Origin of the sequence: Streptacidiphilus albus JL83, from assembly GCF_000744705.1 — a bacterium.
Lineage (GTDB): Bacteria > Actinomycetota > Actinomycetes > Streptomycetales > Streptomycetaceae > Streptacidiphilus > Streptacidiphilus albus.
Genome location: NZ_JQML01000001.1, coordinates 8,856,637 through 8,970,581 on the forward strand (window position 1 = coordinate 8,856,637; position 113,945 = coordinate 8,970,581).

Genomic DNA, 113,945 nt, shown 5'->3' on the forward strand with positions numbered 1-113,945 from the left:
GCTGCTCCTGCGCGCGGTCCGGCTCGGCCCCGACCTGGCCGCCACCGACGTCACGCTCAGCCTCCACCTCTCCACCCTGCTGCCCGCGAGCGTGCCGGCGGATCCGGAAGCGGCTCCGGGCGCGGAGGGCGCCGCCGCCGACCGGCTGGTGCGCGAACTGCGCGAGCTGCGGTTGCTGGTCGTCCGGGCCACGCCCGGGACGCTCGCTCCCGGCGCGGCCGAGGTCGGCGAGCGGATGCTGGGCTACCGCGACGACGAGGCGCTGCCGGAGGGCACGCCCGCGGTCCAGGACGTCTACCGGGGTCTCGGCGACCTCGCCCGCGCCATGCTCGGCCTGCGGCTGACGCTGGAGGAGGAGCCCGCCGCGTCCGAGGACGACAGTCCGGAGACGGCCCGCTCCCGGGAGGAGCTGGAGGCCGAGGACATCTCGCTCCAGGCCGACGAGGACGTCTCCCACGAGCCCACCGGCATCGACCGGCCGACCACCCGGGCCGCCTTCCAGGTCACCGTCGGCTCGGCGCTGGCCATCCTCGGCGGCGAGCTGCTGTCCGCGCAGCGCTGGTACTGGGCGGTGCTGACCTGCTGGGTGGTCTTCCTCAACACCTCCTCGACCGGCGAGATCCTGATGAAGGGCTACCGACGGCTGGCCGGGACGATCGGCGGCGTCGTCGCCGGGATCGGCCTGGCCGCGCTGGTCGGCGGCCACACCTGGAGCGCCTTCGCGCTGGTGGTCCTCTGCATCTTCGGCATGTTCTTCACCGCGCCGCTGTCGTACATGCTGATGTCCTTCTTCGTCACCACCATGCTCGGACTGCTCTACACCCTGCTGCACACCTACAGCGCCTCGGTCCTGTTGCTGCGGATCGAGGAGACGCTGTTGGGCGCGGTCTGCGGGCTGATCGCGGCGGTGGCGATCCTGCCGGTCCGCACCCGCCGGCGCACCGACGACCTGTTGGTCGACGTACTGGAGAAGCTCCGGGGGACCCTGGAGCAGACGGTGGCGGCGCTGAGCGGCGGCCGACCGGGCGACCTGCTGGACGCGGCCCGCGAGCTGGACACCGCCCTGGACACCCTGCGCGGCTCGGTGCAGCCGCTGACCCATCCGGCCAGTCCGCTGCGCAGCCGACGCCGCCGGGCCGGCTACATCCTGGGCCTGCTGGAGACCTGCGCCTACCACGCGCGGAGTCTCGCCGCGACGGCCGGGTTCGTTCCCAGCGCCCTCCACGCCGACCCCCGGCTGGCCGACGCCGGACGGCAGTTGGACGCCAATCTGGAGGTGCTGGCCGACTTCGTCCGGAGCGGCGGGAAGTCGCGCGGCCGACTCGACGGCTCGGCGCTCGCCCCCCGCCCCGACCAGCCTCCCGTCGTGCCCGCCGCCTCCACCACGCCCACCACGCCCACCCTGCCCGCCGTCCCCGCCGTCCCCACCCTCCCCGCCGTCCCCGTCCGGAATGATCCGCTGGTCACGGTCAGAGTGCTGCGGCATCTCCAGCGGCTGAACGAGAGCATCCTCGGGCTGGGCCGCCCGCTGGGCCTGGGCCCGGCCGAGCGCAGCGTGCCGCCGCGCTGAGTCGCGGCCCCGCCGGCACCGCCCCTCAGGTGCGGGAAGAGGCTGGCCGCAGTGGTTGTTCGAACGATCGTTAAGCTGTGTGCGAGAGATCGAACAATCATGAGGAGACCGCACGATGGAAGGCACCACCTGGGGCAGCGGCACCGGACTGGATCGGATCCGGCAGCTGTTGGCGGCAGCGGAGCTGGACCGCACCGCCCCCTACGACGTGCTCGGACTGCGGTTCGCCGCAGCCGAGAAGGGCCGGGTGGAGTTCGCCTGGACCCCGGGCGCCGGGGTGCTCAACCGGGGCGGGGTGGTGCACGGCGGATACATCTCCGCCGCGCTGGACGAGGCCGGCGGGGTCGCTGCGATCAGCCTCAGCGAGCCGGCGACGCCGTTCCTGACGATGAGTCTGAATGTCGACTTCCTGCGTCCGCTGCTGCCCGGCCTGTCCTACGCGGTGGTCGGTACCGTGCTGCAGAGCGGTCGGCTGCGCACGCTGGTGCACAGCACGATCACCGACGACCTGGGCCGCCTCTGCGCCCAGGGCGCGGCCGCGTTGACCCCGAACCGGAAGCTGCTGGAGTCGCTGTCGGGCGACGCCGGGTGACCGAACGGTGACCGACGGGTGACCGGCGGCGTCGCCGGGGGTCGCTTCCGGGCCCGGAAGCCTTAGCCTGGAGAGGTGCAGGCTCACCAGCGCCATGTCCGGTACTTCGTCATGATGAGCACCTGTGTCGGGCTGTTCGTCCTGGCGTGGGGAGTCGTGCGCTTCTACTCGGTCGGCGCCGCGATCGGCATGTGCGTGGTCGCCATGATCATCCCGCCGGTCGCCGCGATCCTGGCCAACTCCAGGGACCGCGACGACGACTGGTGGAACGACCCGCGCTGGGACGACCCGGACTGGAAGGACCCCGGCCACGACCGTGACCGGCCCGACCACGAGCAGCGCCCGCCGGGCCGGTGATCACGAGAGCGGCCCCAGAATCTCCTGGGACTCGATCAGCCCCTGTTCGCTGGGCGCCTTGCCGTCGTTCAGGATGCGTGCGGCCTGCCGGGCGCGGAGGTCGACATGTGCTTCGGCGGGTTTGGGGTAGCCGTAGCGGGCGCGGGCCTCGGCGGGCGTCAGTACCTCTTCGTTGCGCGGAGGAATGCCCAGCGATATCGGGGCGATCGCCGAAACCGTGGAGGGGGAGAGCCGTCCCAGCAGCCGGAGTTCGAGCTTCGGGTGGCGGTGGACGAGCGCGAAGGATGCCTTCATGACCGGCACGATCAGGACGTCGAGGAGGCGCGGCTGACGGATCCCGGCCAGCTCGCGCATCCAGCGCGGCATGGTGGCGATGGTGGCGGTCCGCTGCGCAGCCGCGACGACCAGGCCGGCCGGTTTCGCCCAGCGGGGCGTCGGCGGCAGGACGAGCTCGGTCCGCAGGAGGTGGTGCATGGCCTGCCGGGCGATCGGACTGGCGGACAGCCGGGGGCGCATCCGGTCGAAGTACGCCCGGACGCCCTCGCGGGTGCGGGGGACGTCGTCGGGGGAGCAGGTCTGCAGTTCCGCGGCGACCGCGCAGGCGGACCAGTACTCCGACTCCTCCTCCGCGGTGAGCTTGCCGGGGCCGTACTTCTCGTACGCGTAGAGGATCGAGTGCCAGCCGGTGAGCTGGATCCACAGCTGCGAGGCGGGGTCGTTGGCGTCGTAGGTCCCGTCGCTGTAGGGCAGCTGACCGATCGCCTTGGCGTGGACCTTGACCAGGACATCCGCGGCCCTGCACACCTCGCGCGAACCGGCGAAGGCCACCATGGCGAAGTAGCGCAAGGTGCGGTCGTAGCGGGTGCGGGGACGCTGGTAGATGCCCTGGGTTCCGTGGACGGCGGCCACCAGCGGAGGGTCGAGCTCCTCCACCACCACGGCCCGCTGGAAGCCCACCGTCAGCGACGTGGGGTAGCCCCAGACCTTCCACACCACCGAGCCCGGACCGAAGAAGCCGTAGTCCTCGTGCGGTTCGACTCCGGTGCGCTTCGCCTTCGCCATACTGCCTCCTCGTGCATCCGCGGCATGCGCCGCCCGCAATTACGACACTACTGTCGTTAATTAAGGCACAGGTGTCGTAAACTGCCAAGGTGCCAGCATCCACAGCTTCGGAAGCCAGTCCGCGCAAGCGGCGCCCCTACGCCCCACGCGTCCCGTTGGCCGAACGCCGCGAGCAGCTGCTCGACGCGGCCCTGGCCGTGATCGTGAGCGACGGCTACGACCGGGTCTCCATCGATGCCATCGCCAAGCGCGCCGTGGTCGTACGGTCGGTGGTCTACGGCGCCTTCGAGAACCTGGACGCCCTGCTGAACGCCCTGCTCGACCGACAGCAGGCACGCGCCTTCGAACGGCTGCTGGAGACGCTTCCGGACGGGGCCGGCCTGAGCGACCCCGCTGCCTTCGCCGCCGAGACCGTGCGCCGGATGTCCACGATGCTCCGCGAGGACCCGGACACATGGCGGCTGATCCTGCTCACCCCGGGGACCCTGCCCAGCGTCGTTCGCGAGCGCATCGAGGCGGACCGGGAAAGGTTCCGGCTCCGGGTCGCCCGCTGGATCTCCGTCATCCTGGCCGACCGTCAGGATTCCGAGTTCGACCCGCACGTCCTCGCCCACGCACTCGTCGCCTGCGCAGAACACTTCGGCCGCACCGCGCTCACCGATCCCGACAGATTCGACCCGCTGCACCTGGTCGGCCAGGTGGAGCTGCTGCTCCGGGCCGTCTGGCCCGCGCGCCGGGCCTGACCCTGTCGGTGACCGCGGGCGGTCGGGAGATCGGTGGGCGCCTGCTGGACGCTCAGAAGTACTGGACGCTCGGAAGTACTGCACGCTCAGAAGACCGACCAGCCCGTGTACGTGGTGAAGTGGTCCAGGGCAGTGATCGCGGCAACGGAGTTGCCGTGTCCGTCGAGTGCCGGCCCCCAGGCGCACACGGCGCAGCGCCCGGGGACCACCGCGAGGATGCCGCCGCCGATGCCGCTCTTGGCGGGCAGGCCGACGCGGTGGGCGAACTCGCCTGCGGCGTCGTAGGTGCCGCCGATGAGCATGACGGCGTTGATGCGTTTGGCCTCGCTGCGGGTGAGCAGGCGGCTGCCGTCGGCGCAGACGCCGTGGTGGGCCAGGAAGCGTGCGGCCAGGGCCAGGTCGCGGCAGCTCATGGCGAGGGAGCACTGCCGGATGTACTGGTCGAGCACGAGCGGCACGGGGTTGTCGAGCCTGCCGTAGTCGGCCAGCAGGTTGGCCAGAGCGGCGTTCCGGTGGGCGTGCTGGTGCTCGGAGCGCGATATCCGGGGGTCGAAGTCGAGCGCCGGGTTGCCGCTCTCGGTCCGCAGGAAGGCGCGCAGGGCGCCGCTGGCGTCCCCGGTCAAGGTCTGCAGCCGATCGGTGACGATCAGCGCGCCGGCGTTCACGAACGGGTTGCGCGGGATCCCGCCTTCGCGCTCCAGCTGGGCAAGGGAGTTGAACGGGGACCCGGACGGCTCCTTGCCGACCAGGCGCCACAGGGCGTCGCCGTCGGCGGCCAGGACCAGGGCGAGGGTGAAGACCTTGGAGACGGACTGGACGGAGAACGGGACCTCCCAGTCGCCGACCCCCTGTACCTCCTCGCCGCGGTGGAGCCCGGCTACGGCGAAGCCGAAGCCCTCCGGGTCCGCGCCGGCCAGTGCCGGGATGGACGTGGCGACCTTCCCCGGTACCGCGGTCGCCCGCACTGCCCGCTGGACCTCGTCCAGCACGGTCCCATATCGCACGGCTGCCCCCCGAACGACGCCATTGTCGCTGCCACGACAATCATGCGACCTCTGCGGAAGGCAGGGAAGACGCCGGTGCGGATCCGATATAGTAACCGTACGAACTGCTTCGATCACTGAGAGCTACAGATGCACCTCCCGGTCTGCCCCGCCCCGGGCGAGCCCCGAGTCCTCGCCCTCGACGAGGTCACCTCGCGCACCACGGCGGTCAAATGCATGGGCCGCACCTACGGCGCCACCGCTGCCGACGGAACGGTCACGCTCCACGACGTCACCGACCCCACCAAGCCCCTCCTGCTCGGCATCGCGCACCGGCGCACCCCCGACGGCTGGGAGATCCGCACCGCCCGGGACGCGCAACTCCGCGACACCGCCGACCTGCTCCACGCCATCGCCCTGCTGCGACAGGCGCAGTGGCCCCCGTGCGACGAGCCCCACCCCCCGGCGACGATCACCTGAGCCACCGACCCGGTCGCCGCGTCCGCAGATGACGAGCGTCACAGCACGGCCCGGGGGTGCAGCTCCGGCTCGGTCGAGCCGGTGGTCATCACCGCGTAGACGCTGCCGAACTGGCCGGCCGCCCCGCCGTGGCGTCCGTCCGGGGTGAGCGCCAGCGCCCGCAGCTCGGCCCGGAACTCGTCCGGGAGGGTCGCCGCGTCGGCGAGCCCGAGGCGGCAGGCCTCGGCCGGCTGCTCGCCGCCGGCCATCAGCTCGACGATGGTGCGGGCGGTCCCGCCGCGCATGCTCAGCTCGCCCCGGCCGGTGCAGGCGGCTCCGCCGGCCCGGAGGTCGCACCAGTTCCCCGCGCCCGGCACGGCGGAGTCGCCGACCCGGCCCGGGTACTTGAACGGGTAGCCGGAGGTGGAGACCCCGACGCACATCTCCCCGGCGGCGTCCAGGGCGATGATGTTGATGGTGCCCCACGGCCCTTCGTGCGGCGCCAGTCGGCGGACCAGGTCGAGCGACTCCGAGCGGTAGCGCCGGTCGCCGGCCACGGCAGCGGTGTTCTCGCCCTCGACGGACTTCGCGGACTCGGCCGCGCCCGCCGCGAGCAGCTGCGCGCGCCAGAGCGCGCGCGCCTCGTCGGTGAGCAGCTCGGCCGTGGTGAAGCCGTTCTCCTCGGCGAACAGCGCCGCGCCCTCGCCGACCAGCATGCAGTGCTGCGGCAGCCTCTCCAGCACGGCGCGGGCCACCGAGATCGGGTTGGGGTAGCCGCGGAGTGCCCCCACCGAGCCGAAGCTCCGGCTCGACCCGAGCATCACCGAGGCGTCGAGCTCGACCACCCCCTGGGCGTTGGGCAGGCCGCCGGTACCGACGTAGTGGTCCGCGAGGTTGTCCTCGCAGCGCCGCATCGCCGCCTCCACGGCGTCCAGTGCGGATCCGCCTCGGCTCAGCACCTCCATGCCGGTCGGCAGGCCGGCCTCGCTGCGTTCGCTCCCGATGATCACCGGGTCCGTCATCCGCTGCTCCCTCTGCTCGGTCCGCCGATCCCCGTCCGCGCACCGTCCGCACGGTCGACCTACCCGGTTGCGATCCTCGTCCCCCGAGTTCCGGCGATCAGGGACCGGAACTCGATCGTCCCACGATCCGGGACCGCGGTGGGGTGGGCCGGCCCTGCGGTTCGCGCCCTCGGGTGCGGGTCCGGCCCGGGGGCGGTATGCAGGGAGGATGGACGCACGGGAGTGGCTGGCCGGACTGCGGCGGGAGTGGCGACTGAGGGCGGGTCTGGTCGCGGTCGCGCTGGTCGCGATGGCGGTCATCTCGATCGTCGACATCCTCTCGCCGCCCGACGTCCACCTGGGGCCGCTGCTGGTGGTCGCGCCCGCGTTCACCGCCTCGTTCGCCGGGCCCCGGCTGACCGGGCTGATCGGCGCGCTGGCGGTGGCCACCCTGGTGGCCACCGGGGTGGCCCGCAGCGCCCTGGCGACGGAGAACCTGGTCGTGCAGATCGGCGCGATGATCGCGCTCTCGGTACTGCTGGTGATCTTCTGCCGACTGCGCGAACGCCACGAGGGCGAGCTGTCCCGGGCCCGGTTCGTCTCCGAGACCACCCAGCGGGTCCTGCAGCCGCCGATTCCGGAGACGGCCGGGCCGCTGCGCCTAGCCTCCCGCTACCGCGCCGCCGAGGCCGACACCACGCTCGGCGGCGACCTCTACTCACTGGCCCGGACCGCCGACAGCACCCGTCTGATCATCGGCGACGTCCGGGGCAAGGGCCTGTCCACCCTGGGCACCACCGCCATGCTGCTGGGCGCGTTCCGCGCCGCCGCCCACCGCCAGGCGCCGCTGTCGGAGCTGGTCTCCTACCTGGAGGGCAGCGTCGCCTGGGGACTGTCGCAGTTCACCGAGGCGGAGGGCGACGTAGGCGAGCGCTTCATCACCGCCGTGGTGATCGACATCCCCGACCACCGGCAGGAGCTGTACCTGGTCAACTGCGGGCACCCGTCGCCGCTGCTGCTCCGGCCCCGGCAGCCGGCCCGGTTCCTGCAGGTGGACCGTCCCTCGCCGCCGCTCGGGCTGGGCGCCCTGGCCAACGCCCCCTACGAGGTCGTCACCTTTCCGTTCGGCCCCGAGGACCTGCTGCTGCTCCACACCGACGGGCTGATCGAGGCCCGCGACCCGGCCGGCGCCTTCTACCCCCTGGCCGAGCGCGCCGTCGAATGGGACACCGCTGCCCCGTCGGCCTTCCTGGACGCCCTCTGGGCCGACCTCTCCGGCTACGTCGGCGGCGCCCCCGAGGACGACATCGCCCTGATCGCCCTCCGCCGCGGCGCGGCAGCGAGCCGGCAGCGATCGGGGGATGTTCAGGCGGGCGGTTGCAGCGGGTAGGTCCTGATGCCCAGGCCGTGGTAGACGCCGGTGTCGTCGGTGAGCAGCGGCAGCCCCTGGGGCCGGTCGACATCGGGTGAGGCGGCGTGTGCGGCATGGGCGTGGGGCCAGGGCAGGGTGGCGCGGCCGACAGCACCGGCGGCGGCCAGGTCCAGGGGCAGGAAGGTGAGCGCTTCGAGGGAGGCGAAGTAGTCGGCGGAGCCGGGGCGTTCGCGTTCGGCCTGGACCAGGCAGCTGGTGGGCACCAGGATCCGGCGCTGGGGTGACTGGTGAGTGGTGTCGTAGACGTAGGACAGGAAGCGGTTGCCGGTCGCGAGGGCGGCCAGGGCAGTGTGGTCCAGGACGACGGTGCCAGGAGTCAGGACGCGTCGCCTTCGAGGGTTGCCCAGAAGGCCTCGGCGGCCCGGCGGTCGGGGTCGGCGGGGTTGTCGTCGACGGTCACGCCGGCCGCGGCCATGGCGGCGCGGCCGCGGTTCCGGCGTTCGGCGAGTTCGGCCGAGGTGAGGGTCTGGGCGGCCAGGCGGGCCACGACCTGCTTGATGGAGGTGTGGGACTCGTCCGCGATGGCCTTGAGGCGATCGCGGACCTCCACGTCGACCTGGATGGTGGTGAGGGGCATGTCCCGACCTTACGCGCATCTAGAGATCATCTCTAGAATCCGCCTTCCGGGTGGTGTCCGTGATGGCTGGGCAGGCCGTGGGATCCGGGCGGCTAGGACGTGCGGCGGTAGTGGTCCTGGAGCTGGTGCAGGTAGGCGAGGTCGCCGGGGGTGGTGCGGGGGTCGTACGGGGGCGAGGTGCTGACGTCGTTCCTGGTCAGGTCCAGGCCGACGACGCCGGCCCGGCGGTCGACCCGGTCGACGGTGCCGGCCGGGAGCAGGAAGCTCGCTCCCAGGATCCACGGGCCGGTGTCGACCACGATGTAGGCCGCCCCGGGCTCGTACACGGCCTCGGCGACCTTGCCGATCCGGCCGTCGGAGGCCTCGACCCGGAAGCCGGTCACGCCGGCCTCCGGGCCGACGTGCAGCTCCGGTCTGAAGTCCCACACATCCGCGTCCATGCTGCTCCTGTCTGTCGTAGGTGCCGCCGTCTCGTCCGACCGGTCCCATCCTCACCGGAAGGGCGTGGGACCGCTCGCCCACCGGCTCGCGTTCACCGGCTGGGGACGGCGAGCAGCAGGGCGAAGCGCCCGGCGGCGTCGGTCCACCAGTGGCGGACGGTGAACCCGGCGGCGTCGAGTTCCGCGGTCAGGCCCTCGCGACGGAACTTGACCGAGATCTCGGTCCGGATCTCCTCGCCGGCCTCCAGATCGAGGGTCAGGTCGAGGGCCTTGACCGGGACCTGCTGCTGGGCGCGGGAGCGCAGCCGCATCTCGATCCGCTCCTCGGCGGTGTTCCAGACCGCCAGGTGGTCGAAGGCGTCCGGGTCGAAGCCGGCGTCGAGCTCCCGGTTGAGGACGTTCAACACGTTCTTGTCGAAGGCGGCGGTGACGCCCTGGCTGTCGTCGTAGGCCGCGACCAGCACGGCCGGGTCCTTCACCAGGTCCGCGCCGAGCAGCAGGGTGTCGTCCGCGCTGAGCGTCCGGCGCAGCGCGCCGTAGAAGGCGGTGCGGCCGTCCGTGTCGAGGTTGCCCAGCGTCCCGCCGAGGAAGGCGACCAGGCGCGGGCCCGGCTCGTCGGTCAGGGCGAGGTCGTGCTCGAAGTCGGTGACGACGGCGCTGATCCGCAGCGCGGGGTAGTCGCGGCCCAGTGCCTCCCCGGCCTCGGTCAGCGCGGAGTCGCTGACGTCGAGCGGGGTGTAGCGCTGCAGCGTGCCGGCGGCGGTGAGCGCGTCCAGCAGCAGCCGGGTCTTGCGGGAGGAGCCGGAACCGAGCTCCACCAGCGACCGGGCCCGGGTCGCCCGGGCGATGTCGGGGGCGCGGCGGGTCAGGATCTCCTGCTCGGCCCGGGTCGGGTAGTACTCGGGCAGCCGGGTGATCTCCTCGAAGAGCCGGCTGCCGCGTTCGTCGTAGAACCATTTGGGCGGCAGCGTCCTCGGCGGTTCGGCCAGGCCCTGGAGCACGTCGGCGCGCAGGGTGGCGTCGAAGAAGTCCCGGGGCAGGCGGCGTTCGAGCGTGAATCGGTCGTTCATCCGGTGCGGTCCGTTCTCGTGCGGCCGGTACGGCGGGAGCGGGCGGGGACGCGGCGCGGCGGCGCGCAGCGGGACGATCCGGACCGAACCGGGGGAGGCCAGCAGCAGGCTGTGGTCGGGGACCTCGTGCCAGTCGTCGGTCAGCCCCTGGGGCAGGCCCCCGGGGGTCACGGGCCCGGCGCGGTCCGGTTCGGAGGCGACCAGGACCCGTCCCGGTGCGGCGCGGTACCAGAGGGTGTCGCCGTGGCGGATGGCGGCGACGGTGCTGCCGTCGGTCAGCAGCAGGTTCAGCCGGGCCTCCGGGCGCGCCTCGGCGACCCGGCGGACGACCCCGGCCAGCGCCAGCCCGGCGGGCTCGCCCTGCCGCAGCCGCCGGGCGACCAGCGCCCAGAGCAGCGCGGAGTCGACGTGCGCCTCCAGCCCGAGCAGGTCGGCCGGCTCCAGGCCGGTGCCGTCGAGCGGCAGCCGGGCCCAGTCGCGGACCGCGCCGTTGTGGCTGAACAGCCAGCGGCCCTCGCGGAAGGGCGCGGCGGCGGCCGCCTCCCGGCCGGTGCCGTCGGTCGCCGAGCGGACGGCGGCCAGGAAGGCGTGGCTGCGCAGGGTGCGGGCGAGGTCGGGCAGGTCGGGGTCGGCCCAGATCGGCAGCGCCCGCCGGTAGCGCGCGGGCAGCGGGACCTCGGCCTCCCCGTCCGTCCCGCGCACCTCGCCGTCCTCGGCGGAACCGTCCTCGGCGGAACCGTCCTCGGCCGCGCCGTCCCCGGCCGGCGGGTACCAGCCGAAGCCGAAGCCGTCGGCGTTGACCGTGCCGTGCCGCTGCAGCCGGGGCGCCCAGGACTGCTCGAACAGGCTGTGCTCCGGGGCCAGCAGGACCTCGCCGAGCGTGGTCGGCGGGCCCAGGTAGGCCAGATGGCGGCACATCAGGCGGACTCGCCGGGGTCCGCGTCGCGGGCGGTGCGGAAGCCGGCGAAGATCTGCCGCCGGATCGGGTAGTCCCAGTTGCGGAAGGTCCCCCGGCAGGCCACCGGGTCGGCGGCGAAGGAGCCGCCGCGCAGCACCTTGTACTCCGGGCCGAAGAAGACCTCCGAGTACTCCCGGTAGGGGAAGGCCGCGAACCCCGGGTAGGGGGCGAAGTCGGAGGAGGTCCACTCCCAGACGTCGCCGAGCAGCTGCCGGGCGCCGCAGGGCGCGGCCCCGGCCGGCCAGCTGCCGGCCGGGGAGGGCTGGAGGTGGTGCTGGCCGAGGTTGGCGTGGAGCGGTCCGGGGTCGTGGTCGCCCCAGGGGTGGCGCAGCGAGCGGTCGGCGGCCGGGTCGTGCCGGGCGGCCTTCTCCCACTCGGCCTCGGTGGGCAGCCGGCGTCCGGCCCAGCGGGCGTAGGCGTCGGCCTCGTACCAGCTGACGTGCACCACCGGTTCGTCGCCGGGGACCGGCTCCTCCCGGCCGAAGCGCAGCCGCAGCCAGCCCTCGCCGTCGCGCTGCCAGAACAGCGGCGCCACCAGCCCGGCCTGGCAGCGGTGCGCCCAGCCCTCCGGCGTCCACCAGCGCGGCTCGTGGTAACCGCCGTCGGCGATGAACTCCTGGTAGGCGGCGTTGGTCACCGGTGTGGTGTCCAGCCGGAAGGCGGCCAGCCGCACCCGGTGGGCGGGCCGCTCGTTGTCCAGCGCCCACGGGTCGGTGGAGGTGCCCTGGGTGAACGGCCCGGCCGGGACCAGGACCTCGCGCGGCAGCTCGGCCGCGTCGGCGGGGCGGGCGGCGGGGCGGGGCGTCCAGCACGGCGGGGCCCCGGCGGAGCTGGTGGGTGGCGAGCATGGTCTCGTCGTGCTGCTGCTCGTGCTGGGCGATCATGCCGAAGACGAAGCCCCCGGCGAGCAGCGGACCCGCGCCGGCGTCCGTCCCGGCCCGGTCGAGGACGTCCAGGGACTGCTCGCGGACCTCGCGGAGGTACCGCCGGGCCGGGTCCGGCGGCAGCAGCGGCAGCTCGGGCCGGTCGGCCCTGGGGTGGCGGAAGGCGTCGTAGAGGTGGTCCAGGTCGGGGCGCAGGGCCGGCCGCCGGCCGGCCGTGCGCACCAGCCACAGCTCCTCCTGGTTGCCGATGTGGGCGAGGTCCCAGACCAGCGGCGACATCAGCGGCGAGTGCTGGGCCAGCAGCTCCGCGTCGTCCAGGCAGTCGGTCAGGGCCAGGGTCCGGCGGCGGGCGGTCGTCAGCGCCGCTGCCGCGCGCTCGCGGAGCGCGGTGGCGTCCTCGGCCGCCGCCGCGGCGGACCCGGCCGAGTCGGCGGACCGGGCCGGACCGGCGGAGCGGGTGCGGGTGTCGGGGTTCATCGGTGGCGTCCCTCCAGGAGGTCGTCGGCGGGGCAGCGCCCCCGCTCGGCGTAGCGCAGGGCGAATGCGGCCACCTGCTCGCCCAGTCGGCGCAGCTCCGGGTCGGCGCCGGTGGGGGCGAGGGCGGCGAGGCCGGCCTCGAAGCAGGAGCGGACCGCCTTGCCCAGCACCGGGTCGGCCGGGCCCAGGCGGGCGGCGCGGGACCAGGCTGCTTCGGGCGGCACCACGGCGCCGTTCGGGCACAGCGGTTCGGTGGCCTCCCAGGCGGCGCGGGCCGCCGCCGGGTCGTCCAGCAGGGTGGCGGCCAGCGCCAGCGGCACGGTCCAGCCGTCGCCGCCCTGGGCGTCGATCATCCGCAGCTCCAGCCAGCCGCGCGGGCGGACCGGCGGGAACAGCGTGGTCAGGTGGTAGTCCAGGTCCGCGACCGTGGGCCGGCGCAGCCCCGGCGCCCCGCGCGACCAGGCGCGGAAGGTCAGCCCGGGCGGCGCCTCCCAGTCCAGCGGCGGATCGCGGCGCAGACAGAGCAGCGGCGCGTCCAGGGCGTAGCGGGCCCAGGCGGCACGCGGGTCGGCGTCCGGCTCCGGCGGCCGGGTGCGGCTCGGGTCCATCCGCTCCCACACCGCGCGCCGGGTGGACCGCCAGCCGGTCGGCCGCCCGCGCCACAGCGGTGAGTTGGCGAACGCGGCGACCAGCACCGGCCCCAGCCGGTGGACCAGCTGCCAGCGGAACCGGTAGCCGGTGACGCCGCTGCCGTCGTCCCCGGCGTCCAGGTTGACCTGGACGGCGGCGGTCGCGCGCATCATCATCCGGCCCCAGGGGCCGACCCGGTCCAGGTAGGACTCCATGGCGCGGTAGCGGGGGTGCTCGCTCACCCGGGGCGGGTCGCGGTACGGCTCCAGTCCGCCGTCGGCGAGCAGCAGGCCCTCGGCGGCCAGCGCGCCGCGCGCCGCCCCGGTGTCGGCCAGGGCCGCGCGGACGCAGTCGGCGAGCGAGTCGGCCGGCAGCGAGCTGAGCTCCACCTGGCCACCGGGCTCCCGGGTCAGCCGGGCGCCGGACGGCAGTCCGCCGGGCCGTCCCAGCGGCTCCAGCGCCCGGTCCACCCGCAGCGGGTCCACGGTACGGCGGCCGTCGGCGGCGTCCTGGACCAGCCACTCCAGCTCCACGCCGGTGCGCAGGGGCGGGCCGGTCTTGAAGCAGACCCCGTACACATGGGCCTGCGCCTCGTGCTCCGCCAAACCGGTGCCCATCGCGCTCCTCGGTCGCTCCAGTGGAATCAGTTGCTCGCATTCCGTCTGCGGTCGCAACCCGACTTGTTCCGATATGAGGGAATTTATCCGCTCGGCCGTGACTTGGCCCAAGGGAAGTCCACGAGAGGTACCGCGTCCGCATTCGCCGCCTCGTCCCCGTGGGAGGGCTGCTGCCGTGACTTCGTCCCGAACCGCCGTCGAGACCGCTGTCGAACCGACCCCTGATCCGCGCCGATGGCGGGCGCTGGCCGTGATCGCCGTCGCCCAGCTGATGATCGTTCTCGACATCACGGTGGTGAACATCGCGCTCCCCTCGGCCCAGAAGGACCTCGGCATCTCGGTCGGGGACCGGCAGTGGGTGATCACCGCCTACACCCTGGCCTTCGGCGGACTGCTGCTGCTCGGCGGCCGGATCGGCGACCTGGTCGGCCGGAAGCGGATCTTCCTGATCGGACTGCTGGGCTTCGCCGGCGCCTCGGCGCTGGGCGGCTGCTCGGTCGACCCGGTGATGCTGTTCGCCGCCCGCGCGCTGCAGGGCGCCTTCGGCGCGGTGCTCGCGCCCTCGGCGCTGGGGCTGCTGTCGACCACCTTCCGGGACCCGAAGGAGCGCAGCATCGCCTTCGGGATCTTCGGCGCCATCGCCGGCGGCGGCAGTGCCGTCGGACTGATCGCCGGCGGCCTGCTGACGGAGTACCTGGACTGGCGCTGGTGCCTGTTCGTCAATGTGCCGATCGCGATCTGCGCCGCGCTCGCCGCCTTCCGGCTGATCCCGGACGACCGGATCGCCAAGGGCCGCCGGGTCGGGCTCGACCTGCCGGGCGCCTTCCTCGGCTGCGGCGGACTGCTCGCCATCGTCTACGGGACGTCCGAGGCCGAGTCGAGCGGGTGGGCCGCGCCGGAGGTGCTGGGCTGCCTGATCGGCGGGGCGCTGCTGCTGGTGGCCTTCGTGCTGGTCGAGCGGCGGACCACGCACGCGCTGCTGCCGCTGCACATCATCGGCAACCGGAACCGCGGCGGCGGTGCGCTCTCGGTCGGGCTGGCGGTGATCGGCCTGTTCGGCCTGTTCCTCTTCCTCACCTTCTACCAGCAGCAGATCAAGGGCTACTCGCCGGTGCTGACCGGCATCTCCTTCCTGCCGCTGACCGGGGCGCTGGTGCTGAGCTCCACCGGGATGGCGGCCCGGCTGATGAACCGGGTCCCGACCCGCAACCTGGTGGTGCCGGGACTGCTGCTGGCCGCCTGCGGAATGGGCTGGATGACCCGGCTGACCCCCGGCAGCGGCTACGCCACCACGGTGCTCCCGGCCGAGATCCTGCTCGGCCTGGGCATGGGCCTGGTCTTCATGCCCTGTCTGAGCCTGGCCACCCTCGGGGTCGCCCCGCGCGAGACCGGCGCCGCCGCGGCGACCATCAACTCGGCCCAGCAGATCGGCGGTTCCATCGGCACCGCGCTGCTGAACACCATCGCCGCCAGTGCCACCACGGCCTACCTGGTCGGCCGGAACGCGGCGAGTCCGGCGGTGGTCAACGCCGGTGCGGTGCACGGCTACACCGTCGCGGCGGCGGTCGCGCTGGGCATCCTGCTGGCGGCGGCGGTGATCGCGTTCCTGATGATCGACCACCGGCCCGGAGTGCCCGTGGAACCGGGCGCCGGAACGGACGCCGCACCGGGCGCCGCCCGGAGCGCGCAGGGCGGCTAGGCTCGCTGTGCAGGCCCACTCCTGGAGGCGACCGTGCGGGTCATCGGTTTCGATCATGTCGTGCTGAAAGTGAGCGACGTCGAGCGGTCGCTCGACTTCTACTGCGGACCGCTCGGCCTGGAGCCGGTGCGGGTGGACGAGTGGCGCGCGGGCAAGGCGCCGTTCCCGTCCGTGCGGGTGAGCCGCACCGCCATCATCGACCTGGTCCACGGTGACCGCGACGGCTCCAACATGGACCACTTCTGCCTGGTCGTCGCGGAACTGGACTGGCAGGCGGTGATCGACTCCGGGGTGTTCACCGTGCTGGACGGCCCCGGGACGCGCTACGGCGCCCAGGGCGAGGCCCAGTCGGTCTATGTGCTCGACCCGGACGGCAACACCGTCGAGCTGCGCTGGTACCCCCGGGCCGACTGAGCCTGAGGGTGGTCCGACCGCGTCGGGGACAGGGGCTGACGCGGTGTCACGGCACCTCGGCGGGACCGGTGTCGGCGGCCCCGTGGGGACGGGTCCGGCGTCAGTAGCCGGCCTTGGTGTAGGCGATCGTGGTGAACGAGCCGTAACGGGCGTCGGCGTAGCGGACGCCGGCGATGATCGAGTCGACCGGGTTCAGGATGTCGGTGTGGCCGGGCAGCGCGTACTGGGCGAAGGTCGGCTTGATCGTCTGGAGCAGGCCGTAGGTGCCGCCGTACAGCGCCTGGTTGGCGTCCCAGTGGTTCTCGGCGAGCGGGTTGCCCGAGGACTCGGTCAGCGCGCGGGCCTTGATGGCGCCGGCCGACGGGACGTTGTCACCGTGCGCGGCCAGAATGGCGCGGGCCTGGGCGATCCAGCCGTCCAGGTTGTTCGGGTAGGACACGGAGGCCGTCCTGACCGGGGCCTTCTCGGCGGGCTTGGCAGCCGCCGGGGCCTTCTCGGGGGCCTTCTCGGCCGCCTTCTCCGGGGCCTTGTCCGGGCTCTTGGTCACGGTCTGCACCGGGGCGTCGGCCTTGGCGGCCGCGGGGGCGGCCTGGGTGTGGGCGACGGTGCCGTGCTTGCTGCCGACCGACGCGAACGCCGGAGTGGCGGCTGCGGCGGACGCGAGCACGAGGGCAGCGGCGATGCCTGCGGACGTGCGGGCGTTGAGGTGCATATCACTCCAATGAAGGCGGGGCAGAAACGGCCGCGACGAAGCGGAGGGCCGGCGGTCGACGGACCGCGGGTCCCCGATCGCCCAGGGGGCCGGGGGTGCTCGGGGGCGGTCGCTGACCGGGCCCGCCCGAGCGGGGAGGAGCGCGGATGGCGCGCGAGCGAACCTGGGTGGTTCCGACTCACGGTGCCGCGCTCAGCAGGCGTCTCGTTCGCCTGCTCCACCACCGTCACACGCAGATGTGGTTGGAACAAGAAAATATGGGCAGAAGTGCCAGAGGCCACATTCACCTTGAAAGCGACATCCTGCCCATCCGGCTGTCCCGGAGGCGGCGCCGGCCCTTGCGGCGCAAGGGGGAGGCGGGGTCGGAGCGGCATCCGACGGCGTCCGCCGTCGGCCGGGCGGTGTGGCGCCGGTCACCGGCGCAGCGCCGGAGGTCGACCCCGGCGGGCCACCACGGAACGTGCCCGATCGGCCACCGGCCGTCGCCGGGCCGGGCTTCGGCTACCTGCCCGGTAGCTGTCCGCTCACGGACGGTAGGGCAGGGCGGGGACGGTGAAGCAGTTGGTGTCCATGTCCGGGACCTGGGTCACCCAGGCGCCGCCCTGCCAGCGGGCCACATTGAGGCAGGCGTGCTGCGGCCCGGTCGGCGGCGGCTCGGCCACGAAGTCGGTCGGGATCAGCAGCCGGTGCGCGTCGTACAGCTGATCCCGCGTCATGTAGCGGTCCAGGCAGGCCCGGTCGACCTGGGCTCCGCAGGATCCGGCCGCGTCGGTGAACCACTGGGCCGCCGCCCAGCCTTCGAGCTCCCACTGCGACAACAGCGGCTCCCGGGACGGGTAGTAGCGGCGCATCGCCGCTCGGAAGGCGGCCACGGCCGGGTACCGGACGTCCTCGTAGGAGCGGCTGTCGGAGGTCACCCAGAGCGCGTCCAGGCAGCCGGGGACGCCGCTGTAGTCCGATCCGGCCCGGGCGGACCAGTTCTGCACATTGGTGACCTTCGCCGCCACCGACACCCCCGCCGAAGCCATCGCCCGGCACAGGGCGACATTGCCCTGGGTGTCCAGCGCGTCCATCAGCAGCCGGGTCCCGGCGGCCTTCATCCCGGCGGCCACGGCGGCGAAGTTCGGCAGCGCGAAGTCCACCGTCTCGTTCAGCACGCGGTAGCCCTCCGCCCGCAGCCCCTGGACCAGTTGCGCGGCGTAGCCGGCCGAGGCGGCCTGGTTGTAGGAGACCACGGCCGCGTCGTGCAGCCCGAGTCGCTGCTCGAACCAGCGGTAGACCTCGGTGGTCTGGTACTCGACGCCGTTCCAGCCGACCGACCGGCCGTTCCTCGGCTCCGAGCTGCCGTAGATCTGGTAGAGGTGCGGGTACTGGTCGTAGGCGCTGCCGATCGGCTGGCCGCCGATGTCGGGCACCCCCTGGGCGCTGACGTAGGGCGCGCCCGCGTAGTCGAACGCGGTGGTCGCCACCAGCGCCACCGCGTGGTCCCGGTCGATCAGCTGGTGGACGCAGGTCTGGTTGTCGCCGCCGTCGCCGCTGTCGTCGCAGAGCACGGCCCGGACCGGGTGGCCGTTCACGCCGCCGCCGGCGTCCAGCGCCTGGAAGAACGCCCGGGCCCCGTAGGAGGGGCCGCTGAAGGTCTCGGTGCCGAGGACGCTGCTGATCGAGGCGACGATGCCCACGGTGATCGGCGCCGCCGGGGCCGCCGGTCCCGAGGCCGCCGGGCGGGCGCCGCCGAAGTCGCGGACCGGCAGCCTGCTGCCGCAGCCGGCCAGCGCGGACGGCAGCAGGGCCGCCAGCAGGGCCGCCGGCAGCAGCGCGGCCGGGACCGGCGTCCACGCCCTCCGCCTCGGCCGGGGCCGGGCCTTCGGCCGGGCGGCCCGGTTCCCGTGCCCGGTCAGGAGCAGCCGGGCACGGCGGCCCCGCCGTTGCCGAGCTTGACCAGGCTGCAGAGGGTGTTGTCGGCCACCTTCCAGGTGACGCCGCTGAGCACGGCCTTCCCGGCCGCGTTCGGCAGCGCCGGCTTGCCGCTCTGGCACAGGTTGAAGGTGACGTTCGCGCTGGTCGCGCCGGTGAAGGCGACGCCGGTCACGGTGGCGGTGGCCTTGGCCGCGAGCGGGTTGCCGGCGAAGCCCTTGAGCACCGGGGCGAACAGGGCGCCGTTCTGCAACAGGCCGATCCTGGTGTCGGTGGGCGTGGTCGGGTCGAAGAACTCCTGGAAGGTGGTCGCGATCTGCTTGCCCGCGGCGGTCGGGTCCGCCGGTCCGGTGCCGGTCACGGTCGGCGTGCCGATGCTGCCGCACTCCGAGGCCATCGAGGTCGAGGTGCCGGACCCCGTCGGGCCGCTGGACGTCGCGGCGGGAGTGCTGCTCGCCGACGCCGTCGAGCCGCCGCCACTGCTGCTGCAGGCCGTGGCCGTCAGTAGGACGGCTGCCCCGAACAGCGCGACCGGGGTGTAGCCGCGTAGCACTGCGGAGCTGTTGACCATGGAGCCCTCACCATCCGACTCGGTGTTCCCTCCGACGCCTCCGGCACCGGCTGTCCCGTAGGCTATCGGTAACCCGGCGTGGTCGCACGGCAACTGTACGTGTCGCGGCGCTCGGACGAGCCGATCGACAGGGGAGCTGATGACGGGCCCGCGCCCTTCGGCCGAGCGGGCGGTGGCGGCGCTGCGCACGCTCGGTCCCTACCTGGGGTGGATCTGCTGCGCCGCCGGCGCGCTGCTCTGCGCGCTCGGCTGGTACGGGGTCTCCGGGGAGGTCTACGCCGCCCGGCAGATCCCCTACCTGGCGTCGGCGACCGCCCCCGGCACGGCGCTGATCGTCGGCGGACTGGTGCTGCTGGCCGGGCGCGACCGGGGTCGGGACGGCGGCCCGGGCCCGGAACGGCTGCGGCGGCAGGTCGCGGAGCTGCACGGCCTGCTGACCGAGCCCGCGCCGGAGACGGCCGGAGCCGGCACCGGAGCCGGGGGAGCGGAGGAGGCGCTGCTGGCGGTGGCCGGCGGGAGCACCTACCACCGGGCCGACTGCCCGCTGGTGGCGGGCGACCGCGACCCCCGGCCGGTCACCCCCGCCGAGGCCGCCCAACGCGGGCTGCGCCCGTGCCCGCTGTGCGACCCGCCGGCGGTCTGAGCGGATGGCCGCGCCGCTGCTGCTCGACCTCGCCCTCGCCGGGATCACCGTGGGCAGCGCCGCCGCGCTGTCCGGCATCGGACTGGTGGTCTGCTACCGCGCCACCGGCGTGCTCAACCTGGCCCAGGGCGCGGTCGCCATGGTCACCGCCTACGCGCTGCGGCAGACCGTGGTGGTCTGGCACTGGCCCCGGGTCCTGGCCATCGCCTGCTGCGTGCTGGTGTTCGCCCCCGGACTGGGCGTGCTGATGGACGTCGCGGTGTTCCGGCGGCTCCAGCGCCGCAGCGCCGGCACCGCCGAGACCCTGGTCGCCGGGATCGGGGTGTTCGTGCTGCTGGTCGGCGCGGCGGCGCTGCTCTGGGGACTGACCCCGCTCGGCGACGCGCCGGTGGTGGTGGGGTCGACCCTGCTGCTGGTCGCCCCCGGTGGACTGCGGCTGACCGCCGACACCGTCGTCGAGCTCGGCGCCGTGCTGCTGATCACCGCCGGGGTCGCCGCCGTGGACCGCTGGACGCCCTTCGGCACCACGGTCCGCGCCGTGGTCGACAACCGCCGGCTCGCCGAGCTCTCCGGCCTGGACGCCGACCGGGTGTCCTCGGTGGGCTGGGCCTTCGGCGCGTTCACGGCCGGCCTCACCGGCGTGCTGCTCGCGCCCGGCCTCCGGCTCGACCCCTACGGGCTGCCGCTGCTGGTCATGGAGACCATGGCGGTGGCCGTCGCCGCCGGTCTGAGCAGCCTGCCGCTGGCGGTCGCCGCCGCACTGGCTCTCGGCATCGGGCAGAGCGAGCTGACGGCCGTTCACCTCACCGGCTGGGCCGAGGCCCTGCTGCAGGCGGTCAGCGCCAACCTGTTCGTGCTGGCCCTGGTCGCGGCCGTGCTGATCCCCGGCCGGCTCACCGGCCCGGGCACCACTGACCCGGAGCCGCTGCCCTCCGAGGACCGGACCCACGCCGTCCCCGGCGGCGCCCTCAGGCTGACCGGGGCCCTGGTGATGCTGATCGGTCCGCTGGCGCTGCGCGAGGACGACCTCCGGCTGCTGCTCCCCGGCCCGGGGCTGGGGCTGGTCCTGCTCTCGCTGGTCGTGGTCACCGGCTACGGCGGGCAGATCTCGCTCGGCCAGGCCGGGTACGCCGGGCTGGGCGCGCTGCTGACCGGGGCGTTCGCCGGGGGCGCCGTACCCGGGCTGCCCGCCCTGTCGGCCCCGCTCTCGCTGCTGCTGGCGGTGCTGGTCACCGCCCCGTTCGGACTGCTGGTCGGCCGGCCGGCCATCCGCCGGCGCGGACTCGCGCTGGCGCTGGCCACCTTCGCGGTCGGCACCGCGATCAACCGACTCGTCTTCCAACAGCCCTTCTTCACCTCCGGACTGCTGCTGGACCGGACCGGGGCCTGGGCCGACGACCGCGCCTTCTACGCGGTCGAACTGCTGCTGCTGGGGGCGGCGCTGCTGCTGGTGCGGGCGCTGCGGAAGGGCCGGACCGGCAGGGCGCTGGGCGCCGTGCGCGACCACGAGCCGGCCGCCCGCGCCGCCGGGGCGAACGTGCCCCGGCTCAAGCTGCTGGCCTTCACCGTCGGCGCGGCGCTGGCCGCCCTCGGCGGCGGGCTGCTCGGCCTGGGCTCCCAGGCCTTCGACCCGGACGCCTTCGACCCGGTCCTCGGGCTGGTGTGGTTCGCGGCGGTGGTGGTCTTCGGCGCGGGCAGCGCGACCGGCGCGGTGCTCGCGGCGGCCGCGCTGACCACGGTGGACGCGGCCACGGCGGCGGGCGTCTCGACCGTCGCCGTGGGCGTCCTCGCGCTGCTGCGCGGACGGCTGCCGGGCCCCGCCGACCCGCGCCGCCCGCCCTCGCCGAGCCGGGCCGGGCATCGCGCCCGGCGGGGGCGGAGCCCGGCCGGTACGGCTGAGTGCGCGCGGACGGGCGCTGGCCGAGCGGGTCCGACCGCCCGGCGGCGCCGGATGAGCCCGGTGCGTCCGGGCGGGAGCCGGCTCGGGGCCGAGGGGCTGGTCTGCCGCTTCGGCGGGGTGACCGCGCTGGACGGGGTGTCGCTCCAGGTCCCGCCGGGCCGGATCACCGCGCTGACCGGAGCCAACGGTGCGGGCAAGAGCACCCTCTTCCGCTGCCTCAGCGGGGACCTCCACCCCGACGCCGGCCGGGTCCGACTCGACGGCCGCGACATCACCGGGCTGCCCGAGTACGTCCGGGCGCGGCTCGGCCTCGCCCGGACCTTCCAGCAGGTGGCCGTGTTCGCCCGGCTCACCGTCGCCGACAACCTGCGGGTCGGCGCCGAACAGGCCGGCGGCTGCCGGGGCCGGCAGGCCGACGCCGCCGTCGCCCGGACGCTGCGCCTGCTCGGCCTGGGCCGCGACGCCGAGCGCCCCGCCGGCAGCCTGCCCACCGGCACCCTGCGGCTGGTCGAGCTGGGCCGCGCGCTGGCCGCCGACCCCGGCGTGCTGCTGCTGGACGAGCCCGCCGCCGGGCTGGACCCGGAGCAGACCGAGCGGCTGGCCGTGCTGCTCACCGCGCTCGCCGGGAACGGCCTCGCGGTGCTGCTGGTCGAGCACGACCGGGAGCTGGTGGACCGGATCGCGGACCGGGTGCACACCATGGGCGCCGGAAGGATCACCCCCGATGGCCGTTGAGATCGCGCTGGAGCGGGCCCGGGTGCGGTACGGCCCGTTGGAGGCCCTCCACGGCGTCGACCTCCGGGTCCCGACCGCCCGGCTGACGGTGCTGCTGGGCCGCAACGGCGCGGGCCGCAGTACGGCGCTGCAGGCGCTGGCCGGGTCGGTGCGGCTCTCCGGCGGACGGGTGAGCTGGCACGGCGGATCGACCGCAGGGCGGGACATCACCCGCCTCGACGCCTACCGCCGGGCGCGGCTCGGGCTGGCCCTGGTTCCGTCCGAGCGTGCGGTCTTCCCCTCGCTCACCGTCGCCGAGCACCTCTCCCGGCTCACCGGGCCGGCCCGGGAGAGCGCGCTCGACCTGTTCCCGGAGCTGCGGCCCCGGCTCGACCGTCGGGCCGGGACGCTCTCCGGCGGTGAGCAGCAGATGGTCGCGCTCGCCCCGGCACTGGCCGGACCGGCCCGGCTGCTGCTGCTCGACGAGTTCGGACGCGGGCTGGCCGCCCCGGTCACCGCCCGGGTGCGGGCGGCGCTGGCGGTGGCGGTCGCGGCCGGCCGGACCGTGCTGCTGGCCGAGCAGGCGCTGCCGCCGGACCTGCCGGTGGACCTGGTCTACCTGCTGCACCGGGGCTCGGTGGCCTTCGTCGGCGAACCCGGTGAGCCGGCGCTCCGGGACGGTCCCGGCCCGGGCGGGCCACCGGAGCGGTAGCGGACGCCCGGGCCGGGGAAGGGCGGTGAGGGGCGGGGAGGGGCGGGGTTCAGCAGTCCCCGGGCTCCAGCGAGCCGAGGCCGCTGCCGAGGATCGGGCGCACCTCGTGCGGCCGGTTCATGTCCACCGCCCAGCCCTGGCTGCCGCCGCGCACATTGGAGAAGTGGTACTGCGTGCGCGCGTCCGGCACCAGCGGCTTCACCAGCGACACGAACTGGAAGGCTTCGGCGTGCCCGGCGCCGGCCAGGATGTCGTACGCCTCGGCGGGCTGGAGGGTGATCGGCAGGTCGATCGGCAGCACCCCGCCCCAGCGCTGGGCGTTGGTCCTGATGCCGGAGACGGTGCCGTCGAGGTCGGCCGCGACCTCGACGCTGCCGATCGCGCCCGCGACCGAGTTGTTCAGGACGAAGTCCCAGCGGGTGACCTTGGCCATGTCGGTGGTCGGCCCGCTGGGCGACTCCCCGCTCGCCAGCATCAGCGTGGTCACCGTCGGGTACTCCGCCTGGACGTGCTCCAGCACTTTGTCGGTGAGCTGAGCCAGCGTCAGCTGGTCGGCAGCAGCGGCACGTTCGGCCGTCCGATGGGTGGTGTGGCGGGCGGTCGCGGCCTGGGCCGGGCTGAGCGCCCCGCCCAGGACGGCGAGGCCGAGGGCGGCAACGGTGCAGCCGAGAGTCTTTCGCATGCTCACTGCAGGTCCTTCCGGATGAGATCGGTGTCCCCCCGAGGCAGTCTCGGGCCGCGCGGCCGGGGCGGCCCGGCGGACGGGCATCCGGCCCAACGCGGGGCGCTCCGCGGCCCGGCGGCGACGGACGTGCGGTGGACACCGCGACGGGGGCGATCGACGATCGGACTGTCGGTCGGATCTGCGAGGAGCAACCCCATGGCACTCTCCGTCATCGTCGGGGTCGACGGCCCCGAGGACAGCACCGCCGCCGTCGACTGGGCCGCCGACGAGGCCCGGCGCCGGGGCGTGGCGCTCAACCTGGTCCACGCCTGGAGCTGGAGCCCGCGGCAGGCCCCGGCGCTGCTGGAGATCGAGCTCGCCCGGCTCTCGGCGGAGGACGCGTTGGGCCGACTGGCCGCACGCGCCGCCGAGCGCGACCCCGGGCTGTCGGTCAGCACCACCGTGGCCGAACAGCCGGTGCGCGAGGCACTGGTGGAACTCGGGGAGGGAGCGCCGCTGCTGGTCGTCGGCAAGCGCGGGACCGGCGGGTTCCCCGGTCTGCTGGTCGGCTCGACCAGCCTCAGCGTCGCCGCCCGCGCCTCCTGCCCGGTCGTGGTCGTGCCCGACGGCTCCGTGCCCCCGGGACCGGGCGGCAGGGTGGTGGCCGGGATCGACGGCCGGGAGCCGGGGGAGGCGATCCTCGCCTTCGCCTTCGACGCCGCCCGGCGCGAGCAGTTGCCGCTGCTGGTGGCGCACGCTTTCAGCTACCCGCTGATCACCGGCCCCGGCCACGAGCTTCCGCCGGTCTACGAGGAGGGGCACATCGAGGCCGAGGCCAGCCGGACGGTCGCCGAGATCCTGGCCGGCTGGCGGGAGAAGTACCCCGAGGTCGCGGTGGTCCAGGAGGTGGCCCGCAGCGGAGCGGCCAAGCACCTGCTCGAATGGTCGGTCGGCGCGCGGCTGCTGGTCGTCGGCCGGCACGGCCGACCGCACAGCGCGCTGGGCCGGCTCGGCTCGGTCAGCCAGGCGGTGGTGCACCACGCGCAGTGCCCGGTCGCCGTCGTCCCGATGGACTGACCTGCCGTCAGCGCCCGCAACGGTGAGGTCCGGGCGGGCGCTACGGCGCGGACACGGTGAAGCACTGCGGCGGCGCGGCGGACGGCGGGACCACGCAGGCCCGGAGCGGGGTGCCCCGGCCGACCGCGACCATCGGCGTGTAGAGGAAGGCATCGGCGGCCTGGGCGTTCGGCACCCTGGTGCTGCGGGTCGGCTGGCCCGGCGCGGTCATGGTGATCTCGTCCCCGGCCCGGGTGTCCCAGACCCGGGTCCAGGCCGCCCCGCACTGGGGGTTGTAGCGGATCTCCAGGCCGGCCGCGTCGGTGGTCCGGAACTGGGCCAGCGTCATCGGCTGCACCCCGCAGAGCATCGCGGTCGGGTCCCGTCCCTCGCAGGCGGACCCGTGGCAGCCGACCCGGAAGGCGGTGATGGCCGTCTCCGGATGCGAATCGAGGTTCCGGCCCTGGACGGCGAGCCACTGGTGGGCGAACCACGCCACCAGCGCCAGCAGCGGCAGCGCGACGGCTGCCGCCAGCGCCGCCGGCCCGGCGGCCACCCGCCACCGAAGCGGCGTTCGACCCGGCGTTCGACCAGGCGTCGGGTCGGTGGCTGCGGGGTCGGCGGGTCCGGGCCCGGCGGTGGGTCCGGGCAGGGCTTCAGGAAGTGGGGGCCGGGGCGGGAGCGCGACCGCTGCGCGTCCGCTCCACGCCTGCTCCGCCAGCTCCCACAGCGCGCGGATCCTGGGCTCCGGCTCGTCCGCCAGGCGGCACAGCGCGCGCACCGCCGGCCAGGGCGGCAGCGACTTGCCGTTGAGGTACCGCTCCCAGGACGACTTGCTGTAGGCCGACCCGGTCCCCAGGGCCGCCAGGCTCAGTCCGGTCCGAGCGCGCAGGCCGCGCAGCTCGGCGGCCAGTCGCTCGAACTCCGGTGTGTTCCGCGTCATCCGCGCAGCGCCTCCCAGGTCTGTGGACCCACCTGGCCGTCCACGGACAGGTGCTGTGCCTGCTGCTCCCGGATCACCGCCAGCTCGGTGAGCGGACCGAAGTGGCCGTCGATGCCGCCGGGCGAGATGCCGGCCCGCTGGAGCAGGCACTGGAGTTCGGCCACCTCGGCCCCCGACATGTCGACCTCGACCAGATCGGTCCGGGTGTCGCTGTTGCCCGCGAACCACAGGCCGTTGCTGCGGGTGTAGTGGCAGGAGTACGGCACCGCCGCCGGGGTCGCGGCGGCAGCGGTCGAGAGTCGGACGGGGTCGGGCTGCCAGGGCTGGACGGCCAGCAGTGTGAGCGCGGAACCGGCCACGGCGGAGACGAGCACGATGAGCACGGTCCGCGGTTCGGGGCGCGGCAGGGGGCGGGCGAAGGGACGGGCGAAACCGCGGCGCGAGGCCTGCGGCCGGGCCTCGGACAGCTCCGGCGGGGCGTCCGGCTCCCCGGCCCCGGCCTCCGGCTCCGACGGGGGCCGGTCGGGTGCGGCCCGGGCGGGCCGGCGGGCGTCCGCCGCCGCCTCGTACAGCACCCGCAGTCGCACCGGGTCCGCACCGACGGCCCCGGCCAGGGCCTCGGCCGCCTCGAAGGGCACCAGCAGCCGCCCGTCGAAGTACCGCTCCCAGGAGGACGCGCTGTAGCCGGTTCTCCGTGCGAGCTGACTGAGGCTCAGTCCGCTGCTGTCCTTCAACCCGCGCAGTTCCACCACGAACCGGATGACAGCCGGGTCGAGCGACTCGGACAACGCCTTCCACCGTGACATGCGTACGCAGCCCCCTACTGCCGCCCGTCAAGGACCCCCGATGCCCCGCAGATCCCGGACGTCATGCTAATCGTTCGTAGCTTGAACATGTCCATGATTGCTCGACTGTCTCGCCGCTCCGTCCCACGGCCGGACGTCTCGGCAGGTCAGGGCGGGCGGCGTCCCGCAATCTCGGCACTCCGCCGGGCGCCCTGGCGAGGTGCACCGCAGGGATGCCAGGCTCGGTGCCGACCGGTGGCCGCGGGCCCCGGACGGGGCGCGCCGGGGGCGCTCCGTCCGGGGCCGTCGCCCGCTCCGGCGGCCGCTGACGGGGGCTCAGCAGATCCGGGGGAGCTGCTCGCCGATCGGCAGGTCGACCACCCGGGTGCCGCCCAGGCCGGTCCTGGCCACCACCATCCCGGGGTGCTCCGCCACCGCCTCGCCGATCACACAGGACTCCGCGCCCAGCGGGTGGGCCCGCATCGCGGCCAGTACCGCCTCCGCGTGCTCGCGCGGGACGAAGGCGACCAGCTTGCCCTCGTTGGCGACGTACAGCGGGTCGAGACCGAGGATGGCGCAGGCGTTGGCGACCGGAGGCGGGACCGGGACGCTGCGTTCCTGGATCAGGACCCCGGCGCCGGAGGCCGCCGCGATCTCGTTGAGTGCGGCGGCCAGCCCGCCCCGGGTGGGGTCGCGCAGGACGTGGAGGTCCGGGGTGACCGCCAGCATCGCGTCCACCAGGCCGCCGAGGGCGGCGCAGTCGCTCTCGATCTCGACGCCGAACTCCAGCCCCTCGCGGACGCTCATCACGGCCACGCCGTGGACGCCGATCGCGCCGCTGACGATCACCACGTCGCCGGGGACCACCCGTTGCGGGCGGAGGTCCACCCCGGCCGGGATCAGTCCGATCCCGGCGGTGTTGAGGTAGATCCCGTCGCCGTGGCCCGACTCGACCACCTTGGTGTCGCCGGTGGCCACCTCGACCCCGGCCGTCCGGGCGGCCGCGCCCAGCGCCTCGGCGACCCGGGCGACGACCGACATCTCGACGCCCTCCTCCAGGATGAAGCCGCAGGAGAGGTAGGCCGCCCTGGCGCCGCTCATGGCCAGGTCGTTGACGGTGCCGTTGACCGCGAGGTCGCCGATGCTGCCGCCGGGGAAGAACAGCGGCCGGACCACGAACGAGTCGGTGGAGAAGGCCAGTCGGACCCCGCCCAGGGTGACCGCGGCGGCGTCGCCCAGCTGGGCCAGCACCGGCCCGCCGAAGGCGGGCGCGAAGATGTGCTGGACCAGCTCGGCCGACATCGCCCCGCCGCCGCCGTGCCCCATCACCACCCGGGGCTGGTCGCGCAGCGGCGCCGGACAGGTCCAGGAGCTGAGGTCCAGCGCCACGGCCGGGGCCGGGGCAGAGGTCGGGGTCGAGGTCGGGGTCGAGGTCGGGGCGGCTGCTCCGCCGGCGATGAGGACGTCGGTGATCTCAGGCAACGGGGCTCGCCTCCAGGCGCGCGGGGGCGGCGTCGAGCCGCCGGTAGAGGTAGTAGGCCGCGCAGGCGCCCTCGCTGGAGACCATGGTGGCTCCGAGCGGGTTGCGCGGGGTGCAGGTGGTGCCGAAGGCCTCGCACTCGTGCGGCTTGAGCAGCCCCTGCAGCACCTCGCCGCTGCGGCAGGCGGCCGGTTCCAGGGTCCTGATCCCGGACACCTCGAACCGGTGCTCGGCGTCGTACGCGCGGTACTTGGGCGACAGTCGCCAGCCGCTGCCGGGGATCACGCCGATGCCGCGCCAGGCCCGGTCGGTGACCTCGAAGACGTCCTCCAGCATGGCCCGGGCGGCCGGGTTGCCCTCCGGGCGCACCGCGCGGGCGTAGGCGTTGTCGACGGTGTGCTCGCCGCGCTCCAACTGCCGGACGGTCCGTCGGACGCCCTCCAGGATGTCCAGCGGCTCGAAGCCGGTGACCACGATCGGCACCCGGTACCGCTCGGCCAGCGCCGGGTACTCCGCGGTGCCCATCACGCTGCAGACGTGGCCGGCGGCGAGGAAGGCCTGCACCCGGCAGCTCGGGGACTGCATGATGGCCTCGATCGCCGGGGGCACCCGGACGTGCGAGACCAGCAGGCTGAAGTTGCGGATGCCCAGCTTCGCGGCCTGGTACACGGTCATGGCGTTGGGCGGGGCCGTGGTCTCGAAGCCGATGCCGAAGAAGACCACCTCCTTGTCCGGGTTCTCCCGGGCGATCCGCAGCGCGTCCAGCGGCGAGTAGACGACGCGGACGTCACCGCCCTCGCTGCGGACCCGGAACAGGTCGCGGTCGGTGCCAGGGACCCGCAGCATGTCGCCGAAGGAGCAGAAGACCACGCCCGGACGGGAGGCGATCTCCAGTGCCTTGTCGATCACCTCCAGCGGGGTGACGCACACCGGGCAGCCCGGTCCGTGGATCAACTCAAGGCCATCGGGCAGCAGTTGGTCGATGCCGTGGCGGATGATGGTGTGCGTCTGCCCGCCGCAGACCTCCATCAGCGCCCACGGCCGGGTCACCGTGGCATGGATCTCGTCGAGCAGCCGCCGGGCCAGGTCGGGGTCGTGGAACTCGTCGATGTACTTCACGGCCGGCCTCCCTCGGCCGCGGCGGCCGCGGCGTCGTCCTCGGCCCAGGTGTTGCCGTGGTCGGCGGCCAGCGCCCAGGGGTCGCCGAACTCCTCCTGGAGCAGGCCCAGGGAGGCGAACAGCTCCAGGGTCTGCAGCGCCGACTGCTCGTCCAGCCGCTGCAGGGCGAAGCCGACGTGCACGATGGCGTACTCGCCGACCCGGAGGTCCGGCAGGTACTCCAGGCACACCTCCTTGACCACGCCGCCGAAGTCGACCTCGGCCATGCGGGTGCCGTCCCGCTCCTCGATCGACAGGACTCTGCCGGGTACCGCCAGACACATGGGTTCTCTCCTCGCTGTGGGGTGCTACTCGGGGACGGTCCGCCCGGCGACCGCCAACTGACCCAGCGCCAGACCGCCGTCGTTGGGCGGGACCAGGTGGTGGCGCAGCACGGTGAAGCCGTCCGTGCGCAGCGCGGCGGCGCAGGCGGACGAGAGCAGGGTGTTGGCGAACACCCCGCCGGTCAGTGCCACCGTGTCGAGGCCGTGCCGCTCCCGGGCCAGCAGGCAGGTGCGGTGCACCAGTTCGGCGACCGCGGCGTGGAAGCGGGCGGCGATCAGGGCGGCCGGCGTCCCGGCGAGGACGTCGGCGCCGACCGCCGCCAGCACCGGCGCCGGGTCGGCGGTCAGCGGTGCCGCCGACGGCGGGGCGTCCGGGCGGTCGGCCGGGGCGGGCCGGAGTGCGAAGCGGTAGCCGGGGCCGTCGTCGGCCGGCGCCGCCAGGGCGGCGGCCTCCAGCTCGATCGCGGCCTGGGCCTCGTAGCCGGCCAGGTGGCACACGCCCGCCAGCGAGGAGACCGCGTCGAACAGCCGCCCCATGCCGGAGGTCGGCACGCAGTTCAGATTGCGCTCCAACTGCCGCGCGAGCAGCCGCTGTTCGTCGGCTGCGCAGGCGGCGACGCAGGGCAGCCGGGGATCCCAGGCGATCCCGGCCGCCCACAGCCGGGCCAGGGCCACCCGGTAGGGACGGCGGACGGCGGCGTCGCCGCCCGGCAGCGGCGCGTACGCCAGATGGGCGAAGCGCAGGAACCCCTGGTAGTCGGCGAGCAGGAACTCGCCGCCCCAGACCGCACCGTCCTCGCCGAAGCCGGTGCCGTCGAAGGCGACGCCGATGACCCGGCGGCCGCCGTCGAGACCGTGCTCGGCCATGGCCGAGGCGACATGGGCGTGGTGGTGCTGCACCCGGACCAGCGGACGCCCGCCCCGGTGGCGCTCGGCCCACTGGCCGGAGCGGTAGCGCGGGTGGAGGTCGGCGGCCAGCAGCCCGGGGCGCACCCCGGTGACCGCCTCCACCTGCTGCTCGGCGCGGGCGAAGGCGTGCTGGGTGGCCAGGTCGTCCATGTCCCCGATGTGGGCGGAGAGCCAGGCGCGGCGGCCCGCGCCGAGGCAGAAGGTGTTCTTCAGGTCTCCGCCGACGGCGAGGGCCGGGCGCACCGGCAGCGGCAGCGGGAGCGGCAGCGGGGCGTAGCCGCGCGAGCGGCGCAGGGTCAGCAGTTCCCCGTCGCAGACCCGCACCACGGAGTCGTCGCAGGGGACATGGATCGGGCGGTCGTGGGTGAGCCAGCCGTCGGCCAGGTGGGCCAGCCGCTCCAGCGCCTCCGCGTCGTCGGTCACGATCGGCTCGCCGGAGAGGTTGCCGCTGGTCAGTACGAGCAGCCGGGGGCCCTCCGGGTCGCCGGGCAGCCCCAGCAGCAGGTGGTGCAGCGGGGTGTAGGGGAGCATGAAGCCCAGGTCCGGACTGCCGGGGGCGACCCCGGGCAGCTCCGACGAACCGTCAGCACGCTTGCGCAGCAGGACGATCGGCCGGACCGGGCCGCTGAGCAGCGCCCGCTCCTCGGGACCGGTCCCGGCCAGCCGGTCGATCTCCGCCAGGTCCCGGGCCATCAGCGCGAACGGCTTGTCGCCGCGGTTCTTCCGGCGCCGCAGCAGCGCCACCGCCACCGGGTCGGTCGCGTCGCAGGCGAGGTGGTAGCCGCCCAGCCCCTTGACCGCCAGCACCCGTCCGCTGCGCAGCAGTTGGCGTGCCGCCGCGACCGGGTCGGCCGGGGACGGCGGTGCCGGCCCGTCGTCCGTCGGCGGCAGGAGCAGCCGCAGCCGGGGGCCGCAGTCGTGGCAGGCCACCGGTTGGGCGTGGAACCGCCGGTCGCCCGGGTCGGTGTACTCGGCCGCGCAGGCCGGGCACATCGGGAACCGGGCCATGGTGGTGTGCTCGCGGTCGTAGGGCAGCCCGACCACGATGGTGCAGCGCGGGCCGCAGTTGGTGCAGGTGATGAACGGGTGCCGGTACCGGCGGTCGGCCGGGTCGGCCAGCTCGGCCAGGCAGTCGGCGCAGGTGGCGACGTCCGGGGAGACCAGGGTCGCGGCGGCCCCGCCCTCGCGGGAGGCCAGGATGGCGAAGCCCGAGCCGCCGTCGGGCGCCAGCTCGTGGTGGTCGACCGACTCCACCAGGGCCAGCGGCGGCGCGTCGGTGGCGAGCCGGTCGCAGAAGAGCGCCACCGTCCGTCCCGCGCCCTCGACCTCGACGATCACGCCCTCGGCGGTGTTGGTGACGTGCCCGGCCAGCCCCAGCCCGGTCGCCAGGGTGTGGACGAAAGGGCGGAAGCCGACCCCCTGGACGACCCCGCGCACGGTGACCCGCCGCCGGACCGCCTCGGTGACCGGCCCGCCCGGGCCTGGGCCGGTCACCGGCCGGGGACGGCGGCGACGTCCGCGTGGGTGTGGGCGGCCGGGTGGTCGTGCGAGTGGGTGTGGTCGTGGTCGCCGTGGTGGTGCCGGTCCGGCTGTCGGCCCGCCATCACCGGCGAGTGCACCGGCGCGCCGTCGGCCGCCGCCAGCGCCCGGTCCAGCAGCGCGCCGACGCCCGCGCCGGACCTGGCGGAGGTCAGCACCACCTCGACGCCCGGGTTGACCTGCTGGACATGGCGGCGGAAGGCCGCCTCGTCGAAGCCGACGGCCCCGGCGATGTCGGTCTTGGTCACCACCACCAGGTTGGCCAGGCCGAAGGCGGTCGGGTACTTCACCGGCTTGTCCTCGCCCTCGGTCACCGAGGCCAGGACCACCCGCAGCGACTCGCCCAGGTCGTAGGAGGCCGGGCAGACCAGGTTGCCGACGTTCTCCACGAACAGCAGCCGGGTGTCGGCCGGCAGCCAGCCGTCCAGGTGGCCACCGAGCATCCGGGCCTCCAGATGGCACAGCCCGTCGGTCAGCACCTGCTTCACCGGCACGCCGGAACGGGCCAGCCGGACCGCGTCGTTCTCGGTGGCCAGGTCGGCGGTGAGCGCCGCCACCGGCACGCCCCGCCGGGCGGCGAGCGCCAACTCCAGTTCCAGCAGCGCGGTCTTCCCGCTGCCCGGACTGGAGAGCAGGTTGACCACGGCGGTGCCGCGCGCCGCCAGATCGGCGCGCAACTGCTCGGCGCAGTCGTCGTTCTTGGCGAGTACCGCCTGCTGCAGGTCGACCACACGACACATGGGGGTCAGCTCTCCTCGTGAATCCGTTCACAGGTGGGGGCCTGGGCCGGGTCGTCGTGCCAGCGCACCCCGGCGATCTGCAGCTCACGGCCGGAGACCAGTTCGTCCGCGGCGGTGCCGCAGAGCGGACAGCAGAGGTCCGGCGGCATGCCCACCGCCCACTCGCGGGCGCAGGGACCGCACCGGGCCCGACCCGGGACCGGGACCGGCACCAGCTCGGCACCGGCCAGCACCGTTCCGGCACAGGCGAGTTCGAAGCAGAAGGCGAGCGAGTCGGGGACCACCCCGGCGAGTTCGCCCACCAGCAGCCGAACGCTGGTCACCGTGGTCGCGCCGGCGGCCCGGGCCGCCTCCGCCACCTGGTCCACAACGGCCGTGGCGATGGACATCTCGTGCATCGTTCGCTTCCCGCCGTCCGCCGAGCCAGCCTGCCTTACAGGCATTACAGGCCGGACGGCGCGGGACGGGAGGCTGCCACGCCGCCGCGCCGGACCCGGGTAACCCGTTCGGCGCGGAGGTCCGACGCCGCGTCACATACTGCGCATCCGCAGGTAGCGCTGGATGTCGGGGAGGATCTGCCGGGCCACGGCACAGGCCACGGCGAGGGCGGCTGCGCCCATGACGAGCTTCTTCACGACTACTGCTCCTTCTGCTAGCGGTTCACTGCGGCGGTCTCGGTCGGCTCTCGGGTGGTCTCCTCGGTTGTCGCCCCGGCCTCCGCCAGCAGCCGCCGGACCAGCCGGACGGCCTCCGGCACCGCGGCGGCGACCGGGGCGCTCAGCCCGATCCCCTCCTCGACGGAGGCGGGTTCGCAGCCGACGACCAGGATCCGCCGGGGCGGGCTGCCGCCGGTGCCGGCGCACAGGGTGTGCAGCAGTGCCAGCACCGAGTCGGGGGACATCCGGTGCCCGTCGAGCAGCGCGTCGCCGCTCTCCACGGCTCCGCCCGCCTCCGGCTCGATCAGGTAGACCGTCCCCGGCCCGCCGCCCCGGGCGGTCGCGTCGACCAGGATGAACGTGTCGTACCCGTCCAGGAGTTGGTAGGCCAGATGGACGCCGCGGACGCCGATGTCCACCGCCTCGACTCCGTCGGGCAGCGGTTCGGCGGCCAGTCGGCGCACCGTCTCGACCCCGAAGCCGTCGTCGCCGAGGAAGATGTTGCCGACCCCGGCCACCAGGGTCCGGGCGCTCATCCGTCCTCCGCCGGGGCGACCTCGTCGGGCTGGAAGTAGAGGAAACGGCCCTGCTCGCGGCGGATGTCGGCGCCGGGGTCGCCCTCGACCGTCACCGCCAGGTGGACGCCGCCGTCCACGTCGTGCAGCACCGCCTCCACCACCGCGTGCCGGCCGTGGAGGAAGAGGTCCTGGGCGTCGGTGCGCCGCCGGCCCGGGCGCAGCAGGACCCGGCTGCCGGCGCCGATCGAGCGGCCGTCGATCGCGATCCGGTCGGTCGCCGGGTCGAAGCCCCGGTCGCTCTCCGGATCCCACCACGGGGTCTCCAGCTGTCCCGCACCGAACGGCTGTCCCGCACCGAACGGGTCGGCAGGCTCGCCCTCGGGGGCGGGGTCGGTGATCTCGCGCAGCGCGCGGACCGCGCCGTGCAGCCGCTCCAGCACCTCCGGCGGCATCGAGTCGGCGAGGTCGATCACGGCGGCGGCCCGGTCGTCGGTACCCCGGGCCTCGCGCTTCTCCTGGTCGGTCAGGGCGGAGGTGCGCAGGGCCAGGATCTCGTCGATCTCCAGCGCGTCGTAGAGCGCGCCGGGGCTCTCCGGGGCGATGGCCGGGTGGTCCTCCAGGATGATCGGCGAGGACAGGACCACGTCGGAGCGGCCGTCCTGACCCGCCAGCACCGGCCAGGTGCGCAGGTTCTCGCAGCCGGCGGCGGCGCCCCGGGCCCACTCGGGCGGATCGGCCATCGACAGGAACGATCCGGCACTGAGACCGAGCATCAGGTGGGCCGAGACCAGCGAGCGCGGCAGCGCCGCCTCGCGGTCGGCCGCCGCGCCGTCCGGGGCCCAGTCGGTGGTGTTCTCCACCACGGCGGTCAGCCGCTGGACCGCGTACGGGCCCGGCACGTCGGTCGCGGTCAGCCGGACCACGCCGCGCAGTTCCTCGCAGCGGCGCAGCAGCCGGCCGACCGGCTGACCGGCCTCGTCCCGCACCGTCTCGGTCTCCACCGAGGCGGGCCGTTCGAACGTCAGCTCACGACCGGCGCCGGAGAGTTCGGCGACCGGGACGGAGAGCTGCACCCGTTCCTCGACCCCCTCGTCCCAGGGCGTCAGCACCCGGTCCGCCAGTTCCAGCGTGTCGACGGTCTCGAACGGGCCCAGCCGTCCGCCCCGCTGCACGGTGCGGCGCCGGGCGCGGAGGAAGCGCAGCTCGACCTGGAGCACCGCGCCGGTGCGGGGCTCCATCAGGCACTCGGTCCGCTGGAAGGCGTGCTCGCCGCAGTCGGCGCCCCAGGTCGGCGGCACCAGCACGCCGAACTGCCAGCGCAGCCGGTTCTTGGCGGCCGAGGCCCGGTACGGGTAGAGCACGTAGCCCTCGAACAGGACGGCGTCGGCGACCCGCCGTGCGGCGGCGAACCGGGTGTCGAGGTCGGGGGCGAGCGGGGGCGCGGTCACGGGGCCGTCCTCTCCAGGGCGGGTGGCGCGGTCGGTGTCGGGGCGGCGGTCGGGGCCGGGGCCGGGGCGGCGGCGGGGCCCGCCGACTCCAGGAGCGCGGCGACCGCCGCCTCCCAGGAGGGCAGCGCCCGCAGCGAGCGGAAGGCCAGCAGCGCGTCCATGGTGGACTGCGGCAGCCGCAGCCAGCCGCAGCCGGGGAAGTGCTGGTCGATCATCTCCCGCCAGACCGCGGCGGGCATCCGGAAGGAGGCCTCGCGGTCCCAGGGCACCGGCTCCACCTGGAACCCGCCGGGACCGGTGAACGCCGTCCCGGAGAACAGCATCAGCAGCGGCGCCTCGCCCTCGGCCAGGGCGTGGAAGTAGCGGGTCGGCGCGACGTCGAGGTCATAGGTGCAGGGCACCGGCAGGTCGACCTCGGTGGTGCCGGTGAACCCCGGCACCACCAGCGAGACCTGGGCGAACTGGACCGGCAGCATGCTGCTGCCCCAGCGCGCCCGCTCGCCGAACAGATCGCCCAGGGCCTCGGCCTCGTCCGGCCGGTAGCCGCGCCGGGCCGGCTCGATCCGCAGCTGGCAGCGGAGCGCGACGGCGTGCACCCGGACCTCCGGGGCGGCGGTGATCCGCAGCCGGAAGACCAGCGTCGGCCCGGCGGCGTAGCGGTCGGCGCGGACCCCGGTGCAGGCGAAGGAGAACTCGGTCACGGCCGCACCTCCGCCGCCAGGGGCCGGGCGCGCCGGGAGACCCGGTCGAAGAACTCGGCCAGCGCCGCCCGCGCCTCCGCCCCGCCGTCGAAGCCCTGCCAGTGCAGCCGCATCCGGCCCACCAGCTCGTAGCAGATGTCGATCGGCACCAGGTGGCAGCTGTAGTGCTGCCGCTCGCGGTGCACCAGCAGCGCCTCCACGTCCGGTTCCAGCAGCCGGGCCAGCCGGGTGCCGTCGAGGACGGCCTGCCAGGCCGAGGGGTCGAGCTCGCTCTCGGTGGCGCCGGCCGGGCTCGGGTAGAGCGCGACCAGCCGGTCCAGGGCGGCGTTGCGGAAGAAGAAGGCCACCCCGACCGGGATGCCCAGCTGCTCCCAGGCGCTGTCGTCCAGGCCGTGGTCGGCGTCGACCAGGTAGCGGTCGGGGACGGTGCGGAACCGGCCGCCGGCCGCGCCGGGCTGCTCGAACAGCAGCGCGCAGGGGGTGCAGGCACAGCTCAGGGCGCGCCTCTCGACGTCGACCAGATGGCGGTGGCCGGCCTCGGCCAGCGGGACGCCGCACAGCTCGCAGCGCTCCGGCTGCGGCGGCGCGGGCTCGACGAACCGGCGCAGACCGGCCGCCTCCGGCCGCACCGCCGGGCGCGGCGGCCAGGCCTGACGGGTGCTCACGGCGCCTCCGCGACGGCCCGCGCCAGCCCGGGGCGGAGCTGGATCTGCAGCAGCGGGGACTCCTTGCCGCCGCCCGGCTGCTCCAGCTCGACCGCCGACACCTCGGTCGCGAAGCAGGCCAGTGCCTGCTCGACCGACTGCCGGGCCGCGTCATTGGTGCTCGGGCAGCCGCAGCCGCCGGGATCGGTGGACCGCACCCGCAGGGTGCCGGTGTCCGGGTCGAAGCCGACGGTCTCCACCGGCCGGCCCGGCAGGCTGTCCAGCGCCCGGCCGATCCGGGTCGGCAGGTCCTCGGGGTGCAGGTCGTGCAGCACCAGCAGCCCGGAGACCAGCTCGTCCCGGAGCAGCCGCTCCAGCGGCGCGGCCCCGGCGGGCTGCGCCGGGCGGTTCAGCAGCTCCAGGATCCGGGCGAGGCCGGCGCCGTAGAAGTCCATCAGGGTGCGCACCAGTTCCTCGGCCGCCGTGCAGACCTCGCGGTCGCCGGTGGCGGCGAGGTGCTCCAGCACCTCCTCGACCCGGCGTCCGGCCTCCTCCGCGCTCACCGGCGGCGCGGCGGTGGCCGCCCCGGCGCTCATCCGCCCATTCCGCTCAGCCCGGTGGGCACGTGCAGCTGCTGCACGGTCTTCCCGCCGCCGACGTACATGTGGACGCCGCAGGGCAGACAGGGGTCGAAGCTGCGGACGGCGCGCATGATGTCGATGCCCTTGAAGTTCTCCGGGGTGTTCTCCTCGAAGATGGGCGTGTTCTGGACCGCGTCCTCGTAGGGTCCTGGGGTGCCGTAGCTGTCGCGGACGCTGGCGTTCCACGGGGTCGGCGGGTAGGGGTGGTAGTTGGCGATCTTGCCGTCGCGGATCACCATGTGGTGCGAGAGCACGCCGCGGACGGCCTCGGTGAAGCCCACGCCCAGGCCCTCGTCCGGGACCTCGAACTTCTCCCAGGTCTGGGTGCGCCCGGCGCGGACCTCGGCCAGCCCCTTCTCGGCGAAGTGCAGCGCCACGGCGGCGGCGTAGGCCTGGAAGTAGGTCCGGGCGCGGTTGCGCTCCAGCGCGTTGCTCCACTTCGGGATCTTCCACTCGAAGGTGGTCTCCGGCTTGGTCATGGTCCTCGGCAGGTTGATCACCACGCTGTGGCCGGTGGCCTTGACGTAGCCGATGTCGACCAGCCCGGAGAGCGCGGTGGACCACAGCCGGGCGATCGGGCCGCCGCCGGTGTCCAGCGCCAGGTAGTCCTTGCCGTCGAACCAGCGCGGGGACATCACCCAGCTGTACTTGTCGTCGAAGTTGCGCTTCTGCGGGTCCGGGATGGTGTGCTGGTTCCAGGGGTGGCGCGGGTCGACCGGGTTGCCCAGCGGGTCGTGGGTGACGAACTGCTCCTTGCCCTCCCAGTCCTGGTAGTAGGAGCTGCCGAGCAGGATCCGGATGCCGAGGTTGATCTCGGTCAGGTCGTTGGTGACCAGCTTGCCGTCGACCACGATGCCGGGGGTGACGAACATCCGCCGGCCCCAGTCGGTCATGTTGCGGTAGGTGAAGTCGCAGTACTCCGGGTCGTTCAGCGCGCCCCAGCAGCCGAGCAGCACCCGGCGGCGGCCGACCTCCTCGTAGCCGGGCAGCGCCTCGTAGAAGAAGTCGAAGAGGTCGTCGTGGAGCGGGACGACCCGCTTCATGAACTCCACGTAGCGCATCAGCCGACTGAGGTAGTCGGTGAAGAGCTGGACCGAGGCGATGGTGCCGACCCCGCCGGGGTAGAGCGTGGAGGGGTGCACATGGCGTCCCTCCATCAGGCAGAACATCTCCCGGGTGTACCGGCTGACCTGGAGCGCCTCGCGGTAGAACTCGCCCTCGATCGGGTTGAGCGAGCGCATGATGTCGGCGATGGTCCTGTAGCCGTGCTCGCCGGCGTGCGGGGCCGGGGTGCGCTCGGCCAGCTCCAGCACGCCGGGGTTGGTCTCCTTCACCATCCGCTCGCAGTAGTCGACCCCGACCAGGTTCTCCTGGAAGATGTTGTGGTCGAACATGTACTCGGCGGACTCGCCCAGGTTGATGATCCACTCGCCCAGGTGCGGCGGCTTCACCCCGTAGGCCATGTTCTGCGCGTAGACCGAGCAGGTGGCGTGGTTGTCGCCGCAGATGCCGCAGATCCTGCTGGTGATGAAGTGCGCGTCCCGGGGGTCCTTGCCGCGCATGAAGACGCTGTAGCCGCGGAAGACCGACGAGGTGCTGTAGCACTCGGCGACCTTCTTCTGCTTGAAGTCGATCTTCGTGTGGATGCCGAGGCTGCCCACGATCCGGGTGATCGGATCCCAGGACATCTCCACCAGACCACTGCCGTCCGGGGCTGCCTTCGTCGTCGGTGCCATCGTGTCTGCCGTGCCCTTCTCTGGTGCCGGGGTGCTGTCGGAGGTGCTGCGGGTGGCGGAAGGGGGGAGCGCGCGCGGCGCTCCCCCCTCAGCGTGCGGTCACCAGGGCGGGCGGTAGCCGGTGGTGAGCTTCTCGCCGCGGTGCCGCCACTTGGGCTCCTTGTCCACGGTCGCGAGCGTGATCGCCCGCAGCTTGCGGATCACCGAGCCGTAGGCCGCGCTGGCGGTGCTGGAGACCTTGCCGCCGGGGGGCTCGTCCATGAACGGCATGAACTTGTCCGGGAAGCCGGGCATGGTGCAGGCGATGCAGATGCCGCCGACGTTCGGACAGCCGCCGATCCCGTTCATCCAGCCGCGCTTGGGCACGTTGCACTTCACCACCGGGCCCCAGCAGCCCAGCTTCACCAGGCACTTGGGGGAGTCGTAGGTGCTCGCGAACTGCCCCTGCTCGTAGTAGCCGGCCCGGTCGCAGCCCTCGTGGACGGTCGCGCCGAAGAGCCAGGACGGCCGCAGGTGCTCGTCCAACGGGATCATCGGAGCCGCACCGGTCGCCTGGTGGAGCAGGTAGACCAGGGTCTCCGAGAAGTTGTCCGGCTGGATCGGGCAGCCCGGAACGCAGACGATCGGGATCCCGGCCTTGGACTTCCAGTCCCAGCCCAGGTAGTCGGGCACACCCATGGCGCCGGTCGGGTTGCCGGCCATGGCGTGGATGCCGCCGTAGGCGGCGCAGGTGCCGATCGCCACCACGGCCAGCGCCTTGGGCGCGAGCCGGTCGATCCACTCGCTGGTGGTGATCGGCTGGCCGGTCTCGGGATCGTCGCCGAAGCCGCACCAGTAGCCCTCGGGCTTGATCGCCTCATTGGGGATCGAGCCCTCGATGACCAGGACGAAGGGGTCGATCTCGCCCCGCTCGCCCTTGAAGAACCACTCGATGAAGTTGTCCGCCCCCTGGACCGGACCGCACTCGAAGTCGATCAGCGGCCAGTGCACGGCGATCTTCGGCAGACCGGGCAGCACGCTGAGCGCGATCTCCTCGATGCTGGGCTGGGTTGCCGCGGTCAGGGAGACCGAGTCTCCGTCGCAGCTCAGCCCGGCGTTGATCCACAGGATATGGATCGGTGACTCCTGTTCGGCGACGGGATCGGCCGCCACCGGGGACGGTGCATTCATGGGGATTCCTCCTCGGGGAGGCGTGGGACAAGACCCGCATGTCAGGCACCAGCGTGCTGTGCGCAGCCGTCCGGTGCCGCGTCGAAGGGGGCCGAACCGGTGACGCGGCCGTCGGGGGAGGCGCCGGGCGCAGACAGAAGCCCCCGGCGGCGGCCGCTCGGGGAGAGCGGCCACCGCCGGGGGCGGAGCGGACGTGGGGCGGGCGGGTCAGGCGGCTTCGAGCCGGCGGAAGCCGCCGGAGTGGAAGACCAGCGGCGGAACGGTGGCGTCGGCGTCCAGCCAGTGCACCCGGAGCAGGACGATGTCGTGGTCCCCGGCCCGGATCAGCTGCTCGACGCTGCAGTCCAGCCAGGCGCTGGCGCCCTCGACCAGGACGGCGCCGTCGCCGGTGGCGCGCCAGTCCACCGAGGCGAACCGGTCGGTCCCGCGCCCCGCCAACTCGCGGCAGGCCTGCTCCTGGTGCGCGCCGAGGACGCTGACACCAAGTCGGCTGCTGCCGCGCAGCGCCGGCCAGGTGGAGGAGGTGTGCGCGATGCAGACCGAGACCAGCGGCGGGTCCAGCGACACCGAGGTGAACGAGTTGGCGGCGATGCCCACGGGGGCGCCGTCCACCAGTGCCGCGAGCGCGGTCACGCCGGTCGGGAAGGCGCCGAAGACCCGCCGGAGCTCGGTCGGGTGCAGGGCCTGGTGGACCGCCTCGGACACCGCCTGGCGCACGGTCATCGGGTCACCCGGCCGGTGCTGCCCAGCTCGACCGACACCGGTCCGTGGTCGGTGAGTTCGAGGGCGGGTCCGGATCGACGGCCGGTCGGTGCGGCGGCGACCGGCTGGGCCGGCTCCGGGGTTCGGGACCGGCGCCCGGGGTTGCCGGCGAGGACGACAACGCTCACGGCGTTCTCCTTCAAGGCGTGCGGAAGCGCTCGCACCGCGTGGACGCGGGAGCGCGGAGAGCTGGGGACGGTGCCCGTGGCCGGGGGTGCGGCGGCAGCGGCGTCGGTGGGGCCGGCGAGCGGGGCCGCGGGCTCAGGCAACCGGACAGAGAGCGCTGGAGCTGCGCTGGAGGTCGATGTGGCGTCGCGAGTAGCTGCCGACGGAGCGATGCACTGCGGGTCCCCTCCTGCTGCGTACTCGCGGCTGCGGGCTGCCCGGCCCCGGCCTCACCCTGGCTTCGCCTCACCGTAACTCCGGCCCGGCTTCGAACACAATCCCTCACCTGCTGGGACGGGCATTGCCCAAAGTCCGCCGAGCCGTTAGCGTGAGCCCTGGTTATGAGCGTCAGCGACAAGCCCTGGTTGGCTGACCAGCAACCCTCGTCCGCGGTGGGGTGCTCCAGGTGACGACCCGACAGGACAGCTCCGTCCTGTAAGCGCGAGGCCCGCAGGGGCCCGAGGGCCGGGAGGTGATCCGCGATGCAGGCACGACGCCCCGTCCATGGCGGCGCCCCGCGGCCGCGCGGGTTCTCCCGGCTCATGGTGGCCCGTCTGCATGTGGACCTGCTCCGGGTGAGCAGCGCGCTGTGTCCGAGGACCGCCCCGGTCCGCTGACCCTCCCGGTCGGCCGATCGCTCCGGCGCCGGTAGGCGCCGACCCCCCTTCCCGCAGGCCCGCTCCGGCCCGCGACCTCGTGGTCGTGCCGTGGCGGCCCGGGTCGACCATGCCCTCATCCCGCACACCGCCGCGCCGGCGCACCTCGGCGCGGCGCCGTGCACCCCTGGGACGGAAAGCACACCACCATGAGCAGCCCCGACACTTCGGCGCGGACATCCGCCGCCCCGGAACCACCCCCGACGCCCCGGCCCGCCACGGTGACATCCGCCGGCCGCCCCACCGACGAGCAACTGCTGGGCGCGCGGCTGGTCCCGCTGCGCCGCCCGGGCGCTGGGCCGCCGCGCTGGCGCTGCTGGTGCTGTTCGCGATGCTGGTCCACACCGTGCTGACCAACAGCCGCTTCCAGTGGGGCACGGTCGGCGACTACTTCCTCAACGGCTCGATCCTGCAGGGGCTCGCGCTGACGCTCTGGCTCACCGCCGCGGTGATGGCCACGGGCTACCTGCTCGGGATCGGGGTGGCCGTGATGCGGCTGTCGCGGAACCCGGTGCTGACCTCGCTCAGCTTCGGCTTCGTCTGGCTGGTCCGCTCCGTCCCGATTCTGGTTCAGCTGCTCTTCTGGTACGAACTCGCCTCGCTCTACCCGCAGTTGTCCTTCGGCATCCCGTTCGGCCCGGAGTTCGCCACGGTCCGGACGGCGCACCTCTTCAGCGGTGTCCTGGCCGCATACGTGGGACTGAGCCTGGACGTCGCGGCCTTCTCCTCGGAGATCGTCCGGGGTGGCATCCTCTCGGTCGACCCCGGGCAGGCCGAGGCCGCCCAGGCGCTCGGCCTCGGCAGGGCGCGGATCCTGCGGCGGATCGTGCTGCCGCAGGCGATGCCGGCCGTCGTGCCGGCCTCCGGCAACCTGCTGATCGGGATGCTCAAGGCCACCTCGATCGTCAGCGTCATCGCGGTCCAGGACCTGCTCTACTCGGCACAGTTGATCTACAATCAGAACTTCCTGATCGTCCCGCTGCTGCTGGTCACCACCCTCTGGTACATCATCCTGACCACGGTGCTGTCGATCGGTCAGTTCTACGTCGAGCGCCACTTCGCCAGGGGCCGCCGACGCACCGCCGACCGGGGCTTCTGGCAGCTCTTCCGGGGCAACGTCCCGCTGCTCGGGCGCGGCGACGGCAAGTTCGCGGGGCTCTCATGAGCGCCGCCGACGCAGCGCTGGTGCGGATCAGAGGGCTGCGGAAGAGCTTCGGCGCCCAACCGGTGCTGGACGGCGTCGACCTGGACGTGCGCCGGGGCGAGGTCGCGGTCCTGCTCGGACCCTCGGGAGCGGGCAAGTCCACCCTGCTGCGCAGCGTCAACCATCTGGAACGGCCCGACGCCGGCTTCGTCGAGGTCGGCGGGGAGATCATCGGCTACCGCCACCAGGGCGGCAGGCTGCACGAGTTGGGGCACCGGGCGATCACCCGGCAGCGGGCCCGGGTCGGGATGGTCTTCCAGCAGTTCAACCTCTTCCCGCACCTCACCGTGGTGGAGAACATCATCGAGGCGCCGGTGGCGGTGCACCGGGTGCCGCGGAAGCGGGCCACGGCCACCGCCCTCGGGCTGCTGGAACGGGTCGGCCTGGGCGGCCGGGGTTCCGACTACCCCCGGCAGCTCTCCGGCGGCCAGCAGCAGCGCGTCGCGATCGCCCGGGCCCTCGCCATGGAACCCGAGCTGCTGCTGTTCGACGAGCCCACCAGCGCGCTCGACCCGGAGCTGGTCGGCGAGGTGCTCGCGGTGATGAAGGACCTCGCCGACACCGGGATGACCATGATCGTGGTGACCCACGAGATCGGTTTCGCCCGCGAGGTCGCCGACACCGTGGTCTTCCTGGACGGCGGCCGGATCATCGAGACCGGGCCGCCCGCCGAGGTGCTGGACCGCCCGCGGCACGAGCGCTCCCGCGCCTTCCTGGCGGCCGTCCTGTGACCGCCCGACCGGCGGTCTGACCCCGGTCCACCGCCGACAGCGCCATCTCCCCACCACCCCCTTGCCCGGTGACGCCCGGTCACCCCTCGAAAGGAACCACCGTGACAACCGACGGAAGCCGTCCAGTCCGCCGCCACCTCCCGCGCCCGGCCCTCGCCGCCGCCACGGCCGCCGCGCTGCTCACCGTGCTCACGGCCTGCGGCTCGGGCACCGCCGCGACCTCGGCCGCCGCCGGGTCGACCGGGTCCGCCGGGTCCGGCGGCTCGACGGCCACCGCCATCCCGACCCAGGACGTGGTCTCGACGGTCAAGGCCGACCCGGCGCTGGCGGCCGAGCTCCCGCAGGCGGTCCGGAGCCGCGGCAGCCTCATCCTCGGCACCACCCAGGCGGTCGGCACCTCCGGGCTGCCGCATGCCGGCACCGACGCCTCCGGGCAGACCGTCGGCCTGGACGTCGACCTGCGCAACGCCGTGGCCAGGGTGCTCGGCGTCGACTGGGACGTGCAGTACGGCACCTTCCCCACCGTCATCCCCGGGGTGCAGAACGGCAAGTTCGACGTCGGCCAGGACAACTTCGGCGCGACCAAGGAGCGTGAGCAGGTCGTCGACTTCGCCACCTACCTCAACGACGGCCAGTCGTTCCTGGGGGCCTCCGGGATCAAGACGGACTCGGTCACCAGCCTGACCGACCTGTGCGGCTACAACGTCGCCACCAGCCCGGGGTCGACCTTCCAGCAGATCCTCACCGCCGGCGCGTCCAAGTGCGCCGCGGCCGGCAAGAGCCCGTACAAGGTCCAGTACTTCGCCGACACCGCGCCGATCATCCTCGGCCTCGGCAACGGAAAGATCGACATCTACTTCGGTCCGACGCTGGCGCTCAAGTACGACGCGCTGCACCTGCCGAACACCAAGTACCTCGGCCAGATCAGCAGCACCCCGGTCGGCTTCGTCACCGCCAAGGGCTCGCCGATCGCCAAGGCGCTGAGCGACGCCGTCAACCACCTCGTCGCGGACGGCGACTACGCCAGGATCCTCGCCAAGTGGGGTGTGGCCGGCAGCGGCATCACCGGTTCCGTCATCAACCCGTCCACCACCTTCTGAGGAGGGGCGTGTGTCCCGACCGTCCGAACCCCTGCCCACGCTCGCCGCCGACGAGCGGCCGGCGTCCGCGCCGACCGTCGAGCCCGTGTCCGACGCGGTTCCGCTGCCACCGCGCCCGCTCTCCGCGCAGCGGGTGGTCCCGCTGCGGCACCCGGGGCGCTGGCTCGCGACCCTGCTGGTGCTGGTGCTGGCCGCCCAGTTCGTCCACGGGCTGGCGACCAACCGCTTCTACCAGTGGGACCGCTTCGGCTACTGGTTCCTCCGTCCGGTGATCATGAACGGTCTGGTGGTGACCCTGGAGGTCACCGCCCTCAGTGCGGTGCTCGGCCTGGCCGGCGGGATCGTGCTGGCCCTGGCCCGGCTGTCGCGCAGCCCGATCCTGCGCGCCGTCAGCTGGACCTACGTCTGGCTGTTCCGCTCGGTCCCGCTGATCGTGGTGCTGCTGATCCTCTACAACTTCAGCGCGCTCTACCGGACCCTGAGCCTCGGCATTCCGTTCGGCCCCGGCTTCGTCCACTTCGGCGAGTCCTCGCTGGCGACGGACCTGGTCATCGCCACCGTGGGGCTGAGCCTCAGCGAGGCCGCCTACGCGGCCGAGGTGGTCCGGGCCGGGATCCTCTCGGTCGACCAGGGCCAGCACGAGGCCGCCGCCGCCCTCGGCCTGCCCCGGGGCTACCAGTTCCGCCGGATCGTGCTGCCGCAGGCGCTGCGGACCATCGTTCCGGCCTATGTCAACCAGCTGATCGGCCTGGTCAAGGGCACCTCGCTGGTCTTCTACGTATCGCTGCTCGACCTGTTCGGCGAGGTCCAGAGCATGGGCAGCACCTACCCCGGCGACGTCGTCCCGCTGCTGATGGTGGCGACCGTCTGGTACGTGATCCTCACCAGCATCGTCTCGGTCGCCCAGTTCTACGTCGAGCGCCACTACTCGCGCGGCGCGCTGCGGACGCTCCCGCCGACCCCGCTGCAGAAGCTCCGGGCCGGCCTGGGCCGGCTGCGCGAGCGCGCCACCGCAACAGCGACCGCAACCGGGACGGTGAACGGATGAGCACCACCAGCACCATCAGCACGGCCGCAGCGGTGGAGGTCCGCAACGCGCACAAGTGGTACGGCGCGCACCGGGTCCTGGACGGGGTGGACCTGACCGTCCTGCCCGGACAGGTCGCGGTGGTCCTCGGCCCCTCCGGCTCCGGCAAGTCGACGCTGCTGCGCGCCGTCAACCACCTGGAGAAGCTCGACATCGGCCAGGTCAGCGTGAACGGCGAGCTGATCGGCGTGCGCCGGCAGGGCGAGCGGTTGAAGGAGCTGAGCGAGCGGGCGATCCTGGCCCAGCGCCGCAACATCGGCTTCGTCTTCCAAGGCTTCAACCTGTTCCCGCACCTGACCGCCGCCGACAACGTCGCCGCCGCACCGGTGGCGACCGGCAGCGCGACCAGGGAGGAGGCCCGGGCGCTCGCGCTGGAACTGCTCGACCGGGTCGGCCTCGCCGACAAGGCCGACGCCTATCCGCGCCAGCTCTCCGGCGGCCAGCAGCAGCGGGTCGCCATCGCCCGGGCCCTGGCCCAGCGCCCCGGCGTGATCCTCTTCGACGAGCCGACCTCGGCGCTGGACCCGGAGCTGGTCGGCGACGTGCTGGCCGCCATCAAGGACCTGGCCGGCAGCGGGACCACGCTGATCGTGGTCACCCACGAGATCGCCTTCGCCCGCGAGATCGCCGACCTGGTGGTCTTCCTGGACGGCGGACGCATCGTCGAACAGGGCACCCCGGAGCAGGTGCTGGACAACCCCCGGCACCCGCGTACCCGGGAGTTCCTCAGCAAGGTCCTCTGACCCCGCCCCTTCCGACCGCCCACGAACGCCCCTTCACCGAATCCCAGGAGAACCATGTCCAGCGCCGCCTTCAGACGCGCCCGCATCCTTCCCGTCGGCATCGCTCTGCTCGCCCTCGCCGGTGGCCTGACCGCCTGCTCCAGCAGCACCGACGCCGCGACCAGCGGCAGCGGGAAGGGCTCCGGGGCCTCGGCCCCGGCCGGCAGCACCACCGTCGCCGTCGGCGCCTTCTCGAACGGCGCCGCGAACGAGGTGAACCTCACCGTCCCCGAGGTGGCCTCGATCCGGGCCGAGCTGCCCACCTCGGTGCGCGACGGCGGCACGCTGGACATCGGGCTCGGCCTGCTGCCCTCCGGCTCCCCGCCGCTCGGCTTCGTCGGCTCCGACCAGCAGACCCTCACCGGCTCGGAGCCCGACCTGGGACGGCTGGTCGCGGCCGTCTTCGGGCTCAAGCCGGTGCTCAACAATGCGACCTGGGACAACCTCTTCGTCGGCATCGACAGCGGCCGGACCCAGCTGGGCTTCTCCAACATCACCGACACCGAGCAGCGCAAGACCAAGTACGACTTCGCCTGCTACCGGCAGGACAACGTCGGCTTCGAGGTCCTGAAGAGCAACGGCTGGCAGTTCGACGGCACCGCCGCCTCCCTGGCCGGGAAGACCGTGGCCGTGGGCGCGGGCACCAACCAGGAGAAGATCCTGGAGACCTGGCAGGCGACGCTGAAGAGCGAGGGCAGGACGCTGACCATCAAGTACTTCCCCGACCTCAACACCACCTATCTGGCCCTGGACTCGGGAAAGATCGACGCCTACTTCGGTCCCAACCCCGAGGTGTCCTACCATGTCCGGCTGACCGCGAACACCCCCGACCCGACCCGCAGCGCGGGCAAGTACTCCGGGGCCGGAGCCACCCTCCAGGGCCTGATCTGCGCCACCACCAAGAAGGGCGACGGACTCGCCCAGCCGACCGCGGACGCCATCAACTACCTGATCCGGAACGGCGACTACGCCAAGTGGCTGGACGCCTGGAACCTGAGCAACGAGGCGGTCGCCAGCTCGCTGGTCAATCCGCCCGGCCTGCCGCTGGACAATTCCTGACCACCCCCACGGACCACCCCACGGAAGGACCATTCCGGTGACCACCACCACACCCCAGCAGGAGCAGGAGCAGGAGCGGTACGAGGTGCGGGCGGTGGTGCTGGCCGACCCGCTGGTCCAACCGCTGCTGCGGGAGCTGGAGCAGGAGTACACCGCCCGCTACCCGGCGCTCGCGGGCAGCAGCCGGGAACTGGAGCGCTACCCGGCCGAGGAGTTCGAACCGGAGCAGGGCGGGCTGCTGCTCCTGCTGCTGCGGGACGGCGAGCCGGTCGCCGGCGGGGCCTACCGCCGGTACGACCCGCAGACGGCGGAGCTCAAGCGGATCTGGACCCACAGCGGGCACCGCCGCCGCGGCCTCGCCCGCCGGGTGGTCCAGGAGCTGGAGCAGGCCGCGCTGGCGGCCGGGTACCGGCGGGTCTACCTCACCACCGGTCCGCGTCAGCCGGAGGCGAAGGGCCTGTACCTGGTCACCGGGTACACCGCGCTCTTCGACCTGGCGGTCGACCCGGAGCAGCTGGGCGGACCGCTGCCCTTCGCCAAGCACCTGACCGGGACGGAGCCGGTCCGGCCCGAGGACTTCCAGCCGACGCCCAGGGTCGACTTCGGCCCCCGGCAGCCGGGCTGAGGAGCCGTCCGGCCGTCGACAGCAACCTCGACGGCCGGACGGCTCCTCCGCGCGGACACTCCGGCGGTCGGACGCGCACAAGTGGCGATGCTCGGGTATCGGGTGATTTGATCGGTATGTCTGTGCTCCGGGCCGGACCGCGACCGTTCGGCGAGAGGTTGGGACAGGACTCCGTGAGCCACTCGTTCGACGCCGATCCGCCCACCGCCACCGATGTGGACGAGGCCGTGCTCGCGGCCGTCTTCTCGCAGTTCCCGTCCGGTCTGCACATCCTGGACACCCGGCTGCGCTTCCTGCGCTTCAACTCCGCGGCGCAGCACAACGAGCGCTTCTCGCTGGAGGGCGCGATCGGGCGCCCGCTGGGCGAGGTGCTGCGCCGCTTCGACATCGACGACACCACCGTGCTGACCGCCGAACGCCTGGCCAGGCAGGTGCTCGCCACCGGCGAACCGGCCCGCGGCTTCCTCGTCCATGTGCGGCTCTTCAGCGACCGCCACGCCGAGATGGTGGCCTCGATCTCCTGGTTCCGGCTGCAGGACCCGGGCGGGCGGGTGCTCGGCGTCGCCGCCGTCATCACCGACATCACCGAGCAGCACCGCGCCCAGGAGCGGCTGCGGCTGCTGGACCGGGCCGGCGCCCGGATCGGCACCACGCTCGGCATCGTCCGCACCGCCCAGGAGCTGGCCGAGGCGCTGGTGCCCGACCTCGCCGACCTGGCCACCGTGGACCTGCTGGACCCGGTGCTCGGCGGCGAGGCCGCGGTCCCCGGCGCGTCCGTCGAGCAGTTGCCGCTGCGCCGGGTCGGCCACCGGGCGGCCGAAGGACCGACGGCTCCCGGCCCGACGCCCCGGCCGCCCCCGGGCCGGCCGGGGCCAGCGGCCCGCCGCTCGGCAGCCGGATCCGGCACAGCCTGACCGAGCTGCGTCCGTGGCTGGTGCGCCGGCTGGAACGGGAGACCGAGTGGCTCGCGGCCGAACCCGAACAGGTCCGACTGCTGCTGGAGGCCGGGCTCGGCTCGCTGATCGCGGTACCGCTCGTCGCGCGCGGCAGCGTGCTGGGGGTGCTCTGCCTGTACCGGCACGAGACCGCGATCCCGTTCGAGGACGCCGACCTGGTCCTCGCCGAACAGCTGGCCGCGCGGGCCGCGCTCTGTCTGGACAACGCCCGGCTGCACACCCAGGAGCTGTCGGCCGCCCGGATCCTGCGGCTGAGCCTGCGGCCCGCCGAGGTCTCCGAGCACTCCGCCGTGGAGACCGCCTACAGCTACCTGCCGACGGGCACCGGCGGGGACTGGTTCGACGTCATCCAGCTCTCCGGGGCGCGGGTCGCCCTGGTGACCGGCTCCACCTCCGGGCGGAGCATCCGCGCGGCGGCGGCCATGGGGGAGCTGCGGGCGGCGATCCGTGCCCTGTCCGCCCTCGACCTGCAGCCCGGCGAGCTGCTCGCCCGGCTGCACGACCTGGTCACCCGGCTCGGCGGCGAGCGGAAGCGGGCCGCCGGGAGCGGGACGGACGCGCCGCTCTGGCGGGCGACCTGCCTGTACACGGTCTACGACCCGATCGCCCGGACCTACGCGATGGCCCGCGCCGGGGACCAGCCGTCCCCGGCGATCGTCACCCCGGAGGGCAGGACCGAGGTGATCGACGTCCCCGAGGGCCGGACGCTGGGCGAGGGCGTACCCGACTACACGACCGTCGTGCGCAGGCTGCCGGAGGGGACGGTGATCACCCTCTACAACGCGGCGCTGCTGCTGGAGAACACCCGGCAGGAGCGAGTCGACCGGCTGCTGGCCGCGCTGGCCACGGGCGACCGGCCGCTGCAGGAGGTGTGCAACGCCGTCCTCGGCACCCGCGCCGCCGTCGGCGACGGGCACGACGCGGTGCTGCTGATGGCCCGCACCCGGGTGCTGGGCCCCGACCAGCTGGCGGCCTGGACCCTGCCCAACGACCTGACGGCGGTGGCCCTCGCCCGGAAGCTGACCGCCGAACAGCTCGACCGCTGGGGGCTGCACGGGCTCTGCTTCGCGACCGAACTGGTGGTCAGCGAGCTGGTCACCAACGCCGTGCGCTACTCGACCGGCCCGGTGCTGCTGCGCATGATCCGGGACCGGGCGCTGATCTGCGAGGTCACCGACGACGCGGCGACGGCCCCGCAGCTGCGCCGCGCCGACGACTCCGACGAGGGCGGCCGCGGGCTGTACATCATCGCCCAGGTCACCCAGGGCTGGGGGCACCGCGCGGCGGGACGCGGCAAGACCATCTGGACCGAGCAGGCCCTTCCGGTCGCCCGGCCGGTCGACCAGGAACGGACCTAGCGTGCGAACCGAGCGGGGACGAGGTGCTGACGTGCGGGGTGGCAACCGGGCGCGTGCCTGGGTCGCGGGCGCGGTGACCGCGGCGGTGGCCGGTGCGGCGGTGCTGAGCGGGGGCGGACCGGGAGCGCTGCGGGTCGGCCGGGCCTACGCCGCCCCCGGGCCGCCCCCCGGAGCGCCGCTCGGGCCGTCGTGCTCGACACGGAGCCGCCGGCGGCGCTGGTCGACCCGTTCGTCGGCACCGGCAGCGGCGGCCGGTGGGTCGGCCGGATCAACGCCTTCCCCGGCGCTTCGGCCCCCTTCGGCATGGTGCAGTGGAGCCCGGACACCACCTCCCGTCCCCAGGGCGGCGGTTACGACTACGCGGACTCCGCGCTCACCGGCTTCAGCCTCACCCACCTGTCGGGCCCCGGCTGCCCGGTCGCCGGGGACGTGCCCTTCCTGCCGGTCGCCGGTGACGTCCCGGCCGCACCGGAACGGGCGACGGCGCAGTTCCGGCACGACAGCGAGAGCGCCCGGCCCGGCTACTACGCGGTGACGGCCGGTCAGGTCAGGACCGAGCTCAGCACCACCGTGCGCACCGGCATCGCCCGCTTCCACTACCCCCGGGGGCGGGCCGCGCACCTGCTGGTGAAGGTGGACGGCGGGGCCACCCGCGACTCCGACGGCCTGGTCCGCGCCGTCGGCGACCGGGAGATCACCGGCCAGGTCACCAGCGGCGGCTTCTGCGGCAGCCGGAACCGTTACACCATCTACTTCGCGGCCCGCTTCGACCGTCCGATCGGCGCCGTCGACCAGTGGCCGGGCACCACGGCGGGCGCCACGCTGAGTTTCGACCCGGACGCCGACGGCACCGTCCGGATGAAGTCCGCCGTCTCCTACGTCAGCGCCGACGGCGCCCTGGGCAACCTGGAGGCCGAGGCCGACAGCTGGGACCTGGACCAGGTCGCCGCCCGGGAACAGGACCGGTGGAACCGGCAACTGGCCTCGGTGACGGTGGCCGGCGGCACCCGCGACCAGCGCTCCACCTTCTACACCGCGCTCTACCACTCGCTGCTGCACCCCGGCGTCTTCAACGACGCGGACGGCCGCTACCCGGGCTTCGACGGGCAGGTCCACCGCACCGCGCCCGGGCACACCCAGTACGCGGACTTCTCCGGCTGGGACATCTACCGGTGCGAGATGCCGCTGCTCGCCATGACCGTCCCCGACCGGGCCGACGACATGGCCACCTCGCTGCTCAACGACGCCGACCAGGGCGGCTGGCTGCCGAAGTGGCCGGTGGCGAACGGCTACACCGCGGAGATGAGCGGCGACGCGGCGGACCCGGTACTGGCCGACGTCTACGCCTTCGGCGACCACGGCTTCGACGCCCGCTCCGCGCTCCGGCTGATGGTGCACGGCGCCGAGGACCCGCCGCAGCCGCCGGGCCAGGGCTGGTACATCGAACGCCCCTGGGGCGCCGAGTACCTGACGCGCGGCTATGTGCCCAGCACGGTGCCCGCCCCCGCTCCCGGCGCGCCCACCGGGCGCGCCCCGGCGGACCGCGCCCCCACCGACACCGCCCCGCCGGGCCCGCCGCCGCCCGCCGCGATCAGGCACAGCGCGTCGACGACGCTGGAGTACGCCGCCGCCGACTTCGCCGTCTCGCGGCTCGCCGCCGAGCTGGGCGACGGCGCCACCGCGCAGCGCTTCCGGACCCGTTCGCACAACTGGGCCAACCTCTTCGACCCGGCCACCGGCTACATCCGCCCGCGCGACGCCGACGGCGCCTTTCCGGCCGGGCCGCCGGTCGACGTCCGCGACGGCCACGAGCAGAGCGGATTCGCCGAGGGCAACGCCGCGCAGTACACCTGGATGGTCACCCAGGACCTGCCGGCCCTGATCGCCGCCGTCGGCGGGCCCGGGGCCGCCACCGCCCGGCTGGACACCTACTTCACCCAGCTCAACGCCGGTCCCGGCCGGCCCTACCACTGGCAGGGCAACGAACCCGGCTTCGCCACCCCCTGGATCTACGACAGCACCGGCCGCCCGGACCGGACCCAGGCAGTGGTCCGCTCGATCATGGACCAGCTCTACTCGCCGACCCCGGGCGGCGAACCGGGCAACGACGACCTGGGGGCGATGAGCTCCTGGTACGTCTGGGCCGCGCTCGGCCTCTACCCGGAGACGGCCGGTGCGCCGCTGCTGGCGCTCTCGACGCCGTTGTTCCCGCGCGCCGTGGTGCACCGCCCGGGCCGTCCTGACCTGGTGCTGACGACCACCGGCAGCGGACGCTTCGTCAGTGCCCTGGCCCGCGACGGGGTGCCGAGCACCCGCACCTGGATCGACCCGGCGCGGACCGGGCGACTGGATTTCATCCTGGCCGCCGCACCCGACCCGGGCTGGGGCACGGACCCGGCCGACGCGCCGCCGGTGCTGGGCTGAGCCGGCACGGAAAAAGCCGGTTGATTTGGAGAATGTTTGCTCCCATAATCAACCCATGGAGCAAGGGGCGGGGACCGGGGCGGCAACGGGCAGGGCGCAGCGCGGGCGTCCGCGCGCCTACGACCTGGACCAGGTGCTGCGCGCATCCGTCCAGGTGTTCTGCGAACGCGGACTGCACGGCACCTCGATCATGGACCTCGCCGGGGCGACCGGTCTCACCACGGGGAGCCTCTACAAGGCGTTCGCCGACAAGGACGCCATGTACCGGGCCTCGCTGGAGTGGCAGTCCAGTCAGCGGGAGGCCGAACTCCGCGAGCGGATGGACACCGGGACGACCGGGCTCGACAAGCTCCGTGCGGTCCTGGAGTTCATCGCCGACCTCTCCAGCGGCCTCGCCGGGCACGAGGGCTGTCTGGTCGTGGAGACGACCGTCGGCATCGGCGCCCGGGAGGCCGGGATCGGCGAGGTGGCGACCCGGGTGCTGGAGCGTCGCCGGGCCATGCTGGTCGAGCTGATCGAGCTCGGCCGGGCCGACGGCTCCGTCCGGACCGACGTGGACAGCGGCGCGGTGGCCGCCACCCTGCTCTGTCTCACCCAGGGGATGCGGGTGGTGGGGAAGACCGGCCCCGCGCCGGAGGCGATGGCCTCGGTCGTGTCGGTCGCCCTGACCCTGCTGACCTGAGCCCGGTGCGGTGACCTGAGCCCGGTGCGGTGACCCGAACCGCCGTGACCCGCCTGTCGTGACCCGTCTGTCGTGACCCTTTGTCGTGAACCTCTGTCGTGACCTGTCGGTCGCGATCCGCCACTCCTTCTGCGCCGCGCACCACCGAACCTAGGGATCGTCATGTCGACTCAGCCCCGCATACCCGCGACCGAGCCTGCGGAGGAGGCGCCGCGTTGGGTGTTCTTCCTGCTGGCGACCGCCGTGGGCCTGCTGGCCGCCAATCTCTACTACGCCCAGCCGCTGGTCGGGCTGATCGCCCATGACTTCCACACCTCCACCGCCACCTCCGGACTGGTCGTCACCCTGACCCAGCTCGGCTATGTGCTCGCCCTGGTCCTGGTGGTCCCGCTGGGCGACCTGGTGGAGAACCGCCGGCTGGGCGTGTCGGTGACCTCGCTCGCCGTCGTCGGCCTGGTCATGGCCACCTTCGTCACCGGTCTCGGCTGGTTCCTGCTCGCCTCGCTGCTGATCGGGCTGGGATCGGTCGCCGTCCAGATCTTCGTGCCCTTCGCCTCCCACCTCGCCTCGGAGGCGAACCGGGGGCGTGCGCTGGGGACGGTGACCAGCGGGCTGATGCTGGGCGTGATGCTGGCCCGGCCCATCTCCAGCGTGCTCGCGGAGACCGGCTCCTGGCACCTGGTGTTCGCCGTCGCCGCGGTCGTGATGCTGCTGCTGATGGCCGTCCTGCACCGGGTGCTGCCGACCCGTCACCCCGCCCGCGGCATCCACTACGGGCAGCTGCTGGCCTCGATGCCGCGCCTGGTCCGCAGCACGCCGCTGCTGCGTCGGCGGACGCTCTACCAGACGGCGCTGTTCGGCTCCTTCAGCCTCTTCTGGACGGTCACCCCGCTCTACCTGACCCAGCACTTCGGCTTCGGCCAGGGCGGGGTCGCCGCCTTCGCCCTGGCCGGCGTGGCCGGCGCGATCGCCGCGCCGATCGCCGGCCGGGTGGCCGACCGGGGCCGGACCCGGCCCGTGACCGGCATCGGCCTGGCCCTGGCGCTGACCGCGTTCGGGCTGCCCTTCCTCGCCCCGGTCGGCTCGACGGCCGCCGTCGCCCTGCTGACGGTCTCCGCGGTGGCGCTGGACTTCGGCGTCACCGGCAACCTGACGATGGGCCAGCGGGCGCTGTTCTCGCTGGGGGCGGAGCAGCGGAGCCGGCTGAACGGGGTGTTCATGACCACGTTCTACCTCGGCGGCGCGCTCGGCTCGGCCCTCGGCGCGGCCCTCTACACCGGCGGCGGGTTCGCCGCCGCCGCGTCCCTGGCCGCCGCCGTGCTGGCGGTCACCGGTGGCTACTACCTCACCGAGTTCCGTCGGCCGACGGCGACGGGCCCTGCCACCGCCACCGCCACCGTCCCCGCCCCCGCGCCGGTCCCGGCCGTCGAGGACGGCCGGGCCGAGCGGCAGGAGGCGGGTTCCGGGCGCGGCTGAGCAGTCAGTCGCGGCTGTCGCGGCCGGCGTCGGCCGCCCCGGCCCCGGCGATGCCGGTGAGCACGATGTCGGTGATGGCGCGGAGCTCGGCGTCCAGGTGGAACTCGCCCTCGGGGAGCTGGGTCCACCGGTAGAGCGTGCCTAGGTAGGCGTCGCGGAGCAGGTTGCCGACGCGGAGCGGATCGACGGTCGGCGCGATCTCGCCGCGCCGCTGGGCCGTCTCGACGGCGCCGGCGAAGAGCTCGCCGGCGTAGGGCTCCTCGTACAGCGGTCGCCCCGCCTTCACCCAGGCGGTGAGCATGGCCCGGGTGACCGCCCGCTCCTCGGTGTTGATCCTCGCCAGCAGCCCCATGCACAGCTCCAGCCGGCTCTGCAGACTGGTCCCCTCCTCGACGTCCGTGGCGGCGAGTCCGCGGCGGAGGTACTCACGCCGGCTCTCGCCCCAGGCGGCGATGAGGTCCTCCTTCCGCTGGAAGTGGTTGAAGAAGGTTCCTCGGGCCACGTCCGCGGCCTCGGCGATCTCGTCGACGGAGGTCTGCTCGTAGCCCTTCTCGGTGAAGAGCTGGAGCGCGGAGTCGTACAGCCGACTCTTGACCCGCAGTTTGTTGCGCTCGCGCCGGCCGAGCGGCTGCGCCCCGGCCACGGCCTGTGCATCGTCCATGTCTGATCCTGTTCGCACGGCGGGAGGCAGCGCCGTGTCGACCCGCATAGTCACCATGGCAATATTGTATCGCGATCCAAGTTTGACTGGGCGTTCTGGTTTGTTTCTATCAGGGGCGGCCCGGGATCACGTTCCGGTTACGGTCACCATTCGGCCAATGGTTGCATTTATCACAATATGGTCAAGACTCGTTGATCGAGTGTGCCCCGGCCGTAGATGGGTACCGCAGATGACAGATGACGGATTGTCCCCTTACAGGGAGGAAGCGACTGTTATGTCCGACATCTCGGAGCATCCCACCTCAACACCTCTGCACGACATCAACCGCCACCCGGACCTCCCCGAGATGCGGGAGCGGTACGAGCGCCTGCTGCGCGGACGGCAGGACAGCGCACTCGACGGGATGATCCTGCTGACCGGCCTGTATGCGGCCGTGTCGCCGTGGATCGTGCACTTCAGCGCGTCCAACCCGGATCTGCGGACCAGCAATCTGATCGTCGGACTCGCCGTCGCCGCATTCGGGCTCGGCCTCACCATGGCGCCGGAGCGGATGGGCCGCCTCGGCTGGGCCTGCGCCGCCGCCGGCGTCTGGCTGATCGTCACCCCCTGGGTCGCCACCGTCGGCCACCACCCCACCACCGGCATGATCTGGAACAACGTCCTGGTCGGCGCCGTAGTCGTGCTGCTCGGCTGCGCCACGGCGGGCATCCGGATGGCCACCGCCATGGCGGCGCGGAGAAACGTTCCCACGATGAGCAGCGCCCATCCGTCGAGCTGACCGCCCCACCGGCCCACCGGCCCACCGCCCCACAGCAGTCGTCGGCCCGGCCCCGCCCTGGCGGGCCCGGGCCGGCGGCGTGGGCGGCGACCGCCGGGCCGGGGTCGGCAGGCCTGGGTCGGAGGTCGACGGTCGGAGCTCGACGGTCGGAGGTCGACGGTCAGAGTTCGACGGTCAGAGTTCGACGACGACCGTGCCCAGGTGGCGTCCGGCGATGACGTCCAACAGAGCGTCCGGCGCGCGGTCGAGGCCGGCCACCCGGACATGGGGGAAGCTGATCCCGCCCGAGCGCAGCCACTCGCCGAACCGCTGCTCCCACTCCGGGCGGACCTCGGGGTCGTCGTCGGCGCTGTAGCCGCGGATGCTGATCCGCTTCAGCAGGATCTGGAAGCTGTCCAGCTCCACCGGGGCGGTCCGACCGGTGCCGGTCGCGGCCAACTGCCCGGACAGGGCCCCGGTCAGCAGGAAGCGCGCGCCCTCCCGGGCGGCGGTCTGCGCCGCCTGCAACTGCTCGCCGCCGACGCTGTCCAGGAAGACGTCGATCCCCTCGGGCGCGGCCGCGGCCAACTGCTCGGCCAGCGGCACCGCCGTGCCCCGGACCACCGCCGCGTCGTAGCCGAGCTCGTGGACCAGACGTTCGGCCTTGCCGACCGAGCCGGTGCTGCCGATCACCCGGCCGGCGCCGAGCAGCCGGGCGATCTGTCCGGCCATGGAGCCGATGGCGCTGCCGCCGGCGGAGACGAACACGGTGTCGCCGGGGTGGATGCGCACCCCCCGGGTCAGCGCCGCGTAGGCGGTCCAGCCGTGGCCCAGGTGGGCGACCGGGTCCGGCAGGTCCGTGGCCAGCAGCCGGCATTCGGCCGGGGTCGGGGCCGCGTACTCGCGCCAGCCCAGGTAGTGCGAGACCAGGTCGCCCGGGTGCAGCCCGCTGCCGGGAGGAGCCGAGACGATCTCGCCGACCGCCTCCTCGGCCAGGGTGTCGCCGGGGGAGAGCGCGGGGAAGGGCACCCCCTCGACCTCCGCGGCGCCCTGGCTGATCATCATCCGCAAGGAGGCGGAGACCCGGAAGAAGAGGTTGCGCACCAGCACCCGGTCGGTCCCCGGCCGCGGCAGTGGGACCTCGACCACGGCGAAGTTCTCGGCCGAGGGCAGGCCCTCGGGACGGGAGACGAGGCGGACCTCGCGACCGGTCTGCGGCAGGGGACTGCTCTGCGGAAGGGAACCGGGGCGCGGAAGGGACGGAGTGGTGGACACGTTGCTGCTCCTCGGCTGGGCGGAGAGGTCGGTGGCCGCTCGGGGCCGGGTCCCACGATCGTCGACGCCGCGAGGCCGTTCCAGGCAGCGGCCTCGCGGCGTCGCCTTTCGACACCGGTAGCGTGTTGACGCGTGGATTCCCTCGACCGTCAGCTCGTCCATGCCCTGTACGTCGACGGCCGCGCGCCGTTCAGCCGGATCGCCGAGGTGCTGGGCGTCTCCGACCAGACCGTCGCCCGCCGCTACAGCCGGCTGCGCCAGGCCGGCACGCTGCGGGTGCTCGGCCGGCTGAACGCCCGTCGGCTGGGGCACGTGGAATGGGTGATCCGGCTGCAGTGCGCGCCGGGCTCGTCGGGCGCCATCGCCCAGGCGCTCGCCCGGCGCGAGGACACCCACTGGGTCCGGCTGGCCTCCGGCGGTACCGAGGTGGTCTGCAATGTCCACGCCGACAGCGAGGCCAACCGCGACGCGCTGCTGCTCGACAGGCTCCCGGCCACCCGCCCGGTGACCGCGATCAGTGCCTACTGCGTCATCCACACCTACTTCGGCGGGCCGACCGGCTGGCGGGGGGCCGCCTCGGCGCTGTCCGAGGAGCAGACCGCCCGGCTGGCGTCCCCGGACGGCCCGGCCGCTGCCCCCGGCCCGGCCGAGCGGCAGGAGCCGGTGGAGCCGGAGGAGGCGGACCGGGCGCTGCTGGCCGAGCTGGCCCGCGACGGCCGGGCCGGCTATGCCGCGCTGGCGGCGGCCACCGGCTGGCACGAGGCGACGGTGCGCCGTCGGATCGCCGCGCTGCGGGCAGGCGGCGGGCTCTACTTCGACATCGACATCGACGACCGGGCGCTCGGCTACGCCAGCCCGGCGCTGCTGTGGATCACGGTCGACCCCACCCTGTTGGCCACCGCCGGCCGGGCGCTGGCCGAGCATCCGGAGGTGTCCTTCGCCGCCGCCACCACCGGCCCCACCAATCTCCTCGCCTCGGTCCTCTGCCCGGACGTCTACGCCCTGTACGACTACCTGGCCGACCGGATCGGACTGCTGCCGGGCATCCGCGCCGTCGAGACCGCCCCGATCATCCGGACCGTCAAACGGGCCGGCGCGGTGGACCGGCCCGCCCCGGCCGGCTGACGGCCGGTCACGGTGCCGGAACAGCTCAGTAGTGGGTGCCGCCGTCTATCCGGATCTCGGTGCCGGTGATGAAGGAGCCGTCCTGCGAGCCGAGCATCGCCACCACACCGGCGACCGCCTCCGGTCCGGCGAAGCCCTGACCCAGGGCCGGGGACAGCTTCGCGAACAGCGAGTAGTCCGCGTCCTCGGGCAGGCCCGGGCCGACGTTCTGCTTGCTGGAGCCGCTGCCGTCGGTCATGCCGCTGGAGATCGAGCCCGGCGCGACCGCCACGAAGCGGATGCCCTGCTTGCTGTACTCGGCGGCGAGGGCGTGGGTCATCGACTGGATGCCGCCCTTGCTGGCCGCGTAGGCGGCCATGTACGGGTGGGCGAAGGTCGCCGAGGTGGAGCTGAAGTTGACCACGGCCGGGGCGTCGCCCCGGAGCAGCGCCGGGATCGCCTCGCGGATCATCAGGAAGGTGCCGGTCAGGTTGACCGTGATGACCTTGTTGAAGAACTCCAGGCTGGTCTCGTGGGTGTGCGAGGAGCGGAGGATGCCGGCCGCGTTCACCAGCAGGTCCAGCCCGCCGAGGGCGGCGACGGCGGCGGCGACGGCCTCGCGTACCGAGCCCTCGTCGGCGATGTCGACCGGGACCGTGTGCAGCCGGGCCGCGGTGCCGGCGGTGGTGGCCAGTTCGCGGGTGGCGGCCAGTCCGGCCGTGTCGACGTCGGCGGCGACGACGTGCCCGCCCTCGGCCAGCACCCGCACCACCGTGGCCTGGCCGATGCCGGAGCCGCCACCGGTGATCAGGACACGGCGATTGTCGTAGCGGTTCATTTCCTGCTCCGTTCACTCACTGGCTGGTCGACGTCCGCGCCGACCACTGTCACGGTACGCCCGAATGGCACACTTTGCCACCTGTGCACCACGTGCACATTGGGCACGGTCGGCAGTGGCTGCATAGAATCGCTCCGTGAGCACCCCCCGCACCGCGCCCCAGCAGCAGAGCCTGACCGAACGCCGCAAGGCGGCGACCCAGCTCGACATCGCCTCCGCCGCGGCCGAACTGTTCGCCGAGCGCGGCCCCGAGGCCACCACTGCCGAGGACATCGCGCTGCGCGCGGGCATCGCGCTGCGGACCTTCTACCGCTACTTCCGCAACAAGGAGGACGCCGTCTCGCCGTTGCTCAGCACCGGTGGCGCGCGCTGGCGGGAGCTGCTGGCGGCGCAGGCGGCCGAACTCCCCGGCGCAGACATCGAGGAAGCGCTGGTCCGCGCGGCGCGGACCTCGCTGACCCCGGTGGGCGCGGCCGGGGTGGCGGCGATGGACAGCGTCCGCGGACTGCTGCGCGCCGCTGCGGCCGACCCGGCGCTGCGCGCGGTCTGGTACCGGGTGAACCAGGAGTCGGAGGAGCAACTGCCGCCGGTGCTGCGGTCGTTGAGCGGGCTCGGGGGCCTGACCGAGCTGGAGCTCAAGATGGTCTCGGCCGGGGCCACCGACGCGATCCGGCTGGCGCTGGAGGAGTGGGCCGCCACCGACGAGCCGGCCGACGGACCGAAGGGCCCGGCGGCGCTGGCCGAGCAGTGCCTGCGCCGGCTGCTGGCGTGGACCGCCCGGAACTGACCGCCCGGAACTGAACGCCCGGAACTGAACGCCCGGAACTGAACGGAGCCCTCCGTTCGATGGTCGCCACGCCCGGAACCCGGGCCGGGTGAACCCTGCCGCTGCCGGGGACGTCAACCCAGGCGTCGGCCCGGTGGGCCGGCCGGCCGGCGGACGAGCGTCCACGGCCTGTTCCCGACGACGGATCAGCACGGCCGGAGGACCCGGCCGTTGCCCAGGAGGTCCGCATTGAAACGTACCAAGGTCCTGATCGGAGCCACCGCGGTGGCCTGCCTGAGCGCCGGTGCGCTGCTGGTCGGCGGCGTCGCCTCGGCCGGTTCGAGGGCGCCCGGGCCGCTGTCGCCCGGACCGGCATCGCCCGGTCCGGCCAAGGCGGCGCCGGCCAAGACGGTGTCGAACGCCGCCCCGGTGCTGAAGTTCAGCAGTCTGAACGGCCCGGTCACCTCCAGCGAGGTCGCCTCCTTCGCGGCCTACATCAAGAACCTCACCCCGGCCGCCGACAACATCGGCAACCAGTGGGCGCAGGGGCACAGCGGCCAGGACACCGAGGCCATGGGCGAGGTCTACCAGGTCTCCGGCAACCGGGCGGTGCTCGACCGGATGATCGGCTTCTGCGACGCGGACCTGTCCGAGCGCGACGACCTCGCGCCCGCCCCGGTCGGCCAGCACGTGCTGTGGACCGGCAAGGTCGGACCCGCGTGGCCGAACGAGGTCGCGACCAAGCCCGTCAGCACCGGTGGCGAGCAGGGCGACTCGGTCGGGCACCTCGCGAACTGTGCCCGGCTGATCCTGCAGACGCCCTCGCTCTGGCACCAGCGGGTGACCATCGGCGACCCGCACGGTTACGGGGCCACCTACCTCCAGCGGGCCAAGACCTTCATCAGCCAGGCCGACTACTCCGTGGACAAGCAGGTCCTGGGCCGACTGCTGAACGTCTCCAACGGGAACCGCCAGTACTTCGCGGCCGACTCGCCCTACAAGGGCGGCCAGGCCGTGCCGTGGAACCAGCAGATGATGTTCGACTACGCCTTCCAGAACCTGGCGATCGACCACCAGATCCTCGGCGACAGTCCGCAGCGGGTCAAGCGCTACGACGGCCTGGTGCAGACCAGCGTCAACTGGTTCTTCTCGCAGGTGCACTCCTACACCGACCACGCCGGCCGGAAGGCGTACAGCTGGGACTACGCCGCCGGGACCGGCGACCTGGAGGACAACGACCACGGCAGCCTGGACCTGGCCGGCCTCTACCTGGCCTACCAGTCCGGCCGCTACCACATCACCCCGGCGATGATGGCGCCGTTCGCGAACACCTTCGTGGACGTGATGACCAAGGGCAAGCAGAAGTACGCCGGACGCGTCGACGGCAGCAACGGCTCCGGCAACAGCGCGCCCACCAACTACGTCCGCAGCGGCTGGCTGCTGATGGCCCAGTTCCAGCCCGGCGACTACCAGACGTTCATGAGCGCGGACTTCCCCACGGGGACGACCGGGGCCGACGACCGGTTCGCCAGTGCCCTGATGCTGCAGAACGCGCGCACCAAGAAGTAGCGGTCCCGCAGTTCTGCCGGGACACGGCCGACGGGCTCCCGGCCGACCGCTCCGGTCGGCCGGGAGCCCGCTGCGCGGTGCCGGTCAGCCCTGGGTGGGCATGGTCTGCGCCCCGCTGGGCACCTGCGGGCCGGGGTTCCTGGCCACCTCCTGCTGGGTGGTCAGGAACTCCTGGGCGATGGTCGCCGCCTGCAGCTGGACGTTGCCCTTGGGGAACCCGGCCGGACCCCGGCCGAACTGCAGCGACCTGCGCTGCGTCCTGCCGGAACGCCAACGCCGCCCGCGCAGCCGCACCCGCGCCCGGAGCCACCTCCTCCAACTCCCGAGCGAACGTGCGGTGCAGCTCGCAGTTGTCCCGCCCGCCCGCCAACGCGTTCACCACCCCGCCCAACGAGAAGTCCAGCATCCTCGCGACGAAGGACGAGGAGTCCTCACCAGGGTCCATCCGGGGATCGCCCACGAAATCGAAATCCACTGCACACCACCGATCCGTCAAGCACAGGCCGATCACGCCGCCACAGCACGCCGGCAAAGAGAAAGAGGGGGAGAGGAGAGGGGACCCCGGCCCGGCCGCCACGAAGGGGAGGCCGCACGGGGGGCCGAGGTCCCCGGGAACCCGCCCCGGGACGGCGAAGGGAGAAAGACACCGTCCGGAACGGGAGATCAACAACCGGGCACAGCCCGGATCACGAAGGCCGACGCCCGATCAAAGCCGGCTCGGCCACAGGAGGCACGTACCGAAGACCCTCACGCGGCAGCCTCCGCGCCAGGACCTCACGCACCCCGCGAGCGGGAGCGAACGCCGTAGCGATCCTCGCCGCCCGCAACTACAACTCCACCTCACGCGCGGACGGCTCACCGCTCACAGCCACTCACCCGGCACCGCGTTCACGTAGGAGCGCTGAATGTACTGGTAGTTGGCATGACCCGTGTCCCGCATGTGCTCCGCGATCCACTGGTTCGCCCTCGCCTCGGTGTCCCAGTCACCCGACAGCGCACCGCACTCCGGGGCATCGTCGTCAGCGGGATCCGAATGGGTCACGCACACCGCCCCCCACAACGGCGACGCCGTCGGATCGGGGTGCAGGTCGAACCGACGAAACCGAAACGTCCTCGTCAGCCCCATCCCGGACACCCCACAACTAGCCGGCTCAAGATCCAATACCTCTCGCTACTCGGAGCCCACCAGGGCGAGTGACTACCTACCTGTGCGCGGCACGCAGATGACGCCGCATCAGCACTCGTACATCCGCAGCCCCCGACGCATCTCCGACGATTCCCGCCAAGGTCGCCGCCATGCCGGCACACACCTCACACCCGCGCACCGCCACCGGAGCCGGCAGCGGGAACCCGTAGTCGAACGAGTCCGAGAACCACGGAGGCCGATACGAGTCCCTACGTGTCGGTACCCGCACCTCGCTCACAGCCCCGCCCCCGAACGCCTGCTGACATCCGCCGTGCCGAACCCGTCGCCTTCCAAGCGGTAGTGCTGCAGCAGGTCTGCGTCAGACCCAGCGCCCATCGCCAGGGGCCACCGCTTGTGGCGTAAGAACGTCCTCACTCCCTGTCTCCTCTTGCTCTCGCGCCGAACTCGATCTTGTCCAGCTGTACAAGAATCCGCGCCGCGACCCTTGCCCCGAATCGGTCGCCATGGGGGCCCGCACGTCAGTTGCACTGGTCAGCCGCTTCGCGTGGCTTCCAACTCGCACCAGACGGTCTTTCCGATCACGCGTGGGATGACCCCCCACCGGTAACTCAGCGCACTGACTATGGCCAGCCCCCTACCGCCCTCTTCGAACCCCTCGTCCGGGTCGGCGGGCTGTTGGATATTGACCACACCAGTTGCCCAGTCACGCACCTCGACCATCAATCGCTGATTGATCAAGCGGTACGTCACCGTCACCCGACTACCTCTGGTGGCTCGACCGTGCACCACAGCGTTCGCGACTAACTCGCCGATGATCGTTTCCAGATCATCAGCCAGCTCGTCCAGGCCCCAGCGGCGGGCAACATCGCGCGCCCTTGCACGAGCTACCTTGACGGCCGGGCGAAACCGGCGATACCGGACGTGCTCCGTTCTCGGGACAGGCATGCTCTTACCCCCTTGGCGTGGGTTAGGTCGCCGTGCAACCGGGAGGCGAAGCCATCAGGATCTGACGGTGCGTCGCCACAGTGGGTAGTCTGCACCTTGCTACTGCCAAAGTGTCAAGTCCCTACTTTGGGGAGACCCAATACACTGTTGCCGTTGCTGTCGGCGAGCGGCACACTTGACCTGCAAGCCCGTTGGGAGAGACGAGCGCTGGATGCCCATCAACAACAGTCCGACGATCCGTCAGCGGCGCTTGGCCAGACGCCTTCGGGAGTTGCGAGTCGCAGCAGGCATGACCCACGCTGATTCGGCCGCTGTGCTCGGGTCGGCCGAGTCGAAGATCGGCCGCATCGAGAACGCCCAGTCGGGTATCAGGCTTCCGGATCTCCGGGCCTTGCTCGACGCCTACGGTGTCGTGGACCCGAGCGGTCGCGCAGAAATAGAGCTTCTCGCCCGCGAATCAAAGCAAAAGGGCTGGTGGTCACGCTACGCCAATGCCGTAGATTCGGCCTATGCCGCGTATGTTGCAGTCGAGGCGGACGCGGACGAGCTGTACAACGTCGAGACCAATCTCATTCCTGGCCTGCTCCAGACGGCGGAGTACACGCGGGCGGTTGTCCAGCTTCAAACACCGGAGCTGACCGCAGAAGCCGTGGAAGCTCAGATCAACGTAAGACGAGAACGTCGATTGGCTCTCACGCGAGAGAATCCGCTTCAGTTGTGGGTCATCATTTCCGAGAGCGCCCTGTACCATCGCGTCGGTGGGGATGAGGTGATGAAGGCCCAGCTAGAGGCGCTGATTGTTGACAGTCGGCGACAAAATATCGAGCTTCAGGTCCTTCCACGGGAAGACCCCATGAATGCTTGCCTGTCTGGACCGTTCGTCATCATCAGCTTTCCGGGTTCGAGTGAGACCTCCATCATCTACGCCGAATCTCCAACAAGTACCTTGTATTTCGAGGAAGAGGGCGACGTGGAGACCTATGCCACGCTTTTCCGTCGACTCAACATGGCGGCAGCGAATGTTAGTAAGTCCCGCGATCTCATCATGGACGCCCTCAAGGAAATGGTATAGGTAATGAAGTCATACATTGAATGCGCTTCGACGGTGGGGCTGGAGTGGGTGAAGTCCTCGTTCTCCGGCACCAACGGCAACTGCGTGGAGATCGCATCCCTACCCGACGGTGGGCGTGCCATTCGTGACAGCAAGAACGAGCATGGCCCCGCCCTGTGCTTCACGTCGCAGGAGTGGGCTGCTTTCATAGCCGGCGTGCATGCAGGCGAGTTCCCCGCTTCCTGAACCTGATCAGCAGGGGCCCCGACGCAGCACTATTGCGCCGTGGGCCCCTGCCGTGTCTCAGCGTCTGTCGTCCAGCCGATGCTTTTGTGTTCGAGAGCCGTGGCCTCCGGCGGGGGCGCTTCGGCACCGGGAGCGGGCGGCCGTGCCCGCGCACGTCCCCTTGATCTGCTGGCCCTGCATCACCGAGTCGGTCGGGGCCGACAGCGTTGTGGTGGCGGGGCAGCGGTCGCGCTGCTGCTCGATCCGGAGGTGGCGGCGACGGCGCTGGCGCTGGCGAGCGCCGCCAGTACCAGCAGCGTCAGCAAGTTGGCCAGGGTGGTGCGCACGCAGCGGTGCACCCTGGGCAACTGCACAGCCAAGGCGAGGCTCCTTGTATGGGCAAGTTGAAGGGGGCGCGTCGATCGTGGACCCCGGTCGATCAGCCTGTCGATGGTCAGAAGCCCTCGCCCTCGCCGAGTCGTCCGGCCTGCGCGCAGGGTCGGCAACCGGACCTGTCCCAGCAGCCGTTTCTCCGGAGGGGGACCCCGGTGGTGGCATCCCCGGCCGCGGCGCGGCTACGGCTTGCGGGCGAGGCCCGCGTAGGCCATCACCTCGTGGTCCCCGAGGACCGGGTCGTCGTCCAGCTCCGGGTGCCAGCGGTTGATCAGGACGACCCCGGGGTCGTCCAGTTCCAGCCCGTCGAAGAACCGTTCCACCTGGGCGCGGGTGCGCAGGTGGTTCTCGATCCCCGCCTCCCGGTAGCGCCGGGACGCCACCTCGGCCCGCTCGGGGGCGGAGTCGCCGGTGCCGGCGGTCAGCGCCAGGAAGCTGCCGCTGGGCAGCGCGTCCAGCAGCTGTTCGACGAGCGAGTGGACGGCGTCGTCGGACAGGAAGTGCACGAGGTTGATCAGGGTCAGCGCGACCGGCCGGGTCAGGTCGAGGGTGCCGCGCAGCGCCGGGTCGGAGAGGATCTTCCCGGGATGGCGCAGGTCGCCGTCGATGTAGGCGGTCCGGCCCTCCGGCGCGCTGGTGAGCAGGGCGCGCGCGTGGGCGAGCACGATCGGGTCGTTGTCCACGTACACCACCCGGGACGCGGGTTCGACGTCCTGGGCGACCTCGTGCAGGTTGGGCGCGGTGGGGATGCCGGTGCCGATGTCCAGGAACTGCCGGACGCCGTGCACCGTTGCCAGCCGGCGGGTGAGACGGTGCATCACCGCGCGGGCGGCACGGGCGGAGGCCCGTGAGCCGGGCCACTCCTCGACGATCCGGTCACCGGCCTCGCGGTCGGCGGCGAAGTTGGTCTTCCCGCCCAGCATGTAGTCGTACACGCGGGCGGAGTGCGCGCGGTCGGTCTGCAGGTCGACCGTCGGTATCGGCTCGCGCAGACCTGGCCGCATCCAGGAACCAGCTTCGGACCTGTCCACCCGGCAACCTCCACGTTGACTGTTGATCCAACTGAACCACAGAGAACGGCGCGATGTCAGCTCGACCCAGGCCCGATCCGGCCGCGCTCCCGGCAGTGGACACGGCGCCGCCGTCGCCCGTGGGGGGAGGCGACGGCGGAGAGCGAGCCCGGAGCGGTGGTCGTGGACAGCCCGGGTGCTGCTCAGTCGGCGCTGTTGCCCCGGGCGATGGGGATGTTGTTCAGGTAGGGGTGGGGCAGGTCGAACGCGTCGACCAGGGTGGTCAGGTGGGGGGCGAGGTCGTTGTGGAGGGCGTCGGTGAGGGTGGGGAGGTGGTGGACCTGCTGGCCGGTGAGGTGCTGGTCGGCCAGCAGGTCGGCGGCGTGGTGGTGGAGTTGGTCGAGGAGGAACAGGGTGCAGAGCTGCTTGAGCAGGCGGTGGGTGTGGGTGCTCGGCGCGAGGGTGTCGAGGGCGGTGAGGTAGGCGTCGGTGGCGTGGAGGGTGGTGTGCAGGTCGAGCATGGTCAGGGCGGCCGTGGAGGTCTGGTTCCAGCGGGCCTGGGGGGAGTTGGGCGGATTGTGGCGCAGGGCGGCGCGGGCCCGGTTGCGCCAGATGGCCTCGGCGTGGGCGAGGAGGGAGCGGAGGTGGTGGGGGTCGTTGAGGTGGTCGGTGGTGGTCGGCGTGGGGGTGGACGGTGGCGGTGTGGTCGGGTGCTGGAGCAGCAGTTCGGCCGCGGCCTTGGTGGAGATGAGCAGGTTGTCGCCCTCGGCGGTGATGGTGCCCTCGATGTAGGGGGCGAGCGAGGCCAGGTGGTTGGCGGGCATCAGGCCCTGGGCGCCGCAGCGTTCGCGGGCCTCGGTGGCGATGGTGCGTGCGTTCCAGGTGATCCACGCCTTGGCGGTGGCGACCTGGTGCTCGGTGTCGGTGCGGTTGTGGGGGGTGTGCTGGGCCCAGGCGTGGAGGACGCTGCGGTGCAGGAAGGTCATCGCGTAGGCGGTGGCGAGCTGGGTGAGCAGCCGGGCGTGGTGGGTGCGGTGGGTGTTGACCGGGCTGTGCTGGTCGGGGCGCGGCCCGGTGGTGCGGCGGTTCTGGCCGTAGTGGACGGCGATGGCGAGGGCGGCGCGGGAGGCGCCGACGGCGGCGGCGCTCATGCAGAGCTTGCCGGTGGTGACCCGGGCGATGGAGTGCAGGAAGCGCTTGCGGCGGTTGCCGAGGTTGCTGGTGAGGGTGTGGTCGGCGGCGAGCCGGCCGTGGTCGGCCTGCAACAGGGCTTCGGGAGGCAGCCGCAGGTGGTGGAAGGCGGTGAGGCAGTGGTCGACCGGGGCGTCCGGCCGCAGCGGCAGCTGGTGCACCTGGACGCCCGGAAGGTGGCCGTGTTCGTCGCTGAGGGGGGTGTGGAAGAGGTAGACGCCCTGGTCGCGGCCGTCGATGAGCAGGCGGGCGGCGACGACGGCCGACTTGGGGCCGCCGGTGGAGCTGGTGTTGGGCATGAACTTGCGGGCGCCGGGGTGCGGCGTGTGGAGGGTGAATCCGCCGGTCTCCCGGTCGAGTTCGGCGGTGGTCTCCAGATGGGCGGCGTCGTTGCCGTGGTCGACCTCGGTGCACAGGAAGGTGCCTATCCGGCGCATGGCGGTGTACTGGTCCAGGTCACGGCGGTGGTCGTGGTCGTGGTCCAACAGGCTGCCGAGGAAGAGGTTGTAGTGAATGCTGGCGACGGTGCACAGGCCGCCGCCGCCCTCGACGATGGCGGCCCACTCGTGCAGACCGGCCAGGAGGGCGGGGTCGGCGGCGAGGTGCTCGGGCTCGTCCAGGGTGTCGTTCACCAGGTGCAGCCACTCGTAGGAGCGGGCGGACTGCTCGGCCGGGGTACGGTCGGGGCTGTGGCGGAACGTGGGATCGCTGATCAGACGGCGCCAGGTGCCGTGGACGCGTTCGCGCTCGCTGCCCCGGCCGAAGAGCAGCCGGGCCAGCTCGCGGGCGGCCGTCCGCTCCGCCGCGGGCTCGGCGTCCGCGGGCTCGGTGCGGTCGGGCTCGGCATGGTCGGGTTCGGCGCAGTCGGGTTCGGCGCGGTTGGCAGGCTGGGTGGCCAGAAGGGTCATGAGTCTCTCCCCCGTGTTGCAGATCCGTGGGTTGGGACGTGCAGCGAGCAAGAAGATACCGGGCCGCCGGTTTTCTTTTCAAGTAAGAAAACGGACTGCCTTCACTCGGGCGCCGCTCGCCCCGCGGTCGAGCCCGGTGGTGGGGCTCGGACGGTCCGCCGGGCGGGCGTCGGGAGGTGCGGCTCCGCCTCCGGTTCCCGGCGCGGCCGGGCGCCCCATGTCCGTTGTGCGGGCTGGTCGTTGCGCCGGATCAACTAATCTGTCCGCAGTGCGGGAGCGGGCGCTCCGGGCGGTCTGTGCGGCGGGTGCGGGCGGCCTGCGGCCCCGGCCCGGCTGCCGGTCCAGGGCTGGTGCGGATGTTGCGTGTGGGGAAGGGGGAGTGCAGTGGGAGTCGGGTGGGGTTGCTTCTGATGAGAATATACCGCGCGTGCCGTTTTTGTTTCGATGCGGTTCATGGTATTCATTGATGGGTTTGCTACGAAGCCCGTAGCCAGCAGGGGTCTCGTGTCGGTTGTTCGCGGATGGATACGAACCAGTTGGTTTATTTCTTGTGTCGGTTGAGTTGACTCGGAGGTGTGCAGTGGCGCTTCAGGAACGGGCCGTCAGGACGAGGCGGGCGATCCTTGTAGCGGCCGCTGCGGTTTTTGCCGAGGTCGGGTACGAGGCGGCGACGATTTCGGAGATCCTGCACCGGGCGAATGCCACGAAGGGGTCGTTGTACTTCCACTTCGCGTCGAAGGCGGAGCTGGCACAGGGGGTGCTGGCGGGGCAGTTGGCGGCGCTGCCGGCCCCGCCGCGGCAGGATTTGATGCTCCAGCAGGGGCTGGACGAGGCATTTCTGCTGGCCCACCTGTTGTCGGTGGGCGATCCGGTGGTGCGGGGGAGCGTCCGGTTGACGGTGGACCAGGGCGCCCCCAATGACGGCCTGGACCGGCGGGTGCCGATGTGCGGGTGGATCGAGCGGAATATGGAAGTCCTGGGGCGGGCGAAGGAGAACGGCGAACTGCTGACCCACATCGACGTGTCGGCTGCGGCGCGGATGTTCGTCGGGGCGTTCACCGGTGTGCAGGTGCTGTCCAAGGTGATGACCGATCATGTCGACCTGCCGGAGCGGGTGTCGGACCTGCAGCGGCACCTGATGGCGAGCATCGCGGTCCCGGCGGTGCTGGCGCAGTTGGACATGGCTGCCGACCGCGGCACCCGGGTGTACGAGGCGGCGCTGAAGCTGCGCGACGGGGGCGGGGAGCTCGAACGGGACCCGGCCGCCGAACAGGCGGGTCCGGTCGGCTGACGACCCGTCGACCGGGACACCGTCGCACGGCTGGTGCGGTCGGTGGGAGTGGGTCTACACCGGTGCATGGTCGTAGGCTCTGCGGGCGGGGACTGGTCCCTGCGGGTACAGCGCGGTTTTCGTTCGGTTTCCTACTGGGGAGTGACGGCGATGAAGACGAGTGCGTGTCCTTATGTGTTGGACGTGTCAGGACGTGACCTGCCGGGGGAGGGGGCGTTGCTGCGCTCGGAGGGCCCGGCGGTGCAGGTGGAGTTGCCGGGCGGCGTGGTGGCCTGGGCGGTGGTCGGGCAGCGGCACGTGGAGCGGCTGCTGACGGACCCGCGGGTGTCGAAGGACGCGCGGCAGCACTGGCCGGCGTTCGTGGAGGGGCGGATCACCGAGGAGTGGCCGCTGTATCCGTGGGTGGCCAACGAGAACATGCTGTTCGCGTACGGCAGCAGCCATGCCCGGCTGCGCCGGTTGGTCGCGGCGGCGTTCACCGCGCGGCGTACCGAGGCGTTGCGTCCGCGGGTCGCGGAGATCGCGGCCGAGTTGCTGGAGGGTCTGGCGGCCGCGGGGACCGAGGGGCCGGTGGACCTGCGGACGGCCTTCGCGGAACTGTTGCCGATGCGGGTGATCTGCGAGCTGTTCGGGGTGCCGCAGGGCGCCGCGACCGATGCGCTGTGCGTGGCCCTGCACAAGGTCTTCGGTACCACGGTCTCGGGACAGGAGATCGAGGCGGCGCGGATGGAGGCGTTCGGGCTGCTGGCGGCGCTGGTCGCGGCGAAGCGGGCCGAGCCGGGCGACGATCTGACGTCCTTGCTGATAGCCGCGCGCGACCAGGAGGACCGGTTGAGCGAGGAGGAACTGCTGGGCACGCTGTTCCTGATGATCGCCGGCGGCCAGGACACGACGGCGGCGCTGATCACCAATGCGGTGGGCGCGCTGCTGACCGACCGCGGGCAGTTGGACCTGGTGCTGTCGGGGCAGGCCACCTGGCAGGACGTGTGCGACGAGGCCATGCGGGTGCACACGCCCGGTGCGTACTCGCCGATGCGGTTCGCCGTGGAGGACATCGACCTGGACGGGGTGCTGATACCCAAGGGCGACCCGATCCTGGTGTCGTTCGCGGCGGCGGGTCTGGACCCCGAGCTCTACGGCCCGGACGCGGACCGTTTCGACGTCCTGCGCAAGGACCGCGACCTGCTGGGCTTCGGGCACGGCACGCACCGGTGCATGGGTGCTCCGCTGGCCGAGGCGGAGGCCACGCTGGCCTTCGCCGCCCTGTTCGAGCGGTTCCCCCGGATGCGGCTGGCCTGCGAGCCGGGCGAACTGCGGCCGATGGAGAGCTTCTTGATGAACTCCTACCGGGAACTGCCGGTACTGCTGACCCCGGCCGACTGACCCCGGCCGACTGACCGGCCGACCTGTGCCGCCCCGTCGTCCCGGTCCCGGGGCGGCGGGGCGGCGCTGTCGGGACCGTCAGGGGTAGGGGGCGTCGATCAGGTAGCGGCCGGGTGCGGGGGCGTCCAGCCGGGTCCAGTCCCCCTCCGGAGCGAGGCGGGCGCCGGTTGGTCCGTGGACGGCCAGCCAGGTCGACCAGGGGATGCGGACGAGCACCCGGGCGGGGCGGGCGAGGGTGAGCTGCACGTCGGCGGCGTCGGCGTGGTCGACGGTGGCGGGCGGCTCGGCCAGCGGGAGCGGATCGGTGACGCGGTAGAGCCGCCAGGAGGGGTCGTGCCAGATCTCCTGCAGCCAGGCGGGCCGTGTCCGGACCAGGGCGGCCTCGTCGTCCCCGGCGGTGTCGGTCGGGGCGGTGGACAGGGCGACGTAGTGCACGGCCCAGAGCTGGAGCCAGGCGTGGTAGCTGGCGGGGGTGAGGGCGCCCTGGTAGAAGAGCGGGTTGCGGCGCAGGTCGAGTTGGCGGTTCCAGCCCCGGGCCAGGTCCGCCGAGCCGACCAGGCCCCAGGACTCCCAGTGGTTGCGCATCGGGACGGCTTCGAGGCGGCCCCGGTCGGCGTGGAGCCGGCGGAGCTCGGCGGTGAGCCCGGTGGCCTGGTGGGCCGAGGAGGGCGCGACCCCGTTCAGCAGGTCGGCGTTGACCAGCCAGAAGGCGGTCGCGGCGAAGGCGGCGAGCGGGACGGCGAGCCCGCGCAGGGTCCGGCTCCCGGAACGTGCCGTGCGGGCGCCGAGCGCGGCCAGGAGGACCACGCTGCCGAAGATCAGCGCCAGCCGTTGCACATTGCTGCCGATCGGGGTGGACAGCGCCCAGGTCAGCACCGTGCCGAGGGCGTAGACCGCGGCGGCGGCGCGGACGGTCCGCCAGTCGCGCGGGCTGAGCAGGGCGACGGCGGCCGCGCTGGCCAGGCAGAAGACCGCCGTGGAGGTCTCCATCGGGTCGATCCCGTCGAAGGGGAACAGCAGTGTGGTGAGCAGGACCAGCAGCGGCGGCGGGACGGCCAGCGCCCAGCCGGCCCGTCGTCGGCCGGTCAGCAGCAGCGCGGCCGCCACGGTCACGACGAAGAGCCCGGCCACCGGGCTGCCGGAGGTGGCCAGCAGGGCCAGCAGGGCGGCGCTCGCGGTCCGCGGCCACCCGGGGCGCCGCGGTGTGCCGGTCGCCGTCGCCACCGCGGCCAGGCCGAAGGCCAGGCCCAGGGCGAAGGTCACCCGTCCGGCGGCGATGTTGCAGGTCAGGGCGAAGGCCCCCCACAGGGCGACCGGCAGCGGGCGCTCCAGTGGGGAGCGTCGTACCAGCAGGGCGAGCAGCGCGGCCGAGGCCGTGGCCGCGCCCACGGCCAGGGTGCGCACCCCGAGGAGGGCCATCAGATAGGGCGTCAGCAGGCTGTACGAGGCGGGGTAGGCGCCGCCGTACCAGGCCAGGTCGTAGGCCGAGCCCGGGTGCCGGGCCGCGAAGTCGGCCCAGGCCCACTGCGCGGCGAGGTCGCCGCCGACGCCCGCCAGGTACCGGGCCCAGAGGGTGGCCAGCAGTAGCGCCGTCGCCGCGGCGGCCCACACCGGGCTGCAGCGTTTGATCCGCCGGGCGGGCCCCGACTGCAGAACGCCCACGCTGCTCGGCTCTCCCGTCTTCGGTGAGGGGGTCTCAGAAGCCGACAATAGCCGTGAAACCGGTAGTAATCGCCCCGGATCGGTCGTGCGGGTCGGTTACCGGCGGTCACGCGGTGGGGAGCCAGCCGACCGACCTGTCGACCGACCTGTCGATCGGATGTCCGCGTGGACCTGGACCGGCTGCGGCGAACCGCACTCGTGGCGGGCGAAGGGCTCTCCGCCGGCAGCGGTGGAGGGGATCATCCTGTTGTGCGCCGAGCCCAGGCACAGCTCCTGGAAGTCGGCGGTGCCCGGCGCCAGCCGCGCGGCCAGCTGGGCCTTGGCGATGTCGACGGTCCGGAGCGCGCCGTCGTCGTCCTGGACCTCCACGCAGGCGTGCGGCAGGTCCAGGGCGCCGCCGAGCACACCGCAGAACCAGCCGCGCCGGGCCTCGGCCCGGTAGCCGGCCGCGCGGAACCGCTCGGCCAGCAGCAGGCTGGCCGCGATGCAGCTGGTCACGCCCAGGGAGTGGACGAGGCGGTAGTCGCTCTGCATGGCGACCGGGATCAGCTGCCAGCGGTAGCCGGCGGACAGGTGCTCCGTCGTCAGTTCCCGCAGCGTGGGCGAGCACAGGGGGGAGCGGGTGCCGGTGGTGGTGACCGTGGCCGCGTAGCGGGCCGAGTCCGCGCCCGGCGCGGGCGGCGCCCCGCCGTCCAGGCGCCCGCCGAAGCGGGCGGGGTCGGGGGCGGCGAAGCGCCAGGGCGCCGGACCCTGGCAGTCGGGGCAGTCGAGACGGACCCGGAAGTCCCAGGTCCGCTCGCACAGCAGCTCCTCGACCGGGCGGGCGGCGAAGCGGAACAGCATGCGGAGGGCGAGCTCGGGCCGGGTGGTGCCGCGACCCGAGTGCATGCCGAGGTTGTACAGGTCGTTCACGTCGAAGTGGCGCACGCCCGAACGGAACTCGAACGGCAGGCCCGCGCCGGTGAGGCGGTCGATATCGGTGGCGCCGCAGCCGAGCAGCTCCTGCGCCACGCTTTCGGGGCGGGTCCGCTCGGCGTACCGGTCGGGTATGAATTCTATGGAATCCGCCACCGTTTCCCAGGTTCTTTCCGGGGTCGCAGTCCCCGGGGCGACAGTTCGGTGCGGCACGGCCCAGCCCTCCAGAATAGGGGTCCCGCCGGATACCGCTCGGAATCCGCGGAACGGTCTCGACGTTAGTAGTCGGGCGACGGCCGACAGAATATTAATTCCGCATGCGCGCCCGTGCGTTCCGCACGCCGGCGCAGCCGGCCCGGAGGGGGTGCGCAGCCTGCGGTACAGTGCTATACATTTCCCGATTTGTTTCGGCGAACGGGGAGGCGATGTGCGGGTTCCGATGACCGTCGCGGATTTCTTGGAACGTGCGGAGCTGGGGTTCGCGACCGCCCCGGGCGTGGTGGACGAGCCGGTCCAGCCGGCGTCGCCGGTGCCCGCGCTGACCTACGGGCAGTTGGGCGAGCGGGTGCGGGCCTGGCAGGCGGGGCTGGACGCGCTGGGAGTGGGGCCGGGCGAACGGGTCGCGGTGGTCAGCCACAACTCGGCGCGGCTGCTGGAACTGCTGTTCGCGGTCCCGATGAGCGGCCGGATCTGCGTGCCGGTCAACTTCCGTCTGCGGCCGGGCGAGGTCGACTACATCGTCCGCCAGAGCGGCGCGTCGGTGCTGCTGGTCGACCCCGAGCTGGACGCGGCGCTGGCGCAGGTCACCGCCCGCCACCGGTTCGTGCTGGGCGAACAGACCGAGTCCGAGTTGATGCGCCACGGCGTCGAGCCCCGGCCGTGGGCCGAGCCCGACGAGGACGCCACCGCGACGATCAACTACACCTCCGGGACCACGGCCCGGCCCAAGGGCGTGCAGCTGACGCACCGCAACATCTGGGTGAGCGCGCTGACGCTGGCCCTGCACACCCGGGTCTGGGAGCGCGACGTCTACCTCCACACGCTGCCGATGTTCCACTGCAACGGCTGGGGCATGCAGTACGCGGCGGCCGGCCTGGGCGTGAAGCAGGTGGTCCTGCGCAAGGTCGACGGGCCCGAGATCCTGCGCCGGGTCCAGGAGCACGGCGTGACGCTGATGTGCGGGGCGCCGGCGGTCTGGAACGCGGTGCTGGACGCGGCCGCCGACTGGTCCGGCGAGGTCCCCGGCCGCGACCGGGTGCGGATCGTGTGCGCGGGCGCGCCGCCGCCCAGCCGCACCATCCAGCGCGTGCGCGAGGAGTTGGGCTGGGAGTTCACCCAGATCTACGGCCTGACCGAGACCTCGCCGCTGCTGACGTTCAACCGCGCCCGCCCGGGCGACGAGGCGCTGCCGGCCGACGAGCAGGCGCGCCGGCTCTCGCGCGCGGGGCTGCCCGCGCTGGGTGTGAAGCTCAGGGTCGCCGACTCCGGCGAGGTCCTGGCCCGCTCGAACGTGGTCCTGGCCGGCTACTGGGACAGCCCGCGCGAAACCGCCGAGGCGCTGCAGGACGGCTGGTTCCACACCGGGGACGGCGGCTCGATCGACCCGGCGGACGGCCACCTGACGATCTCGGACCGGAAGAAGGACGTCATCGTCACCGGCGGGGAGAACGTCTCCTCGATCGAGGTCGAGGACGCGGTCTTCAGCCACCCCGCGGTCGCCGAGGTCGCCGTGATCGGCGTGCCGGACGAGAAGTGGGGCGAGACCATCAAGGCGCTGGTGGTGCTGGCGCCGGGCGCCGAGGCGGACCAGGCGGAGATCATCGCGCACTGCAAGCAGCGGATGGCCGGCTACAAGGCGCCCACGTCCGTCGAGTTCCGGGAGAGCATCCCGCGCACCGCCACCGGCAAGATCCAGAAGTACCGGCTGCGCGAACCGTACTGGACCGGCCGGGACCGCGAGGTCAACTGACCCCGCCCCGGTCGCGTTGCGCCCCGCCCCGGCCCGGGCGGGCGCCCCGGCGCCGACCCGGGCCGGTCGTCCGGGGCCCGGGCCGGGGGTATCGGGGATCCTGGGGCCGGGGGTCAGATCCAGCGCGCGTCCCGGGCGATCCGCAGGGCGTCGATCCGGTTGCGCGCCCCGAGCTTCGCCACCATGGAGGAGAGGTAGTTGCGCACGGTCCCCTGGGACAGGTGCATCCGCGCCGCGATCTCCACCACCGTGTCGCCCCGGGAGGCGTGCTCCAGCACGGAGAACTCCCGCCGGCTCAGCGGGCAGTCGCTGTTGCTGAGCGCGGCCACGGTGAACTCCATGTCGAACACCCGCTCGCCCTGGTGCACCCGCCGGATGGCCTCGAAGAACTGCCGCGGCGGCATGCTGCGCTCGACCACCCCGCCGATTCCGGCGGCGAAGGCCTGCCGCACGACGGGGCGGGCCACGGTGGTGGTGAGCAGGATACTCCGGCAGCCCAGGTGCGCAATCTTCTCGGAAATTGCGATCGCGTCATTTTCCTCACCCTCGAAGCTGATGATCACTACATCCGGTCGGTGCTGCTCGGCGAACTCCAGCGCATCGAAGTTGCTGTCCACGGATCCGACGACCCGAATCCCTTCGTGCTGCTCGAGCAGTGCGGCGAGCGAGAAACGGGACAGATGCAAGTCGTCGGACACCAATACATCGATTCCCACGCGAGCCCCCTGGGTAGATCCTCGAATTCCGTCATTCTGGGGCAGCTCGACTGGGTGAAGTATGTACGGCGTCTATAGATTCGCTGCGGCGCGGTCCTCCCGCCTCCTGCCGGGCAGGACGGGGACGGCGCTCGGGGCGGCGGGAGTCGGGACGACCGCGCCGGGGAGGGACGGCCCGGCGCGGTCGTGGGCGACCGTGTCCAGCGCCGCCGGTGCGTCGTACCGGAAGGGGTTTCCGAACGCATTCCGAAATTAACAGCGCCGCCGGTCCGTTGTCGACCTCCCAGGTCGGACCCCCGCCTCGGGCGCGGGGCAGGGGCGGGCGGCGCCCCGGCGCCCCGGCGCACCACGCGGCCGGGCCGGCCGCCCCGGGCACGGGCGTTCAACTGTTGCGACGCGGCCAGTTGAACGCCCCGGCCGGCCGGAATCGCCGTGCGGCTGCGACCGCGCCGCCCGGGCCGACCAATGGACCCGGTAAACGTGCAGTGCTAATGACGAGTCGTGAGAAATTCACGTACGAACGGGTGGGACGGCTGCACGCGGAATGGGCTAGATTCCGTTGAGGCGCTCTTGAACGGGCGCACGGGCAGTCGAGTGGGGCTGTCCGGCGGCCGGGGCTCCGCAACCATGCGTTTCACACCCGCGACCTGGTGGTTCTGAACCGCCGTCCGCGCCCCGGCGCCGCCACAACCGGACCGATCGGGATTCCCGGCGCCGGGCGCCGTCTGCTCGTCGGGCCACGAACTCGGAGGGCTTCGAAGATGAACACCCCCATCTACATCGCGTCGGCCGCAGCCTGGATTCCGCCCGCGGAATCCGCGCAGGAAGCGGTCGTCGACGGCAAGTACACCGACAACGATCTGAAGGTCAACAACATTCTCTGCCTGCCGGTCGCCGGGGACGACGTATCGGTCCCGGACATGGCGGCGGCCGCCGCGCGCCGGGCCCTGGACCGGGCCGCCGACATCGTCGGCGACCGGGTCGACATGGTCGCGCACGCCTCGATCTACCACCAGGGCCGCGACTACGGCTGGACGTCGGCCCCCTACGTCCAGCGCGAGTTGGGCATCACCGGCGCCTTCGCGGTCAACATCCAGCAGCTGTCGAACGGCGGCATGGTCGCCCTCGACCTGGCCGCCTCCCGGCTCCAGTCCGGCCGCGGCACCAGCGCCCTGATCACCACCTCGGACCGGTTCTGCCTGCCCGGTTTCGACCGCTGGCGCGGCGCCTACGGCATCGTCTGCGGCGACGGCGCCACCGCCATGGTCCTGTCCACCACCGGCGGCTTCGCCCGCATCCACGCCGTCGAGTCGCTGACCGACGCCTCGCTGGAACCGCTGCACCGCGGCAGCCACCCGTTCACCACCTCCTCCCAGGCCGAGGTCGAGGACCTGCGCGCGCCCAAGAAGTCCTACCTGGAGGAGGTCGGGAAGGAGTCGGTGCTGCTGCGCTGCGAGGAGGCCCTGGTCGAACTCGTCGGACAGGTCCTGGCCGCCACCGGGCGCGAACTGGACGACTTCGCCAAGATCCTGATGCCCAATCTGGGACACGAACTGATGGCCGTGCAGTTCCTCAAGCCGCTCGGCATCACGCCCGAGCGCTCGCTGATGGACTGGGGCCGGTACACCGGGCACCTGGGCGCCGGCGACCTGACCGCCGGAGTGGCCCGCCTGGTGGAGACCGAGGCGGTGCGGCCGGGCGACCAGGTGCTGCTGATCGGCGCCGGCGGCGGCTACTCGCTGACCGTCGCCGTCGTCGAGATCGAGACGGTCCCGCAGTGGGGCGAGCTGACCACGGACTTCCCCCTGCCCGCCGACATCGCGGAATGAGGCCGTCGATGAACCTGCAGGTGGCACCCGTCGCGATCCTCGGCACCGGGTCCTGCGTCCCGGACCGGGTGATGTCCAACGCCGAGGTGGGCGCGCCCGCCGGCGTCGACGACACCTGGATAGTCCGCAAGACCGGTATCCGCGAACGCCGTTGGGCCGAGCCACAGCAGGCCACCTCCGACCTGGCCACCGGCGCCGCCCGCCGGGCGCTGGAGGCCGCCGGGATCGCGGCCGACCAGCTGTCCGCGATCGTCGTGGGCACCTCGACCCCGGACCACCAGCAGCCGGCGACGGCGGCGTTCGTGCACCGGAACCTGGGCGGGGCGAGGACCGCGGTGTCGGTGTTCGACGTGAACGCCGTCTGCGCCGGCTTCATGTCCGCGCTGGACGCGGCCCAGGCGCTGGTCGCCCGCAGCGGCGGGTACGCGCTGGCGATCGGCGCCGACACCTACTCGCGGATCCTGAACCGGGGCGACCGGCGCTCGGTGATCCTGTTCGGCGACGGGGCCGGCGCGGTCGTCGTCGGCCCGGCCGCCGCCGGGTCCGGACGCGGGATCCGGGCCTCGGCCTTCCACATCCACAGCGGCCTGACCGACCTGATCCGGGTCCCGGCGGGCGGCAGCCGCCGGCCCTACGACCCGGCCGCGCACGACGCCGGCCTGCAGTACTTCACCATGGACGGCCGCTCGGTCCGCGAGTTCTTCATGGGCAACGTGCCCGGACTGGCCAAGCAGTTCCTGCACGACAACGCGGTCCTGCCCGCCGACATCGCCCACGTGGTCCCGCACCAGGCCAACGGCATGATGCTCGACGAAATGGGCCCGCTGCTGGACCTGCCGGCCGCCACCGTGCACCGCACGGTGCACGAGTACGGGAACACCGGGGCCGCCTCGGTCCCGCTGACCCTGGACCGCGCGGCCCGCTCCGGGGCCCTGCGCCCGGGCGAGCTGGTGCTGCTGGTCGGCATGGGCGGCGGGATGTCGATCAGCTTCGCGCTGGTCCAGTGGTGACCGGGCAACCGCCGCAACCGTCGCAAGGGAGACGACCATGGAATACCGACGGCTGGGCAACTCCGGCCTGCACGTCCCGCTGCTGAGTTTCGGCGCCGGCACCTTCGGCGGCCGCGGCAGCCTGTTCAGCGCCTGGGGCGACACCGGCCTCAAGGAGGCCCGCAACCTGGTCGACCTCTGCCTGGACGCGGGGGTGACCATGTTCGACACCGCCGACGTCTACTCCGAGGGCTTCTCGGAGGAGCTCCTGGGCGCGGCCGTGGCCGGCCGCCGCGACAAGGTCCTGCTGTCCACCAAGGCCGGGACCGCCACCGGACCCGACCCCTGGCAGATGGGCACCGGACGCTCCCGGCTGATCCGGTCCGTCGAGGGCTCGCTGCGCCGCCTGGGCGTGGAGCACATCGACCTGTTCCAGCTGCACGCCTTCGACGCCGGAACCCCGGTCGACGAGGTCCTGGCGGCCCTGCACGACCTGGTCCGGGCCGGCAAGATCCGCTACGTCGGGGCCTCCAACTTCGCCGGCTGGCAACTGATGAAGTCCCTCGCCGCCGCCGACCGTTCCGGTTTCCCGCGCTACGTCGCCCACCAGGTCTACTACTCCCTGGCGGGACGCGACTACGAGTGGGAGCTGATGCCGCTCGCCCACGACCAGGGTGTCGGCGCGGTGGTGTGGTCCCCGCTGGGCTGGGGCCGGCTGACCGGCAAGGTCCGCCGCGGGCAGCCGCTCCCGGCCTCCAGCCGGCTGCACAGGACCGCCTCGGCCGCGCCCCCGATCGACGACGAACGCCTCTACGACCTGGTCGACGTCCTGGTCGACGTGGCCGCCGAGACCGGCCGCACCGTGCCCCAGGTCGCCCTGAACTGGCTGCTGACCCGGCCCACGGTGGCCACGGTGATCATCGGCGCCCGCAACGAGGAGCAGTTGCGCGACAACCTGGGCGCGGTCGGCTGGCAGTTGGAGAGCGAGCAGCTGGCCCGGCTGGACAAGGTCAGCGAGGTCACCCCGCCCTACCCGTACCAGATGTACTACCGGCTGCGCGGGTTCACCCCACTGAACCCGCCGCTGGTCTGAGGCGCGGGGCGCTCCGTGCCGCCGGAGCGCCCCGCGCGGGCCCGCACCGCCCCGGAGCACCCTCCGGAGCCCACCCTCGACCGCACCGGACACGCCGGCACCGCCGCACGACGCGCGATGTGACACCCCGTCCGCTACCCCCAGCCCACGAGGAGATCCGACCGTGACAGCCAACGGGCCGCAAGCGACCGCTGACGTGCGCACCCTTCCCGAGGCCCTGCGGCTGCGCAGCGAGAGGCAGCCCGACGAGACCGCCTACGTCTTCCTGCACGACGGCGAGGAACCGCAGGAGACGCTCACCTACCGGGAACTGCACGCCGACGCCGGCCGCCGGGCGGTGGCCCTGGCGGCGGTCGGCCTGGCCGGCCGCAGCGCCGTCCTGCTGTACCCCTCGGGCCTGGAGTTCGTCCGCACCCTGCTGGGCTGCATGTACGCCCGGGTGGCCGGCGCCCCGGTCCAGGTGCCCCGGCGGCGCGAGGAGGTGGAGTGGCTGCGCCGGATCGCCGACGACGCCGGCACCTCGACCGTACTGACCACCGCCGAGACCGCCCGTGAGCTGGAGGAGCGCTTCGGCGGCCTGCCCGCCCTGACCGGGCTGACCCTGCTGGCCACCGACGGCGACGCCTTCACCGCCGGCGCGGACGCCGCGGACGCGGGCGCGCCCACGCCGGCGGGTCCGCGCGACATCGCGCTGCTCCAGTACACCTCCGGCTCCACCGGCGACCCCAAGGGCGTCGTCGTCAGCTATGCCAACTTCCTCGCCAGCGCGGTGGAGACCGACCAGCTGTGGCCGTGCGGGCCGGACGGCACCGCGGTGACCTGGCTGCCGCTCTTTCATGACATGGGCATGCTCTTCGGTGTCGTCCTGCCGCTGTGGGCCGGCATCCCCTCCTACCTGATGGCCCCGGAGGCGTTCACCAGCCGCCCGGCCCGCTGGCTGGAGGCCATCGCCCGGTTCGGCGGCACCCACGCCGCCGCGCCCAGCTCCGCCTACGAGCTGTGCGCCCGCGCCGCCGCCGAGGGCGAGGCCGACGCGGTGGGCGACCTGTCCGGCTGGCGGGTGGCCGTCAACGGCGCCGAACCCGTGCGCTGGGCCACCATCCGCTCCTTCGCCGACGCTTTCGCCGCCCACGGCTTCGACCCGCGTGCCATGTGCCCCGGCTACGGCCTGGCGGAGAACACCCTCAAGGCCACCGGCAGCAGCCAGGAGCGCGAGCCCGCCGTCCTCTGGCTGTCCGCCGAGGCGCTGCGCGAAGGCCACGCCCAACCCGTCGCCGACCGCACCGAGGGCGCGGTGCCGCTGGTCGGCAACGGCGCGGCGGTCGGCCGCACCCGGATCCGGATCGTGGACCCGGCCACCCACCGGGCCCTGCCCGACGGCCAGGTCGGCGAGATCTGGATCAACGGCCCCTGCGTCGCCGACGGCTACTTCGGCCGCCCCGCCGCCAGCGAGGAGACCTTCCGCGCCCAGCTCGCCGGCGCCCGCCCCACCGACGAGGGCCATCTGCGCACCGGCGACCTGGGCTTCGTCCTGGACGGCGAGCTGTACGTCACCGGGCGGGTCAAGGACGTCATCGTCCGCAAGGGCCGGAGCCACTACCCGCAGGACATCGAGCTCTCCGCCGAACAGGCCGTGCCGGGCGCGCACCCGAACTGCGCGGTGGCGTTCTCCTGCGCGGACGGCGAACGCGAACGGCTGGTGGTCGTCATCGAGGCCGACGGCCGGCTGCTCGACTCGCTGGGCGCCGGGGCCATCGGCCGCCGGGTGCACGACGCGGTGCGCGACCGGCACCGGATCACCCCGGACCAGGTCCTGGTGGTGCGGCGCGGGGCGGTGCCCAGGACCTCCAGCGGCAAGGTGCGGCGCCGCGCCTGCAAGCGGCGCTACGAGAACGGCGACCTGGCCGACCTGACCGCCGCGGCTGCCGGGCAGGCGTGACGGCCGGGCAGGCGTGACGGCCCGCTGCGCGGCACCGGCGCGGGGGTTGACCCGCGCCGGTGGCGGCGCGGCCGTGACCGGGCCCGGACAGCGGTGCGGCCGGCACCCCGCAGGGGGCGCCGGCCGCACCGCCCGGCCGCGTTCGCGACGGTGTCCGCAACACCGTCAGCGGTAGCAGCCGGAGGGAGGAGAGACTTCGAGGTGGACGCCGGCGGTCGCCTTGGCGGCGGCCTCCATCGCCTCCACCGCATCGGCGCCGAGCGCGATCGCGTAGCCGATGCGCTCCTCGGAGCTGCCCAGCTCCGCGACGGCCGCGCCGGGCAGCCGGTCGAACTCCCAGCGCAGGACCCCGTCCGCGGCGCTCAGGGCGAGCGCGGTGAGGGTGCCGGCGGCGGGCGGCAGCACGAAGCTGATCGCCGCCGCCGCCGCGACCGGCGCCACGGCCAGGGCCGGGTCGGCGCCCAGCAGGGCCGCCACGGCGCGCTCGTACTGGTCCTGGCCGGTGGCCAGTTCGACCAGCTCGGGGATGCAGTCGCCGCCGACGCGGGTGTGGGTCTCGATCACGACGGGCCCGTGCACCGGGTCCAGCCGCAGCTCGGTGTGGCTGGCGCCGTAGTCGATGCCCAGCCGGTCCAGGACGCAGTGCACCGCCTCCCGCAGCCGGTCGGCGTCGCCGGGCGCCAGCGGGGCCGGGACCAGGTGGCCGGTCTCCACGTAGCCGGGGCTGCCGGTGGTCTGCTTCGCGGTGATCGCCAGCACCGTGTGCCGACCCGCCCCGCTGACCGCCTCGACGCTGAACTCCGGTCCGCCTGCGGCGTGTTCGACGATCCACCGGGGCCCGGCGGCGGCTCCGGGACCGGCCAGCCAGCGGGCCAGGTCGGCGTGCGAGCGCAGCGCGGCGACGCCGGCGCTGGCCGCCCCGTCGACCGGCTTGACGATCCACCGCACCCCGTCCGGTTCGCCGCGCACCGCGGCGGCGACGTCCTCGGCCGTGCCGGAGGCGTGGCGCCAGGCGTAGGGGGTGTCCGCGAGCAGGCCGCGCATCACCGCCTTGTCCCGGGCGGCCGCGGCGGCGGCCGGGGAGACGGAGGGCAGTCCCAGGTCGGTCGCGATCCGGGCGCAGACCTCCTGCGCGTACTCGGTGAAGGACACCACCAGCCGCGGCGGCCCCAGTTCGGCGATCAGCCGGTCCACCGCCGCCGCGACGGCATCGTGGTCGGTGATCGGGCAGAAGACGACGCGCTCGGCGTGGGCGGCCACCTCGTGCGGCACCGCCACACCCGGCGTCACCAGCACCACCGGCCGGTGGCCGTGCAGCGCGATCGCCCTGGAACCGCCGGGACTAGGCCCGAGCAGACACATCCACGTCATGGTCGTTCCCCTCTCCTTCTTCTTCCGCCTCGGTCTCGGCTCCTGCTACTGCCGGTGGTGGTTGGTGGGTGGAGGGGCGGCCGCCCGAGGGCGCGCGCCCGGTCCACCACATGGCCGCGCCGGTCGCCAGGGCCAGCGCGGCGGCGCCCCAGTACGGCGCCGCGGAGGACACCGACCCGGTCCCGGGGCGGTGGACGACCAGCAGCGTCCCCAGCCAGGCGCCCACCGACTCGGCCGCCCCCGACGCCACTCCCGCCAGCGCGTAGGCCGCCAGCGGCGAGAGCGCGCCGCGGCGCTCGCTGATCTGGGCGTCGTACAGCGGACTCCAGACCAGTTCGGACAGGGTGAACAGCACCATCGCCGCCAGCACCAGGCCCAGGCCGGCCGAGCGGCCGAACGCGAACAGCAGCACCGACACCGCCAGCACGGCGCCGGCCGCCGCCCACAGCGGGCCGAAGCCGCCGCGCGGGCGGTCCAGCACCCGGCGGGACACCCAGGACACCGGCACCTGCAACGCGACCACCATCACCGCGTTCAGGGTGAACACCAGGCCCAGGTCACGGGCGTTGACCGCACTGCCCAGATAGGCCGGCAGGACGTCCATGACCTGCGCGTACGCCAGCCAGGTCCCGCAGGCCAGCAGCGAGAACTGCACCAGCGCGCGCTGCGGCAGCAGCCGCCGCGCCCGTCCGCTCCCGGCGGCCGGGCCGGCCGGGGGCGGGGTCGGCGAGGGACGCCAGCCGCCGGGCAGGGCCAGCGCCACCGCCAGTGCCACCAGGTGCAGCGCGGCCGCCGCCAGCGGCAGCCCGGCGTGCCAGTCCAGCAGCTGGCCGCCGATGACCGGGCCCACCGCCGACCCGGCGTTGACGGCCATGTTGAGGTAGCTGAACCCGCGCAGCCGCTGCTCCGCCGGGAAAGCGGCCACCATCGCCTTCATCGCGGTGGTCGACATCGCCAGGCACAGGCCCACCAGCGCGGCCAGCGCCAACCAGCCCAGGAACGGCAGCCGCAGCCCCGTCCCCAGGAGGGTGAACACCACCACCGCGCCCAGGTAGCCGGTCACCACCGAGGACTTGAGGCCCAGTCGGTGGATCAGCGACACCAGCAGCACCGCACCGGCCCGGTTGGCCAGGATGCACGCGCCGACCACCAGCCCGGCCCGGCCGCCGGAGAACCCCCGGTCCTCCACCAGCCACAGTCCCAGGTAGGGCAGGACCGCGAAGAAGCCCGCGCAGCTGGTCGCCCGCGCCACCGCCAGCGCGGCGAACCGCCCGCCGTCCGCGCCGTCCGCTGCGCCTCGCCGGCTCACCACCGCCTCGTCTCCCCGAAGAAGCCGGGCAGCTGCATCAGCCGGTCCTCCTGCAGCGCCTGCCGGTACAGCCAGTGACCGACCGCCAGGTCCAGCACGCCCAGGCCGAACGGCGAGAAGACGGTGGGCCGGTCCGCGCGCGGCGCGACCTCGCCCAGCAGCACCCCGGCCAGCGTGCCGGTGACGAACTCCCGCCCGCCGGTGAGCTGTTCGGCCAGGTGCGGGGAGGTGTCGGCCTTCAGGCAGTGCTCGACGTCGTCCAGCACGTTCTCGGCCGCCAGCAGGGTCTGCGGCGCCAGGTCCCGCAGCGAGATGTTCAGCACCAGCTGCCCGACCCGGAACCGGTGCTCCGGCGACACGTACGGGACCGGCGCGGTGGTCGCCAGCAGCACCAGGTCGCAGTCCAGCGCCTCCTCCAGCCCGCCCCGGCGGGCGTCGGAGCCGTAGCGCTCGCGCAGGTGGCCGGTCAGCGCCTCGGCCGAGGCCGGGTCCAGGTCGTGGCAGCGGACCTGAGCGAGCGGCACACCGGCCGCGTGCAGGTACCGGAGGACCGTGCGCGCGATCACCCCGCCGCCGACCACGCCCACCGAGGCGGGCACGGCGGTGGACAGCGTCGTGCAGGCCAGCGCGGCCGAGGCCGCGGTGCGGGCCGCGCTGATCCCGGCCGCCTCCATCAGCGCCATCGGCCGGCCGGTGGCGTAGTCGTTCAGCACCAGCACCGCCGAGGCCCGCGGCTCGCCCCGGGCGACATTGCCGGGGAAGCTGCTGATCCACTTGATGCCCGCCAGCCCGACCTCGCCGCCCAGGTAGGCCGGCAGCGCGATGATCCGCGCGTCCGGCTTCTCCGGGAAGCGCAGGAAGTAGCTGTCCGGGTTGACGCTGTCGCCCGCGTGGTGCGTCAGATAGGCCGCGCGCACCTGCTCCACGACGTCCTTCTCGCGCCCGTCCAGCAGCGCGTGGACGTCGTTGCCGCCCAGGACCGAGAACCCTGCCATCACTTCCCCCTCACGTTTCGTCATACCTGTGCCCCTGTGGTTTCGATGTCCAGCAGCGCCGCCGGGTCCGTCGCGCCGAAGCGCGCCAGCACCCAGTCGTCGTCGTACACGGTGTCCAGGTAGCGGTCGCCCAGGTCGGGGGCGATCGCCAGCACGGTGCTGCCGGGTTCGACCGCCCCGCGCATGGCCCGGAGTCCGGCCAGCACCGTCCCGGTCGAGCCGCCGAGCAGCAGCCCGTACGTCCGTGCCACGTGACGGCACATCAGCACGGTGTCCCGCTCCTCGACCAGGACCTTGTCGAAGGAGCCGTCGTCGCAGTAGATCTCCGGCCGCCGGCTCGACCCCAGCCCCGGGATCCACCGGCGTCCCGGCGGCCCGCCGAAGGTCACCGAGCCCAGGGTGTCCACGGCCACCACCCGGGTCGAGGCGCCCGCCCGCCGCACGTACTCCACGCAGCCCATCAGCGTGCCGCTGGTGCCGGTGCCGACGAACAGCCAGTCCGGCTCGCCGAAGCCCTGGAAGATCTCGGCGGCGGTGCCGTCGCGGTGGGCGCCCGGGTTGGCCGGGTTGGTGTACTGGTTGAGCCACACCAGCGCCGGGTCCTCGGCCAGCAGTCGGTGCAGCAGCCGCAGCCGGGTCTGCAGGAACCCGCCGTTGGCGTCCTGCTCGGTCACCACCGTCACCTCGGCGCCCAGCGCCCGCATGAACCGGATGCTGTGCTCGTTGGCGTTCGGGTCGGTGATCACCGACAGCTGGTGGCCCTTGGCCGCGCACACCGACGCCAGCGCGATGCCCAGGTTGCCCGAGGTCGACTCGATCAGCCGCGACCCGGGCGGCAGGACGCCGTCGGCCTCGGCCCGTTCCACCATCGCCCGGGCCACCTTGAGCTTGATCGACCCGGTCGGGTTGAGTCCCTCCAGCTTCAGGTGGGTGGAGAATCCCGCTGCGAAGCCGGGCAGTTCGAGGAAGGCGTGGGTCGCCCCCAGCTCGTATGCACCCTGTGCCCTCACGGGCAGACCGCCTTTCGTATCTGCTCGGCCAGGAAGTCCGGTCGGCTGGTGTTCAGGTGGTGGCCGCCGTGGCCGGCGATGCTCATGCCGAACTCGCCGGTGTAGCGGGCCCAGCGGTGCACATGCCGCTCGTGGCCGCGGGTGAGGGGATCATCCGCGGCCAGCAGCAGCGTGAGCGGACAGTCCAGCGCGGTGCCGGTCGCGGTGCCGGTCGAGCCGTCCGGCGCCGTGTCCGACGCGGTCTCCGGCAGCCGGGCCCAGGAGCGGGCCGAGGCGGCCGAGTCGCGCCGGAAGTCCCGGGCCAGCCGCCGCCGTTCGGCGGGCGGCAGCCCGGCCGCCGCCAGGCCGGTGTGCTCCTCCAGCCACTGCCACACCTCCTCGTCGCTGCTCCGCAGGGCCCGCTCGGGGTCCGGCTCCGCAGGGTGGTCGGAGCGCAGCAGCGAGGCGACGACGAAGACGTGCGCCGGCTCGCGGCCGCTGCGGCGCAGCGCGAACGCGGTCTCCAACGCCGGTGCGGCGCCCGCCGAGTGGCCCAGCAGGACCAGCGGTCCTGCGGTGCGGTCGGCGATCGCCCCGGCCAGCTGCCGCGGGTCGGCGCCCTCGGCCAGGGCGTCGCCGTAGTCGGCGGCCAGCACCCGTACCGGCGCGCCCGCCCGGTGCAGGGCACCGGTGAGCTGGAGGTAGCTGGCGGGGGTGCCGCCGGCGAAGGGGAAGCACACGACCGTGGCCACCGGCGCGGCCAGGGCGGCGGCGGTGCCGGGCTGCCGCGGGCCGGCCGCGGTCAGGTCGGTGAGCGGCCCGCCGCGCCCCGCCGGGGCGCCGGCCGCCGCTGCGGCCCCGTCGTCGGGGTCGGCCGCGGCGGCGAGGGCGGCCAGGGCCCGGGCGGTCGGGTGCGCGACCACGTCGCGCAGGGTCACCCCGGGCAGCCGGGCCGCGAGCCGCATCGCGGCCAGCGAGTGGCCGCCGAGGCCGAAGAAGCCGGCGGTGACCGGGACGCTGTCCACGGGCAGGCCCAGGATCTCGGCGAACGCTTCGACCATCGCCGCCTCGGCCGGGTCGGCGGGCGGTTCGGCCGCCGCCGGGCGCCCGGCGGACAGCGGGCGGCGGCCCAGCGCCGCGCGGTCGACCTTCCCGTTGCGGGTCACCGGGAAGGCGTCCAGCCGTTCGAAGACGTCCGGCAGCATGTAGCGGGGGAGGGTGCGGGCCAGTTCGGCGCCCAGGGCCGGTGCGTCGGGCTCGGCGGTGCCGGTGTACCAGACGGCGAGCCGGTCGCGGCCGCCCTCGCGGTGCACCAGCGCCACGGCGTGGTCCACCCCCTTGAGCGCGGCCAGCGCGCCCTCGACCTCGCTCAGCTCGATCCGGAAGCCGCGCAGCTTGGTCTGCTGGTCGCGGCGCCCGGCGCAGTCCAGCACCCCGCCGGGCAGCCAGCGCCCGATGTCGCCGGTGCGGTAGAGCCGCCCGCCGACCGAGGGCAGCGAGTCCAGGGTGTTGGCGACGAACACCGGCGCGGTGCGCCCGGGGTCGTTGAGATAGCCCAGGCCCACGCCGGTGCCGGTGACCAGGATCTCGCCGTAGCTGCCGAAGGGGACGGGCCGGCCCTCCGGGTCGACGATGTGGATGTTGGTGTTGGCGATCGGGCGGCCCACCGGGACCCGGTCCCCGACCGCCGGGCCGGTCAGCACGTGGTGGGTGACGTCGTCGGAGGTCTCGGTCGGCCCGTAGGCGTTGACCAGCGGCACGTCGTGGCGCTCGAACCAGCGCCGGGACAGCGCGGGCGGGAAGGCCTCACCGGTCACCAGGTTCCAGCGCAGCGCGGGCAGCGCGCGCGGTCGGTCGTCGAGTTCGCCGATCAGCGCGTCCAGGAACGAGGGCACCACCTCCAGCACGCTGACGGCCTCGTCCTGCAGCGCCCGGGCGAAGCCGGGCAGGTCGGTCACCAGTTCGGCGTCCATGACCAGGGTCCGCCCGCCGACCAGCCAGGCCGACAGCAGCTGCCACACGGAGATGTCGAAGCACTGGGTGGCGACCTGCGCCACCACGTCCTCGGCCGTCATCCCCAGGTCGTCGATCTTGGCGAGCAGATGGTTGAGCAGGCCCCGGTGGTGGATCAGCGCGCCCTTGGGCTCGCCGGTCGAACCGGAGGTGAAGATCAGGTACGCCGGGGCGTCCGGGTCCGCCGGAGCGTCGGGAACGGCCGGCCCGGCCGGACCGGCCATCAGCTCCTCGAAGCAGAGCACTGCGGCACCCGGCCCGCCACCGGCGGCTTCGGCCGCCGTCCCGGTCGCGGTCGCCGCCCCGGACGGGGCGTCGTGGTGCCCGGCGGCGATCAGCACATGGCGGCAGCCGGACCGGGCCAGCACCGACCGCAGTCGCGCGGCCGGGTCGGCCGGCTCCAGCGGCAGGTACACCGCGCCCAGCCGCAGCACCGCCAGCACGCTCACCGCCCACGCGGTCCCGCGGTCCATCGCCACGGCGACCACGGCGCCCTTCCGCACCCCGGCCGCGTGCAACCGCCCCGCCAACCGCGCGGAGGCGGCGTCCAGCTCACGGTAGGTCAGCTCGTCCGCCCCGTGCCGCAGGGCGACCGCCTCCGGCCGGGCCGCGACCTGGGCGGCGAACAGCCCCGGCACCCCGCCCTCGGGCAGTTCGCGCACCGGACCGGCCAGGCCCCGCGCCAGCAGCTCCTGCTCGGCGGCGTCCATCAGCGTCACCGCGCGGAACCCGGACTCGGGCCCGGCGGTCAGCAGTTCCAGGGCGCGCCGGTAGTAGCCGGCGATCCGCTCGACCTGCTCGGGGGCGAAGGCGTCGCGGTGGTAGTGGAGCGACAGCGCGACCTCGCCGCTGAAGGCGTCCTGCCAGAACTCGGCCCGCAGCGGGAACTCGGTCTCGCTGGCGACCCGGCTGCGCTCCAGCCGCAGGCCGTGCTCGCGGCGCAGGTCGTCCAGGACGTGGAAGTGGGTGAAGTTGAACACCGCCTCGAACAGCGGCTCCTGGACCTGCCTGACCCGCTTGGTCTCGCCCATCGGGTAGCGCCGGTGCGGCAGCAGCGCCGTCTCCGTGCGGTACACCTCGCGCACCAGGTCGGCCCAGCTGCCGTCGGCGGCGCGGACCCGGAACGGCACGGTGTTCAGGAACAGGCCGGCGATCCGGTCGCCGCCGGGGACCTCGGGGCGGCCGCTGTGCTCGTAGCCGGTCAGCACGTCGCCCGAGCCGGTGACGAACGCCAGCACCGCCACGTGGGCGGCCATCAGCACCGACTTCACCGGCACGTTCAGCCGCTCGGCGAGGCGTCCGACCGCGGCCGGGACCGGGCCGTCCAGGGCGACGTCGTGCATCGCCACCCCGTGCGCGCCCGCCGGGTCGAAGGGGTAGCGGGGCAGCCGGGTGCCCTGGTGGTCCGCCAGCACGCCCTGCCAGAAGTCGCGGCTGTCCGCCGAGGCCACCGCGGCGCGCTCCAGCCGCACGAAGTCCCGGTAGTCGGAGCCCAGCGGCGCGAACTCGGGGGAGCGGCCCGCGCGCAGCGCCAGGTAGGCGGCGAACAGGTCGTGGTGGACCACGCTGACGCTCCATCCGTCCAGCGCGGCCGCGTGGTAGCTGAGGCTGTACTGGTAGCCGCGCCCGCCCAGCAGGTGCACCCGCACCCGGACCAGGCCGCCCTCCTCGGGGGAGAAGCCGCGGGCCGGCTCGCGCTCGTAGAAGCCGGCCAGCTCCCGCTCCTGCGCCGCCTCGTCCAGCTGCGACAGGTCGGTCACCTCGACCAGGTCCGGCGCGCCCGCGTGGACGACCTGCAGCGGCTCGCTGTAGCCGGCGATGTGCAGCGAGGTGCGCAGCATCGGGTGGCGGGCCGCGACCGCCGCCGCCGCGGCCCGGAACGCCTCCAGGGCCAGCGGCTCGCCGATCCGGAAGCTGACGATGTCGTGGTAGAGCCCCGGCCGGGCCCCGGTCAGCTCCACCTCGTACAGCAGCCCGGCCTGCAGCGCGGAGAGCGGGTAGGCGGCCTCGGCGTCCGGCGGCAGCAGCCGCACGTCCTCGGCGCCGAGCAGGGACGGCCCCCCGTCGGCGGCGCCGTCCGCCGCGGCCTCCGCGTCGGCCGGCCGCACCAGCGGTTCCAGGCCGGCCAGCGTGGGATGGGCGAACAGGTCCTGGAAGGAGAAGACCAGGCCGCTCTGCTGCGCCTCGGCCAGCACCCGCACGATCTTGATCGAGTCGCCGCCCAGGGCGAAGAAGTTGTCGGCGAGACCGATGCCCTCCACCCCGAGCACCCGCGACCAGATCTCCGCGAGCCGCAGCGCGGTCGCGCTGCTCGGCGCGCCGCCCGCGCTGCCGCCGACGGCCGTGCGCGGCGGCGGCGGGAAGGCCGAGGTGTCGCGCTTGCCGTTGTGGGTGGTGGGGATCGCGGGCACGCTGACCAGGAAGCTCGGCACCATGTACGAGGGCAGCTCGGCCGCCAGCCGCCGGCGCAGCGCCGCCTCGTCGTAGCCCGGTCCCGGCACCACGTACGCGCACAGGCTGCGGTCCCCGTCGCCGTCGTCCAGCGCCAGCACGGCGCAGGCGGCGACACCGGGCGCCGACTGGGCGACGTGCTCGATCTCCGCGGTCTCGATCCGGTAGCCGCGGATCTTCACCTGGGTGTCGATCCGGCCCAGGTACTCCAGCGTCCCGTCCGCCAGCCAGCGGGCCAGGTCGCCGGTCCGGTAGCCGCGCCCGCCGGGCAGCCGCGGGTCCCGGACGAACCGCTCGGCGGTCAGCTCCGGCGCGTTCAGGTAGCCGCGCGCCAGGCCCGTCCCGCCGATCCACAGCTCGCCGGGCACCCCGACCGGCGCGGTCGTGCCGGCCCGGGTGCGCACGCCCAGCACGATGTTGTCGATCGGGCGCCCCAGCGGGACCGCGAACCGCCGGTCCAGCTCGGTGCAGGCGAAGTGGGTGACGTCCACGGCCGCCTCGGTAGGCCCGTAGAGGTTGACCAACTCGGCTGCCGGGCTCAGTAGTTCGGCGAAGCGTACGGCGTGCGCGGTGCCCAGTGCCTCGCCGCTGGCGAAGACCTGCCGGAGCGTGGCCAGGGCACCGGTGTCCCGCGCCACGTACTGGAGGAACACCTGGAGCATCGAGGGCACGAAGTGCATCGTGGTCACCCGGTGCTCGGCGATCCGGGCGACCAGCGCCGCCGGGTCCTTCTCCGCACCAGACGCCAGGGTGCTCACCGAGGCCCCGGCCAGTGTCCACCAGAAGATCTCCCACACCGAGACGTCGAAGGTGAACGGCGTCTTGTGCAGGATCACGTCCGCCGGTCCCAGCGGGTACTCGCGCTGCATCCACACCAGCCGGTTGACCACGGCCCGGTGCTCCAGCATCACGCCCTTGGGCCGGCCGGTGGAGCCGGAGGTGTAGATCACGTAGCACAGGTCCTCGGGCCCCGCGCCGCCCTCGGGCGCGGGCGCGTCGCCCGCCCACACCGCCGGGTCGCCCGCGTCCACGAACACCTCTGCGGCCGGGACGACCTGACGGGTCGCCGCGTCGCCGACCACGATCCGGGTGCCGCTGTGCTCCAGCATGTAGCCGATGCGGTTGGCCGGGAGCGTCGGGTCGATCGGCAGGTAGGCGCCGCCCGCCTTGAGCACCGCGTAGATCGTGGCCAGCGACAGCGGCGAGCGGGTCAGGCACACCCCCACCACCGTGCCGGGACCGACCCCGGCGGCCCGGAGCCGGTGCGCCAGCTGGTTGGCGCGCCGGTCCAGCTCCGCGTAGCTGGTGCCGTCGTCGCGGATCGCCACCGCCTCCGGGGACCGCGCCGCGTGCTGCTCCAGGAACCGGTGCAGCGGGACGTCGTCCGGGAAGTCACGGGCGGTGGCGTTGAACCCGGCGATCGCGGCGCACTCGGCCGCGTCGGCGTCCAGCAGTTCCTCCAACGGGGCGTCCGGCTCGCGGACGACCGCGTCCAGCAGTCGTGCGCAGGCCCCGGCCAGCCGCTGCGCGGTGCCCGCGGTGAACAGGTCCGCGCGGTAGTCCAGCACCAGGCCCGGCTCGCCGTCCCGCAGCCGCACGTCGATCAGCAGCGCGCACCCGGTCTGCTCGGCCTGCGCCCAGGACAGGCCCCCGTCGACGCCCGCCGCCAGGTCGGTGGGCGGGTGCCCGCCCTCGGCCGTCAGGTGCGCCACCGGCACGTCCAGTTGTCCGCCCGCCTCCAGGTACGCGGACCGTGCCGCGGCCAGCAGCGCGCGCGGCGTGGACTGCCTGGTCACCGTCAGGCCCATCGGGAACGGCACGTCGTGCTCGCCGGCGCCGTGCCGGTGGCCGGTCACCACCTGCACCTGCTCGCTGTCGGTGGCCCGGGCGCCGAGCACCGCGACCACGGCCGCGACCAGCACCCGGGCCAGTGCCGGCCGGTCCTTGACCAGGGAGCGGCAGCGGGCGGCGCAGCCGTCCGCCAGCGGGGCCTGGACCCGGCCGCGGGAGCCCTCGCCGGAGCGGGCCGCGAAGTCGCGCGGCAGCACGGTGGGCTGCTCCCAGCCGGCCAGACGGGAGCGCCAGTACGCGGTCTGCTCGGGGAAGGCGTGGATGTCTCGGCTGAGTTGCAGCGCGGTGCTCATGATCCCTCTCGTGTGCGCTTCGGCGGTGTTCACAGGTCGAAGTCCCCGAGTTCGAAGTCCCCGAGTTCGAAGTCCCCGGCATCGGCGGTGGTCGCGCGGCCGGTCGCCAGCACCGGGGCCGCCGGGTCCGCGAGCAGCTCGGTCACAGTCTCCAGACAGGTGTCCAGCAGCCACCGGGCGGAGGCGTCGTCGTACAGGTCGGTGGCGTACTCCAGGTCCAGCCGCAGTTCGTCGCGGCGCAGGTACGCCTGGAGGTTGAGGTCGAAGCGGGTGGTGCCCGGGTTGACCAGTTCGGTACGGGCGGTGAGCCCGCCCCGGCGCACCGTGTGGAAGTCGATGTCCTGGAGCGCGAACAGCACGTCGAACAGCGGATTGCGGCCCGGCTGCGGCGCGATCCCGAGCCGCTGCGCCAGCCGGGGGAAGGGCGGCCCCTGGTGGCTGAGCGCCTCCCGGGCCAGCCGGTCGGCCTGGGCGACCAGGTCGCCCAGCGTCGCCGCCCGGTCCGGCAGCCGGACGCGCAGGACGGCCGTGTTCACGAACATCCCGACGACCTGCTCCAGGTCCGGGTGGACGCGTCCGCCGGTGGGCGTGCCGACGGTGAAGTCGCGCCGGCCGGAGATCCGCGCCAGCGTCGCGGCCCAGGCGGCGAACAGCACCGCGAACGCCGTGGTGCGGTGCCGGCGGGCCGCCGTGCGCACATCCGCGCAGGCCCCGGCCCCCAGTACGGCGGTGGCCACCGCGCCGCGCTCCGGGCGCCCGGCCCCGCGCGGGCGGTCCACCGGCAGCACCGGCTCGGTCGGGCAGTCCGCCAACTGCCGCAGCCAGTAAGCCTCGTCGGAGGCGTCGTCGCCGCGCCCGGCCCGGCCGGCGGCCCACTGCGCCGCCGCCCGGTAGTCGGCCGGCTGCTCGGGGAGCTGCTCGCCCGCGTAGCCGGCCAGCAGCTCCTCGACCAGGATCCGCAGCGAGACCCCGTCGAAGACCACATGGTGGGCGTCCAGGTGCAGCACGTGCCGGTCCGGGCCGCCGCGCACCAGCAGCGCCCGCAGCAGCGGGGCGCCGTCGGGGCGCCGCGGCCGGAAGGGGCGCACGAACCCGGCCGCCGCCCGCTCGTCCGGCGCGGGCAGGAAGGCGAACTCGGGGGCGGCGGGCGGCGCCGGCTGCTGGTGCACGCCCTCGGCGCCGACGCCGAACTGCATCCGCAGCGCCTCGTGCCGGGCCACCAGCGCGGTCAGCGCCGCGCGCAGCCGCTCGGGGTCCACCGGCCCGGCCAGCTCCACCCGTACCGGGATGTTGTACGCCAGTGACTCGGGCTCGGCCTGCCAGATCGCGAACAGGCCCTGCTGCTGCGGGTGCAGCGGCACCGGGCCGGGCGCCGGCCGGGGCAGGGCCGGTACCGGGGCGGAGCCGGCGGCGGCCGCTGCGCGGGCCATCCCGGCCAGGGTGGGCGCCGCGACCGCGTCGGCGTAGCCGACGGCGGCCCCCTGCCGACCGAGCCGGCCGACGAGGACCCCCAGCAGCAGCGAGTTGCCGCCCAGTTCGAAGAAGTCCGAGTCCGGGCCGAGCTGCCCGGCCGGCACGCCCAGGACGTCGGCCCACAGCCCGGCCAGCCGGGCCTGGTCCGCCGTCAGCCCGGCACCGGGCGTGGCCCCCGGTGCGGCCCCCGGTGCGGCCGGGGGCTCGGCGTCGGGGGCGGGCAGGGAGCGCCAGTCGACCTTGCCGCTGGCGGTGAGCGGCAGCCGGTCCAGCGCCACGAACCGGTCCGGGCAAAGGTACTGCGGCAGCCGGTCGCGCAGCGCGCGCCGCAGCAGCGCGACGTCGGCGCCGGGCGCCACCACGTACGCGGCCAGCGAGCGCTCCTCGCCCGGCCGGCCGACGACCCTGGTGTGCGCGTCGGCCACCCCCGGCAGGGCCCGCAGCGCGGCGTCGACCTCGGCGAGCTCCACCAGGTGGCCGCGGATCTTGACCTGGTGGTCCTGGCGGCCGTGGAAGTGCAGCAGCCCGTCCCGGTCGGCGTGCACCAGGTCGCCGGTGCGGTAGTAGCGAACCCCGTCCACCAGGGTGAACTTGCGCGCCGTCAGCTCCGGGTCGCCCAGGTAGCCGCGGGCCAGCCCCGCGCCGCCGGTGTACAGCTCCCCGACGGTCCCGGCGGGCACCGCCCGGCCCTGCTCGTCGCAGACCCGCACGGTGGTGCCGGAGATCGGCCGGCCGATCGGCAGCGGTCCCTCGACCTCCTCCTCGACCGGGAACACCGTGGTGAACGTGGTGTTCTCGGTCGGGCCGTAGCCGTTGAGGACCCGCAGCGCCGGGTTGGCCGCCCGGACCTGCCGCACCTGGCCGGGGGAGACCACGTCGCCGCCGGTCAGCAGGGTCCGCAGCGGGGCGAAGGCCGCCGGGTCCTCCTGCGCGATCCGGTGGAACAGCGGGGCGGTGATCCAGGCCAGGGTCACCCCCTGCTCCCGGATCGCCTGCGCGAACCGCTGCGGCACCACCGCCGTCTCGTGGTCCACCACGTGCAGCGACCCCCCGTTCAGCAGTGCGCCCCAGATCTCCAGGGTGGCCGCGTCGAAGGCCAGCGACGCGGCCTGCAGCACCCGCTGCTCCGGCGACAGGTCGACGTAGCCGGTGTCCTTGACCAGCCGCAGGACGCCCCGGTGCTCGACCATCACGCCCTTGGGGCGCCCGGTGCTGCCGGAGGTGAACATCACGTACGCCAGCGGCGAGCCCCCGGCACAGACCCCCCGGCCCGCCACCGCCAACTCCGCCGCGCCGTCCGCCGCGCCGTCCGTCCCGCCCTCCGTCCCGCCGTCGGGGCGCTGCAGCTCGTCGAGTCCGTACAGCCGCACCGGCGCGGGCGCGGTGAACCGCTCGCGCACCGGCTCCGGGCACACCACCGTCCGCAGCTCCGCCGTCCGGACGATCTGCTCCACCCGCCGCGCGGGGTACGCCGGGTCGATCGGCACGTACGCGCCGCCGGCCAGCACGATCCCCAGCAGTGCGGTGATCGAGTCGGCCGAGCGGTCGAAGGCGAGGCCGACCAGGGTCTCGCGGCGGACCCCGGCCCGGCGCAGCCCGGCCGCGACGGCGGCCGCGCGCCGGTACAGCTGACGGTAGGTCAGCACGCAGGAGCCCGAGACCAGCGCCGTGGCCGTCGGGCGGGCCCGGACCTGTTCGAGGAACGCGTCCTCGATCAGGCCGTCCCAGGACGAAGAGTGCGTCATCGGTCTTCTCCAGCTACGGGCGGTGGCAGGGGCGGTGGAGCGGGAGGGGGCGTTCACAGGTCCAGGACCAGGCGGGAACCGAGACAGCGGGAGACGCAGATCAGCATCAGGTCGCCGGCGGCGCGCTCCTCCGGCGTCAGCAGGCTGTCGCGGTGCTCCGGCACGCCCTCCAGCACCGTGGTCTCGCAGGTGCCGCAGGTGCCCTCCTCGCAGGAGGCCAGCACCGCCACCCCGGCCCCGCGCAGCGCCCGCAGCAGCGAGGTCCCGGCGGGCACCGGGACGGTGCGGCCGCTGCGCCGCAGCACGGCCTCGAAGTCGGTGTCCGCGGTGTCCGCCGCCGGGGGGACGGGGGCGGCGGCGGTGAAGCGCTCGGTGTGCAGCGCCAGCCCCGGCAGCGCCTCGCAGCGCGCGCGGACCGCCTGGAGCAGCGGCTCGGGGCCGCAGCAGTAGACCAGTGCGCCGGCCGGCGTGCCGGCGAGCAGCGCGTCCAGGTCCAGCCGTCCGCACTCGTCCCGCGGAGCGACCGTCACCCGGTCGCCGTAGCGGGCCAGTTCGGGCAGGAAGGCCATCGAGGCCCGGCTCCGGCCGGCGTAGGCCAGCCGCCACCTGCTGCCCCGGCGCTCGGCGGCGGCGAGCATGGGCAGCAGCGGGGTGATGCCGATACCGCCCGCGAGGAACAGCAGGTCCTGGCCGGGCAGCAGCGGGAAGCGGTTGCGGGGCCCGGCGGCGCGCAGCCGGGTGCCGACGGCGACCCGGTCGTGCAGCTCGGCCGACCCGCCGCGGCCGTCCGGCTCGCGCAGGACGGCGATGCGCCAGGGGCCGGGCCGCCCGTCGGCGTGGTGGAGGGAGTACTGGCGCACCAGCCCCGAGGGCAGCAGGAGGTCGACGTGGGCGCCGGGCCCGGCGGCGGGCAGCGGCCCGCCGCCGGGTGCCGTCAGCTCCAGGCCGAGCACGCCCGCCGCGAGTGCGGCACGGGCGCGGACCAGAACCTCGAACGTGTCGCCGGCCATGTCATCCGTCCTTCGGGCTGCTGGGGGTCCGGCTACTGGGCGATCCGGCGCAGCATCGCGCGCGCGGCCAGGCCGCCGGCGTCGATGGCCACGCTCAGCTCCTGGGTGCCGGCCGGCTCGCTCGCCACGACCTGCTCCAGGACGGTCAGCGCGTCCAGGTCCTGCTGCACCACCTCCTGGTTCAGCGTCAGCAGCGTCTGGCCGACCGAGTCGGCGTCCAGGGCGAAGTCGCGGACCACGGCCCAGAAGTCCCAGGTGCTGTGCTCGGTCTCCGGGGTGAGCCCGTGCAGGATCTTCACGTGGGCGCCGCCCTCGTCGCCGCCGGTGCCGACCGGCGTCCCGTGCGGGGCGACCCGCACGTTGTTCACCCAGAAGGCGGGCGGTTGGAAGGCCACGTCCTGCCAGCGGTCGATCGGGGTGGTGAACCCGGTGGTCTTCTCGTAGAACGGCGGGCAGCCCACGGCCTCCATGTGGCGCGAGAACTCGACCCGGTTCCGCTCCTCGTCGACCTGGGTGGTGAACGGCGTCCGGGCGATCTCCGGAGTGCCGATCAGGTCCGCGTGCAGGTACGTCTCGTGGGACAGGTCCATCAGGTTGTCCACCAGCAGGCTGTAGCGGAACGGCGAGTACGCCATGTCCTCCACCGACGCCCAGGCCGGGTCGTCCAGCCAGTGCGCGTCCGGCACCAGGGCCGGGTCGGCGGCGTCCTGGTCGCCGATCCAGATCCAGATCCACTTGTCGCGCTCGACCAGCTGGTAGCGCGGCACCCGCGCGGTGCGCGGGACGCGGTCCTGGCCGGGCACGAAGGTGCAGGTGCCGGAGCAGTCGAAGACGAAGCCGTGGTAGCCGCACTCGATCGAGTCGTCCTGAAGCTTGCCCAGCGACAGCGGGTAGCGGCGGTGCACGCAGCGGTCGGCCAGGGCCACCGGCCGCCCGTCGCGGCCCCGGTAGAACACGACCGGCTCGCCGCAGATGGTCCGGCTCAACAGCTCCCTGCCCACCTCCTTGCTCCAGGCGGCGACATACCAGTAGTTCTGCGGAAACGCACTCATCGAACTCTCCTGAGATATCAGCGGATGTCGCGCGCAAGTAGTTTTCCGATCGGCGGCGGGGAAAGATCCGTCACCGGGAGAGGGCGGGAAGGCCGTGGTTCAGCGCAATTCGACAGTGACCAACAATACGTTCGCCGGGCACCCTGTCAATCACGGTCAACTGCTCAACCCATAGTCGGCGGGCGGACCTTGACATGCGCGAACCTTTCCCGGTTCGATGAGGCGAGTCCCGTTGATCAGGCCATCTGCCGCAGTTCTGGGACGTTCTCCGTTCCGCTGTCGTCGCGGCACGGCCCGGGTGCGCCAGAGCGGCCGTATCCGCCGTGAGAGGAATCGCCATGGAAGGGATCCAACATTTCCCGGGAAAGAGCCTGAGGCTGGGCCGCCTCATCAATCCACTGTCCGGCCGGACGTTCGTGGTTCCGCTTGACCACTCGCTCGCCGACGGCCCGATCGCCTCCGCCCCGGCTCTTCGCGACATCGCCCGTGCCGTGTCCCGCAACGGCGGCGACGCGCTGCTGGTCCACAAGGGCCGGATGCGGTTCCTGCCGACCGACGTGCTGCGCGGCACCGCACTGGTGATCCACCTGAACGGCATCACCCGGCACGCCCCCGACGCCAACGCCAAGGTCCGGCTCGCCGAGGTCGAGGAGGCCCTGGAGCTGGGGGCCGACGCGGTCAGCATCCACGTCAACATGGGCTCCGACACCGAGGCGGAGCAGCTGGGCGACCTGGCCAGGGCCGCCGAGGGCTGCACCCGCTGGGGGCTGCCGCTGATCGCCATGGTCTATCCGCGCGGACCGCGGATGGGCGACCCGACCGACCCCGAGCTGGTCGCGCACGCCGCCAACCTCGCCGCCGACCTGGGCGCCGACATCGCCAAGGTCCCCTACACCGGCTCGCCGACCACCATGGCCGAGGTGGTGCGCAGCTGCCCGATCGGCATCATCACGGCCGGCGGCGCCCCGGTGGGTGACCGTCAACTGACCCGCACCGTAGGCGAGGTGGTGGCCAGTGGCGCCCTGGGCGTGGCCATGGGGCGCAATGTCTGGTCCTCGCCGGACGTCGCCGCCACCGTGCGGCTGGTCGCCGACGCCCTGCACCTGCCCACCGCCGGCCGCACCGCCCTGCCCGCCCCGGCGGGCGCCCACGACCCCGCGCAGCCCGAACGGGCGCTCGCGGCGCCCCACCCCGTACCCGCCCGGACCTGACCGCCTATCACCGAGGAGTACGCAGTGAAGATCACCTGGATCGACGTCCGCGGGCTGAAGGACCTCACCGCCCCCGTGATCGAGGAAGCCGTGCACATCGGCGTGGACGGATTCGTCTCCGACGACCCGGAGCTGCTGGCCACCATCCCGCCGTCCAAGCGCCGGATCGGCCTGATCCTGCCCGGCACCCCGCAGGCCGCGGCCGAGAAGCTGGCCCAGACCGCCGACCTGCTGATCGTCGACCACACCCTGACCGGGATCTACGAGCCGGCCTCGCCCGACGCCGAGAAGGGCGTCTACGTCACCGTCACCGGCGAGGAGTCCCTCGCGGTGGCCTGCACCGTGGCCGCCACCGCTCCCTGGACCCTGGTGGAGTTCCAGCAGGACCCCAGCAAGATCCCGCTGGAGATCCTGCTCGGCGCCACCGACAAGGCCAAGGGCAACCTGGTCACGGTCGTCACCGACCTGGAGGACGCCGAGATCACGCTCACCGTGCTGGAGCGCGGCCCGGACGGCATGCTGCTGCGGCCGGACACCGTCGGCGAGGCCACCGCGCTGGTCGAGATCAGCCAGGAGACCACCGAGCAACTGCAGTTGGAGCACCTGACGGTGACCCGGCTGTCCCATGTCGGCCTCGGCGACCGGGTCTGCGTCGACACCTGCACCCACTTCAAGCAGAACGAGGGCATCCTGGTCGGCTCGCACGCCACCGGCATGATCCTGGTCAGCAGCGAGACCCACCCGCTGCCCTACATGCCCACCCGGCCCTTCCGGGTCAACGCCGCCGCGCTGCACTCCTACAGCCTCACGCCGGCCAACCGGACCCGCTACCTGGCCGAACTGCGCTCCGGCTCCGAACTGCTGGCCGTCGACACCGAGGGCCGGACCCGGCGCGTGGTGGTCGGCCGGATCAAGATGGAGAGCCGTCCGCTGCTCCTGATCGAGGCCGAGTCGCCCACGGGCGGCAAGGTCAACGTCATCTGCCAGGACGACTGGCACGTGCGGGTGCTCGGCCCCGGCGGCAGCGTCCACAACATCACCGAGCTCAAGGCAGGCGACGTCATCCTCGGCTACGCCCTCACCGACCAGCGCCACGTCGGCTACCCGATCCGGGAGTTCCTGCACGAGCAGTGACCTCCCCGCCCCGACCCGGCCCCCACGACCGCATCCGGCCGTGGGGGCCGGCACCATTGCGGGGCCCGCCGCGCGCGTTCAACTGCTCGGGAAAGGACACTTGAACACATGTCCGACGAGCACGACGGGCCGTCGGCCCGGTACCGTCGCACCCGGCCCGCCGCGGCCGGCGCACCGCCCCGGCGGAACAGTGACAGCGGCCTGCGGCACCGATACTGTTGAATTCCGTGCACCCCTCCCGATATACGCGGGAACGGAAAGCGTGCCCGGACATTCGAAAAGAGGCGTCCCCCGCCGGACCGGATTCGGTCCGGACCAGCGAGTGCAACGGCGCGTCCGTCGAACACTTCCCCCGCAGCGGCACGGAATTCGCGAAGAACCATTTCCGGAGAACAGCGCCGCAGTACCCGGAGACGACGACGCCCCTCTTCTCCCTCCCTGTGCAGAGCATTTCTCCGCCAAAGCCGCGGCCGGCGCGGGGAAATCGATACAGGAGCGGACGGAACAGTACTTCAGGAGGCGAATCACCCATGGCGACCGCGGGAGCGACGCTGCACATCCAGCTCCTAGGGCCGGTCCGGGCCTGGCGGAACGGGGCGGAGGTGGCCCTGGGCCCGCCCAAGCAGCGGGCTGTGCTGGGCCTGCTGGCGAGCCGGGCCGGCGATGTGGTGGGCGTCGACCACCTCGTCAACGCGGTATGGGGCAGCGCGGGACCGGCGACCGCCCCCAACGGCGTCCACACCTATGTCGCGGGCCTGCGCCGGGTCCTGGAGCCCGGACGCGGCAGACGGGCCGCGGGCACGGTGATCACCTCCGAATCCGGCGGCTACTGCCTGCGCCTGGACCCCGCGCAGGTGGACGCCGCCCGCTTCGTCCAGTGCCTGGCCCAGGCCCGCAAGTCCCTGGGCGACGCCGGCACCGAGGCGACACTGCAGCTGTACGAGCAGGCCCTGTCGCTCTGGCACGGCGAGGCCCTGCACGGAGTCCCCGGGCCCTTCGCCGTGATGGAACGCACCCGGATGCGGGACCTGCGGCTGACGGCCGTCGAGGAGTGGGCCGTCGACATGCTGGCGGTCGGACGCCACGCCGAGCTGATCACCGATCTCACCGGCGCGGTCAGTGAGGAGCCCCTGCGGGAGCGACTGCGCTGGCTGCTGATCGAAGCGCTGCGCCGCAGCGGGCGCCAGGCCCACGCCCTGCGGATCTACGAGGAGACCCGGGAACTGCTGCGCCGGGAACTGGGCATAGAGCCCGGCGGAGACCTGCGCAGCCTCTACCAGCAGATCCTCACCGGGCGCCCCGAGCTGCGCCCGCCCGGCGGCGACAGCGCGCCGGTCCTGCTCGCGGGCCGGCGCACCGTGCTGCACGGCGCCCCCAAGCCGGCCCAACTCCCGCCCCTGGCACGCGGTTTCGTCGGCAGGACCGAGGAGCTGGGCTGGCTGGAGACGCTGGTGACCAGCGAGAGCGCGCCGGACGGCGCCACCACCCCGGTGGCGGTGGTCGACGGCCCGGCCGGTGCGGGCAAGTCGGCGTTCGTCCTGCAACTGGCACACCGGCTGATCGACCGCTACCCCGACGGCCAGCTGTACGTGGACCTGCGCGGCAGCAGGCCCGAGGGCCGGACGGTCAGCGCCGGGGACGCCCTGGGCCAGCTCCTGGGCAGCCTGGGCGTGGACGGCGCCCGTCTCCCCCCGGTCCCGGCCGCCCGCGCCGCCCTCTACCGCAGCCTGCTGCACGGCCGGCGGATGCTGGTCGTCCTCGACGACGCCTACAGCGCCGACCAGTTGCGGCCGCTGATCCCGCGCGGCTCCTCCGTCGTCCTGGCCACCAGTCGGCAGCGCCTGAGCGGACTGGCCGCGCGCGACGGCGCGCACCTGCTCACCATCGGACCCCTGGCCGACCCGGAGGCCGGGCAGCTGCTGGCCGACCTCAGCGGCGGACGCCTGCTCCGGCCGGACGCGGCCACCGCCCGCCTGGTGGCGCACTGCGGGGGACTGCCGCTGGCACTGCGCATCGTCGCGGAGGGGCTGCGGGCCAACCCCGGCACCCCGCTGGGCACACTGGTCGAGCAGTACGCGGCCGAACGCGGCCGGCTCGACCTGCTCACGGTGAAGGACGACACGGCGGCCAGCATGCGCAGCGTCTTCGACGCCTCCTACCAGGCCCTGCCCGCCGAGGCCGCCCGGATGTTCCGTCACCTGGGCCTCTACAGCGGACCGCTGACGGTGGAGACGGCCGCGACGCTCGCGGGCACGGACCGCGACACCGCCCACGAGCTGCTCTCGCTGCTGGTCGCCAACCACCTGCTGGAGGAGGGGCCGGACGACCGGTACCACTTCCACTCGCTGATCGGCATCTACGCCGCCGAGTGCGCGGAGCACGAGCCGGCGGCCCGCCGCCAGGAGGCCCTGGCCCGGCTGGGCCGGTCGTCGGCACAGGCGGCCGACGGCGCGTCCGGGGTGGCTCACGCCGGGTCGGCGCAGCCCGGGCCGGGCAGCATGGCACGGTGAACGGCGGCATGGGACGGTGAACGGCAGCGTCGCACGGTGAACGCGCGGCGGGCCGGGACCAAGCACCGGCGGCCGCACAGGAGTGCCAACAGGGAGGAACCCATGGAACCCAGGCTCGGTCCCACAGCCCGGCTCATCCCAGACGGGCGGCTGTTCGTTCCGGTACGGCCGCGCCGGGGCGGCCGACTCCTCAGACTCTTCCAGACCCCGCTCGGCGGCCGGACCGTCGTCGGCTTCACCTCGCAGGCCCGGCTGGCCACGGCGTTGGGCGAGGACCAGGCCTGGGTGGAGCTGGCCGAGCCGGCGCTGCGGGCGCTGGCCGAGCCGCTGGGGGTGAGCTGCCTGATCATCGACCCCCACCTGGTGGCCCGCCCGGTCGCCGCCGACACCGCGCCGCTGGCCCCGGTCCGGTTGGAACTGGGGGCACTTGAGGCGCTGGAGGCCTAGGCCCGGGCGGCGGTCCGGGTCGCGGTGCGGGGCCCGGACCGCCGCCCCGACCGCCGCCCTGACCAGGGCCCGCCTGCCCCGGCCTGACCCGGGCTCAGCCCACGGCCTCGCGCATCCGGCCCAGGATGTCCCGCAGGACGGCCGGGGAGGTGGCGAAGTTCAGCCGGACGAAGCCCTCGCCGCCGGGCCCGAAGGCGCGGCCGTCGTTCAGCAGCACCCGGGCCTTCTCCAGGAAGAACGTGTGCGGGTCGGTGCCCAGGTCCAGGGCGCGGCAGTCCAGCCAGGCCAGGAAGGAGCCCTGCGGGACGCGGTAGCCGATGCCCGGCGGCAGTTCCTCGCCGACCAGCGCGGCGTTCCGCTCCAGGACCGGCCGGAGCTGGGCGAGCCAGGAGTCGCCCTCGCGCCAGGCCGCCAGGGTCGCGGCCACCCCGAAGTTGTTCGGCTCGCCGTACAGGTGCGACGGCTGTGCCAGGGCCGTGCGGATCCCGGCCGCACCGACGTGGGCGACGGCGCAGCGCGCTCCGGGCACGTTGAACGCCTTGGTCGCGGAGGTCAGCGTGACCGTCCTCGCGGCGACCTCCGGCGACAGGGAGGCGAACGGGATGTGCCGGTACGGTCCGTGGACGAGGTCGGCGTGGATCTCGTCGGAGACCACCAGCAGGTCGTGCCGCAGGGCCAGTTCGGCCAGGGACTCCAGCTCCGGCCGGCGCAGCACCCGACCGGTGGGGTTGTGCGGGTTGACCAGCAGCAGCACCCGGCAGCCGCCCTCGGCCAGCTCCCGGTCGAACCGGTCGGCGTCGAAGGCCCAGCCCTCGTCCTGCAGGACGTACGGCACCGGGAGCAGGCGCCGCTCCATACCGGCCACCGTCGCCAGGAACGGCGGGTAGGTCGGGGTGTGCACCGCGACGGCGTCACCGGGCCGGGTCGCGGCCAGCAGCACGGCCTGCAGCCCTTGGTTGATGTCGGTGAACTCCCTGACCTGGGCGGGGTCGGCGTCCCAGCCGTAGCGCTCGCGCATGCGCTCGGCGAACGCGGCCCGCAGCGGGATCTGTTCGGGGCGCCCGTCCCACGCGGGGTACCCCAGGTCCTCCTCCACGCACCGCAGCAGGGCCTCGCGCACGGCAGGGGCCGGCGGGAAGTCCATCTCCGCGATCCAGGCCGGGAGCACGCCCGGCTCGGCCCGGCTCCACTTCACTCCCGGGCGACGGGCCAACGATGAGGGGTCGACGTCGTCGAACACGGCTTGCTCCTGTCTCTGTCGGAATCACCACCCAGCCGCTCCGGCCGGTTCCCAACACCCTTGCGGGCCAGGCCCGTTCCCGCCAGGCCCGGTGCGAGCGGCGCTGCACGGGCCCGCTCGTCAAGATCCGGACCCAACATACCCCGGCACCTGCGGCCGGTGCCCCTCCGTGAGGGTGAGCGCTGGTGATAGGACCCCTGGTCTCCTGGCTCCTGGCTCCGCCGAGCCGCCGAGGGCCCGGCCACAGCCCGCCAGGGCCCGGGCACAGCCCGGAAGAAGAACAGACCAATCGGTCTTCAACTCTGTGCGGTCGGGAATCCTCACGAAGCCCCACCGTTCAAGGAGCCCCTCCGGGCGGCGCTTGCCCGGCGCTGCTGGCCGTGGTGGCGAAAACGCCGGAGTGGGCGCCAAAAAGCGCTGTGAGATGGGTAGTTGATGCTGGCGCGGGTCTCTGTGACGCAGGAGGACGGCCCCGGCGACCGCGAGTCGGCCCGCACGGGCCACCGGGCGGCCCCGCGTAGGGCGCTCCGGCAGAGGAAGGGCCAGAAACAGTCTGCCAACCCAGCATTATTAATCAGGACAGTCGGTATAGTTCTCGACGGCGCCAGCGAACCGACCCCGAACCGACGATGCCTGAGGAGGCGCTGATGCTCGACACGTCAACGGCGGACAGAACCAGACCGCCGGCGCCCGAGACGCCTCGGCCGCCGGCCACGGAGCTGGTCCCCATCAGTTCACTGGTCGCATCGGACTCCCCCCGGACCGCCGGAGGGAGTACGGAGCACGCAGAGATGCTGGCCGAGGCGCCGGCTCCGCTGCCACCGATCGTCGTCCACCGACCGACCATGCGGATCGTCGACGGCGTGCACCGACTGCAGGCGGCCGTGCTGCGGGGCGAGGAGTCCATCGAGGTCCGGTACGTGGACGGCTCGGCCGAGGACGCCTTCGTCCTGGCCGTGCGGCTCAACGCCGAACACGGCATGCCGCTGTCGCGCCAGGACCGGGTCGCTGCGGCCGAACGCATCATCAGCAGCCATGCCCACTGGTCGGACCGGCGCATCGCCGAGGTGACCGGTCTGTCTCCGGTCACCGTCTCCGGGGTCCGGAAGAACTCCACCACCCAGGTCGAGCAGCTGCACGCCCGCACCGGACGCGACGGGCGCTCCCGGCCGGTCAACAGCGCCGCCGGCCGCCGCCGCGCGGTCCAGGTCATCGCCGCACGTCCGGACGCCTCGCTGCGCGAGATCGCGCAGGAGGCGGGGATCGCCCCGGCAACCGCCCGGGACGTCCGCCGGCGCATCAGCGAGGGCAAGGACCCGGTCCCGGCCAAGCTGCGCGAGGCCGCCGCGTCGGCCGAGGAGCCGACGGGCGGGCGCAGGGCGGACGACCGGGGCCGGCGCAGCAGGCCGGCCGCGGCGACCGAGCACGGACGGAGCCGGTCATGCTCTCGGGCGCCGGACAGTTCGCGAACCTGCGCAAGGATCCCGCCCTGCGCTTCTCCGAGGCGGGCCGGGCGCTGCTGCAACTGCTCGCGACCAACGCCCTCGACGACGAGAAGTGGCGTTGGCTGATGAGCGCGGTCCCGGCGCACCGCTACGCGGACATCGCCCGGGCCGCCAGGCAGTGCGGCGAGCGCTGGCTGAGCTTCGCGGAGGGGCTGGAGCGCGGAAGCGGCATGCGATCGAGCCGGTCCTCCTGGGCGGCCCAGCCGGACGGCGTCCAGCTGCGTGCCGTGACGAACGACCAGGTCGAGAGCGTGCGCCGGCGCGCACTCTGACACCGCGTCCGCTCCCCGCACCCCGAGCCGCCGCCAGGCCCGGGGCCGCAGGGGCGCGGACGCGGCGGCCCGCCCGGCCCCGGGCGGGGGCTCGGGCCCCGCCCGGCCCTTCGTGCTGGGGCTGTTGTCCGGCGTGGAGCGCAAGAACTGCTGGCGGCTGGCCGAAGAGGCCGGACTGAAGAGCCCGGGTCGGATGCAGGTATCACATCGGCCCCGCCTGCGGCCTGGTGAGCGGTGGGGGCAGGTATCCGGGCGGTTCAAAGCCCCTTCTGGAATGCAGCCGGCTCAGGGCGCGTCCAGGAGGTCGAGGACAGCTTGGTGGTAGACCGCGTACACCTGGGGCAGCTCGGCCAGGCCGGCACGCTCGTCGATGCCGTGCAGGCCCTCGTAGGGCACGCCGAATCCGGCGGTAGCCGGAATGCCGCCGTCTTCACCGGCCAGCAGGTTGCCGATGTTCGACGGTCCGGCGACCTTCGCGCGCACCGCCAGGCCCATCGCGTTCGCCGCAGCGATCAAGGCAGCCGCAGGCTGTTCGTCGGGCCGCAGTTGGAACGCGGGCCAACAGGCGACCGGGGTCACCACGGTGGGTGCAGGTCCTGGGAGTTCGGCGTCGAGTTCGGCGGCGGCCTTGCTGACCAGGGTGGCGGCGGCCTCGGCATCGAAGCCGGGCGTGGTGCGCACGTCCACGTTCAGCTCACACCGGTCTGCAGTGACGGAGAATCCCTCGCCGGCCCGGATGGCGGTGACGCTCAGCTTGGCCGGCAGCGGGAAGGCCACCCTCTCGCCCGGCAGGCCCGGCAGGCCCGCCTGGTCCAGCAACTGGACCAGGCGGGCGGCGCGGGAGATCGCGCTGACCACCGTGCGACTGGATCCGGAGTGCCCGGCCGGGGCGTGCACCGAGACCACCGCCCGCCACAGGCCGCGCCCGCCGACGACGACCTCGTCCAACCCGGGATAGCCGATCATCACCCCGGCCGGGCGCTGGGCGCTCGGATCGGCGAGGTAGGCGCGAGCGCCGCCGAAGCCGCCGGTGTGCTCGTCCACGTCCAGCAGCACCGCCAGGCCACCCTTCAAACTGCCGGCGTTACTGAGCAGGTCAGCGGCGATGTGACAGAACACGGAGGCGGCCAGCTTCGAGTCGGCTGCGCCTCTGCCCCTCAGCCACCCTTCGGTCACGTCGCCGATCGTGGGCGGGAAGGACCAGGCTCTCTCGTCGCCGAAGGGCGCGGTGTCGAGGCAGGCGTCGAGGGTCCACCACGGGCCGGGTCGGCCACCGGTGATCTCGACGAGCAGGCCGACGAGCTGCCCCGCTTCATCGTGCAGACGCCGGTGCGGCAGCGAACGACCAGTCAGCCAGGACTCCAGGACGGCCAGGACGGGCCCGTAGCCGTCGATCCCGCCGCGGCTCGGCCGCTGGATCAGCTCCCGGGCCAGCTGGACGACCGAATCCACCTGCTCGGCGGCCCGGGCCACCAGGTTGTTCCTCACGCTTCTCCTCGCCTCAGCGTCCGCCCTGCCGCAGCGGCAGCGCTTGCACGGCCTCCATCGTCCCCACCTGCCGGGCCGACGCGCAGGCTTCCCGGCCATGCTGCACCAGACCCACCGCAGCCTCACGGCCCAGCAGAACACCGCAGTCGAACCCCTCGGCGCCGTGGAAGCTCGGCAGCGGCACGACAGCACTGCTCTCGGAGGCCACGAAGAACCGCTCCATCGCCGACGGCGACTCCACCATGCCAATGTGGAGCGTCTTGACCCCGTTGCGGCGCTCCAGCGGATCACGCAGCTTCAGCAGCCGCACCAGGTGGTCCGTCAGGGCTCGGTGACGAGGAGGACCGTAGAGCACGCGATAGTGCACCAGGTCCGGCTGCTCGGCCACCACCTTCTCGATGGCGGCGAGATACACCCCCTCCCGGCTGCGGCTTCCTGTGACCACCAGCTGCTCCCGCGCCCCCGCCACCACTTCGGCCATCGCGGCGACAAGATCGGTGTACCTCGCCAGCACCCGGACGACGACCTCGGTCCCCGTCGCCTCCAGCGCGCTGACGCGGTCGAGCCCGTCCTGGTGGGCGAACAGGATTGCCGACGAATGGCCGTACAACGTGCACAGTCCCGCACGGTTCCTGATCCCGGTGCGCTTCCGGCCGGATTCCCAAGCACTGAGCAGGCTCGCGTCGGTGCCACCGCCCGTGATTTTGTTGAGTTGCTCGGCAGCCTCCTCCAGCGTCAGATTTCGAGCCAACCGAGCACGTCGCAGTGCCGAGCCTGTGTCTGCAACCCGGACTACTCCTCCCCGGGGGCGGGGGCCTCCGGTTCCGTGTCGGTGTGCGGCGGCGGGAGCGGGTGGGTCGCCAGGTGCCGGGCCGCGCCGTTCAGCCCCAGGGCGTAGGCGCCGAGGGCGACCACCGCGACCACGACGGAGTCCCACGGGGCCGGGATGACATGGTGGCCGCCGAAGCTGCCGATCAGCGAGAGCACCAGCAGGGCCACCAGGTAGACCACCAGCCAGGCCCCGTTGGCCAGGTCGTTGCGGTCCTGGTCGTGCCGGATCTGCTGGTAGACGTACACCAGTACGGCGATCAGCAGCAGCGGCAGGGCGATCCGCAGTTCGTGCCAGCCGGCCCAGTAGAAGATCAGCGTGGCGATGACGAAGCCCGCCGGCGCCAGGAACCGGGTCCCGTGCACCCAGTTCGCCATCCGCGCCGGGTCGGCGCGGCGGACCGAGGCCTCGGAGACCAGGCTGACGGAGTAGGCGAACAGCCCCAGCACGCTGGTGGCGGCCACGATGGACTGCCAGTTGCCGAAGGGCAGCAGGAAGGCCGCACCCACGACGAAGTTCAGCAGCAGGGCCCGGCGCGGCACTCCGGAGCCCTGATGCACGGTCGCGACGGCCTCGGGCAGCAGCCGGTTGCGGCCCAGCGCGTAGACCTCGCGGCTGGTCTCGGCAGTGAAGACCATCGCCGAGCCGGCCGGTGAGGCGATGGCGTCGCCGTACAGGATCCAGCTCAGCCAGGTGAGGTTGAGCGAGGTCGCCAACTCGGCGAAGGGGGAGTTGAAGTCGATGCCGTTCCAGCCGTGGATCAGGTCCGCACCGGGCACCGCCCCCAGGAAGGCCAGCTGCAGGGCGAGGTAGACCACCATGGACAGCAGCAGCGCGGTCAGCACGGCGCGGGGTATGTCCCGGCGCGGGTTCCGGGCCTCGGCGGCCAGGTCGATCGGCCCCTGGAAGCCGGTGTAGGCGTAGATCACGCCCGCGGTGGCGATGGCGGAGAGCGGGGCGGCATAGCCGTAGGGGGCGAAGCCCCCGTGCCCGGTCCCGGTGATGTTGCGCGCGTGGAAGCCGGTGGCCAGCAGCATCACCACGGTGAGCGCCGGCACCGCGAACTTGGCGATGGTGATGCCGAGGTTGACGTGCGCGAACAGCTTGACGCCGAACCAGTTGACGGCGACGAAGACGGCCATGAACCCGAGCCCCAGTAGCACGCCGACCGGGGTCAGCCGGCCGCCGCTGAACAGGCCGGGGACGTACTTGCTCATGTACTGGAGCATCGCGGCCGACTCGCTGGGCGGGTTGGTGGCGTAGGCGATCCAGATACCGATGCCCACCAGGGTCGCCACCAGGCGTCCCGAGGTGTGCAGCGGCCAGCGGACCAGTCCGCCGGCCTCCGGCATGGTGGCGCCCAACTCCACCATGACCAGCGCGATCAGGACCAGCGCGCCGCCGCCGACCACCCAGGTGATCATCGAGGCGGGGCCGGCCGCGGCGGCGGCGTGCATCGGGCTGAGCAGCCAGCCCGAGCCGATCACCCCGCCGAAGGCGATGGCGGTGAGTTGCCAGAAACCGAGATGGCGGCGGAACCGGTGCTCCTGCGACGAGGCACGGTCACCGGTGGCGTGGCTTGTCATGTACGTCCACTACCCAGTTCCCGCCCACCCTCACCACCCGTTCGGCCGGGTGCGCACTTCGCCCGTTCGCCCGGCCGTCACCGACCGGTCGCCCTGCTTCCACTCACCGGACAGCAGCAGTCGGACAGCTGACGGATCAGCGGCTGACGCAGTTGTTCCCGAAGCCGGGCGCCAGGCCGCCGAGGCCGTCCAGCGACCCGCAGGCAGCGGCGCCGGTGGCGCAGGCGAACGCGATGCCGCACAGGGCGGCGGTGACGAGCAGGACGTTACGGGCATAGCTCACGGCAGGGTTTCCCTTTCGGACGGTCGAGACTGCCCTGTACAACGCGGGCACCCGCACACCCGCCACCCCCACCCGCGAGAACCACTCCTTTGGCCCACACCGCCGACTCCGTGCGGCCCTGCTGGAGACTCAGGCCCGCGGAACCCCGGCAGCTGCAAATCCGCCGATCTCCTGCTCCAGCAGTTCGGCCAGCCGCAGCGGGGTGCGGTCCTCGAACATCGGGCCGACGATCTGCACCCCCACCGGCAGACCCTCGGGGGACCGGCCCGTCGGTACGGCGGTGGCGGGCAGGCCGGGCATGGTGGGCAGACCGGCCCAGACGAGCTGGTCGAAGTACGGGTACCCGACGCCGTCGATGTCGATCCGGCGCTCCAGCGGATTGGGGTTGTGGTCGTGCGGGAACGCGGGAGTGGGCGTGACCGGACACACCACGGCGTCGAACCCGGCGAAGAGCTGCCGCCAGCGGTGGCGGTGGAGTTCGCGGCCGTTGTTCACCGCGATCCAGTCGAGGTGGCTGAGCACCATGCCGCGCAGCCGCGCCGCGTCGAGGCTCCGGTCGTCCGGGCCGAGGGCGGCCGCGCGGGTCCGCAGCTGCTCCTGCGCCTCGACGGGAAAGTGTGCGGTGGAGCCGGAGAACAGCAGTTGGGTGTAGATCGAAGCGGCTTCGACCAGATCGGGCAGCAGCGGACTGTGCCGTTCAACGCGGGCGCCGCCGGCGGCAAGCGCGTCGGCGACCCGGTCCACACCCGCCCGCACGGCGGCCCCGGTCGGAATGAGCGGATGCTCGTCGAGGACCAGGACCCGGAAGTCCCTTAGCCGCTGGTGGCGCGCCGGCGGCAGGTTCAAGGCGTACGCCACGCCGTGCGTCAGCGGGTCCGGTCCGGCCATGACGTCCAGCAGCAAGGTGAGGTCGCGGGCGCTGCGCGCCATCGGGCCGACGACCGCGAGGTCGAGGTCGACCGGCAGCGCCGGGGCGTGCGGCGGGACCATGCCCCGGTTCGCGGCAAGGCCGAGTGACGGCTTGTGGGCGTAGACACCGCAGAAGTGTGCCGGGGTGCGCAGCGAACCGGCGATGTCGGAGCCGATGGACAGCGCGCCGAATCCGGACGCCAGGGCCGCCGCCGAGCCGCCGGAGGACCCACCCGAGGTGCGGGCGGGGTCCCACGGGTTGGTGGTGGTCCCGTAGATCTCGTTGAAGCTCTGGATGTCCTGCAGTCCCAAGGGCACGTTGGTCTTGCCGAGGATCACCGCGCCCGCGCCCCGGAGCCGCGCCACCTGCACCGCGTCCTCGGCCGGCCGGTGGTCCCGGTGCTGCGGCATGCCCCAGGTCGTGGGCAGCCCGGCGACGTCGTAGCACTCCTTGACCGTCACCGGAATGCCGAGCAGCGGCCGGTCCTCACCACGGGCCCGCGCCCGGTCGGCGGCGCGCGCGGCGGCCCGGGCCCGGTCGAAGTCCGGCACGCAGATCGCGTTGACCGTCCTGTCGTCCCGTTCGATCCGGGCGATGGCCTCGTCGGTCAGTTCCGCCGAGGACACCTCACCGGCCCGCAGGGCAGCCACGAGTCGTTCTGCTGTCTGAAAGCTCAGTTCCATGGGACGGACCGTACGGGGCCCGCGAACCAGCCACGAAATGCCTTTCCGCGCAATGGAATCGAGGGGACGGACCGAAGCCCGCGCCGTCGCCGGCAATGTCGCGGTTCTGTACCGGGCTGCTCCGGGATTGAGGGCTTCCGCTGTGTCCGGTGCAGGATGTGCCGGAGTCGGATGATCACGGAGACGGGGACAGGATGCACACTCGGAGCGCCGAGGACAGCGACGGAAGCGGACCGCTGCTGCGGCCCGCCTGCTGGCTGATGGTGGTGTTCACCGTCCTGTTGACCGGTGTCGCCCTGCTGCTGGCCGTTGCCACGGAGTTCCTCCTGTGGGTGCAGGATCCGGCCGACACCGGGCACTACGGCCTCTACCTCCACACCTCGAACTGGTGGGCCG

At 73.4% G+C, this 113,945-nt stretch carries 101 protein-coding genes, 3 pseudogenes and 1 riboswitch (2 of these 105 only partly in view); of the genes and pseudogenes, 46 read left to right on the forward strand and 58 right to left on the reverse strand.

Annotated features, from left to right (window positions below):
* From BS75_RS38415 to BS75_RS38425, 3 genes are all read left to right on the forward strand, one after another.
* On the forward strand, window positions 1-1,570 hold the 3' portion of the coding sequence (locus BS75_RS38415; RefSeq protein WP_034091533.1) for an FUSC family protein. Its footprint begins 785 nt before the window's first position; 1,570 of the gene's 2,355 nt are visible here — the last part of the coding sequence; its start codon lies off the left edge, out of view; it ends in the stop codon at window positions 1,568-1,570.
* Between the two features lie 115 nt (window positions 1,571-1,685).
* Window positions 1,686-2,162 carry a PaaI family thioesterase gene (locus tag BS75_RS45270; RefSeq protein WP_052070242.1) on the forward strand — a complete coding sequence of 159 codons (477 nt, stop codon included), beginning with the start codon at window positions 1,686-1,688 and terminating at the stop codon, window positions 2,160-2,162.
* Between the two features lie 75 nt (window positions 2,163-2,237).
* Window positions 2,238-2,519: a DUF3099 domain-containing protein gene (locus BS75_RS38425; protein ID WP_034091534.1), complete on the forward strand. Its 282-nt coding sequence runs from the start codon at window positions 2,238-2,240 to the stop codon at window positions 2,517-2,519.
* Here the strand turns inward: BS75_RS38425 and BS75_RS38430 are convergent, their stop codons facing one another.
* Window positions 2,520-3,581 carry an oxygenase MpaB family protein gene (locus BS75_RS38430; protein WP_034091535.1) on the reverse strand — a complete coding sequence of 354 codons (1,062 nt, stop codon included), beginning with the start codon at window positions 3,579-3,581 and terminating at the stop codon, window positions 2,520-2,522.
* Window positions 3,582-3,670: 89 nt separating this feature from the next.
* Here BS75_RS38430 and BS75_RS38435 point away from each other — a divergent pair, with 89 nt between their 5' ends.
* Complete coding sequence (locus BS75_RS38435; RefSeq protein WP_081983031.1) at window positions 3,671-4,324, forward strand: TetR/AcrR family transcriptional regulator; 654 nt, start codon at window positions 3,671-3,673, stop codon at window positions 4,322-4,324.
* Window positions 4,325-4,410: 86 nt separating this feature from the next.
* Here BS75_RS38435 and BS75_RS38440 read toward each other — a convergent pair whose 3' ends face one another.
* Window positions 4,411-5,313, reverse strand: a complete 903-nt coding sequence (locus BS75_RS38440) for a glutaminase (RefSeq protein ID WP_408022609.1) — start codon at window positions 5,311-5,313, stop codon at window positions 4,411-4,413.
* A 144-nt stretch (window positions 5,314-5,457) separates the two neighbouring features.
* Here BS75_RS38440 and BS75_RS38445 point away from each other — a divergent pair, with 144 nt between their 5' ends.
* Window positions 5,458-5,787: a hypothetical protein gene (locus BS75_RS38445; RefSeq protein ID WP_034091538.1), complete on the forward strand. Its 330-nt coding sequence runs from the start codon at window positions 5,458-5,460 to the stop codon at window positions 5,785-5,787.
* Window positions 5,788-5,825: 38 nt separating this feature from the next.
* Here the strand turns inward: BS75_RS38445 and BS75_RS38450 are convergent, their stop codons facing one another.
* Window positions 5,826-6,788 carry a N(4)-(beta-N-acetylglucosaminyl)-L-asparaginase gene (locus BS75_RS38450; protein ID WP_052070245.1) on the reverse strand — a complete coding sequence of 321 codons (963 nt, stop codon included), beginning with the start codon at window positions 6,786-6,788 and terminating at the stop codon, window positions 5,826-5,828.
* A gap of 208 nt (window positions 6,789-6,996) precedes the next feature.
* Here BS75_RS38450 and BS75_RS38455 point away from each other — a divergent pair, with 208 nt between their 5' ends.
* The gene (locus BS75_RS38455) at window positions 6,997-8,157 is read left to right on the forward strand and encodes a PP2C family protein-serine/threonine phosphatase (protein WP_042439844.1); all 1,161 of its coding nucleotides are present in this window, start codon (window positions 6,997-6,999) and stop codon (window positions 8,155-8,157) included.
* On the opposite strand, the gene BS75_RS45275 is transcribed toward BS75_RS38455, so the two are convergent.
* From BS75_RS45275 to egtA, 6 genes and pseudogenes are all read right to left on the reverse strand, one after another.
* Window positions 8,133-8,402: a PIN domain-containing protein gene (locus BS75_RS45275; RefSeq protein ID WP_052070247.1), complete on the reverse strand. Its 270-nt coding sequence runs from the start codon at window positions 8,400-8,402 to the stop codon at window positions 8,133-8,135. The two genes, BS75_RS38455 and BS75_RS45275, sit on opposite strands and share 25 nt — an antisense overlap.
* A gap of 113 nt (window positions 8,403-8,515) precedes the next feature.
* Complete coding sequence (locus BS75_RS45280) at window positions 8,516-8,776, reverse strand: hypothetical protein (protein WP_052070250.1); 261 nt, start codon at window positions 8,774-8,776, stop codon at window positions 8,516-8,518.
* 92 nt (window positions 8,777-8,868) lie between these two features.
* Window positions 8,869-9,216, reverse strand: coding sequence for a hypothetical protein (locus tag BS75_RS38465; RefSeq protein WP_034091539.1), 348 nt, complete (start codon window positions 9,214-9,216; stop codon window positions 8,869-8,871).
* A 92-nt stretch (window positions 9,217-9,308) separates the two neighbouring features.
* Window positions 9,309-10,286, reverse strand: a complete 978-nt coding sequence (gene egtD / locus BS75_RS51080) for an L-histidine N(alpha)-methyltransferase (RefSeq protein ID WP_034094627.1) — start codon at window positions 10,284-10,286, stop codon at window positions 9,309-9,311.
* A gap of 917 nt (window positions 10,287-11,203) precedes the next feature.
* Window positions 11,204-12,605, reverse strand: a pseudogene (gene egtB / locus BS75_RS43690) (ergothioneine biosynthesis protein EgtB).
* Window positions 12,602-13,852 carry an ergothioneine biosynthesis glutamate--cysteine ligase EgtA gene (gene egtA / locus BS75_RS38480; RefSeq protein ID WP_034091540.1) on the reverse strand — a complete coding sequence of 417 codons (1,251 nt, stop codon included), beginning with the start codon at window positions 13,850-13,852 and terminating at the stop codon, window positions 12,602-12,604. Before egtA ends, egtB begins: the two are co-directional and overlap by 4 nt.
* 175 nt (window positions 13,853-14,027) lie before the next feature.
* Here egtA and BS75_RS38485 point away from each other — a divergent pair, with 175 nt between their 5' ends.
* Complete coding sequence (locus BS75_RS38485) at window positions 14,028-15,551, forward strand: MFS transporter (protein ID WP_063776590.1); 1,524 nt, start codon at window positions 14,028-14,030, stop codon at window positions 15,549-15,551.
* A gap of 33 nt (window positions 15,552-15,584) precedes the next feature.
* The gene (locus tag BS75_RS38490; protein WP_034091541.1) at window positions 15,585-15,965 is read left to right on the forward strand and encodes a VOC family protein; all 381 of its coding nucleotides are present in this window, start codon (window positions 15,585-15,587) and stop codon (window positions 15,963-15,965) included.
* Window positions 15,966-16,065: 100 nt separating this feature from the next.
* Here BS75_RS38490 and BS75_RS38495 read toward each other — a convergent pair whose 3' ends face one another.
* The gene (locus BS75_RS38495) at window positions 16,066-16,677 is read right to left on the reverse strand and encodes a transglycosylase SLT domain-containing protein (protein ID WP_042439842.1); all 612 of its coding nucleotides are present in this window, start codon (window positions 16,675-16,677) and stop codon (window positions 16,066-16,068) included.
* A 524-nt stretch (window positions 16,678-17,201) separates the two neighbouring features.
* The gene (locus BS75_RS38500) at window positions 17,202-18,359 is read right to left on the reverse strand and encodes an ABC transporter substrate-binding protein (RefSeq protein WP_331281461.1); all 1,158 of its coding nucleotides are present in this window, start codon (window positions 18,357-18,359) and stop codon (window positions 17,202-17,204) included.
* Here BS75_RS38500 and BS75_RS51085 point away from each other — a divergent pair.
* Entirely contained in the window at window positions 18,352-18,618 is a 267-nt protein-coding gene (locus BS75_RS51085) for a hypothetical protein (RefSeq protein WP_231608250.1), read from the forward strand. The two genes, BS75_RS38500 and BS75_RS51085, sit on opposite strands and share 8 nt — an antisense overlap.
* Here the strand turns inward: BS75_RS51085 and BS75_RS38505 are convergent.
* Window positions 18,575-19,165 carry a hypothetical protein gene (locus BS75_RS38505; protein ID WP_042439838.1) on the reverse strand — a complete coding sequence of 197 codons (591 nt, stop codon included), beginning with the start codon at window positions 19,163-19,165 and terminating at the stop codon, window positions 18,575-18,577. The two genes, BS75_RS51085 and BS75_RS38505, sit on opposite strands and share 44 nt — an antisense overlap.
* 139 nt (window positions 19,166-19,304) lie before the next feature.
* Here BS75_RS38505 and BS75_RS38510 point away from each other — a divergent pair, with 139 nt between their 5' ends.
* Genes BS75_RS38510 through BS75_RS38520 form a run of 3 tightly spaced genes read left to right on the forward strand, consistent with a single transcriptional unit; the run spans window position 19,305 to window position 23,134 of the window.
* On the forward strand, window positions 19,305-19,808 hold the full coding sequence (locus BS75_RS38510; protein WP_042439836.1) for a hypothetical protein: 504 nt from the start codon (window positions 19,305-19,307) through the stop codon (window positions 19,806-19,808).
* 4 nt (window positions 19,809-19,812) lie between these two features.
* Window positions 19,813-22,443: an ABC transporter permease subunit gene (locus BS75_RS38515; RefSeq protein WP_034091542.1), complete on the forward strand. Its 2,631-nt coding sequence runs from the start codon at window positions 19,813-19,815 to the stop codon at window positions 22,441-22,443.
* Complete coding sequence (locus BS75_RS38520) at window positions 22,433-23,134, forward strand: ATP-binding cassette domain-containing protein (protein ID WP_034091543.1); 702 nt, start codon at window positions 22,433-22,435, stop codon at window positions 23,132-23,134. The genes BS75_RS38515 and BS75_RS38520 overlap by 11 nt, the downstream gene beginning before the upstream one ends.
* Before the next feature lie 49 nt (window positions 23,135-23,183).
* On the opposite strand, the gene BS75_RS38525 is transcribed toward BS75_RS38520, so the two are convergent.
* Entirely contained in the window at window positions 23,184-23,816 is a 633-nt protein-coding gene (locus tag BS75_RS38525; RefSeq protein WP_052070251.1) for a hypothetical protein, read from the reverse strand.
* Between the two features lie 198 nt (window positions 23,817-24,014).
* Between BS75_RS38525 and BS75_RS38530 the strand changes: the two genes are divergently transcribed.
* Window positions 24,015-24,875, forward strand: coding sequence for a universal stress protein (locus tag BS75_RS38530; protein ID WP_034091544.1), 861 nt, complete (start codon window positions 24,015-24,017; stop codon window positions 24,873-24,875).
* Window positions 24,876-24,915: 40 nt separating this feature from the next.
* Here the strand turns inward: BS75_RS38530 and BS75_RS38535 are convergent, their stop codons facing one another.
* From BS75_RS38535 to BS75_RS52365, 19 genes are all read right to left on the reverse strand, one after another.
* Window positions 24,916-25,797 (reverse strand): helix-turn-helix domain-containing protein, encoded by an 882-nt coding sequence (locus BS75_RS38535; RefSeq protein WP_034091545.1) that lies wholly within the window; start codon window positions 25,795-25,797, stop codon window positions 24,916-24,918.
* Window positions 25,794-26,603, reverse strand: a complete 810-nt coding sequence (locus tag BS75_RS38540; protein WP_034091546.1) for a peptidoglycan-binding protein — start codon at window positions 26,601-26,603, stop codon at window positions 25,794-25,796. Before BS75_RS38540 ends, BS75_RS38535 begins: the two co-directional genes overlap by 4 nt.
* Before the next feature lie 315 nt (window positions 26,604-26,918).
* Entirely contained in the window at window positions 26,919-27,908 is a 990-nt protein-coding gene (gene hypE, locus BS75_RS38545) for a hydrogenase expression/formation protein HypE (RefSeq protein WP_231608234.1), read from the reverse strand.
* A 148-nt stretch (window positions 27,909-28,056) separates the two neighbouring features.
* Window positions 28,057-29,181, reverse strand: a complete 1,125-nt coding sequence (gene hypD, locus BS75_RS38550) for a hydrogenase formation protein HypD (protein ID WP_034091547.1) — start codon at window positions 29,179-29,181, stop codon at window positions 28,057-28,059.
* Window positions 29,178-29,504 (reverse strand): HypC/HybG/HupF family hydrogenase formation chaperone, encoded by a 327-nt coding sequence (locus BS75_RS38555; RefSeq protein WP_042439832.1) that lies wholly within the window; start codon window positions 29,502-29,504, stop codon window positions 29,178-29,180. Before BS75_RS38555 ends, hypD begins: the two co-directional genes overlap by 4 nt.
* A 24-nt stretch (window positions 29,505-29,528) precedes the next feature.
* On the reverse strand, window positions 29,529-31,907 hold the full coding sequence (hypF, locus tag BS75_RS38560; protein ID WP_034091548.1) for a carbamoyltransferase HypF: 2,379 nt from the start codon (window positions 31,905-31,907) through the stop codon (window positions 29,529-29,531).
* A complete protein-coding gene (gene hypB / locus BS75_RS38565) occupies window positions 31,904-32,692 on the reverse strand; it encodes a hydrogenase nickel incorporation protein HypB (protein WP_034091549.1) in 789 nt (262 codons plus the stop codon). The genes hypF and hypB overlap by 4 nt, the downstream gene beginning before the upstream one ends.
* Window positions 32,693-32,697: 5 nt before the next feature.
* Complete coding sequence (locus tag BS75_RS38570) at window positions 32,698-33,090, reverse strand: hydrogenase maturation nickel metallochaperone HypA/HybF (RefSeq protein ID WP_034091550.1); 393 nt, start codon at window positions 33,088-33,090, stop codon at window positions 32,698-32,700.
* A 132-nt stretch (window positions 33,091-33,222) separates the two neighbouring features.
* Window positions 33,223-33,327, reverse strand: coding sequence for a DUF6893 family small protein (locus BS75_RS52360; RefSeq protein WP_408022576.1), 105 nt, complete (start codon window positions 33,325-33,327; stop codon window positions 33,223-33,225).
* 17 nt (window positions 33,328-33,344) lie between these two features.
* On the reverse strand, window positions 33,345-33,884 hold the full coding sequence (locus BS75_RS38575; protein ID WP_042439831.1) for a hydrogenase maturation protease: 540 nt from the start codon (window positions 33,882-33,884) through the stop codon (window positions 33,345-33,347).
* Window positions 33,881-35,314, reverse strand: coding sequence for a hypothetical protein (locus BS75_RS38580; protein ID WP_034091551.1), 1,434 nt, complete (start codon window positions 35,312-35,314; stop codon window positions 33,881-33,883). The genes BS75_RS38575 and BS75_RS38580 overlap by 4 nt, the downstream gene beginning before the upstream one ends.
* Window positions 35,311-36,015, reverse strand: a complete 705-nt coding sequence (locus tag BS75_RS38585) for a DUF6084 family protein (protein WP_034091552.1) — start codon at window positions 36,013-36,015, stop codon at window positions 35,311-35,313. The genes BS75_RS38580 and BS75_RS38585 overlap by 4 nt, the downstream gene beginning before the upstream one ends.
* Entirely contained in the window at window positions 36,012-36,680 is a 669-nt protein-coding gene (locus BS75_RS38590) for a DUF5947 family protein (protein WP_042439830.1), read from the reverse strand. The genes BS75_RS38585 and BS75_RS38590 overlap by 4 nt, the downstream gene beginning before the upstream one ends.
* Complete coding sequence (locus tag BS75_RS38595; protein ID WP_034091553.1) at window positions 36,677-37,255, reverse strand: hypothetical protein; 579 nt, start codon at window positions 37,253-37,255, stop codon at window positions 36,677-36,679. Before BS75_RS38595 ends, BS75_RS38590 begins: the two co-directional genes overlap by 4 nt.
* Entirely contained in the window at window positions 37,252-39,036 is a 1,785-nt protein-coding gene (locus tag BS75_RS38600) for a nickel-dependent hydrogenase large subunit (RefSeq protein ID WP_034091554.1), read from the reverse strand. The genes BS75_RS38595 and BS75_RS38600 overlap by 4 nt, the downstream gene beginning before the upstream one ends.
* 99 nt (window positions 39,037-39,135) lie before the next feature.
* Window positions 39,136-40,206 (reverse strand): NADH-quinone oxidoreductase subunit B family protein, encoded by a 1,071-nt coding sequence (locus BS75_RS38605; protein ID WP_034091555.1) that lies wholly within the window; start codon window positions 40,204-40,206, stop codon window positions 39,136-39,138.
* Between the two features lie 207 nt (window positions 40,207-40,413).
* A complete protein-coding gene (locus BS75_RS38610) occupies window positions 40,414-40,929 on the reverse strand; it encodes a flavin reductase family protein (protein ID WP_042439829.1) in 516 nt (171 codons plus the stop codon).
* On the reverse strand, window positions 40,926-41,096 hold the full coding sequence (locus BS75_RS48845) for a hypothetical protein (RefSeq protein ID WP_156164332.1): 171 nt from the start codon (window positions 41,094-41,096) through the stop codon (window positions 40,926-40,928). Before BS75_RS48845 ends, BS75_RS38610 begins: the two co-directional genes overlap by 4 nt.
* Window positions 41,097-41,229: 133 nt before the next feature.
* Window positions 41,230-41,367 (reverse strand): putative leader peptide, encoded by a 138-nt coding sequence (locus tag BS75_RS52365; protein WP_408022577.1) that lies wholly within the window; start codon window positions 41,365-41,367, stop codon window positions 41,230-41,232.
* Between the two features lie 103 nt (window positions 41,368-41,470).
* A riboswitch (SAM riboswitch) is annotated at window positions 41,471-41,581 on the forward strand.
* A gap of 91 nt (window positions 41,582-41,672) precedes the next feature.
* On the opposite strand from BS75_RS52365, the pseudogene BS75_RS52010 reads away from it, so the two are divergent.
* The 13 genes and pseudogenes from BS75_RS52010 to BS75_RS38665 form a co-directional block, all read left to right on the forward strand.
* Window positions 41,673-41,750: pseudogene (locus BS75_RS52010) on the forward strand (putative leader peptide); the annotation flags it as partial.
* A gap of 188 nt (window positions 41,751-41,938) precedes the next feature.
* Window positions 41,939-42,954, forward strand: a pseudogene (locus BS75_RS43695) (amino acid ABC transporter permease).
* Window positions 42,951-43,724 carry an amino acid ABC transporter ATP-binding protein gene (locus BS75_RS38620; protein ID WP_034091556.1) on the forward strand — a complete coding sequence of 258 codons (774 nt, stop codon included), beginning with the start codon at window positions 42,951-42,953 and terminating at the stop codon, window positions 43,722-43,724. Before BS75_RS43695 ends, BS75_RS38620 begins: the two are co-directional and overlap by 4 nt.
* A 101-nt stretch (window positions 43,725-43,825) precedes the next feature.
* Window positions 43,826-44,824 (forward strand): transporter substrate-binding domain-containing protein, encoded by a 999-nt coding sequence (locus tag BS75_RS38625; RefSeq protein WP_034091557.1) that lies wholly within the window; start codon window positions 43,826-43,828, stop codon window positions 44,822-44,824.
* An 85-nt stretch (window positions 44,825-44,909) separates the two neighbouring features.
* Window positions 44,910-45,872, forward strand: a complete 963-nt coding sequence (locus tag BS75_RS38630) for an amino acid ABC transporter permease (protein WP_231608235.1) — start codon at window positions 44,910-44,912, stop codon at window positions 45,870-45,872.
* Window positions 45,869-46,654, forward strand: coding sequence for an amino acid ABC transporter ATP-binding protein (locus BS75_RS38635; RefSeq protein WP_034091558.1), 786 nt, complete (start codon window positions 45,869-45,871; stop codon window positions 46,652-46,654). Before BS75_RS38630 ends, BS75_RS38635 begins: the two co-directional genes overlap by 4 nt.
* 54 nt (window positions 46,655-46,708) lie before the next feature.
* The gene (locus tag BS75_RS38640; protein WP_034091559.1) at window positions 46,709-47,752 is read left to right on the forward strand and encodes a transporter substrate-binding domain-containing protein; all 1,044 of its coding nucleotides are present in this window, start codon (window positions 46,709-46,711) and stop codon (window positions 47,750-47,752) included.
* 37 nt (window positions 47,753-47,789) lie between these two features.
* Window positions 47,790-48,377, forward strand: coding sequence for a GNAT family N-acetyltransferase (locus BS75_RS38645; RefSeq protein WP_042439826.1), 588 nt, complete (start codon window positions 47,790-47,792; stop codon window positions 48,375-48,377).
* A 173-nt stretch (window positions 48,378-48,550) separates the two neighbouring features.
* A complete protein-coding gene (locus BS75_RS45285) occupies window positions 48,551-49,291 on the forward strand; it encodes a PAS domain-containing protein (RefSeq protein ID WP_052070255.1) in 741 nt (246 codons plus the stop codon).
* A 20-nt stretch (window positions 49,292-49,311) separates the two neighbouring features.
* Window positions 49,312-50,691, forward strand: coding sequence for an ATP-binding SpoIIE family protein phosphatase (locus tag BS75_RS43700; protein WP_052070259.1), 1,380 nt, complete (start codon window positions 49,312-49,314; stop codon window positions 50,689-50,691).
* Between the two features lie 189 nt (window positions 50,692-50,880).
* The gene (locus BS75_RS38655) at window positions 50,881-53,115 is read left to right on the forward strand and encodes a GH92 family glycosyl hydrolase (RefSeq protein WP_052070261.1); all 2,235 of its coding nucleotides are present in this window, start codon (window positions 50,881-50,883) and stop codon (window positions 53,113-53,115) included.
* A 55-nt stretch (window positions 53,116-53,170) separates the two neighbouring features.
* Window positions 53,171-53,797 carry a TetR/AcrR family transcriptional regulator gene (locus BS75_RS38660; protein ID WP_042439823.1) on the forward strand — a complete coding sequence of 209 codons (627 nt, stop codon included), beginning with the start codon at window positions 53,171-53,173 and terminating at the stop codon, window positions 53,795-53,797.
* Window positions 53,798-53,959: 162 nt separating this feature from the next.
* Window positions 53,960-55,273, forward strand: coding sequence for an MFS transporter (locus BS75_RS38665; RefSeq protein ID WP_081983039.1), 1,314 nt, complete (start codon window positions 53,960-53,962; stop codon window positions 55,271-55,273).
* A gap of 4 nt (window positions 55,274-55,277) precedes the next feature.
* On the opposite strand, the gene BS75_RS38670 is transcribed toward BS75_RS38665, so the two are convergent.
* On the reverse strand, window positions 55,278-55,934 hold the full coding sequence (locus BS75_RS38670; protein ID WP_042439822.1) for a TetR/AcrR family transcriptional regulator: 657 nt from the start codon (window positions 55,932-55,934) through the stop codon (window positions 55,278-55,280).
* Window positions 55,935-56,208: 274 nt separating this feature from the next.
* Between BS75_RS38670 and BS75_RS38675 the strand changes: the two genes are divergently transcribed.
* Entirely contained in the window at window positions 56,209-56,712 is a 504-nt protein-coding gene (locus BS75_RS38675; protein WP_042439820.1) for an SPW repeat protein, read from the forward strand.
* Window positions 56,713-56,886: 174 nt separating this feature from the next.
* On the opposite strand, the gene BS75_RS38680 is transcribed toward BS75_RS38675, so the two are convergent.
* The gene (locus BS75_RS38680) at window positions 56,887-57,966 is read right to left on the reverse strand and encodes an MDR family NADP-dependent oxidoreductase (RefSeq protein ID WP_042439818.1); all 1,080 of its coding nucleotides are present in this window, start codon (window positions 57,964-57,966) and stop codon (window positions 56,887-56,889) included.
* A gap of 132 nt (window positions 57,967-58,098) precedes the next feature.
* On the opposite strand from BS75_RS38680, the gene BS75_RS38685 reads away from it, so the two are divergent.
* Window positions 58,099-59,091 (forward strand): Lrp/AsnC family transcriptional regulator, encoded by a 993-nt coding sequence (locus BS75_RS38685; protein ID WP_034091560.1) that lies wholly within the window; start codon window positions 58,099-58,101, stop codon window positions 59,089-59,091.
* A gap of 25 nt (window positions 59,092-59,116) precedes the next feature.
* On the opposite strand, the gene BS75_RS38690 is transcribed toward BS75_RS38685, so the two are convergent.
* Window positions 59,117-59,908 carry an SDR family NAD(P)-dependent oxidoreductase gene (locus BS75_RS38690; RefSeq protein ID WP_034091561.1) on the reverse strand — a complete coding sequence of 264 codons (792 nt, stop codon included), beginning with the start codon at window positions 59,906-59,908 and terminating at the stop codon, window positions 59,117-59,119.
* Window positions 59,909-60,044: 136 nt separating this feature from the next.
* On the opposite strand from BS75_RS38690, the gene BS75_RS38695 reads away from it, so the two are divergent.
* Together BS75_RS38695 and BS75_RS38700 are read left to right on the forward strand one after the other, a co-directional pair.
* Window positions 60,045-60,695, forward strand: coding sequence for a TetR family transcriptional regulator (locus tag BS75_RS38695; protein WP_034091562.1), 651 nt, complete (start codon window positions 60,045-60,047; stop codon window positions 60,693-60,695).
* A 228-nt stretch (window positions 60,696-60,923) separates the two neighbouring features.
* On the forward strand, window positions 60,924-62,243 hold the full coding sequence (locus BS75_RS38700) for a hypothetical protein (RefSeq protein ID WP_034091563.1): 1,320 nt from the start codon (window positions 60,924-60,926) through the stop codon (window positions 62,241-62,243).
* Window positions 62,244-62,327: 84 nt separating this feature from the next.
* Here BS75_RS38700 and BS75_RS38705 read toward each other — a convergent pair whose 3' ends face one another.
* From BS75_RS38705 to BS75_RS38715, 3 genes are all read right to left on the reverse strand, one after another.
* Window positions 62,328-62,537, reverse strand: coding sequence for a hypothetical protein (locus BS75_RS38705; RefSeq protein WP_034091564.1), 210 nt, complete (start codon window positions 62,535-62,537; stop codon window positions 62,328-62,330).
* Between the two features lie 568 nt (window positions 62,538-63,105).
* On the reverse strand, window positions 63,106-63,369 hold the full coding sequence (locus tag BS75_RS38710) for a DUF7848 domain-containing protein (RefSeq protein ID WP_034094647.1): 264 nt from the start codon (window positions 63,367-63,369) through the stop codon (window positions 63,106-63,108).
* Window positions 63,370-63,921: 552 nt separating this feature from the next.
* A complete protein-coding gene (locus BS75_RS38715; RefSeq protein WP_034091565.1) occupies window positions 63,922-64,335 on the reverse strand; it encodes an ATP-binding protein in 414 nt (137 codons plus the stop codon).
* A gap of 211 nt (window positions 64,336-64,546) precedes the next feature.
* Between BS75_RS38715 and BS75_RS38720 the strand changes: the two genes are divergently transcribed.
* Complete coding sequence (locus tag BS75_RS38720) at window positions 64,547-65,407, forward strand: helix-turn-helix domain-containing protein (protein WP_034091566.1); 861 nt, start codon at window positions 64,547-64,549, stop codon at window positions 65,405-65,407.
* A 3-nt stretch (window positions 65,408-65,410) separates the two neighbouring features.
* On the forward strand, window positions 65,411-65,632 hold the full coding sequence (locus BS75_RS38725) for a DUF397 domain-containing protein (RefSeq protein ID WP_034091567.1): 222 nt from the start codon (window positions 65,411-65,413) through the stop codon (window positions 65,630-65,632).
* Window positions 65,633-65,811: 179 nt separating this feature from the next.
* Here BS75_RS38725 and BS75_RS48850 read toward each other — a convergent pair whose 3' ends face one another.
* The 3 genes from BS75_RS48850 to BS75_RS38735 form a co-directional block, all read right to left on the reverse strand.
* Complete coding sequence (locus tag BS75_RS48850; RefSeq protein WP_152646337.1) at window positions 65,812-65,991, reverse strand: hypothetical protein; 180 nt, start codon at window positions 65,989-65,991, stop codon at window positions 65,812-65,814.
* A gap of 195 nt (window positions 65,992-66,186) precedes the next feature.
* Entirely contained in the window at window positions 66,187-67,008 is an 822-nt protein-coding gene (locus BS75_RS38730; RefSeq protein ID WP_034091568.1) for an SAM-dependent methyltransferase, read from the reverse strand.
* A 209-nt stretch (window positions 67,009-67,217) separates the two neighbouring features.
* Window positions 67,218-69,113, reverse strand: coding sequence for an acyl-CoA dehydrogenase family protein (locus tag BS75_RS38735; protein ID WP_081983042.1), 1,896 nt, complete (start codon window positions 69,111-69,113; stop codon window positions 67,218-67,220).
* Between the two features lie 580 nt (window positions 69,114-69,693).
* On the opposite strand from BS75_RS38735, the gene BS75_RS38740 reads away from it, so the two are divergent.
* Together BS75_RS38740 and BS75_RS38745 are read left to right on the forward strand one after the other, a co-directional pair.
* Complete coding sequence (locus BS75_RS38740) at window positions 69,694-70,404, forward strand: ScbR family autoregulator-binding transcription factor (RefSeq protein ID WP_034091569.1); 711 nt, start codon at window positions 69,694-69,696, stop codon at window positions 70,402-70,404.
* Between the two features lie 183 nt (window positions 70,405-70,587).
* On the forward strand, window positions 70,588-71,787 hold the full coding sequence (locus BS75_RS38745) for a cytochrome P450 family protein (RefSeq protein ID WP_331281462.1): 1,200 nt from the start codon (window positions 70,588-70,590) through the stop codon (window positions 71,785-71,787).
* 78 nt (window positions 71,788-71,865) lie between these two features.
* Here BS75_RS38745 and BS75_RS43705 read toward each other — a convergent pair whose 3' ends face one another.
* Together BS75_RS43705 and BS75_RS38755 are read right to left on the reverse strand one after the other, a co-directional pair.
* Window positions 71,866-73,449, reverse strand: coding sequence for an MFS transporter (locus tag BS75_RS43705; RefSeq protein ID WP_231608019.1), 1,584 nt, complete (start codon window positions 73,447-73,449; stop codon window positions 71,866-71,868).
* Between the two features lie 96 nt (window positions 73,450-73,545).
* A complete protein-coding gene (locus BS75_RS38755) occupies window positions 73,546-74,520 on the reverse strand; it encodes a hypothetical protein (protein WP_152646338.1) in 975 nt (324 codons plus the stop codon).
* Between the two features lie 283 nt (window positions 74,521-74,803).
* On the opposite strand from BS75_RS38755, the gene BS75_RS38760 reads away from it, so the two are divergent.
* Window positions 74,804-76,333, forward strand: coding sequence for an AMP-binding protein (locus BS75_RS38760; protein WP_231608020.1), 1,530 nt, complete (start codon window positions 74,804-74,806; stop codon window positions 76,331-76,333).
* Between the two features lie 113 nt (window positions 76,334-76,446).
* Here the strand turns inward: BS75_RS38760 and BS75_RS38765 are convergent, their stop codons facing one another.
* A complete protein-coding gene (locus tag BS75_RS38765; protein ID WP_081983043.1) occupies window positions 76,447-77,049 on the reverse strand; it encodes a response regulator transcription factor in 603 nt (200 codons plus the stop codon).
* 761 nt (window positions 77,050-77,810) lie between these two features.
* Here BS75_RS38765 and BS75_RS38770 point away from each other — a divergent pair.
* From BS75_RS38770 to BS75_RS38785, 4 genes are all read left to right on the forward strand, one after another.
* Complete coding sequence (locus BS75_RS38770) at window positions 77,811-78,878, forward strand: ketoacyl-ACP synthase III family protein (protein WP_042440793.1); 1,068 nt, start codon at window positions 77,811-77,813, stop codon at window positions 78,876-78,878.
* 8 nt (window positions 78,879-78,886) lie between these two features.
* Entirely contained in the window at window positions 78,887-79,888 is a 1,002-nt protein-coding gene (locus tag BS75_RS38775) for a 3-oxoacyl-ACP synthase III family protein (protein ID WP_174515099.1), read from the forward strand.
* A 37-nt stretch (window positions 79,889-79,925) separates the two neighbouring features.
* A complete protein-coding gene (locus BS75_RS38780) occupies window positions 79,926-80,960 on the forward strand; it encodes an aldo/keto reductase (RefSeq protein WP_034091573.1) in 1,035 nt (344 codons plus the stop codon).
* 163 nt (window positions 80,961-81,123) lie between these two features.
* A complete protein-coding gene (locus BS75_RS38785; RefSeq protein ID WP_042440796.1) occupies window positions 81,124-82,899 on the forward strand; it encodes a fatty acyl-AMP ligase in 1,776 nt (591 codons plus the stop codon).
* 165 nt (window positions 82,900-83,064) lie between these two features.
* Here the strand turns inward: BS75_RS38785 and BS75_RS45290 are convergent, their stop codons facing one another.
* The 8 genes from BS75_RS45290 to BS75_RS38825 are packed head-to-tail and all read right to left on the reverse strand — an operon-like array spanning window position 83,065 to window position 99,451.
* Window positions 83,065-84,270 (reverse strand): ATP-grasp domain-containing protein, encoded by a 1,206-nt coding sequence (locus tag BS75_RS45290; RefSeq protein ID WP_081983044.1) that lies wholly within the window; start codon window positions 84,268-84,270, stop codon window positions 83,065-83,067.
* Window positions 84,242-85,582: an MFS transporter gene (locus BS75_RS38795; RefSeq protein WP_042440797.1), complete on the reverse strand. Its 1,341-nt coding sequence runs from the start codon at window positions 85,580-85,582 to the stop codon at window positions 84,242-84,244. The genes BS75_RS45290 and BS75_RS38795 overlap by 29 nt, the downstream gene beginning before the upstream one ends.
* On the reverse strand, window positions 85,576-86,574 hold the full coding sequence (gene sbnB / locus BS75_RS38800) for a 2,3-diaminopropionate biosynthesis protein SbnB (protein ID WP_034091575.1): 999 nt from the start codon (window positions 86,572-86,574) through the stop codon (window positions 85,576-85,578). The genes BS75_RS38795 and sbnB overlap by 7 nt, the downstream gene beginning before the upstream one ends.
* 20 nt (window positions 86,575-86,594) lie before the next feature.
* The gene (gene sbnA / locus BS75_RS38805) at window positions 86,595-87,584 is read right to left on the reverse strand and encodes a 2,3-diaminopropionate biosynthesis protein SbnA (protein ID WP_231608021.1); all 990 of its coding nucleotides are present in this window, start codon (window positions 87,582-87,584) and stop codon (window positions 86,595-86,597) included.
* Complete coding sequence (locus BS75_RS38810; RefSeq protein ID WP_052070267.1) at window positions 87,581-94,171, reverse strand: non-ribosomal peptide synthetase; 6,591 nt, start codon at window positions 94,169-94,171, stop codon at window positions 87,581-87,583. The genes sbnA and BS75_RS38810 overlap by 4 nt, the downstream gene beginning before the upstream one ends.
* Before the next feature lie 29 nt (window positions 94,172-94,200).
* Window positions 94,201-97,389 (reverse strand): non-ribosomal peptide synthetase, encoded by a 3,189-nt coding sequence (locus BS75_RS38815; RefSeq protein WP_052070269.1) that lies wholly within the window; start codon window positions 97,387-97,389, stop codon window positions 94,201-94,203.
* A 53-nt stretch (window positions 97,390-97,442) separates the two neighbouring features.
* The gene (locus BS75_RS38820) at window positions 97,443-98,399 is read right to left on the reverse strand and encodes a PDR/VanB family oxidoreductase (protein ID WP_034091576.1); all 957 of its coding nucleotides are present in this window, start codon (window positions 98,397-98,399) and stop codon (window positions 97,443-97,445) included.
* Between the two features lie 32 nt (window positions 98,400-98,431).
* Entirely contained in the window at window positions 98,432-99,451 is a 1,020-nt protein-coding gene (locus BS75_RS38825; RefSeq protein ID WP_034091577.1) for an aromatic ring-hydroxylating dioxygenase subunit alpha, read from the reverse strand.
* A gap of 338 nt (window positions 99,452-99,789) precedes the next feature.
* On the opposite strand from BS75_RS38825, the gene BS75_RS38830 reads away from it, so the two are divergent.
* The 4 genes from BS75_RS38830 (at window position 99,790) to BS75_RS38845 (ending at window position 104,753) form a co-directional block, all read left to right on the forward strand.
* Window positions 99,790-100,662 carry a 2-amino-3,7-dideoxy-D-threo-hept-6-ulosonate synthase gene (locus BS75_RS38830; protein ID WP_063771603.1) on the forward strand — a complete coding sequence of 291 codons (873 nt, stop codon included), beginning with the start codon at window positions 99,790-99,792 and terminating at the stop codon, window positions 100,660-100,662.
* 24 nt (window positions 100,663-100,686) lie between these two features.
* Window positions 100,687-101,796 carry a 3-dehydroquinate synthase II family protein gene (locus BS75_RS38835; RefSeq protein ID WP_034091578.1) on the forward strand — a complete coding sequence of 370 codons (1,110 nt, stop codon included), beginning with the start codon at window positions 100,687-100,689 and terminating at the stop codon, window positions 101,794-101,796.
* A gap of 530 nt (window positions 101,797-102,326) precedes the next feature.
* Window positions 102,327-104,306 carry an AfsR/SARP family transcriptional regulator gene (locus BS75_RS38840; protein WP_063771604.1) on the forward strand — a complete coding sequence of 660 codons (1,980 nt, stop codon included), beginning with the start codon at window positions 102,327-102,329 and terminating at the stop codon, window positions 104,304-104,306.
* 102 nt (window positions 104,307-104,408) lie between these two features.
* Window positions 104,409-104,753, forward strand: coding sequence for an SAV_915 family protein (locus tag BS75_RS38845; protein WP_034091579.1), 345 nt, complete (start codon window positions 104,409-104,411; stop codon window positions 104,751-104,753).
* Window positions 104,754-104,847: 94 nt separating this feature from the next.
* Here BS75_RS38845 and BS75_RS38850 read toward each other — a convergent pair whose 3' ends face one another.
* Entirely contained in the window at window positions 104,848-105,993 is a 1,146-nt protein-coding gene (locus tag BS75_RS38850) for a MalY/PatB family protein (RefSeq protein ID WP_034091580.1), read from the reverse strand.
* 791 nt (window positions 105,994-106,784) lie between these two features.
* Between BS75_RS38850 and BS75_RS43710 the strand changes: the two genes are divergently transcribed.
* Together BS75_RS43710 and BS75_RS49680 are read left to right on the forward strand one after the other, a co-directional pair.
* Entirely contained in the window at window positions 106,785-107,564 is a 780-nt protein-coding gene (locus tag BS75_RS43710; RefSeq protein WP_052070271.1) for a ParB/RepB/Spo0J family partition protein, read from the forward strand.
* Window positions 107,564-107,770, forward strand: coding sequence for a hypothetical protein (locus tag BS75_RS49680; RefSeq protein WP_052070274.1), 207 nt, complete (start codon window positions 107,564-107,566; stop codon window positions 107,768-107,770). The genes BS75_RS43710 and BS75_RS49680 overlap by 1 nt, the downstream gene beginning before the upstream one ends.
* Before the next feature lie 285 nt (window positions 107,771-108,055).
* On the opposite strand, the gene BS75_RS38860 is transcribed toward BS75_RS49680, so the two are convergent.
* From BS75_RS38860 to BS75_RS38875, 5 genes are all read right to left on the reverse strand, one after another.
* Window positions 108,056-109,258, reverse strand: coding sequence for a M20 family metallopeptidase (locus tag BS75_RS38860; protein WP_034091581.1), 1,203 nt, complete (start codon window positions 109,256-109,258; stop codon window positions 108,056-108,058).
* 13 nt (window positions 109,259-109,271) lie between these two features.
* Window positions 109,272-110,009 (reverse strand): XRE family transcriptional regulator, encoded by a 738-nt coding sequence (locus BS75_RS38865; protein ID WP_231608023.1) that lies wholly within the window; start codon window positions 110,007-110,009, stop codon window positions 109,272-109,274.
* A 41-nt stretch (window positions 110,010-110,050) separates the two neighbouring features.
* A complete protein-coding gene (locus tag BS75_RS38870) occupies window positions 110,051-111,673 on the reverse strand; it encodes an APC family permease (protein ID WP_063771606.1) in 1,623 nt (540 codons plus the stop codon).
* Between the two features lie 136 nt (window positions 111,674-111,809).
* Entirely contained in the window at window positions 111,810-111,956 is a 147-nt protein-coding gene (locus BS75_RS48855; RefSeq protein WP_156164334.1) for a hypothetical protein, read from the reverse strand.
* 129 nt (window positions 111,957-112,085) lie between these two features.
* On the reverse strand, window positions 112,086-113,549 hold the full coding sequence (locus tag BS75_RS38875) for an amidase (protein WP_034091582.1): 1,464 nt from the start codon (window positions 113,547-113,549) through the stop codon (window positions 112,086-112,088).
* Window positions 113,550-113,743: 194 nt separating this feature from the next.
* Between BS75_RS38875 and BS75_RS38880 the strand changes: the two genes are divergently transcribed.
* A protein-coding gene (locus BS75_RS38880) for a hypothetical protein (RefSeq protein ID WP_034091583.1) crosses the window boundary here: on the forward strand, window positions 113,744-113,945 show its beginning. It continues 620 nt past the right edge of the window; only the first 202 of its 822 coding nucleotides appear in the window; its start codon is at window positions 113,744-113,746; its stop codon lies off the right edge, out of view.

What these genes read in the sequence shown, in the direction of transcription:
- BS75_RS45270 (WP_052070242.1), top strand. Translation starts at nt 1,686, where the DNA reads ATGGAAGGCACCACCTGGGGCAGCGGCACCGGACTGGATCGGATCCGG.
- BS75_RS38430 (WP_034091535.1), bottom strand. Translation starts at nt 3,581, where the DNA reads ATGGCGAAGGCGAAGCGCACCGGAGTCGAACCGCACGAGGACTACGGC.
- BS75_RS38445 (WP_034091538.1), top strand. Translation starts at nt 5,458, where the DNA reads ATGCACCTCCCGGTCTGCCCCGCCCCGGGCGAGCCCCGAGTCCTCGCC.
- BS75_RS38450 (WP_052070245.1), bottom strand. Translation starts at nt 6,788, where the DNA reads ATGACGGACCCGGTGATCATCGGGAGCGAACGCAGCGAGGCCGGCCTG.
- BS75_RS38455 (WP_042439844.1), top strand. Translation starts at nt 6,997, where the DNA reads ATGGACGCACGGGAGTGGCTGGCCGGACTGCGGCGGGAGTGGCGACTG.
- BS75_RS45280 (WP_052070250.1), bottom strand. Translation starts at nt 8,776, where the DNA reads ATGCCCCTCACCACCATCCAGGTCGACGTGGAGGTCCGCGATCGCCTC.
- BS75_RS38465 (WP_034091539.1), bottom strand. Translation starts at nt 9,216, where the DNA reads ATGGACGCGGATGTGTGGGACTTCAGACCGGAGCTGCACGTCGGCCCG.
- egtD (WP_034094627.1), bottom strand. Translation starts at nt 10,286, where the DNA reads ATGAACGACCGATTCACGCTCGAACGCCGCCTGCCCCGGGACTTCTTC.
- egtA (WP_034091540.1), bottom strand. Translation starts at nt 13,852, where the DNA reads ATGGGCACCGGTTTGGCGGAGCACGAGGCGCAGGCCCATGTGTACGGG.
- BS75_RS38495 (WP_042439842.1), bottom strand. Translation starts at nt 16,677, where the DNA reads ATGCACCTCAACGCCCGCACGTCCGCAGGCATCGCCGCTGCCCTCGTG.
- BS75_RS51085 (WP_231608250.1), top strand. Translation starts at nt 18,352, where the DNA reads ATGCCCACGGTGATCGGCGCCGCCGGGGCCGCCGGTCCCGAGGCCGCC.
- BS75_RS38505 (WP_042439838.1), bottom strand. Translation starts at nt 19,165, where the DNA reads ATGGTCAACAGCTCCGCAGTGCTACGCGGCTACACCCCGGTCGCGCTG.
- BS75_RS38510 (WP_042439836.1), top strand. Translation starts at nt 19,305, where the DNA reads ATGACGGGCCCGCGCCCTTCGGCCGAGCGGGCGGTGGCGGCGCTGCGC.
- BS75_RS38515 (WP_034091542.1), top strand. Translation starts at nt 19,813, where the DNA reads ATGGCCGCGCCGCTGCTGCTCGACCTCGCCCTCGCCGGGATCACCGTG.
- BS75_RS38520 (WP_034091543.1), top strand. Translation starts at nt 22,433, where the DNA reads ATGGCCGTTGAGATCGCGCTGGAGCGGGCCCGGGTGCGGTACGGCCCG.
- BS75_RS38525 (WP_052070251.1), bottom strand. Translation starts at nt 23,816, where the DNA reads ATGCGAAAGACTCTCGGCTGCACCGTTGCCGCCCTCGGCCTCGCCGTC.
- BS75_RS38530 (WP_034091544.1), top strand. Translation starts at nt 24,015, where the DNA reads ATGGCACTCTCCGTCATCGTCGGGGTCGACGGCCCCGAGGACAGCACC.
- BS75_RS38535 (WP_034091545.1), bottom strand. Translation starts at nt 25,797, where the DNA reads ATGACGCGGAACACACCGGAGTTCGAGCGACTGGCCGCCGAGCTGCGC.
- BS75_RS38540 (WP_034091546.1), bottom strand. Translation starts at nt 26,603, where the DNA reads ATGTCACGGTGGAAGGCGTTGTCCGAGTCGCTCGACCCGGCTGTCATC.
- hypE (WP_231608234.1), bottom strand. Translation starts at nt 27,908, where the DNA reads ATGGGGCACGGCGGCGGCGGGGCGATGTCGGCCGAGCTGGTCCAGCAC.
- BS75_RS38555 (WP_042439832.1), bottom strand. Translation starts at nt 29,504, where the DNA reads ATGTGTCTGGCGGTACCCGGCAGAGTCCTGTCGATCGAGGAGCGGGAC.
- hypB (WP_034091549.1), bottom strand. Translation starts at nt 32,692, where the DNA reads ATGTGTCGTGTGGTCGACCTGCAGCAGGCGGTACTCGCCAAGAACGAC.
- BS75_RS38570 (WP_034091550.1), bottom strand. Translation starts at nt 33,090, where the DNA reads ATGCACGAGATGTCCATCGCCACGGCCGTTGTGGACCAGGTGGCGGAG.
- BS75_RS38575 (WP_042439831.1), bottom strand. Translation starts at nt 33,884, where the DNA reads ATGAGCGCCCGGACCCTGGTGGCCGGGGTCGGCAACATCTTCCTCGGC.
- BS75_RS38595 (WP_034091553.1), bottom strand. Translation starts at nt 37,255, where the DNA reads ATGAGCGCCGGGGCGGCCACCGCCGCGCCGCCGGTGAGCGCGGAGGAG.
- BS75_RS38600 (WP_034091554.1), bottom strand. Translation starts at nt 39,036, where the DNA reads ATGGCACCGACGACGAAGGCAGCCCCGGACGGCAGTGGTCTGGTGGAG.
- BS75_RS38605 (WP_034091555.1), bottom strand. Translation starts at nt 40,206, where the DNA reads ATGAATGCACCGTCCCCGGTGGCGGCCGATCCCGTCGCCGAACAGGAG.
- BS75_RS38610 (WP_042439829.1), bottom strand. Translation starts at nt 40,929, where the DNA reads ATGACCGTGCGCCAGGCGGTGTCCGAGGCGGTCCACCAGGCCCTGCAC.
- BS75_RS38620 (WP_034091556.1), top strand. Translation starts at nt 42,951, where the DNA reads ATGAGCGCCGCCGACGCAGCGCTGGTGCGGATCAGAGGGCTGCGGAAG.
- BS75_RS38635 (WP_034091558.1), top strand. Translation starts at nt 45,869, where the DNA reads ATGAGCACCACCAGCACCATCAGCACGGCCGCAGCGGTGGAGGTCCGC.
- BS75_RS38640 (WP_034091559.1), top strand. Translation starts at nt 46,709, where the DNA reads ATGTCCAGCGCCGCCTTCAGACGCGCCCGCATCCTTCCCGTCGGCATC.
- BS75_RS38660 (WP_042439823.1), top strand. Translation starts at nt 53,171, where the DNA reads ATGGAGCAAGGGGCGGGGACCGGGGCGGCAACGGGCAGGGCGCAGCGC.
- BS75_RS38665 (WP_081983039.1), top strand. Translation starts at nt 53,960, where the DNA reads ATGTCGACTCAGCCCCGCATACCCGCGACCGAGCCTGCGGAGGAGGCG.
- BS75_RS38670 (WP_042439822.1), bottom strand. Translation starts at nt 55,934, where the DNA reads ATGGACGATGCACAGGCCGTGGCCGGGGCGCAGCCGCTCGGCCGGCGC.
- BS75_RS38675 (WP_042439820.1), top strand. Translation starts at nt 56,209, where the DNA reads ATGTCCGACATCTCGGAGCATCCCACCTCAACACCTCTGCACGACATC.
- BS75_RS38690 (WP_034091561.1), bottom strand. Translation starts at nt 59,908, where the DNA reads ATGAACCGCTACGACAATCGCCGTGTCCTGATCACCGGTGGCGGCTCC.
- BS75_RS38710 (WP_034094647.1), bottom strand. Translation starts at nt 63,369, where the DNA reads ATGGGGCTGACGAGGACGTTTCGGTTTCGTCGGTTCGACCTGCACCCC.
- BS75_RS38715 (WP_034091565.1), bottom strand. Translation starts at nt 64,335, where the DNA reads ATGCCTGTCCCGAGAACGGAGCACGTCCGGTATCGCCGGTTTCGCCCG.
- BS75_RS38720 (WP_034091566.1), top strand. Translation starts at nt 64,547, where the DNA reads ATGCCCATCAACAACAGTCCGACGATCCGTCAGCGGCGCTTGGCCAGA.
- BS75_RS38725 (WP_034091567.1), top strand. Translation starts at nt 65,411, where the DNA reads ATGAAGTCATACATTGAATGCGCTTCGACGGTGGGGCTGGAGTGGGTG.
- BS75_RS38730 (WP_034091568.1), bottom strand. Translation starts at nt 67,008, where the DNA reads ATGCGGCCAGGTCTGCGCGAGCCGATACCGACGGTCGACCTGCAGACC.
- BS75_RS38735 (WP_081983042.1), bottom strand. Translation starts at nt 69,113, where the DNA reads ATGACCCTTCTGGCCACCCAGCCTGCCAACCGCGCCGAACCCGACTGC.
- BS75_RS38760 (WP_231608020.1), top strand. Translation starts at nt 74,804, where the DNA reads ATGACCGTCGCGGATTTCTTGGAACGTGCGGAGCTGGGGTTCGCGACC.
- BS75_RS38770 (WP_042440793.1), top strand. Translation starts at nt 77,811, where the DNA reads ATGAACACCCCCATCTACATCGCGTCGGCCGCAGCCTGGATTCCGCCC.
- BS75_RS38775 (WP_174515099.1), top strand. Translation starts at nt 78,887, where the DNA reads ATGAACCTGCAGGTGGCACCCGTCGCGATCCTCGGCACCGGGTCCTGC.
- BS75_RS38780 (WP_034091573.1), top strand. Translation starts at nt 79,926, where the DNA reads ATGGAATACCGACGGCTGGGCAACTCCGGCCTGCACGTCCCGCTGCTG.
- BS75_RS45290 (WP_081983044.1), bottom strand. Translation starts at nt 84,270, where the DNA reads ATGACGTGGATGTGTCTGCTCGGGCCTAGTCCCGGCGGTTCCAGGGCG.
- sbnB (WP_034091575.1), bottom strand. Translation starts at nt 86,574, where the DNA reads ATGGCAGGGTTCTCGGTCCTGGGCGGCAACGACGTCCACGCGCTGCTG.
- BS75_RS38810 (WP_052070267.1), bottom strand. Translation starts at nt 94,171, where the DNA reads ATGAGCACCGCGCTGCAACTCAGCCGAGACATCCACGCCTTCCCCGAG.
- BS75_RS38815 (WP_052070269.1), bottom strand. Translation starts at nt 97,389, where the DNA reads ATGACGCACTCTTCGTCCTGGGACGGCCTGATCGAGGACGCGTTCCTC.
- BS75_RS38820 (WP_034091576.1), bottom strand. Translation starts at nt 98,399, where the DNA reads ATGGCCGGCGACACGTTCGAGGTTCTGGTCCGCGCCCGTGCCGCACTC.
- BS75_RS38825 (WP_034091577.1), bottom strand. Translation starts at nt 99,451, where the DNA reads ATGAGTGCGTTTCCGCAGAACTACTGGTATGTCGCCGCCTGGAGCAAG.
- BS75_RS38830 (WP_063771603.1), top strand. Translation starts at nt 99,790, where the DNA reads ATGGAAGGGATCCAACATTTCCCGGGAAAGAGCCTGAGGCTGGGCCGC.
- BS75_RS38840 (WP_063771604.1), top strand. Translation starts at nt 102,327, where the DNA reads ATGGCGACCGCGGGAGCGACGCTGCACATCCAGCTCCTAGGGCCGGTC.
- BS75_RS38845 (WP_034091579.1), top strand. Translation starts at nt 104,409, where the DNA reads ATGGAACCCAGGCTCGGTCCCACAGCCCGGCTCATCCCAGACGGGCGG.
- BS75_RS43710 (WP_052070271.1), top strand. Translation starts at nt 106,785, where the DNA reads ATGCTGGCCGAGGCGCCGGCTCCGCTGCCACCGATCGTCGTCCACCGA.
- BS75_RS49680 (WP_052070274.1), top strand. Translation starts at nt 107,564, where the DNA reads ATGAGCGCGGTCCCGGCGCACCGCTACGCGGACATCGCCCGGGCCGCC.
- BS75_RS38870 (WP_063771606.1), bottom strand. Translation starts at nt 111,673, where the DNA reads ATGACAAGCCACGCCACCGGTGACCGTGCCTCGTCGCAGGAGCACCGG.
- BS75_RS38875 (WP_034091582.1), bottom strand. Translation starts at nt 113,549, where the DNA reads ATGGAACTGAGCTTTCAGACAGCAGAACGACTCGTGGCTGCCCTGCGG.